The sequence below is a fragment of the Psychrobacillus sp. FSL K6-1415 genome, assembly GCF_038003185.1.
Classification (GTDB): domain Bacteria; phylum Bacillota; class Bacilli; order Bacillales_A; family Planococcaceae; genus Psychrobacillus; species Psychrobacillus psychrodurans.
The window spans coordinates 1,556,920-1,672,262 of the sequence record NZ_JBBOOQ010000001.1 but is presented as its reverse complement, the minus strand read 5'-3'; the positions used below and the strand labels follow the sequence as shown (position 1 = coordinate 1,672,262).

Annotated in this window: 101 protein-coding genes, 4 pseudogenes, 4 riboswitches and 1 other annotated feature (1 of these 110 running past the window's edge); of the genes and pseudogenes, 25 read left to right on the top strand and 80 right to left on the bottom strand. The window is 34.6% G+C overall.

What is annotated here, in order from left to right:
- Positions 1-50, top strand: partial view of an SIR2 family protein gene (locus MKY60_RS07765; protein WP_340929388.1) — the final stretch only. 3,406 nt of this gene lie to the left of the window's left edge; only the last 50 of its 3,456 coding nucleotides appear in the window; its start codon lies off the left edge, out of view; its stop codon occupies positions 48-50.
- 219 nt (positions 51-269) lie between these two features.
- Here the strand turns inward: MKY60_RS07765 and MKY60_RS07760 are convergent, their stop codons facing one another.
- The 3 genes from MKY60_RS07760 to MKY60_RS07750 all read right to left on the bottom strand — a co-directional run bounded on the left by MKY60_RS07760 (position 270) and on the right by MKY60_RS07750 (position 2,565).
- Complete coding sequence (locus MKY60_RS07760; protein ID WP_340929386.1) at positions 270-503, bottom strand: hypothetical protein; 234 nt, start codon at positions 501-503, stop codon at positions 270-272.
- Between the two features lie 206 nt (positions 504-709).
- The gene (locus MKY60_RS07755) at positions 710-997 is read right to left on the bottom strand and encodes a hypothetical protein (protein WP_340929384.1); all 288 of its coding nucleotides are present in this window, start codon (positions 995-997) and stop codon (positions 710-712) included.
- A gap of 17 nt (positions 998-1,014) precedes the next feature.
- Entirely contained in the window at positions 1,015-2,565 is a 1,551-nt protein-coding gene (locus tag MKY60_RS07750; RefSeq protein WP_340929382.1) for a ribonuclease YeeF family protein, read from the bottom strand.
- A 224-nt stretch (positions 2,566-2,789) separates the two neighbouring features.
- Here MKY60_RS07750 and MKY60_RS07745 point away from each other — a divergent pair, with 224 nt between their 5' ends.
- A complete protein-coding gene (locus tag MKY60_RS07745) occupies positions 2,790-3,251 on the top strand; it encodes a hypothetical protein (protein ID WP_340929380.1) in 462 nt (153 codons plus the stop codon).
- 536 nt (positions 3,252-3,787) lie between these two features.
- Here MKY60_RS07745 and MKY60_RS07740 read toward each other — a convergent pair.
- From MKY60_RS07740 to MKY60_RS07710, 7 genes and pseudogenes are all read right to left on the bottom strand, one after another.
- Entirely contained in the window at positions 3,788-5,176 is a 1,389-nt protein-coding gene (locus MKY60_RS07740; RefSeq protein WP_340929378.1) for a protein kinase family protein, read from the bottom strand.
- Positions 5,177-5,486: 310 nt separating this feature from the next.
- Positions 5,487-5,576, bottom strand: a pseudogene (locus MKY60_RS07735) (GMP synthase (glutamine-hydrolyzing)); the annotation flags it as partial.
- Positions 5,577-5,794: 218 nt separating this feature from the next.
- Complete coding sequence (locus MKY60_RS07730; RefSeq protein ID WP_340929376.1) at positions 5,795-7,036, bottom strand: hypothetical protein; 1,242 nt, start codon at positions 7,034-7,036, stop codon at positions 5,795-5,797.
- A 689-nt stretch (positions 7,037-7,725) separates the two neighbouring features.
- Complete coding sequence (locus tag MKY60_RS07725) at positions 7,726-7,896, bottom strand: hypothetical protein (RefSeq protein ID WP_340929374.1); 171 nt, start codon at positions 7,894-7,896, stop codon at positions 7,726-7,728.
- 49 nt (positions 7,897-7,945) lie between these two features.
- Positions 7,946-8,407, bottom strand: coding sequence for a ComEC/Rec2 family competence protein (locus MKY60_RS07720; RefSeq protein WP_340929372.1), 462 nt, complete (start codon positions 8,405-8,407; stop codon positions 7,946-7,948).
- A 7-nt stretch (positions 8,408-8,414) separates the two neighbouring features.
- Positions 8,415-8,615 (bottom strand): MBL fold metallo-hydrolase, encoded by a 201-nt coding sequence (locus MKY60_RS07715; RefSeq protein WP_340929371.1) that lies wholly within the window; start codon positions 8,613-8,615, stop codon positions 8,415-8,417.
- A gap of 366 nt (positions 8,616-8,981) precedes the next feature.
- Positions 8,982-9,503 (bottom strand): hypothetical protein, encoded by a 522-nt coding sequence (locus tag MKY60_RS07710; RefSeq protein WP_340929369.1) that lies wholly within the window; start codon positions 9,501-9,503, stop codon positions 8,982-8,984.
- A gap of 760 nt (positions 9,504-10,263) precedes the next feature.
- Here MKY60_RS07710 and MKY60_RS07705 point away from each other — a divergent pair.
- From MKY60_RS07705 to MKY60_RS21180, 3 genes are read left to right on the top strand one after another with little or no spacing between them, the layout of a single operon-like run.
- Entirely contained in the window at positions 10,264-10,662 is a 399-nt protein-coding gene (locus MKY60_RS07705; RefSeq protein ID WP_340929367.1) for an IS3 family transposase, read from the top strand.
- 9 nt (positions 10,663-10,671) lie between these two features.
- On the top strand, positions 10,672-10,926 hold the full coding sequence (locus MKY60_RS21185) for a transposase (RefSeq protein WP_445678002.1): 255 nt from the start codon (positions 10,672-10,674) through the stop codon (positions 10,924-10,926).
- The gene (locus MKY60_RS21180) at positions 10,901-10,990 is read left to right on the top strand and encodes a hypothetical protein (RefSeq protein ID WP_445678001.1); all 90 of its coding nucleotides are present in this window, start codon (positions 10,901-10,903) and stop codon (positions 10,988-10,990) included. Before MKY60_RS21185 ends, MKY60_RS21180 begins: the two co-directional genes overlap by 26 nt.
- Positions 10,991-11,519: 529 nt before the next feature.
- Here the strand turns inward: MKY60_RS21180 and MKY60_RS07700 are convergent.
- The 7 genes from MKY60_RS07700 to MKY60_RS07670 form a co-directional block, all read right to left on the bottom strand.
- Entirely contained in the window at positions 11,520-11,915 is a 396-nt protein-coding gene (locus tag MKY60_RS07700; RefSeq protein ID WP_340929365.1) for a hypothetical protein, read from the bottom strand.
- 491 nt (positions 11,916-12,406) lie between these two features.
- A complete protein-coding gene (locus tag MKY60_RS07695) occupies positions 12,407-12,778 on the bottom strand; it encodes a hypothetical protein (RefSeq protein WP_340929363.1) in 372 nt (123 codons plus the stop codon).
- A gap of 126 nt (positions 12,779-12,904) precedes the next feature.
- Entirely contained in the window at positions 12,905-13,186 is a 282-nt protein-coding gene (locus MKY60_RS07690) for a hypothetical protein (RefSeq protein WP_340929361.1), read from the bottom strand.
- Positions 13,187-13,273: 87 nt separating this feature from the next.
- Positions 13,274-13,471, bottom strand: a complete 198-nt coding sequence (locus MKY60_RS07685; protein ID WP_340929359.1) for a hypothetical protein — start codon at positions 13,469-13,471, stop codon at positions 13,274-13,276.
- A gap of 622 nt (positions 13,472-14,093) precedes the next feature.
- Positions 14,094-15,365 (bottom strand): McrC family protein, encoded by a 1,272-nt coding sequence (locus tag MKY60_RS07680; protein ID WP_340929357.1) that lies wholly within the window; start codon positions 15,363-15,365, stop codon positions 14,094-14,096.
- Positions 15,355-17,388 (bottom strand): AAA family ATPase, encoded by a 2,034-nt coding sequence (locus tag MKY60_RS07675; protein WP_340929356.1) that lies wholly within the window; start codon positions 17,386-17,388, stop codon positions 15,355-15,357. The genes MKY60_RS07680 and MKY60_RS07675 overlap by 11 nt, the downstream gene beginning before the upstream one ends.
- Before the next feature lie 353 nt (positions 17,389-17,741).
- Positions 17,742-18,557, bottom strand: coding sequence for a hypothetical protein (locus MKY60_RS07670; protein ID WP_340929354.1), 816 nt, complete (start codon positions 18,555-18,557; stop codon positions 17,742-17,744).
- Between the two features lie 459 nt (positions 18,558-19,016).
- Between MKY60_RS07670 and MKY60_RS07665 the strand changes: the two genes are divergently transcribed.
- Positions 19,017-19,487, top strand: coding sequence for an AlbA family DNA-binding domain-containing protein (locus tag MKY60_RS07665; protein WP_340929352.1), 471 nt, complete (start codon positions 19,017-19,019; stop codon positions 19,485-19,487).
- Positions 19,488-19,540: 53 nt separating this feature from the next.
- Here the strand turns inward: MKY60_RS07665 and MKY60_RS07660 are convergent, their stop codons facing one another.
- The 3 genes from MKY60_RS07660 to MKY60_RS07650 all read right to left on the bottom strand — a co-directional run bounded on the left by MKY60_RS07660 (position 19,541) and on the right by MKY60_RS07650 (position 21,225).
- Entirely contained in the window at positions 19,541-19,714 is a 174-nt protein-coding gene (locus MKY60_RS07660; RefSeq protein ID WP_340929350.1) for a hypothetical protein, read from the bottom strand.
- A gap of 80 nt (positions 19,715-19,794) precedes the next feature.
- The gene (locus tag MKY60_RS07655) at positions 19,795-20,073 is read right to left on the bottom strand and encodes a hypothetical protein (RefSeq protein WP_340929348.1); all 279 of its coding nucleotides are present in this window, start codon (positions 20,071-20,073) and stop codon (positions 19,795-19,797) included.
- Between the two features lie 372 nt (positions 20,074-20,445).
- Positions 20,446-21,225: a hypothetical protein gene (locus MKY60_RS07650; RefSeq protein WP_340929346.1), complete on the bottom strand. Its 780-nt coding sequence runs from the start codon at positions 21,223-21,225 to the stop codon at positions 20,446-20,448.
- Positions 21,226-21,536: 311 nt separating this feature from the next.
- Between MKY60_RS07650 and MKY60_RS07645 the strand changes: the two are divergent.
- Positions 21,537-22,034, top strand: a pseudogene (locus tag MKY60_RS07645) (recombinase family protein).
- A 234-nt stretch (positions 22,035-22,268) separates the two neighbouring features.
- Here MKY60_RS07645 and MKY60_RS07640 read toward each other — a convergent pair.
- Together MKY60_RS07640 and MKY60_RS07635 are read right to left on the bottom strand one after the other, a co-directional pair.
- A complete protein-coding gene (locus MKY60_RS07640; RefSeq protein WP_340929344.1) occupies positions 22,269-22,970 on the bottom strand; it encodes a DarT1-associated NADAR antitoxin family protein in 702 nt (233 codons plus the stop codon).
- 20 nt (positions 22,971-22,990) lie between these two features.
- Positions 22,991-24,778, bottom strand: coding sequence for a DarT ssDNA thymidine ADP-ribosyltransferase family protein (locus MKY60_RS07635; RefSeq protein ID WP_340929342.1), 1,788 nt, complete (start codon positions 24,776-24,778; stop codon positions 22,991-22,993).
- A gap of 775 nt (positions 24,779-25,553) precedes the next feature.
- Between MKY60_RS07635 and MKY60_RS07630 the strand changes: the two genes are divergently transcribed.
- Positions 25,554-26,510: a hypothetical protein gene (locus MKY60_RS07630; protein ID WP_340929340.1), complete on the top strand. Its 957-nt coding sequence runs from the start codon at positions 25,554-25,556 to the stop codon at positions 26,508-26,510.
- A 282-nt stretch (positions 26,511-26,792) separates the two neighbouring features.
- On the opposite strand, the gene MKY60_RS07625 is transcribed toward MKY60_RS07630, so the two are convergent.
- Positions 26,793-26,948, bottom strand: a complete 156-nt coding sequence (locus MKY60_RS07625; protein WP_340929339.1) for a hypothetical protein — start codon at positions 26,946-26,948, stop codon at positions 26,793-26,795.
- Between the two features lie 350 nt (positions 26,949-27,298).
- A complete protein-coding gene (locus MKY60_RS07620) occupies positions 27,299-27,580 on the bottom strand; it encodes a hypothetical protein (RefSeq protein WP_340929337.1) in 282 nt (93 codons plus the stop codon).
- A gap of 345 nt (positions 27,581-27,925) precedes the next feature.
- Between MKY60_RS07620 and MKY60_RS07615 the strand changes: the two genes are divergently transcribed.
- Positions 27,926-28,555 carry a hypothetical protein gene (locus tag MKY60_RS07615; protein ID WP_340929335.1) on the top strand — a complete coding sequence of 210 codons (630 nt, stop codon included), beginning with the start codon at positions 27,926-27,928 and terminating at the stop codon, positions 28,553-28,555.
- 714 nt (positions 28,556-29,269) lie between these two features.
- On the opposite strand, the gene MKY60_RS07610 is transcribed toward MKY60_RS07615, so the two are convergent.
- The 6 genes from MKY60_RS07610 to MKY60_RS07585 all read right to left on the bottom strand — a co-directional run bounded on the left by MKY60_RS07610 (position 29,270) and on the right by MKY60_RS07585 (position 34,255).
- Positions 29,270-29,458, bottom strand: a complete 189-nt coding sequence (locus tag MKY60_RS07610; protein ID WP_340929334.1) for a hypothetical protein — start codon at positions 29,456-29,458, stop codon at positions 29,270-29,272.
- A 14-nt stretch (positions 29,459-29,472) separates the two neighbouring features.
- The gene (locus tag MKY60_RS07605) at positions 29,473-29,766 is read right to left on the bottom strand and encodes a YolD-like family protein (protein WP_340929332.1); all 294 of its coding nucleotides are present in this window, start codon (positions 29,764-29,766) and stop codon (positions 29,473-29,475) included.
- A 397-nt stretch (positions 29,767-30,163) separates the two neighbouring features.
- Positions 30,164-30,466 (bottom strand): hypothetical protein, encoded by a 303-nt coding sequence (locus tag MKY60_RS07600; protein WP_090561948.1) that lies wholly within the window; start codon positions 30,464-30,466, stop codon positions 30,164-30,166.
- A gap of 1,108 nt (positions 30,467-31,574) precedes the next feature.
- Positions 31,575-32,903 (bottom strand): group II intron reverse transcriptase/maturase, encoded by a 1,329-nt coding sequence (gene ltrA, locus MKY60_RS07595; RefSeq protein WP_340928248.1) that lies wholly within the window; start codon positions 32,901-32,903, stop codon positions 31,575-31,577.
- A gap of 643 nt (positions 32,904-33,546) precedes the next feature.
- Positions 33,547-33,945: a hypothetical protein gene (locus tag MKY60_RS07590; RefSeq protein ID WP_340929328.1), complete on the bottom strand. Its 399-nt coding sequence runs from the start codon at positions 33,943-33,945 to the stop codon at positions 33,547-33,549.
- A 148-nt stretch (positions 33,946-34,093) separates the two neighbouring features.
- On the bottom strand, positions 34,094-34,255 hold the full coding sequence (locus MKY60_RS07585) for a hypothetical protein (protein ID WP_340929326.1): 162 nt from the start codon (positions 34,253-34,255) through the stop codon (positions 34,094-34,096).
- A gap of 287 nt (positions 34,256-34,542) precedes the next feature.
- On the opposite strand from MKY60_RS07585, the gene MKY60_RS07580 reads away from it, so the two are divergent.
- Positions 34,543-35,876, top strand: a protein-coding gene (locus tag MKY60_RS07580) for an IS3 family transposase (RefSeq protein ID WP_340928296.1) whose coding sequence is annotated in 2 segments (ribosomal slippage) — positions 34,543-34,930 and positions 34,930-35,876 — 1,335 coding nt in all. Because the reading frame shifts where the segments join, the coding sequence is not laid out codon by codon here.
- A 349-nt stretch (positions 35,877-36,225) separates the two neighbouring features.
- On the opposite strand, the gene MKY60_RS07575 is transcribed toward MKY60_RS07580, so the two are convergent.
- Positions 36,226-36,474, bottom strand: coding sequence for a hypothetical protein (locus MKY60_RS07575; RefSeq protein WP_340929324.1), 249 nt, complete (start codon positions 36,472-36,474; stop codon positions 36,226-36,228).
- A 218-nt stretch (positions 36,475-36,692) separates the two neighbouring features.
- Positions 36,693-38,000 (bottom strand): group II intron reverse transcriptase/maturase, encoded by a 1,308-nt coding sequence (ltrA, locus tag MKY60_RS07570; protein ID WP_340929322.1) that lies wholly within the window; start codon positions 37,998-38,000, stop codon positions 36,693-36,695.
- A 748-nt stretch (positions 38,001-38,748) separates the two neighbouring features.
- Between ltrA (MKY60_RS07570) and MKY60_RS07565 the strand changes: the two genes are divergently transcribed.
- Positions 38,749-39,132, top strand: coding sequence for a hypothetical protein (locus MKY60_RS07565; RefSeq protein WP_340929320.1), 384 nt, complete (start codon positions 38,749-38,751; stop codon positions 39,130-39,132).
- 356 nt (positions 39,133-39,488) lie between these two features.
- Here MKY60_RS07565 and ltrA (MKY60_RS07560) read toward each other — a convergent pair whose 3' ends face one another.
- Positions 39,489-40,817, bottom strand: a complete 1,329-nt coding sequence (gene ltrA, locus MKY60_RS07560; RefSeq protein ID WP_340928248.1) for a group II intron reverse transcriptase/maturase — start codon at positions 40,815-40,817, stop codon at positions 39,489-39,491.
- Positions 40,818-41,686: 869 nt separating this feature from the next.
- Between ltrA (MKY60_RS07560) and MKY60_RS07555 the strand changes: the two genes are divergently transcribed.
- Positions 41,687-42,880 carry a winged helix-turn-helix domain-containing protein gene (locus tag MKY60_RS07555; RefSeq protein WP_241595710.1) on the top strand — a complete coding sequence of 398 codons (1,194 nt, stop codon included), beginning with the start codon at positions 41,687-41,689 and terminating at the stop codon, positions 42,878-42,880.
- 627 nt (positions 42,881-43,507) lie between these two features.
- A complete protein-coding gene (locus MKY60_RS07550) occupies positions 43,508-44,473 on the top strand; it encodes an aromatic acid exporter family protein (RefSeq protein WP_241595713.1) in 966 nt (321 codons plus the stop codon).
- 279 nt (positions 44,474-44,752) lie between these two features.
- On the opposite strand, the gene MKY60_RS07545 is transcribed toward MKY60_RS07550, so the two are convergent.
- The 3 genes from MKY60_RS07545 to MKY60_RS07535 all read right to left on the bottom strand — a co-directional run bounded on the left by MKY60_RS07545 (position 44,753) and on the right by MKY60_RS07535 (position 46,866).
- Complete coding sequence (locus MKY60_RS07545; protein ID WP_340929317.1) at positions 44,753-44,998, bottom strand: hypothetical protein; 246 nt, start codon at positions 44,996-44,998, stop codon at positions 44,753-44,755.
- 187 nt (positions 44,999-45,185) lie between these two features.
- Positions 45,186-46,283, bottom strand: a complete 1,098-nt coding sequence (locus MKY60_RS07540) for a DUF418 domain-containing protein (protein WP_241595716.1) — start codon at positions 46,281-46,283, stop codon at positions 45,186-45,188.
- Complete coding sequence (locus MKY60_RS07535) at positions 46,276-46,866, bottom strand: TetR/AcrR family transcriptional regulator (RefSeq protein ID WP_241595718.1); 591 nt, start codon at positions 46,864-46,866, stop codon at positions 46,276-46,278. The genes MKY60_RS07540 and MKY60_RS07535 overlap by 8 nt, the downstream gene beginning before the upstream one ends.
- Positions 46,867-47,134: 268 nt before the next feature.
- On the opposite strand from MKY60_RS07535, the gene MKY60_RS07530 reads away from it, so the two are divergent.
- Complete coding sequence (locus tag MKY60_RS07530; protein ID WP_090562250.1) at positions 47,135-47,287, top strand: aspartyl-phosphate phosphatase Spo0E family protein; 153 nt, start codon at positions 47,135-47,137, stop codon at positions 47,285-47,287.
- Positions 47,288-47,591: 304 nt separating this feature from the next.
- On the opposite strand, the gene MKY60_RS07525 is transcribed toward MKY60_RS07530, so the two are convergent.
- Positions 47,592-48,551 carry a serine hydrolase domain-containing protein gene (locus tag MKY60_RS07525; protein WP_340879429.1) on the bottom strand — a complete coding sequence of 320 codons (960 nt, stop codon included), beginning with the start codon at positions 48,549-48,551 and terminating at the stop codon, positions 47,592-47,594.
- Positions 48,552-48,916: 365 nt separating this feature from the next.
- Positions 48,917-49,017, top strand: a riboswitch (purine riboswitch).
- A gap of 86 nt (positions 49,018-49,103) precedes the next feature.
- Between MKY60_RS07525 and MKY60_RS07520 the strand changes: the two genes are divergently transcribed.
- Complete coding sequence (locus MKY60_RS07520; RefSeq protein ID WP_241595726.1) at positions 49,104-50,273, top strand: MFS transporter; 1,170 nt, start codon at positions 49,104-49,106, stop codon at positions 50,271-50,273.
- A gap of 451 nt (positions 50,274-50,724) precedes the next feature.
- Here MKY60_RS07520 and MKY60_RS07515 read toward each other — a convergent pair whose 3' ends face one another.
- The 9 genes from MKY60_RS07515 to MKY60_RS07475 all read right to left on the bottom strand — a co-directional run bounded on the left by MKY60_RS07515 (position 50,725) and on the right by MKY60_RS07475 (position 59,254).
- A complete protein-coding gene (locus tag MKY60_RS07515; RefSeq protein ID WP_090562253.1) occupies positions 50,725-51,288 on the bottom strand; it encodes a class I SAM-dependent methyltransferase in 564 nt (187 codons plus the stop codon).
- Positions 51,289-51,333: 45 nt separating this feature from the next.
- Positions 51,334-51,543, bottom strand: a complete 210-nt coding sequence (locus MKY60_RS07510; RefSeq protein WP_241595730.1) for a hypothetical protein — start codon at positions 51,541-51,543, stop codon at positions 51,334-51,336.
- A gap of 27 nt (positions 51,544-51,570) precedes the next feature.
- Complete coding sequence (locus MKY60_RS07505; protein WP_093494540.1) at positions 51,571-51,984, bottom strand: RrF2 family transcriptional regulator; 414 nt, start codon at positions 51,982-51,984, stop codon at positions 51,571-51,573.
- Between the two features lie 494 nt (positions 51,985-52,478).
- A complete protein-coding gene (locus MKY60_RS07500) occupies positions 52,479-54,086 on the bottom strand; it encodes an AraC family transcriptional regulator (protein WP_340929315.1) in 1,608 nt (535 codons plus the stop codon).
- Positions 54,087-54,190: 104 nt separating this feature from the next.
- The gene (locus MKY60_RS07495; RefSeq protein ID WP_241595735.1) at positions 54,191-55,168 is read right to left on the bottom strand and encodes an ABC transporter substrate-binding protein; all 978 of its coding nucleotides are present in this window, start codon (positions 55,166-55,168) and stop codon (positions 54,191-54,193) included.
- A gap of 904 nt (positions 55,169-56,072) precedes the next feature.
- Positions 56,073-57,065 (bottom strand): glutaminase, encoded by a 993-nt coding sequence (locus MKY60_RS07490; RefSeq protein ID WP_241595738.1) that lies wholly within the window; start codon positions 57,063-57,065, stop codon positions 56,073-56,075.
- A gap of 361 nt (positions 57,066-57,426) precedes the next feature.
- Positions 57,427-57,801 (bottom strand): YolD-like family protein, encoded by a 375-nt coding sequence (locus tag MKY60_RS07485; protein ID WP_093494536.1) that lies wholly within the window; start codon positions 57,799-57,801, stop codon positions 57,427-57,429.
- A 433-nt stretch (positions 57,802-58,234) separates the two neighbouring features.
- The gene (locus MKY60_RS07480; protein WP_241595741.1) at positions 58,235-58,540 is read right to left on the bottom strand and encodes an NIPSNAP family protein; all 306 of its coding nucleotides are present in this window, start codon (positions 58,538-58,540) and stop codon (positions 58,235-58,237) included.
- Positions 58,541-58,783: 243 nt separating this feature from the next.
- Complete coding sequence (locus MKY60_RS07475) at positions 58,784-59,254, bottom strand: DUF3291 domain-containing protein (protein ID WP_241595743.1); 471 nt, start codon at positions 59,252-59,254, stop codon at positions 58,784-58,786.
- Between the two features lie 255 nt (positions 59,255-59,509).
- Here MKY60_RS07475 and MKY60_RS07470 point away from each other — a divergent pair, with 255 nt between their 5' ends.
- Complete coding sequence (locus MKY60_RS07470; RefSeq protein WP_241595748.1) at positions 59,510-59,650, top strand: hypothetical protein; 141 nt, start codon at positions 59,510-59,512, stop codon at positions 59,648-59,650.
- A 196-nt stretch (positions 59,651-59,846) separates the two neighbouring features.
- On the opposite strand, the gene MKY60_RS07465 is transcribed toward MKY60_RS07470, so the two are convergent.
- The gene (locus MKY60_RS07465; protein WP_093494576.1) at positions 59,847-61,112 is read right to left on the bottom strand and encodes a M48 family metallopeptidase; all 1,266 of its coding nucleotides are present in this window, start codon (positions 61,110-61,112) and stop codon (positions 59,847-59,849) included.
- A gap of 162 nt (positions 61,113-61,274) precedes the next feature.
- On the opposite strand from MKY60_RS07465, the gene MKY60_RS07460 reads away from it, so the two are divergent.
- On the top strand, positions 61,275-63,464 hold the full coding sequence (locus MKY60_RS07460) for a YhgE/Pip domain-containing protein (RefSeq protein ID WP_241595751.1): 2,190 nt from the start codon (positions 61,275-61,277) through the stop codon (positions 63,462-63,464).
- A 1,068-nt stretch (positions 63,465-64,532) separates the two neighbouring features.
- Here MKY60_RS07460 and MKY60_RS07455 read toward each other — a convergent pair.
- The 10 genes and pseudogenes from MKY60_RS07455 to MKY60_RS07410 all read right to left on the bottom strand — a co-directional run bounded on the left by MKY60_RS07455 (position 64,533) and on the right by MKY60_RS07410 (position 78,719).
- The gene (locus MKY60_RS07455; RefSeq protein ID WP_340929310.1) at positions 64,533-66,500 is read right to left on the bottom strand and encodes an LTA synthase family protein; all 1,968 of its coding nucleotides are present in this window, start codon (positions 66,498-66,500) and stop codon (positions 64,533-64,535) included.
- Between the two features lie 559 nt (positions 66,501-67,059).
- Positions 67,060-67,131, bottom strand: a pseudogene (locus tag MKY60_RS07450) (YjcZ family sporulation protein); the annotation flags it as partial.
- 156 nt (positions 67,132-67,287) lie between these two features.
- A complete protein-coding gene (glgA, locus tag MKY60_RS07445) occupies positions 67,288-68,721 on the bottom strand; it encodes a glycogen synthase GlgA (RefSeq protein WP_340929309.1) in 1,434 nt (477 codons plus the stop codon).
- Between the two features lie 17 nt (positions 68,722-68,738).
- Positions 68,739-69,845, bottom strand: a complete 1,107-nt coding sequence (glgD, locus tag MKY60_RS07440) for a glucose-1-phosphate adenylyltransferase subunit GlgD (protein WP_241595759.1) — start codon at positions 69,843-69,845, stop codon at positions 68,739-68,741.
- Between the two features lie 15 nt (positions 69,846-69,860).
- Positions 69,861-71,018 (bottom strand): glucose-1-phosphate adenylyltransferase, encoded by a 1,158-nt coding sequence (locus MKY60_RS07435; protein WP_241595762.1) that lies wholly within the window; start codon positions 71,016-71,018, stop codon positions 69,861-69,863.
- Complete coding sequence (gene glgB / locus MKY60_RS07430) at positions 71,008-72,957, bottom strand: 1,4-alpha-glucan branching protein GlgB (RefSeq protein WP_340929307.1); 1,950 nt, start codon at positions 72,955-72,957, stop codon at positions 71,008-71,010. Before glgB ends, MKY60_RS07435 begins: the two co-directional genes overlap by 11 nt.
- Positions 72,958-73,235: 278 nt before the next feature.
- Positions 73,236-74,258, bottom strand: coding sequence for a glycoside hydrolase family 15 protein (locus tag MKY60_RS07425; RefSeq protein ID WP_093494528.1), 1,023 nt, complete (start codon positions 74,256-74,258; stop codon positions 73,236-73,238).
- A gap of 486 nt (positions 74,259-74,744) precedes the next feature.
- Positions 74,745-76,202 carry a D-alanyl-D-alanine carboxypeptidase/D-alanyl-D-alanine endopeptidase gene (dacB, locus tag MKY60_RS07420; RefSeq protein WP_241595767.1) on the bottom strand — a complete coding sequence of 486 codons (1,458 nt, stop codon included), beginning with the start codon at positions 76,200-76,202 and terminating at the stop codon, positions 74,745-74,747.
- 561 nt (positions 76,203-76,763) lie between these two features.
- Positions 76,764-77,771 (bottom strand): LLM class flavin-dependent oxidoreductase, encoded by a 1,008-nt coding sequence (locus MKY60_RS07415; protein ID WP_090562306.1) that lies wholly within the window; start codon positions 77,769-77,771, stop codon positions 76,764-76,766.
- A gap of 378 nt (positions 77,772-78,149) precedes the next feature.
- Positions 78,150-78,719 carry a hypothetical protein gene (locus MKY60_RS07410; RefSeq protein ID WP_241595770.1) on the bottom strand — a complete coding sequence of 190 codons (570 nt, stop codon included), beginning with the start codon at positions 78,717-78,719 and terminating at the stop codon, positions 78,150-78,152.
- An 880-nt stretch (positions 78,720-79,599) separates the two neighbouring features.
- Between MKY60_RS07410 and MKY60_RS07405 the strand changes: the two genes are divergently transcribed.
- Positions 79,600-80,037: a hypothetical protein gene (locus tag MKY60_RS07405; protein WP_241595773.1), complete on the top strand. Its 438-nt coding sequence runs from the start codon at positions 79,600-79,602 to the stop codon at positions 80,035-80,037.
- A gap of 163 nt (positions 80,038-80,200) precedes the next feature.
- Here the strand turns inward: MKY60_RS07405 and MKY60_RS07400 are convergent, their stop codons facing one another.
- Positions 80,201-80,908, bottom strand: a complete 708-nt coding sequence (locus MKY60_RS07400) for a TrkA C-terminal domain-containing protein (RefSeq protein WP_093494525.1) — start codon at positions 80,906-80,908, stop codon at positions 80,201-80,203.
- Between the two features lie 242 nt (positions 80,909-81,150).
- Here MKY60_RS07400 and MKY60_RS07395 point away from each other — a divergent pair, with 242 nt between their 5' ends.
- The 4 genes from MKY60_RS07395 (at position 81,151) to MKY60_RS07380 (ending at position 84,560) form a co-directional block, all read left to right on the top strand.
- The gene (locus MKY60_RS07395; RefSeq protein ID WP_340929304.1) at positions 81,151-82,152 is read left to right on the top strand and encodes a YeiH family protein; all 1,002 of its coding nucleotides are present in this window, start codon (positions 81,151-81,153) and stop codon (positions 82,150-82,152) included.
- A gap of 182 nt (positions 82,153-82,334) precedes the next feature.
- Positions 82,335-82,886 carry a sigma-70 family RNA polymerase sigma factor gene (locus tag MKY60_RS07390; RefSeq protein WP_093494523.1) on the top strand — a complete coding sequence of 184 codons (552 nt, stop codon included), beginning with the start codon at positions 82,335-82,337 and terminating at the stop codon, positions 82,884-82,886.
- Positions 82,871-83,173: a transcriptional regulator gene (locus MKY60_RS07385; RefSeq protein ID WP_241595780.1), complete on the top strand. Its 303-nt coding sequence runs from the start codon at positions 82,871-82,873 to the stop codon at positions 83,171-83,173. The genes MKY60_RS07390 and MKY60_RS07385 overlap by 16 nt, the downstream gene beginning before the upstream one ends.
- Positions 83,174-83,273: 100 nt before the next feature.
- Complete coding sequence (locus MKY60_RS07380) at positions 83,274-84,560, top strand: FtsW/RodA/SpoVE family cell cycle protein (protein WP_241595783.1); 1,287 nt, start codon at positions 83,274-83,276, stop codon at positions 84,558-84,560.
- 276 nt (positions 84,561-84,836) lie between these two features.
- Here the strand turns inward: MKY60_RS07380 and ileS are convergent, their stop codons facing one another.
- From ileS to MKY60_RS07365, 3 genes are all read right to left on the bottom strand, one after another.
- A complete protein-coding gene (gene ileS, locus MKY60_RS07375; protein ID WP_241595787.1) occupies positions 84,837-87,932 on the bottom strand; it encodes an isoleucine--tRNA ligase in 3,096 nt (1,031 codons plus the stop codon).
- Positions 87,933-87,985: 53 nt separating this feature from the next.
- Positions 87,986-88,226, bottom strand: a binding site (T-box leader).
- A 51-nt stretch (positions 88,227-88,277) separates the two neighbouring features.
- Complete coding sequence (gene hpaB / locus MKY60_RS07370; protein ID WP_241595790.1) at positions 88,278-89,714, bottom strand: 4-hydroxyphenylacetate 3-monooxygenase, oxygenase component; 1,437 nt, start codon at positions 89,712-89,714, stop codon at positions 88,278-88,280.
- Between the two features lie 780 nt (positions 89,715-90,494).
- On the bottom strand, positions 90,495-91,280 hold the full coding sequence (locus MKY60_RS07365; RefSeq protein WP_340879414.1) for an SDR family NAD(P)-dependent oxidoreductase: 786 nt from the start codon (positions 91,278-91,280) through the stop codon (positions 90,495-90,497).
- 247 nt (positions 91,281-91,527) lie between these two features.
- Here MKY60_RS07365 and MKY60_RS07360 point away from each other — a divergent pair, with 247 nt between their 5' ends.
- Positions 91,528-91,851, top strand: a complete 324-nt coding sequence (locus MKY60_RS07360) for a DUF3889 domain-containing protein (protein WP_340929298.1) — start codon at positions 91,528-91,530, stop codon at positions 91,849-91,851.
- A 94-nt stretch (positions 91,852-91,945) separates the two neighbouring features.
- On the opposite strand, the gene ribH is transcribed toward MKY60_RS07360, so the two are convergent.
- The 3 genes and pseudogenes from ribH to ribE form a co-directional block, all read right to left on the bottom strand.
- Positions 91,946-92,410, bottom strand: a complete 465-nt coding sequence (gene ribH, locus MKY60_RS07355; protein ID WP_093494516.1) for a 6,7-dimethyl-8-ribityllumazine synthase — start codon at positions 92,408-92,410, stop codon at positions 91,946-91,948.
- Between the two features lie 36 nt (positions 92,411-92,446).
- Positions 92,447-93,034 (bottom strand): annotated as a pseudogene (ribB, locus tag MKY60_RS07350) (3,4-dihydroxy-2-butanone-4-phosphate synthase); the annotation flags it as partial.
- Between the two features lie 12 nt (positions 93,035-93,046).
- The gene (ribE, locus tag MKY60_RS07345; RefSeq protein ID WP_340879412.1) at positions 93,047-93,682 is read right to left on the bottom strand and encodes a riboflavin synthase; all 636 of its coding nucleotides are present in this window, start codon (positions 93,680-93,682) and stop codon (positions 93,047-93,049) included.
- Between the two features lie 139 nt (positions 93,683-93,821).
- A riboswitch (FMN riboswitch) is annotated at positions 93,822-93,953 on the bottom strand.
- A gap of 233 nt (positions 93,954-94,186) precedes the next feature.
- Positions 94,187-94,318, bottom strand: a riboswitch (FMN riboswitch).
- Positions 94,319-94,551: 233 nt separating this feature from the next.
- Positions 94,552-94,683, bottom strand: a riboswitch (FMN riboswitch).
- 290 nt (positions 94,684-94,973) lie between these two features.
- On the opposite strand from ribE, the gene MKY60_RS07340 reads away from it, so the two are divergent.
- Positions 94,974-95,198, top strand: a complete 225-nt coding sequence (locus tag MKY60_RS07340; protein ID WP_090562342.1) for a hypothetical protein — start codon at positions 94,974-94,976, stop codon at positions 95,196-95,198.
- Between the two features lie 60 nt (positions 95,199-95,258).
- On the opposite strand, the gene MKY60_RS07335 is transcribed toward MKY60_RS07340, so the two are convergent.
- Complete coding sequence (locus tag MKY60_RS07335; RefSeq protein ID WP_093494514.1) at positions 95,259-96,119, bottom strand: YitT family protein; 861 nt, start codon at positions 96,117-96,119, stop codon at positions 95,259-95,261.
- 217 nt (positions 96,120-96,336) lie between these two features.
- On the opposite strand from MKY60_RS07335, the gene MKY60_RS07330 reads away from it, so the two are divergent.
- Positions 96,337-97,230, top strand: coding sequence for a 3-hydroxyacyl-CoA dehydrogenase (locus tag MKY60_RS07330; protein ID WP_340929297.1), 894 nt, complete (start codon positions 96,337-96,339; stop codon positions 97,228-97,230).
- Positions 97,231-97,285: 55 nt separating this feature from the next.
- Here MKY60_RS07330 and MKY60_RS07325 read toward each other — a convergent pair whose 3' ends face one another.
- The 15 genes from MKY60_RS07325 to recA form a co-directional block, all read right to left on the bottom strand.
- A complete protein-coding gene (locus MKY60_RS07325; RefSeq protein WP_340929295.1) occupies positions 97,286-98,755 on the bottom strand; it encodes a protein adenylyltransferase SelO in 1,470 nt (489 codons plus the stop codon).
- A gap of 211 nt (positions 98,756-98,966) precedes the next feature.
- Complete coding sequence (locus tag MKY60_RS07320; protein WP_241595809.1) at positions 98,967-99,674, bottom strand: ABC transporter permease; 708 nt, start codon at positions 99,672-99,674, stop codon at positions 98,967-98,969.
- Positions 99,671-100,519, bottom strand: coding sequence for an ABC transporter ATP-binding protein (locus tag MKY60_RS07315; protein ID WP_090562359.1), 849 nt, complete (start codon positions 100,517-100,519; stop codon positions 99,671-99,673). Before MKY60_RS07315 ends, MKY60_RS07320 begins: the two co-directional genes overlap by 4 nt.
- A gap of 120 nt (positions 100,520-100,639) precedes the next feature.
- Complete coding sequence (locus tag MKY60_RS07310) at positions 100,640-101,650, bottom strand: LytTR family transcriptional regulator DNA-binding domain-containing protein (RefSeq protein WP_340929294.1); 1,011 nt, start codon at positions 101,648-101,650, stop codon at positions 100,640-100,642.
- A 109-nt stretch (positions 101,651-101,759) separates the two neighbouring features.
- Positions 101,760-103,787 carry a TRAP transporter permease gene (locus MKY60_RS07305; protein WP_340929293.1) on the bottom strand — a complete coding sequence of 676 codons (2,028 nt, stop codon included), beginning with the start codon at positions 103,785-103,787 and terminating at the stop codon, positions 101,760-101,762.
- Positions 103,780-104,295, bottom strand: a complete 516-nt coding sequence (locus tag MKY60_RS07300) for a DUF1850 domain-containing protein (RefSeq protein ID WP_340929291.1) — start codon at positions 104,293-104,295, stop codon at positions 103,780-103,782. The genes MKY60_RS07305 and MKY60_RS07300 overlap by 8 nt, the downstream gene beginning before the upstream one ends.
- A 73-nt stretch (positions 104,296-104,368) precedes the next feature.
- Positions 104,369-105,358 carry a TAXI family TRAP transporter solute-binding subunit gene (locus MKY60_RS07295; protein WP_093494506.1) on the bottom strand — a complete coding sequence of 330 codons (990 nt, stop codon included), beginning with the start codon at positions 105,356-105,358 and terminating at the stop codon, positions 104,369-104,371.
- 228 nt (positions 105,359-105,586) lie between these two features.
- Positions 105,587-106,024 carry a RicAFT regulatory complex protein RicA family protein gene (locus tag MKY60_RS07290; RefSeq protein WP_090562374.1) on the bottom strand — a complete coding sequence of 146 codons (438 nt, stop codon included), beginning with the start codon at positions 106,022-106,024 and terminating at the stop codon, positions 105,587-105,589.
- Positions 106,024-107,571: a tRNA (N6-isopentenyl adenosine(37)-C2)-methylthiotransferase MiaB gene (gene miaB / locus MKY60_RS07285; protein WP_340929286.1), complete on the bottom strand. Its 1,548-nt coding sequence runs from the start codon at positions 107,569-107,571 to the stop codon at positions 106,024-106,026. The genes MKY60_RS07290 and miaB overlap by 1 nt, the downstream gene beginning before the upstream one ends.
- A gap of 339 nt (positions 107,572-107,910) precedes the next feature.
- Complete coding sequence (locus tag MKY60_RS07280; protein ID WP_090562380.1) at positions 107,911-108,777, bottom strand: 2-oxoacid:ferredoxin oxidoreductase subunit beta; 867 nt, start codon at positions 108,775-108,777, stop codon at positions 107,911-107,913.
- A complete protein-coding gene (locus tag MKY60_RS07275) occupies positions 108,764-110,518 on the bottom strand; it encodes a 2-oxoacid:acceptor oxidoreductase subunit alpha (protein ID WP_241595828.1) in 1,755 nt (584 codons plus the stop codon). The genes MKY60_RS07280 and MKY60_RS07275 overlap by 14 nt, the downstream gene beginning before the upstream one ends.
- Before the next feature lie 219 nt (positions 110,519-110,737).
- Positions 110,738-111,004 carry a stage V sporulation protein S gene (locus MKY60_RS07270; RefSeq protein ID WP_090562386.1) on the bottom strand — a complete coding sequence of 89 codons (267 nt, stop codon included), beginning with the start codon at positions 111,002-111,004 and terminating at the stop codon, positions 110,738-110,740.
- A gap of 84 nt (positions 111,005-111,088) precedes the next feature.
- Positions 111,089-111,886: a TIGR00282 family metallophosphoesterase gene (locus tag MKY60_RS07265; RefSeq protein ID WP_090563553.1), complete on the bottom strand. Its 798-nt coding sequence runs from the start codon at positions 111,884-111,886 to the stop codon at positions 111,089-111,091.
- Positions 111,887-111,979: 93 nt separating this feature from the next.
- Positions 111,980-113,536: a ribonuclease Y gene (gene rny, locus MKY60_RS07260; protein WP_093494503.1), complete on the bottom strand. Its 1,557-nt coding sequence runs from the start codon at positions 113,534-113,536 to the stop codon at positions 111,980-111,982.
- A gap of 711 nt (positions 113,537-114,247) precedes the next feature.
- Positions 114,248-115,318, bottom strand: a complete 1,071-nt coding sequence (recA, locus tag MKY60_RS07255; protein WP_269915663.1) for a recombinase RecA — start codon at positions 115,316-115,318, stop codon at positions 114,248-114,250.
- Positions 115,319-115,343 lie beyond the last annotated feature (25 nt).

Below are 115,343 nucleotides of genomic sequence, written 5' to 3'. Positions count from 1 at the left end.
CGTTAAGTGAACTTCCTTATGCTAATGTACGGAAGGAACTTTTAATTTGAAATTAAAGGCATTGAGTTATAACGGTTTCTTTATTATCTTAAATAAAAAAAGCTGCCCCAGCAGCTTTTTTTATTGTAATTGTGTTTATGGGTTTCAAATAAAGCAAGTAGCCGGGGAAATTGAATGCACAGAGTATATAATTTCCGAGGTTGCAGTTAAGGTATAAGCAAAAGAAGGATAGCCTACAAAGCTATAAAATTGCTACGACGCAATATGGCCTAAAACTTTTTCATAATTCCTGTAGCTCCGTATTTATCGGCTATAAAATTCCTAGCAACTTGATAAGAGGGAATGGAAAATTTATAATCATCTTCTTCAATTCCATGATTAGTACTGAAAGTCATGTATCTTTTATTATCTGTTTCAGCTATATAGATTTTAACTAACCCTTTATCCAGTACCCAATAATTTACTATTTCATATTGAATACGAAAACTTTCAGGTAAACTCATGATTAAATACCTCCAGAATATAATTTACTTTATTATATAATAGAAAAGTGTATCCCAACTTAGGCGGTGATTCTATGGATTAATACCTCTTCCGTTACTTAGAATGAAAGTTCCCCGTTTTGATAAAATCGAAAGCTAGCTTTGTACTCCTACAACCTGAGTTTCCCTTAGTTTATTTTCTTACAGCAAATAGATTTAAGAGAAAGTTAACCTAGCGTCTTATATATCTCATATATATCTAATAGTTGTTTTCCAAGTTCGCTGCTATAATCCCATGTGTCGACAATAACTCTTGGATAAGAAGGAATATAATTTAGCGATTCAATCATTAGTTCTATCTCCTTATAGATATTTTCCAGCTGGTTAATCGTCCCGTCGCTTCCTCTTCCTAATTTATGGGCATTAATTTCAGATTCTAGTTTAATTTTGACATTTTCAGCTTCTTTTTTAAATTTTAAGGTTTTATTAAGTCGTCTAGATTCGTTATATACCATTGCTCTACTCCTCCAATTTATTGATCACCCATTTGATACTGTGGTCCTGCTTTTCCTTTAATAATAATTGTATCTGGTTTAACTTGCCATTGTTGAATACCTGTCATTCTGTTCCATTCTGGTGGAAGTGCTAGATTACTTCTGTTAACTTGTGGTGAAAATGTTTCAAACAAGTATCTCCCTTTTGCAGTAGCATTAATATCATCATAAAATCTTAACCCGTAAGTATTTGAACCAGCTACTTCAAGCTTAATTGTACCAATATCAAATGATTCTAATGTAGTTTTTCTAAATTGACGTGGCACACCTTGTGATTGTAAATACTCAGATGCTTGTTTTACACCATTGTATGGGTCATTAAGCTTCTCCGTACCCTTAGCTCCATCTATAACATTATCTGCCACTTCGCTCGCATTCTGAGCATCCTCTATCGCCTTACTTCCTTTTACAGCAAGTTTCCCACCGGTACTAGCAATGCCAAAAACCGGAATCATTGCAGAAAAAGAAAGTCCCGCATTTAATGCATCTCCTCTGGCCGCATAGATAACACCATTTACGCCATCTGCTATTTCACCAACAACAGGTATAAGCCCTGCTATATCTAAACCAAACTGAAAAGAATCTAGTAATTTGTTTTCTTTCGGTTTGTCGACTAAAACGGCCTCTTCTTTATATTCAACTTTGGAAACAACTTCATAGAAAACAGTTTCGTTTACCACATACTCTTTAATGAGTAAACCATTATCATACGCATGATATTTTATATTTTCCGCTACGTTTTCTTCAATAGTCTTCAGTTTCTTTCCTTCCAACGTTTGAAAAGTCGCTGCAGTAATCATCGTACCTATTAGCTGTTCCTGTTCCTTTACCCATAAGTCATTTGGATTTAAGAATACTTTTGGGAACAGTTCTGTTCTAATATCACTTCTAAAGGTAAGGACATCCCACTGGCTAGGCAAAAAGTTTATATCCTTGACCCCTGCTTGGAATAGTCCTTCCATATCCGTCAGCCACTTGTCCATCGTCTGCAAACCATGTTCAATGGGATTCAGTGCGTACGTCTGGGTAGCATCAAATTCATGAAGTTGCGTTACAGTATCATCCCGTTTTCTTTTAGAACTAATGACTCCCTCCTGCACTCCGCTATCATCTAAGTGGGGCAGTCCGACAATATCACTTACTTGGTCCATGATACTGTTTGCCTCATCTGTCAAGCTAGAGGTAAGTTCGCCAATAAGCGTAAGTCCCTGTTCAAGCTCCCCTTCAAGGAAAGTTTCGAGTATGTAACCGGAGGGATCAGGTTCGAGTGAATGAAGTGCAGCCTCCATCTGGTTAAGCACTTGTTTAAACTGTTCAGAAAACAACTGAAAAAAATGAAGAAACGGTAAATGACATTCCTGGTAAAAGGAACGAATGGCATTACCTCCCGCTCCCTTTAACTCGTCCTCCATCTGAACTAGACCCTCCACCGCTTGGTGGATTGCTTCCATTTCACTGCCTAGCCTGTCTAGCATAGTAATGTTGCGCTGCAGCCCTTCTTGAAATAAATCTACATCCAATATTTTCATAGGCTTTGCCTCATCTATTTCTATGTTATAATCTCATTTCTAATAAAAGGGGTTTATATAATGGATAGAAAAATTACGGGAGACCAACAGTATTTTTTTGAATTTATTGATGTACTTGATGAATTGAAATCGAGAATTTTAGAATGTCTTGAAAAAAAGTCCCTTTTTCAATAGAAGATTTAATTGAGCTAGATTGTTCGAAGAAAAGCTATTGGGAAGCTGTTTTGAAAAAATATGAAGAATCGGGAATGAAGTTGGATTTTCGTTATCCTCGTGGTGAAGAAAAAGAGTTAAAAGAAAAAGAAATGATACGGAAAATAGATAAAAGATTTAAGGAAATGGCGTATCTGAATTATGCTGAAAATAAATTCAGTAAAAAAAACCATGAATCATATGGGTTTTTCAGATTATTAGAAGATATTGATGTAATGTATTCTAGTTTCTTTACTGATCTTCATATGTCTTATGTAGATGGACTTACGGATAGAATTGTAGATTACCAAAGGGTCTCTGACTATGTTTTCAACGAACTAAATGACTATCAAGTTGATAATATGATATTAAGAAATATTGAAAGTATTAGACTATATAATAAAGAAAATACCATTAATGAATTACCCAATGATTACTTTGAGAGAAGAAGAGAAGATGCAGAACTTTGGAAAAATGTTTATGATCAAGATTAATGAACTAAATAGGTTACTCCGATAATTAAAAAATACCACCTTCTCCTAATCGAGTTGGTGGTTTTCAACTATTATTATTTCCTCTATATTAATGGCATTATAGCAAATATCACCAATCTCCATGACTCCTTCTCTATTCACCAAAGGTGTGCTATGTGATAATTGATTCCTTTAAGAAAAAATGAATCAATAATTACTATAAATAGTTGCCCATTGACCGTAATTTTATTGATGTCTTTCAATAATTCTATAATTTCTAATCACTAGCGACATCCTTCTCCCTTCACCATTTTTAATTAAGTTTCTTTTACTAAAATAAATAAATTCTAGTTTTTTTCATCATACCCCATTAAGATTTAAAATACGTTCTCTTAAGTGTGCAATCGATTAATACCGGCCATTTTCCTTAGCTTCACATCTGTTCAGAGATAATAAAGTAGCTTAATTTTTGTCAATACCATCTACCGAATAATTGTTTTAAATAAATCATTTTAATATAGCTTTCGTATGTGTAAGTAAACAATAAAGTTATTTAATTAGCGATAATTCCAATTCAATATCTCACCAATAGAATAATTCCTTTTCAATTTTAATTCATTAAATTTAAATAACAAATCAAAATCTTGCTTTAGATTATTACTCGGTTCATATTCTTCTTTAAATTTACCTCCTAATACTAAAAATAACTTATCTAAAAAAAACAAATATTCACTTTCTGTTAATCCTCTTTTAGCTGAGATTATGAATTGTAAAGCGTCTTCTAATGAAGCTAAGTCAAGAATCTGTTCAAATTGAAAATTATCTATATTAAAATTATTAAATTGATTATTAAATTGAAATCTAGATAACTTTTTATTTTTTTTCAAAAGTTCATAATAGCATAAAGCTAATTCAAATGTCCTTGAATAAAAATCTTGTATATCTGGTTCAAATAAATAGTAATTTAATCTATTTTTTAAAATCAACATTAATAACTTCGAATCTGAACCATTACCTCTGATATCTATATATTTCATAAAAGATTGAATATCTATATGAGTAGAAGCTAATAAAAAATCTAACATATCATTAAATACTTCATCGTTTAAATAATTCTTCTCTACTAAATAATACATTTCACAAAGATTTTTTAACGTATTACTAACTATAATAGGTTCAATATTTCTTACGTCATCAATATTTTTTATTGCCGCTCTCTTAGGATTTAGCGAACTATAAAACTTAAAATTTAATAAACCATATGTATTTTCTACATGAAGTAATTTTAAAACCGTTTCTAATAATAAAGCTGATTCTCGTTGCTTGTTATATTCTGCAGATGATCTATTTAACAGACTTGTTCCAAAATCTAAAATTTTCACTTTAAAATTTTCTTCTATTAATATATTTTCCGAATGTAAATCACCATGGAAAACAATGTTTCTATGACACTCATTAATAGTTAATAAAATATCATTTAAAATTTTATACCTTACCTCGTCTGATATGTATTTTTCTCTTTCTAAAAACTTTTTTAAAGTTATACCCTCTACCCATTCCATAAATGAATAACAATAACCTTTTTCAGTTATACCAGCTTTATAAATTGTTACAATAGATGGGTTATTTAGATGAGATATTTTTTTTATTTCTTCTTGATATTTATCAAAATATACACTGTAATGAATAGACTTTATATTTGGTAACCATATTTTCACGGCACATATTCTATCAGTTATATTTTCTTTAGCTTTCAAAACTATACCATTTGCACCAAATCCAACAAAATCTATGAAAGAAACATCCGGAATAGTTACCTCTTCCCATACACTCTTATCTTGATTTGCATTTAGCCATTCTTCTCTCGAGAATTTTTGTTGTAAATCTAAGGGTATTAATTTTAACACTCTATTATCAAAGTAATAATCGTTTCTGTCTTTCCCCATATTAATTCTCCTTTTTCTAATAATAGATTTCATTCTAAATACAATTGTTAAAAGAATTATATTTCATTTTTTATTCTAGTTTCCGAAGAAGACCTAAGCTTTAATACACCTATATTCTTATATGCTGAATAGATTATTTATCTTGTTGTATCTGGGTTCTCAAATATGTTGAAAAATCTTGAACTGCCTCTAAAACTTCCTGTTGCTGGTGGATAAATTCAATCATCCATTAAGTCTCCAGAAACGTTGATGTATCAATATCTAAGAGCTTTTCATCATATCCATTTCGACTGTCCATTTCGACTGTCCATTCCCACTCAATAGTTGCTGGAGGCTTATTCGTAATGTCATACAGCACTCGGTTGATGTGAGGCATTTCATTGACGATAAAGCTTGATACTCCGACATTCCTATAACTAAAAATAGTAGCAGGTAAAAGGGCTACTTTTTAACGAAGTGATTCATTAATCAAAATTATTACTTCAATTGCTCTACTTCATGAGTACTATATTGAAATTTAAGTGTGATCAAGCAGACTAAAGTAAATGTAAATTCCACTAATATCATTTTCAAGAAAAGGGTTTCCTAATAATTAAAAACAGATAGAATTTATAAAAATTAATTTTGAATAACATATTCTATGTTAACTTTAAAGCTTATTACATTTGATATTTTTAGTTGCTTGTTTTTTTCGTATTTAAAAACAGCATAATTATTATAGTTACCTTCTTTAATACCCTTATATTTAATCCCATTAAATCCAATTTCCTTACAACATTCCGAAATATAATTGGTTAAAAGATATTCCATCTTTAATATTTGGGTGTTGTTTGATGATTGCGAAAGGAATTTTCCAAAATCACCTATAAACTTACTTAAATCAAGGATTTTTAAAGGTTCATTTACTTCTATAGTTGCAATATCTAATTCTTGAGCATTAGTATAATTAAGTTCATGAGGAATGTATTTTTTTTCATCAGTTAAATATAAAACTGATGTACCAATTAAGTTATATCTCCCATGAGTGGAAAAACCAAAAGGGGGACTCCACATTTCTTGTGGTTGATAAATTTCACTACCAATACCCCTAATACGACCCCTATAGAGTTTTTTGTTACTCAAAGAAATAAAATCCCCTGCAGTGTACATTTCTGAAAATAACTCATATATTTTTTGACCGACACTATGTTTAAAAGCTAACATAGGACTTTTCTTTAAACTTGAGAGGAAATTTGTTAACTCCATCTCTTTGATATAAATAAAATATTTTTCCGAAAATGTTTCCCATTCAGCCATATCAATTTCTAAGAAATCACTAATTTCATCTTGATTAAAAACAAAAAAAGAATCATCAAAACATCCTTTTTCATATTTCTTTTCCATCCTATTGTATCCATAACCACAGCATTGACATTCAAGAAAAGGTATTACAAAAGGAATATACTTCTCTGGAACAGAGTATTTGAGTAAAAAGGTCTCTATTTCTATGCCTTGGGAGTACAATTTTTGACCTTTTTCTATAATACTAATTCTATTAACTTCTTCTAGCTCTCGGGAAATTTCGCAATTTTTACAATAGTTTATATACTTAGAAATTTCGACACCAAGTAATTCACTTACCGCCTTAGCCAGATGTTCTTCTTTATCACTTGATATATAATAATCTTCAATATTAATATGTTCTTTGCACAAAGAACATAGTAGTTTTCCGTTATGTTTATAGTATGTTTCTTCATCATTAATATTAACATATTGATTAAGCACATCATCATATTCAATAATACTCTCCAGAGGATTCATATATAAAAAATTAAAGGTATCTGTTAGCTCAAAGCAATTTAAACATTTTATTGTACTCATAATTTAATCCACCTCCAATGATACGTTCATTAGTAATTCCTTTAATTCATCAAATGTCAAGACATTATCTTTTCTTCTATGTATCGTTCTATGGCAATTAGAACAAACAGGAACAAGCTTTCGCTTAGGATCTATGAGTATTTCTTCCTAAAAGGTAATTTAACATGATGGACTAAAGGGAATCTTTCCTATGTTCTCTATAATTAAATCCACAGGCAACACACCTGAAACCATGATTTTCAATTTCTTTTCTTTTTTCTGGATTTCTTTCATATCTCCTTCCAAAAGATTGTTCAAAGACTCCATTCTTTCAATAAATATAAGTCGGAATTTCCTGAACTTTCATTCACCTTTAATTATTACATAGTTTCTTTACCAAGATTAATTTAGATCAACCTATTGTATAGTTGATGAAAAGTCCCATATATATTATTTAGTCAAAATACCTAATATACAGAATAAGTAAATGATACCATATATATTTTTTTGAAGTATATAAAAATTATAACTACTAGATTAAAAAAATTAGACACTCACTCATGTTCCTTCCAAGTTGTGGGGATTATAGTGCTATATGCATCGTCTTAACATCGCCACGTCTCTGGGTAACATCATGCAGTTGCGGTTACCTCAGATTGTCTATATAAATTAATAAAGCGACCAACTCAATTAAGAGAAGGTAGCTTTAATTATTGTTTATTTCTCAACTTATCAAGTAAATCATTGACCCTTACCTTCGCTTCATTTGTAGTTTTTTCGAGTAGAGTAATATCGTATTTCTCAGCATTTTTCTGAATTTCGACGATATCCCCTTCCTTTAAAGAAACGTCAATCATAACTATAAGAATCAACATTCTCACCGATTCTTTTCCACGAAGTTAAAACACCCCAAAAAAGTCATCAAAATGTTCAAGTGTATATACTTTTTTCATCATCTATCACATGCCCAGTTTTAACGCCATCAGGATAATATTCACGCATAGCTGTGCAATTTTTAAATGATTTTGGAGCACCAGGAATAACTTCTAGCCCAGATTCTACTACAGGTTTTTTTACAGAGTCTGGAATTGGTTTAAGTGTTACCACTCCTGTGCCGTTACCTGTAAATGGTTTAGCTGAAACAGAATACGTTGTTCCGTTTGTTGTAACAATGATATTGCCAGATGTAGCAGTTGCATAAATTTTAGATGACACAAGTTTTAGATTAGCTACTACTTCCGCATGGGGATGTCCATAAGAATTATCTTTACCATAGGATAAAATCGTTGCAGTTGGTTTAACTGCATTAATAAACCTAGCGGAGCTACTTTTGTTAGATCCATGATGACCTGCTTTTAACACTGTAGCTTTGACATCATATTTAGCCATCATTTTAGATTCAATGTTTAGCTAGTACAATTGATAGTAATTCTTCATAAGTTTGTGTTGTATGCACTTTACCACTTTTGATAAATTGTCCTATAGTAAAGCTATTGACTATATCAATTAATCCTCTAATATGATCTGCATCTGGATGAGTAGCTACCACATAATCAAGTTTACTTACAAAGCTCCTACTTATTCCATCCGTTCTCTCCAAACTCTTTTTTAGGTTCCACTCCTCAAAAAACAACTTTTCTATATTTATTGCTTGTTCTTTGCTCGGTTTTCAGTCGTTTTTGCGTTAATCCTTCTTTTTATAACTTCACTGACAAATATAAAACACCCGAAACCCTTATATTTCAAGGGTTTCAGGTGTTATAAAATGTCTTCATCCTCCATAAAAAAAAGCAAAGTTAGCTGCATAAGTATTTTTGATAATACTAAAAAATATACAAAGGAGTAGTTAAAATCAACGACTCCTTTAAATAATTTTATTGTAAAGATTCGGTGTGGATATTAATCCCAGACTAGATAGACAAGTGGTTACAGTAGGAAATATTTCTTGTTAATGAATAACTTTTTATTAAAGATTATTTACGATATCCAACAAAGCATCGAACGCGTTTCTATATGCTTGTTCCATTTCAGGAATAAGCTCTTCAAGTATTTTAATCTTTGATTCGTATTCCTTTCTGAGTTCATAGTCATCATTTTCTTCCGCAATTAACTTGTTCATATGTAGTAAATTTATTTGACTTTTAATATTGGTTTCTTCAATTAACATTTCATGGGATTCTACAAATAGCTTATATACATCTGAAGGTAATTCAGTTGGGGTAGATAACCTTTTCATTTTTTCATTAATATCATCCCAATTTTCTGCAACTAATTTGTAAGCATCAACCTCTTCTTCCAAATCGTTAAAAGTACTATAAATCATTTTGAATTCGAAATCATTGCCCTGATCCATCAAATCAAAGTACTTATCTGAGTAAGAGATTGCTTGATATTTAAACTCTTCTATCATTTTTTCTTTTTGATAAGATTTTTTTCTTTGCTTATCCATATTCCTTGCAAATCCAAATAAAGCTTGTTTTAAACTCATAAATTTACTCCTCTTAATCACTAGATTTTACTCTGTATTTTCTTACACCTTGGCTAAGAATCGGTAGTTCAGAAGTTGCTTTGAACTAATATCTCTTTTCTTTTGTATATCATTTTAAAACACTTCCTGATTGTAATTACTTGTTGATATAAATAATATCGGTTTAACTTAATCCTTTGTTTAGGTCCAAAAAGGAAGCCCCATTGTTCTAATCAGTTATTTTAAGTTTTGCTATTCCAAACCCAAATTAAGAATGCTTATAACAAAGTCATGGTGATGGTCTTTCTTATCCCTAACAGTGAAATCAACCTACACTTTTCCTGTGATGTAGCAGAAAATCCTCTATTCAAAATAAAAATTACTTATTAAACTAATTTGTTCCTTTAGTGGGATTAGACTAAAAAGTGGACACGACCAGAAAGTTTTGGACATACTGAAACTACTTAAGAAAAGGACGTGTCGAACATGGTCAAACGTAAATCACCCGAATACAAGGAGTATGTCGCCAAACTCCACATCGAGGAAGGTCGGAAAGCAACGGACCTTTCTTAGGTCGGCGTTAGTTCCACAACGGTGCGCCGATGGGCGAAAGATTACCGGGAAAAACAGGAAGGATGGCCAACCCTGACGGGGAACAATTGATGACATTCTCCGAAATGGAGAATAAATTGCGCGAAGCTGAACATCAGCTGAAGGAACGGGATGAGGAGCTGGAGATTCTAAAAAAGGCCATGCATGTCTTCATAAAAGGCCGAACGTAGTGTATTCGTTCATTCAGGACCATCTGGACGAATACAGCGTAGTGAAGATGTGCAGCGTACTCGGTGTTTCCAAAAGCAGCTTCTACAAATGGCGTGATTTCCAGGTGAAAGGGAAACGGACTGAACGGCAGGCACGCCAGGATGAGCTGAAGCAAAAGATCTTCCAGTCGTATCATGAAAGTCACGGAACCTATGGAAGTCCACTCCTCCAGAAAGATCTGGAGGAGTGGGGTTATTCTGCATGCGAACGGACTGTTGGCCGACTCATGCAAGAGATGGGGCTTTGTGCGTTGCAAGACAAGAAGGTCGTGGTGACAACGGATTCGAATCATGAGCAGTTCGTCTATCCGAACCTCCTTGAGCGCCGGTTCGCTGTAGATACGCCGAATACGGTTTGAGTTGCGGACATCACTTACATTTGGACGCTAGAGGGCTGGCTGTATCTAGCGAGCGTGATGGATCTCTTTTCCCGAAAGATTGTGGGGTGGAGCCTAGAGTGCACCATGAAGACAGAACTGCCGCTTGGCGCACTGCAGAAAGCGCTACTTTTGCGAAATCCCTTTGGAGAGTTGATCCATCATTCCGACCGTGGCTCTCAGTACTGTTTGTCTGGAAAAGAACCACTTCCAAATCAGCATGAGCCGCAAGGGAGATCCTTATGACAATGCCTGCATCGAATCTTTCCATGCCACTATAAAAAAAGAACTGATCTATCAGCTGGTGTAATTAATCAATCTCTATTTCTATCCTGATTTGTTTCGTGTTTAGCTTATAAAATAATTGTACAATATAAATTAAACATAAATAAAACTACTAATGTGAGAGGTTAATATTTACCTCTCACATTAGTAGTTTTCTAGTTAACACCTTTCTTCCATTTCTAAATCCTTCTATTCATCTAAAGTAATAATTAATAACTATTTTATTACCCTCCAGCATATGAACTATTCTTATAATATAAGGGGCTCTATTATTATGTTTAACTTTCAGAGTTTTTGCTGTCAAAACAGCCAATACATTCATATTGATTTTAAGATTTATTAATTTTATTTTGAAGGAGATATAATTATAACTATCTCTATCTCTATCTCTATCTCTATCTCTATCTCTATCTCTATCTCTATCTCTATCTCTATCTCTATCTCTATCTCTATCTCTATCTCTTTCTCTTTCTCTATCTCTATCTCTATCTCTTCTCTATCAATTTAATGTTACGCAATAGATGCAGTACTATAATTACTTGAATAATTTATGTTTAACCATCATTATTTTCTTCCCAGATAGCAATTAGGTCGGAATTCTTCTCTAACATATCCACTTGGACATAATCGTATCGCGATACTTTTCCAGAATGTTGCCAACCGTCAGCAATTAGTAAGACAATAGTTTTCTCAAGAGAATCAGTTTTGTACAATGATGAATACAGAGACTCAGTACTGGATACATAATACGTTTCATCGGTCATTGTAAAATGAACATTTGCAATAAAAACATATGAGGATCTCATTTGTAATTTCCTTTTTCTCTCAGCTAATCTAGCTCTTGCTCTATCTGCCGCCAAGCTTATCCATACTGGATTATCCCTGGCCACGCCCCCGTTCCATTTGGGTTTAAGTATATCTTTTTTTGGTTCATTTTCATTCATTTTCAAAATTTATCCCTTCTAAACAGATTTGTTCGTGTTCAAACCATAATTATTTGTACTTATATATTGGAGAATTCTATATACAAGGCAATAACAGACACTATAAATTTCGTTTTGAACACTGTAGAAACATATTTTGGGCTATCTGAATCAATATTTATTTTTTATTCCCTTTTAACTTGTATATGATAGTCAGAAAGGATTTATGACATCATGGTTATAAATAATACTCTTCTAGTTTATGAGTAGACACTCCACTTACTAACATTTAATATTTATAAACTTTATTTCCTTCCAATATTACATTCTCCATCAATTTTAACTCTACTTTCTTCGGCTTAAAAAATGTAACAATATGTCGTTTTGGTTTAAATGTTCGGACGACCTCATTGACGTAGGTTCAAGACCAACTTTGTAAGTTGCTGAATAATATCACGATAAATTGACCACCACCTTTTATGTATAATAAAAAGCACCTCAAATGAGATGCTTTTGATTTACAACCATTCATCTTTATTTACGCTCGATTCTCCGTCTCGACCATATAGGTCTCTAACGATTTCAGTAGACCAGCTAATTAATAAACATAGTCCATTATTTTCGATTCCCCATTTTCTACGTTCATCACCTGCGTATCCACCCCAATAAGAATTTAACTCTTCATGAATCCATTCTCTATGGTTTTTTTTAAATAAACTAAAGTCTAAACCATTTTCAGAACCTAAAGGCAATTCTCTTTCAAGCCAATCAATAACGTCTTTATTCTCAATATGATTATTAACTTCGTCTACTGTGAATTTAACTTTTTTATCTAATAAGTCGGATAATTCTAGAATAAATTGTGTTATTGCAGTAATTTTTCGTACCAATTTCAACACCTCCATTCACACTAATCATAATGTTATTGGAAATGATTGTCACTAACATTTTTCGACATTATAAAAGCACCCATTCTATGCAAAATAAAAAGCACTTTGTGTGAGATGGGTTTAATTTTACTCTTCTTTCATACCCATTTGAATTAAGTGTTTACTCGGACATTTACAGGAAAGCTTATATGTCTTCTTCATTGGATTTACTTCCTCCGCTAAAGTATGAACAATTCCAGGAAATGATAAAGCAATAGCAACAATTGAAATAAAACTTAATGAATCAAACTTACCTTTCATACCCTGATATAAAATTGTTACGATTGTAAAAATGAAAAATATTACTAAAAAAATGGCAAGTGTGTATTTAACAATTTGATTATAGAATTTGGTTACTTTTTTCAACATACATAATCCCCCTTACGTTGGATACGAATATATATGGAAAAAGTTTCATAATAAAAAGCCACACCCGATTTGATGTGACTTAATAAGTTATTTTAGTATTTCTAAAATATCTTCAATAGATTTATCAGCATTTGTACCATTACTATAATCAATGTAAACACTTTCGTCTTTCGTTAAATGAGTATACCAATCTTGAAGTAACGATTCGTATAAATCCTCTAAACTTCTACCTTCCCAAGCTTCTCCAACATAACCATTTCCAGCAATAAAGGTCTCGTATCTCACTGCATAAGTCTCATTTATTTCTCCGTGCGGAATCAAATGAACAAATCCATCAAAATCAACAACTAATTAAAATTAATAGCACATTAAAATAGATATAGGTTATCTCATATACAAATTACATTTCTGAATTAGTATTTCATATTGTAATATTAATTTTCACTATTTAACATCCATACTTTTTTCAAAGGGATTTCTGCTTTAATGTTATCACTAAGCTCATCATAGGTTTCATAAAGTTGTTCTATAATTTTTGTAGAATCACATAATCGAAGTCTAAAGAATTACTTTGGAATTTTTTTCAAGTTTAACCAAATAAAAACACTCCTTAGATTTAAATAATCTATTGTAAAACACTTACTTCAATGTTGTATAATTTAATCCTAATAAATTTTCGCAAAAAAGAATACAAATACCTGTAAGTACAAAAAGTGTAAAAGGATAATCTTCATGATGTATTCTAAACTCTCGATTCATAATCCCAACTATAATTTCTTCGAATTCAAGCATTCCACAAAAATACATAATAACTAACGAACGACCTAAAAATATTATTAGAAAATGAGAGCATCTGTAATATATTCTCTCCCTCTTCTATAACAATATTTGGAATTAAATATTTTCATTAATAGCCGATTAGTCGTAAAGCTAAAGAGTGTAAAGATTTCTTGTCCATTTCTCTAATCCACTCAAGCGTTTGCATGATGTGAATACTTTGTAAATAGATTAACCCACTATTTTTCGCCCTCTTATTAGTTTCAATAATACGCCTTGATTCACTGACTGTACCTTTAAAGACGGGATAGACAATCGTTGCAGCGTAATTTTCTCCATTTTGGTAGTACTGCGCATAAAAGGATAGCTGAAATACATCTTCTGTTGACACTCGCTTTAAGTCATATCCCTTATATTTTGTATCTAGGACAGTAACCACATTTCGAGTATAGTCTTGTACGACAAGATCAGGGATAATGTCACGATACCGTTCCCCATCTAGCAACATCGCATCAGTAATTCGCTTACCTGCCATTACTTTAAAAGTCCCCTTTTGTAAATATTGCTTCAAGAGCTCTCCTACAAATTGTTCAAATATTTCATTCATATTCACGAGTAATGCAAAATAATTCTTTTGACGTTTCATATAATTCTGTAAAAACAGATTTTCAAAGAGCATTTTGCCGAATACATGGCTCATTTTATAGCTATCATTTAAACGATTATAAATAATATGCGGCCATTTATTTCCTTGATAAGTGTTCGTCAGTATTTCAAATTGTGTTCGAAGCTTGTGTACTTGACGCTTTAACTTCTCCGTTAATACGGTTACCGTTAACAGCTCAAGCACTCTTAGTATTACTTGATTTTCTTTGATATTATTTACTAGTTCATCGTAGGAACAGTAGATTTTTGTCGGTAAGTTATAATTTTTCAAGGCGTTTTCTTTAATTGAAATACGCCCACGTACATGTCGTAAATTATCATCTTCCTCGATATAATCCTTTTTCAGTCCCTTACGTAACAGTAATTCCGTTTCTTCAATAAATCGTGTAACTAATAAGATAAAAAGATTATTATGTCCTGCACTCCCCACTGTTTGCTGCTCCCACCATTTTGCATTACCTTGGGCATACAGCATCATATCAATCACTTGAGCAAACGTCGGGTCAAACTTCGGTTGAATTATAATGCGCAGTCGTTCTAACTCAATGATACCGACATAGCTTGTCGTCCGAACTCGTAGGCCTTCGCGCAATTCATCGACGAAAAATCGCTGTTCCCACGGCTTATTGGTATGAATGTAGGCATATTCTTTTAAATAATTTCGCTCCTGTGTTGTTAAGTGATATCCAGAAATAAAGTGCTCATTGTATTCCTGTAAAATAATTTCATCCTTCATTTTCAATCACCTGAAAGTGGCTTTCAAGCGCTGCGATAAATGCTTCATCATTGTCATTAAATAACGTATGATCCACTTCTTGCGCCTCTATGTCTACAAAGCTATCCCCTAATATTTCAGCAAGGTCGCTGTAGTTATCAAAGCAATATTCTTGCAGAAGAGGAATAATATCATATTGGAAAATATCCTTTAGCTCTGCAACAGAAGTGACTACTTCACCTTGCTCCATCAAATAGGCATGACCAATTCGTAAGTCACGACCTTGAAGATGAAGAAGCTTATTATTTAATGCCTTTAAAATAACTGCAGGAGACATACTTAATTTATCAATTGGACGTTCTAAAACCTCATAGTTTGGCATGCATTCTATAAAGGCAAATCGTCGTTTAATGGCTGCATCCATCATTTTAATACTGCGATCGGATGTATTCATTGTCGCTATGATTGCAACATTTGTTGGAACTATAAATGGCAACTTACTTTGCGGTAATGTTATCTGTACGCCACGCTTATCCTTTTCTAATAGAGTTATTAACTCACCAAAAATTTTAGGCACATTACCTCGGTTTAGTTCATCAATTATAAAATAGAACATTTTTTGCGGTTCATTTTTTGCTTGATTAATGAATTGTTTAAAAACACCATCCTGCAAAGTAAATGAAACAGTACCATTTTCTCCTGCCACAGGTTTAAATCCTTCAATAAAATCTTCATATTGAAAGGATGGATGGAATGTACACATTTCATAATGATGTGTTTCACCTGCTTGTTGCTTCCATTTTAAAAACTGCATAACGGAGTAAGTTTTACCTGTACCAGGTGGTCCATATAAAATAATTTGTCCTTTACGTGAAAGTACACTATCAATCTTCTCATAAAACGTTGAATCTCCTTTAAATGGCTCAGTCACAACAACATCTGTACCCTTGCCTTGTAGCCATTCATCCATTTGCTTTTTCGGCACTTTTGCGACAGTTACCGTTTTCCAAGCATTTTGAGGTGGAATAGGTAGTCCTTGTTTATATACCGTTTCCCATGTTACACCCACTGTATGGGGATATTTTTCAAAATCTGGATGATATTTATAGCCCTCTTCATTTACAGTCCCAATGCCGACAATTTGGGATGTCCCATTGTTGGCAATCACTTGGTCACCTTGCTGTAAATTGTAGAAGTTCCATACCTCGTTTGCTTTTCTTGTGATGGCTGATTTATTTTGATTGTAATAGCCTTTACTTGTGAAAGCATTCTTTAATTCATTAAAATCATTGTATTGTGTTAGGTCTCCTAAGTTTCCCCACCCCAGTGAAATGAAGCTATTGGTCACACAGTTTTGGAAGTTACTGGCGTTATCACCAGGTGCAATTTTATAAACAACTTCTTGCTGCATAAAATGGGTATAAAGAAAATTTGAGAGTAGTACTTCATCATATTGTTGCAATGACTCATATTTATATATTTCATTACGTAACAGCCGATTTAATAACAACGTATCTCTCGATTTTAACAGTTCCTCATCCACACCCAATTCTTTTAAAAACCTCTTAAGATGAAACTCCTGATAAATCGGCATTAATTTATCTGCATGATACAAATAAGAGATTTTCCCTCTTAGCATAGAACCACGATTTAGTAAATTTCCCTCATCTATTGGCGTATAGTTTTCTTTTCCCATCTCTTCTATCGTTTTCAGAATGTCTGCTCTTAACTGTAGCCAAGCAACTTGCTCATTTTCAAAATTCTCGGGATAAAACCACTCGCCATCTTTCTTCTTATAATAAATGATATGCTTATTTGCCGAACCACCCTTAATACTGCCTAGTGGAATAGTATTATACTCTAACCACCAGCTAAAAGAACCTTGTGGATGCACCCCAAGGGCATATTGTTCAAGCTCCATCTCCTGCAAACGCTCCAGCGGAAACTTAGCCAAAAACTCTTTATGTAGCGTTTTTGCCTTATGTACATATTCCTGCTTTTCTTTAGTCGCAAACTTATGAATTTGTGAAATCAGCTGCTCCATTTGTGTATCTCCTTTCCAATTAATTGTATATAGTGTCATATTCAATTATAAAACAGTTTATAGGTATTATGTGAAAAATACGTAGCATATTCTTACAATTACTGCATTGTTTACTCTTTTCATTTTTCTATCCAATCTATAGTCCATGCTTAATACTTTCTCATACCATTATTATCCCCTTTCCTAACTATAGAACTAACCTGTCCCTGATCAAATGGTTCTATAAAAAGAGCGTCAATCCCTTTATGGATCAACGCTCTATTAATTGGTTTCTTCGAAATCCCCATAAACCTGCTTCTCTAATTCCATGTCGCCGGAGAGTACCCGGCATAAGCCATCACAGCTATAAAAAATTAATAAAGAATAGCCTGCTGATTAACTTCTGTCCATATTTGATTAACATGCCAGGTATATCTTTTTCTTGAGTATTTATCCAACTGTCCCGTTGAATGCAAGTTTGCTGAGAGAAAGATAGGGCAATTAACATTATTGTATTTTAAAAGATGCGTACCATATTCCTCTGAAAATGTGATAACTCCCTTGGTATGTTTCATAGCCTCTAATAAATGATCTCCACCGCCGCTGTTTGGTAAGATGATCATTTTAGGTTCACACAACTCAATCACCCGGAGCGCTATTAAGAGCTGTGTCCACTTTTGTACTTGATTCTCCGTAACACTTAAATAGTCTTTTAGATCTCTTTGTTTATTACAACGAAAAGAGAAAAGGTCCCAAAACATTACACTGTCTTTTTCTAGGCCAAGTGGAGTTAGTACGTACTCTTCTAATTTATTAATGTATTTATGTCCGTTCTTTTCAATACATTTATCGATACTAATAACTTTTTCTATAACTTGTATGATTTCTTCTTCGGTAAGCGGCTGAAGAACATCTGATTGTTTCATGAACCTTTGAAATTTCTCAACATCTGCTAACTCCCTTATTTCAATATTATCACAGTTTAATAATTGGTTTTTATAACCTCCTGGATTAAATGAGGGGTTGAAACCAAGAACTAGAAGTGTGTCTTTTTTTAGAGGTGATATAAAACCGGGTAACGGACTTTTTAACGGTTCAAAGTACTCAAACCATATATCGTAAATCATTCTGTTGATTTGATCTACATCATTTAATTCGTTTAACATTTCTTTCGCTACTTCTAATACCATGTGCTTTCACATCCTTACTCTTTTTATAAACTACAAGTATACTTAAGTTTTTAAACCATCCTGCAGCTTTAGTACATAAAGTTCAACAAAAAGAGCGTCAATCCCTTCCTGAATCAACGACACCCTCATCCTCTACCTAATGTTTTGTATTACAGTCGAACAATATTGTAATGGGAACCCGACGTTCTTTATTTAAAAAATGAGGATTTTTAGTCTCACGTTTTCACACTTACTACGAAATACAGGCAAAAGATTTACATAAGGAACTTGGTCATTATCTTGGACCTAATCATAGAATGAGGACTTGTTGTGGTTCAATGTATGATTCAATGGATCCATCAAATTGTGGTGAAGTGGTATCCGCTCCTGAGAGCAGTTGCGGAGCAAGCCTTATTATTAGATATAATCTATTGGGGAAAATAAGTAGCAGGAAAATTTTAAAATGCGAGGAATCTGGGAATGAAAATGATGTTAAAAGAATTAATTGATAATGGGTTCGAATCAGAAAGATTAGATTTTATGGAAAGAATGTATCCCAAACACGGAACTCCTGAGTTGTTAAAAGACATTCTGGCAATGGCCAACTCAAATTATACAGGTACAAAATATAATATTATGGGCGTAAAAGATAAAATCGGAGAAAATCGTATTATTTCTGGAATATATCCTGAAGAAATAGTGGATTCCGCCAGTTATCAACAGTTTATAATAAATAATATAGAACCCGATGTAGAAATCAATATACATTATGTTAATTATCAAAAGAATAAAATTGCTGTAATTGAAATTTTAGACTCCAATCTAGTACGATGGTACACGCACGGCTGGTGTTCTATCTATAAAATTAAGAAACCTTATTATATCAAGGTTTATAAGGTTTTTCAGACCAACAAAAATTACTCTTATAAAGGAATTAATAAGGTTTTATAAAATTGCTTACGGAGACGAGTTTTATTAACTTTTACACTTCTCATCAATAATATTTATACCCTCTTCAAACGAATGCCATTTTCTAAGGCTATTGGATACTGCTCCTGAATTTGAGAGTGTTGAGCTAAATCAATTTCCCTACAAAAATATCCCTTCAATTCTTTTCTTAGTTTTAAATTTGCCTGCATTTTTTCCAGAGTACTAACATCAAATTTCCCATTCATCATCCCTCCCTCTTTCAACCACAATTCGAAAAAAGAGAGAGGGAATCCTTCTTAAATAGTTAATAAGACGTTCCAAAAGTGTGTTAATCTCTATCAGGATCATAAGAGTCCATAAAATCTGGATCATCTGATTGTGGTTCGCCAAACCAACCATCCGCACACTCTTTGCACATATCGCATTCTTTAATCGATTCAACATCCTCTGAATCAAACGTGTATCCATCGTGTTGTGCGCAATATCCAACTTCACGAGCACAAGTTAAGCAGTATCCAGTTTCTTCGATAGACGTTACTTCTTCGCTTAGTTCACCATTTTCGAAAGTTGTCTCAAAAGTGCATCTACTACACATATATTTTTCCATGATTTCCTCCCAAATATCTTTATAAGAGGATTATATTATAGATTACTAATCTTTTGAAATATAACTCACTTTAATTTTATTAAAGTTTCATGAAAAAATAACAATAGCTTATGCTGCGTTTAATAAGATCTTTATACATTAGTTGGATTCCCCTGACCATCTAAACCAAGTGCGGCTAAATCTGCTAAAACAGGTTCTTTCAAATGAGCTGGTACATCCTCTATACGTTCCATATATTTCATCAAATTTACACGTTCACTTGTTCCCTCCTTTTTCTCTTTAGTATACGAACTTTTGTTCGATAAAATTTGCTATTAATTTTTGGGTAAATAAAAAAGCACCTCGAATGAGATGCTCAAAAACTTAAAACTGTTATAAACCTAACTCTTCCAATAAAGCGAGTAATAAATCCGGATGAATTGCTCCTTTTTTATCAAAATCAACAGTTAAATATCCAATTGCGTCTTCTCCATCAAATATGATGGGCGGTGAAGGAGAACGTTTATTATAAGCACTATATGTTCCATAATTACTACCATATTCGCTATAATTATTCCATATACTAGTATCTGAATACTTACTTCCGTAATCGCCGTACTTATTAAATATAGATTCATCATCGTACTTATCTGTTATTAATTTACCGAGGTACTTCCCATCTTGTCCAATCAAGAATAACTCATTTTTAACTTTATAGTTAGAGTAGCTAGGAGTACTAGGCACATAATTTATTACTTCCTCTTTTTTGGTTGATTCCCTGTTCTTTTTCCATTCTTCAAAAGACATAATAGATGAAGAATCATGTAATGACGTTAACTTACTTTTTGACGGTGTTTCGTATTTTATTTGTGTGGACTTTTGAATATAGCTTCCGCCACCCACACCATATAAACCTCCATGATTACTCTTATAGCTATATACACGGTATTCTTCTCCTTTTTTCAAAGGGCGGACCGTAGTCAAAGAACCATTACTCTCTATTTTGACTAAGTTTGTATCAGATAGAATAGTAACTTTCCCTATTTGGCCTAATTTTAGTTCTGTTTTTCCCCACATCACTTTTGTTGCTGCTTCTGATGTAATCGGATTGAACGTATTTAAGCTAAAAGCTAATACTACTAACAGAACCATTTTGAATAACTTTGAAACCATTTTCATTTTCCCCTCTAGTACCTTTTGCCCACTCTTATATATTCGACTAATATACCTACAACCCTTCTTTATTTTTCGAATTATTTATCTTACTTTAATCTCTTTTGATTATGCTTATATGGAGACAAAATGAAAAGCACCTCATTTGAGATGCTTAACTAAAATTAAATTATCTTAATCCGAAAGGTGTACGCGTTATGAACTCTTTAAGCCGATGCTATTAGAGTATCAAGAAAAGGTTAGTTCGGAGGAAATTTGGATTTATGAACCTACCCACGATGACTTAAGATCTAAGTGAACGAGACATCTTCATGGATAAACAAAGTGGGAAAGATTTCGAAAGCGTACAATATCAATTACTAAAAAGAATCATCTGAAAAAATGATGTACTTTATATTCACTCACTTGATCGGTTTGGGCGAAACAAAGAAGAAATTTTAAACGAATGGAATGATATTACTAAAACCATTCAGGCAGATATTGTTGTTATGGATATGCCATTACTCGATACGACCCAATATAAGGATAGCTTAGGGATATTCATTGCGGATCTTGTCTTACAAATTCTTTCTTGGATGGCTGAAGAAGAACGCGATCGAATTCGAAAACGGCAGCGTGAAGGAATTGATGTGGCTTTACAAAACGGCACAATTTTTGGTCGACCAAAGGTTACGGTGACTGAAGAGTTTAAAGAAGCGTATGCTAGTTGGAAATCCGGAGAGTGTACGGCAGTGAAAGCAATGCAAGAAATTGGAGTGAAAAAATTTACTTTCTATAAATTAGTCAAGGAGTATGAAGAATCATTATAGGTGTAACAATATAAGATTTCGAATAGTTATATATTAAACAAGTTTTCATATAGAGCTTTCATGTTTGGAGGACCATCACTATGTATTTCAATTCGAGAGTTAGTGATAGCCCTCTTATTTTCGACTAATTCCAACATTTACTTCAGTGATTAGTTCATTGAATCTTTAACAAACGCGCCCGTTAGCAAATCATTAGTGTTTCTTGCACATTATTATCGGTACCTTGAAATTAATCTAGAATAACTTCAACTGTTCCTGATCAGGGCCTTCACTTGCCGTTCTTTTAGGTTTAGTCTGTGTCTCTTCACTATAGAAGTTCTTCAATAGCTTAGGTTCCGATAGGACATCTTGTAGGAATCCACCTTTATATAAAGTTACAATTAGAGCTGCAGCTTTGGCTTGACAATTCAATGATTTTTTTGGATTGAATTCGATATCGGTGAAGGCATCGTACTCTAAGAGCTTTTCGAGCAATTCTGGCTTGTCTGCTACAGCTTTAATATACATCCAATCATAGAAAAATGTTTTCGGTTCACTTGGCCAGTCCTCACCCAAAAGTCGGAAGCCGACAATATCACCTGATGTTCTAAGTCGGACATCTCTTTTAGCATTAATAGCAGATGTCCACAATATATCTTCAAAGGGACCACCATTCTCAAACACCTTACTACCTTGGAATAACGATTCAAAAGATATATCTTTTCCATCAATATTGACAATTAAATTGAATGCGCTGAGCGCTTGACCAAGGGGTTCAGTGCTTTTACTGGATATTTCCAATACACGGTGGGATGGATTCAACTTTATATAACTCTTGTGCAAATCTATAATGGATTTGATTTTTTGAGAAGGTGCAAAACCCGGATACCATGTAAACTCAATTTCTTTAATATCAATTATTCGTTCACCTATTACAAATACAGGACGTTTCGCCATTATTAATTACCTCTCTCAATTTAGTTTCTATACTTAAACAGTTTATCATTTAACTTGAACATCCCAGGATATCTCTTATTGTAATAATCAAACACTAATTGATTATTGGTGTAGATAGACTTTATTTTTGTTGGCAAGACAGGCTGAACAATCAATACTTCCGCTTGTACATCTGTCGGATAATGTACAGGAAGAATCTCCGAATCATTCCTCTCAAACATCTTATCCAAAGCATTCACACCCATCCGCTGAGAAAAATGGACCTTTTTCATTTTGTTGGATGCAGCGTTTGTTTCGAAAAAATAACATGGTAATTCCCATAAGGGGGATGCATCACATTCAATGACACACCATTTCATGTCAGTCTCTCTTGACCTAGCATTATGAAAGTATTTTGTATTTGTGAAACTGATTGACCAACAAGACGCGTGCAACATATTGTCCAATCGGTTTTCATCATTATACTCGTATTTCATAGATTGTTTCTTGAGCTGTTCGACGGATAGAATACCGCTTGTCATTATATTCGAGACATTTCGTGCATTCGTAAAATGATAGATTGATTTAATATTCCTTTCTTTGCATACTTGTTGAATTTCAAGTGCATTACCCATAAGTTGTTGAGGACTAACAGAATCAGCCTTGGAAATTAGTTCACCCGTCACTGGAGTCCGTTCATTCCCGAGTACCAAAGATTCATGAACTTCAAGTTGAGTAGTTGCCGCAATATTTAATGGATTTCTATTGTTTTCAGCAATGGTCGGTTGAATGTACGAATTGAGTTTTAAAGATTCCCTTTCCTTACGTTGGGAATGAGGTTTGTTACGCTCTTTATTTTCCTTTACATGAATATTATTTTGAACAATGGGTGTTTCTGCAACCGCATTCATTTCTTTAACTCTTTCAACATCTATTATCAGTCTGTCCAAGTTTTCCTTAGGAAGTGAACTTTTAACTGTAACCTTCTTCTTTCCCTCCATATTTATTGGTTTCTGTTCCAATTTTGTTTCTATTGTTTGATCTTCTTTTGTTACAATTTGTTCAGTTCTGAATGATCCAACTGTTTTAATGAAGGGCTGACGTTCCTTTTCAACTCTTTTTTTAATCACATTAAAGCTATCGTTTTCAAAATGCTTCAATATCAAATCTTTAGATAAGTCATCCAATGGAAAGGAAAGAAGTGCGAGAAAGGCATACTGACGAATAATGTTATCGGGATAACCCGATAAATCAAGTAAAGGTTTTATCCACTCTATTTGACGCTCCTCATTTTCCATCACTGCTTTCTTTACTTTTTGAATAACGACTTTCCGTTCATAATTCGTCCCATTTGCCAAATAGTAAAAGTAATGATTTTTATAATTAGCATAATCACCGTTTTCATTGTATTTCGGAAGTGGTGTAAGAGGTTGTTCGATTTTCAATTTGCTCTCAATGTTTAATAAATCGATCGAATCAGCATTTTTCTTCGCTTTATTTATGACTAATTTATACATTAGTTCCTTATTGTTCTGCTCTAGGACCGCGGTAGGTATAAGCACATTTTCAAAATTTAAGGTTTGGATTTCTTTCTTTTCCACTATTACGCGATTTTCAAGTGTAGGTTCTTCAACAAACTTTTCCTGTCTATTTATTTCAAGTGGCACAGGCAGATCTATCGCTTGATCTTTCATTACACTCTTCGTTGGAAGAGACGGTAATAAGTTTAAGACTTCGTCGCTTTCCCTTCCAATTGTATGCTCAGGGTCAACCTTTTTTTTCATAACTATTTGAGCTAACTTGGACTTAAGTTTATTAATCCATTTCATCCAATTGTTCACCCCTTGTATCCTACTATTTAGTTACATTATAACTTTAAAATTCTAAAATTAGGAATAATTATTTGTATATAGACTTAAATTTATAAAACTGTGAATACTTATAGGTCTTATATTTACTATTTCAAGCACGATATATTAATGCATAAAAATTCTTCAGTTGCAACTTGGGCATTCAATTAGACTCCTTTTTCTACAACCATAAGTTTTATATAATATTGATCAAAGACGAGTAAATAGACAGAATAAGGAGTATAAGCCCCTAAACGATAATTTAAGGTAGCTTACTATTTTGTGTCTAAAACGGTGGTTAAATTGAAATAGACTGAATACGGAGGAATATCTACATTATATAATTTTGTAGCTTCTATATATTCTTCAAATAATAACGGAGTTGCAAGAAAAAGCTTTTTAATTGATAACCCCAATTCCCTAAAACTTTATTTACATGAATCTATTACTGTACAGCAGGTACGATTATCGACATTTAATCGAAGATTGGCTGTTGTAAAGTATTGGTTGACGACGAAACATGGGCATTAAACAAATCTACTCTACTCATTTTAATGTTTGTGTGTAATCTTCCCCTTTACAGAATTTAGAGAGAAAGACTCTTTCTTTCCTTATATTTTGATATCTCTTGGCTCAGTAGCATTTAGAAGAATATTATTAAAAAATCTAGTATATTTATCTTAAGCAATATTAACTAAATAAACATTATTTCTAAAATTTTTAAGAATTATTTTGTCCTAGAGGAGGAAAACACATGAAATCTTGTTTAAAGTGTAATACAGAGCTATTGCTTTACTCCAAGTATTGCCATATGTGTGGTACGACTAGTAAATTAACGATAGATTGCGATGTGAACTACGAAAGTAAAACATGGTTTAATCGCGCGTTTGACAAACTACTTCTTTCCAGCCCAGAATTATTATTAGCTTATTTAAGTATGGAAATAAGAAAAACACCAATTCTAACAGAACAGCTAGAGATAGAAGAACTAATGAATCTTATAAATAAGTCCGAAGGTTTCTACATAAACAAAATGGAAACAATACTAATAAAAAGGTATGGATGGACTAAAGATTATCTAATCAACAATAGAATGTCACCAACCAAAATAAAGATTATAAACGATAAATGGGAGGAAGATAAAAGAACACAAAGAGAGGAGAGAATGCATAAAAAGAGGAGAGAGTCCAATGAAAATAAGAAAGCACTTAATAAGGAGAAAATTCCAGAGAGAAAGTTTGAACCACATGGCCTATTACATACAAATAAATCTGAACCAACAAGAACTGTTAAATCGAACCATAATATTCAAGGTAGTAATATAAGTAATAATACTTTATCCGTAGGAAGAAAGGTTTATATTGTAGACTTGCCGGCACGTGCTGCTAATATATATGAACATTCACATGAGGAAAATTACTACCTTGGAGTTACTCGGTCTACAACTGGAGGCAAAAAAGAGACAGTTCGTGGTGAATATCTTTTTAAACTTGGAAAAGATATGTTTTTAAGTCGCTTAGAAGCAGAGCACATATATGAGGAAAGAAAGGCTTTGTCAGAATTAAAACAAAAAAAACTTCAGTTTGAAAAGGAAAAACGTATTGAATATGAGAGAAACTTTCCACCTCGGGAATTTATTAGACAACCTAAAGAAATCTGCAGTGCCTGTAATTTGCCCATTGGGATATTTAGTCACTGTGGTTGCAGTTGAGGAAGAAAATCAATCCTTTTAGTATTACAACTATCTTTTTTTAGTACCGATAAGGATGTTTTTCATAACCTGAAGAATAAAAAACATCACTCACAATCGAATGAGTGATGTTATATAAGAAATGTATTTCATCTAAACAAGTATACTAGATACTTGGGAAAATTATTTTCAAGCTCTATTTTTGCAGTTATAATATAATATTTCTTTTTAGTCCCCATCACATACTCTTGATTTTGTAGTCCTTTATTAAACAATTCAAAGTTTAATTCATAAATATTACTATTATTTTCTGATTTTGCATGCATCATTCTCTATTTGCACTATTGGAATCTCATACCCATAATTCTGCAATCTTTCTATTTCAGTCAGTCTTTCCTCTTCTTTAAACAAAGATACGTATTCTTCTTTAAGAACTAAAGCCTCTACTGTTAGAGCCAACCCGACTCTTCCGCTTTCAAGTAAATATTTGTAAATCCATCAGATGGTTTGCTGCTATTAATTAATTTCTTTGCAACATCTATTCCTTTTTCAGTATTAATCATTTGTAAGAAGCATTATAACCAATCTTTCTTCCATTTTTATATATGTTTATCATGTCCTTGTGAAATTGCTTCTCTAATTCTATTTTACTCAATGATTGCATAACTCTAGCACCCTTATATGGATAAAACAAAGCAACCTATTAAAATCGCTATTGATGGAACATAATTGATAGCTCATCATTTAACTAAAACTATTTTTGCATCAAACTTTCTATATTGCTCAAAGTATCATTTAATTCCGTAAAATTAATAATAACAGGCTTGTTTTTCTAAAAAGTGTTTTATTTCATCCCCACGGTATGTTTCTTTATAGTATGTTGTTCTATAACTTTCGTACGATTCCCAAGCTTTAATTATTGCAGCAACTTCAGCTACACTAAAATACTTTGCTAAATCAGTTTTACTAATACTTAAAACTACTGGTGCTACATTTAATTTTCTAAATATATTCATTGGATCTATATCCACAACTGCATCATGTACTGCTTTTGATTCTTCTGCAACTATTGGTAACAACTGTCTTTTCATTATTCTTCTGTGTTCATTAACCCTGTTTTCTTCTTTAGAAGCTAATTCTTCACTTAATTTAAGAGTTGCCTCGGTGGCAGCTGCTGTGGCTATGGTTGCTTTTTAAACTAAGTAAGTGAAATACCCAGTAACTAAAACTCCTAAAAATGCTATGATGTTTCCTATTATCTCTGACATAATTTCCCCTCTCTCTTTCATCGACAATAGAGGAAGAGAATCCTCCTAGACTATTATAATTAGATACGACACATAACGTTCCTATAGTAATTTAATCAACTAATTACAAATTGACGTATTGACAATTCCATCTAAATCCTCTTTTATTAGCTTTAAGGGGGAATTCAAATGGAACTTACCGAATTTGACTTTAAAGAACATTTAAAAGAACAAATAGAGTTTTTACAATTATCTTCAATATCTTATGACAACGGCTTTGATTCTGAAGCCAAACGATTAGCTGTTGTATGTCGAGTCTTATTGCATGATACACCTCAATCTAAATCCTTATTAAATCTACTTAACCGAAAAAGTATAGACTTTTACGATTCTTCCTATCCTTATAATGCTAAGAATCTAATACCTCATATGGGTTTGTTAAAGCTTGAAAACAAATCAGGAGAAGGTGCATATTCTCGTTATATGCCACTTTTAGATAACCTAACAAATATCCAAAGAAATAGGAAAAGATCCTTCAAAAGTTGGTGGGAAAAAGCAATTATACTAGAAGACTCAAATAAGTCTCCTTTTTCGAGAAAAGATATTGTAATAGGCCTAACAAATAAAGACGGAGGAGCTCATGTCGACCCAAAGTTGTCTCAAAAATACTCCAACCTTACTAGACAAAATTCGGTTGGATGGAGATTTAGAGATGGAGATTCCGAATCTCCGGTTTTGGGTAGCGAATTAGCTTCAATGAGACAAATCGCACATGAAGTTTTAAAAACTTTGCACGATGAATTCCCTGAGTGTTTCTAAGTTAGGGCTGTCCCAAAAGTCATCAAAAATGACTATTGAGGGCAGCACTCTTTTTGTTATTAAAAATAGGTAGTCTATTCCTACCGAGGAAATGTTTTTTGATGTATCTATTCATTAATATAATCATCTTTAATGAGGGAACCTGCTAAAATGAAAGTAAAAGTTTCTTTTTAAAACGTTGAAATCTAAGGAATATAGTTATACACTAAGTGGGGGATTCTATTAAGAAAAAACTATTAGACCTATGTAACATAGGAAATACTGTAATTAAACCTTCTTATCAATTAGCTATTACTGGAACTGTAATAACCTGTTTTCCTCAAAAAGTAATACAGACCACCTGTTTACTCTTTTGTCCGCAATTTGTCCGCATAATTAATTTTTTGTACCGATCTTATTTTACTGAAATGATTTTCACTGTCTCGAAAACCTTATTAAACCAGACTTATTTAACTTAACCGAATTCAATTTAAAAAGGTTATATAAGGGTTACAAATTCGACAAGGTGGGGGTCGCAAGTTCGAGACTTGTCGGGACCATCTAAACAAAAGCCTTTAACCTCAGTGGTTTCGGGCTTTTTTCAATTCAATTTAATACCTATAAAACAAGTGAAAATCCTTCTTACGTGACCGATATGTGACGAATTTATTAAAAACGTGTTTCTTGGACTTTGTACAATACAAATTTCCATAAAATAAATCCAACCACCTTCCATTAATCTGGTTGGTGTTCTTTAGCTTTCTCGATTTCTGCAGCTTCCGCTCTATTTATGACTTCGCATAATTTATCTAATGCTACAAGTTCTTCTCTGTTCATTCGTGACATCTCATCAAGGGCACCTAGTACTAACTCCGGAGGATGTTCATCCAGTAACTTATTAAATAGTTCTTCCGTTCTGTCCAATACTTTCACAACCTTTAATCCATTATAGTTACGTCAACTATTTCATCGAGCTTTAATGATAACAAATAAAAAGGATCTTTCAATTCGATTTCTCGCTTCTGCAAATTTACACTTTCTACCGTTCCTCTGTTGTATATAAATTCTCCATTTTTCCATCTTTTAATTTTTGTATCAGCTTTACTTTTAATGGCTGCATCCAAAGTATGTTGAATGGCATCATAATCCCATTCGTCTAATTCTGGTTTAGGTTCTCTTTTAATTTCTTCACTATATTGTCTTAATAAAGCTACGTGTTCTGGAAGCATCATTGCTACTTATTTCTTACTTCCTCTGTCTTGTAAACGTGACAAATCAAATATTGGCTCATCCTCATAAAAATCGTGATTCATACAACTTCACGCTCCTTATGGATGATGGGAACGTATGCGAGCACACTATCAATGATAAATGTACGCTTAGCATTTCGCTTAAAACATAGCGCCTGAAAAGTAGTTCCTTGAAACTTGAGGACTTTCACTCGTCTTTTGCTTATATTACCCTTTGAATCCATATACATTAATTCAATCAGTTGATTACGTTCCATACATTTCATTAAATTTATACGCACATCCGTTCCCTCCTTCTATCGTTTAGCATACGAACAATAGTTCTTTTTTACAACTAGTAATTTTTGGACACATAAAAAAATCACCTCCTGAGAGGTGATTAAATAGTATTTTTTTTGAATGCTTTTCTTAATACATCTGAGAAACCCAATAATAAAACAACTAGTGAAAGTGCAATTTGTTGTTCCAAATCTAAATTGTTTAAATAAAAATAAAAGACGCAGCATGCAATTAATAGTATGGCTAACGTTTTTAATCTTTTATGATTATTATTATCATCTAGCATAGAAAATAATATTGGAAAAATAAATAAATAAGGAATAGTTGGAAACCAAATTAAAACTAAATAAGATATATATAGTATCATACGAAAAAATAAATTAGATTTAGAATCTAATTTCATAGCAGATTTCTCCTTACATTCTTATGTCTACTCTAAAAGTAGTATCATTAGTAAAATGAGTGTCATTTGTTTTATAGCTGTTATTAAGAATATTATATGTCAACTAACCTATTCTTTTACTTTATTACGTATAAAAGCAATAGAAGTTCCAATTATTTCAAAATATAAAGTTCCCCTTATTGAACTAAACTGCTGCGTTAGTACAATAAGAAAAGGCTTTACCCCTTCTTGAAGTAAAGCACCCGTTAGCCATCCATGAAGCGCAAAATCAGCGCTTCACCACAGAGAATGAAAATGTGAAAATCGTGTATAGGATACTACGGCTGGCGAAGAAGGTCGATGAACTATGGTGCCATAGAGCCCATCCGTTAGTCTGACTCCAACGACCACGGTGCATCACAGACTCTCGCACTCTATACGAGTAGCACTCATGGGAGATTAATCCTACTCTGGTTATTGCACCAGCCTTGCCTTTATTCTAAGAAGAAGGAGTTGGTTCCTGATTTACTCTTTAACTCCAAATAAACAATCTGAAGGCTCAGCCTTTTTTAAAAAAGCTATTTCTGAGTCTCTTTTGTTATGCAATTTTGTTGATTTTGAGCATTTTTTAATTTTCATGGGAGTTGAATAAGGTTACTTCATCCAACAGAAAAATCCTTTATGACGAAGAATTCTCCTCTTTGTTTCTAAATAAATATTTTAATAAAGATACTGCAAGCCTAATTAGTAAAATGTAAATAAAACTTTGGCAAATACTCAGAACTAAGACAAATACATATCTTCCAAAATCTTCGGCTTCGTTTACGCCATAATATTGCAATTGCCAATCAAAAAAAATATTATAATAACTTATTCCTAAGAATATAGGAATTAATAACACCCAATAAGATTTAGGTAAACTGACTTTATAACCCTTAACTAACATTTAATCCACCCAATCTGTTTTTTTCTACATTGAATAAATAATTCGACACTCACCCAAAATACACCTACTTATTGAACTAGTCGAGTAGAGGGGAACCTCTCTACCTTACGGTAGATTGTGTTCCTCCCCCCTCACAGAACCGTGCTTGCGCTATTCACGCACACGGCTCCTCCTAGTCATCATTCACAAAATGTAGCTAATCTTCTTTCTTAAATCGTATATATTCACTTTAATTCTTGGTGAAGGTAACGGATATTTATGTAGAAAGAGATTGAATTTATCCCAAGTAAAGGATTTTCTTTGACTTCTTCTGTTGAGCCATTTAAAGAGTAAATATTGAATTTTGTCTCTAAATTGGTGAACACTTGGAGTATTATCTGTGATGCAATAGTAGTTGTAGTAACCTACAAGCGAGCGTTTAAATCTATCCATAATCATATGAATATCTTTATTTCGGTTACTCTTTATCCATTCTTTCGATTCCTTCAGTTTAGCCTGTAGCTTCTTCCTACTTGTTTTCCGTTTCACACGAAAATTTCCTTGTTTACTCTTCCCACAATAGTGTGTGAAACCGAGAAAATCAAAGGTTGCAGGTTTTCTATTCCCCGTTTGTTTTGCATCTTTCTCAGCAAATCTCCCGAAGGGAATAATTTTGGTTTTATCCTCCGCTACTTCTAAGTTAAACTTCTGTAATCTCAGCTTCAATGATTGAAAGAATTCCTGAGCTTCGCTCTTATATTGAAAGCAACAAACATAATCATCGGCATATCTAACTATGTATGCTTGTCCTTTACACTGTTTCCTAACTTCCTTCTCGAACCACAGGTCCAGGACATAATGGAGGTATAGATTGGCAAGTATCGGAGATATGACTCCACCTTGCGGTGTGCCTTTATCTGTCTTGTACTTCTTTCCTTCCTCCATGTATCCACCTTTAAGAAACCTACCAATTATTCTTAGTAAGTTAGGGTCAGCAATTCGCAGTTTTAAGAACTCCATCATCCATATGTGATCAACATTGTCAAAGAACCCTTTGATATCTACATCTACTATATAATTTACTGATTTCTTCTCAATATAATGATTTAATATTTTCAAAGCATCGTGGCAGTTACGATTGGGGCGGAACCCAAAAGAGCAGTCTAGAAAATCATTTTCATAGATCGCATTTAGTATTTTTGTAATGCCTTTCTGTACAATCTTATCTTCATGTTCCGGTATCCCCAACGGTCTTTTCTTGTTGGAGTTAAGCTTGGGAATATACATTCTCCTTACAGGAACAGGATGATAACCTTTACTTTTAAGCCTTCTTACTAAGTCCTCTATATTTCCCTCTAATGTTTCACTATATTGCTCTTTAGTTGTGCCATTAATCCCAGTTGCCTTCTTATTAGGTAATTCATGATGGCATTGAACTAGAGATTGCTTATTTAGTAAATGTGCAAGCGATGTAAATCTCATTCTCGGTTCAGATTTAGCTAATTCTGCTATCCTTAATAGTTTTGTTTCCATTTATTATTCCTACCTCCGTGTGTAGTAAATGTGTCCCTAGTAAGGGTGATAACTTGGTAGCAGCCTTTCCTCCGTCGGCATTACCCAACTTCATTGGTACTACGCTGCTATCCGACTCCCTACAACGGCATTTGGTTTCCTTGCTTATTATCGCTTGTACACCATACTCTTCTATAAGAAGAAAAGACCGGTAGGGTCTCCCGAGTTGCCGTATCATATCCATGTGTGACGTGCCAAGGTCTCTGACCCCAGAGAGGTTTTATCCTTCTTGCCTTTAGCGAAGGATAAAATGTAGCTTTCTACCGCAGTTAAGGCATCAGCCCTCTCGATTTACTAACATTATGGAGCTCAATCCCTTCAACCATTTGGCTTTCGGCCCGCCACCTAACTGTCTACGCTTAAAGGCTAATGTTACCATTAGCCCTCCAAGACTCGCTACGAGTGAATGGCTAGTTCTTTCTCGGCGGGAATCCCACCCGCTATATGATACGACCTAGGCTCGGCCGCACAACTGCTGCTTTAGTTCAATAAGAAAAAAGGCTTTACTCCTTCTTGAAGTAAAGCATCCGTTAGTTTAACTCTTCTCCATAAAATCATAATATTCAAAAATCACTTTTTGAACTCTTGCCCCTTTAGCCTAATATTAAAGTAATTCAACAGCTGGGTAACCTCGTTTAATAATTTTTTTATAGACTTTTCTACTTTTTATAGATGGATTGGTTAATTCTCCGATAGAATATCTATTTATTATCAAGTTTTCTTCCGTTTGTGGTTTACCGTAACCATATCTTAAAAAATCAACACAATTAGAATCTTTAATTATTAGCTTATTATCGTTAAATATAATATTACTTGGATTCAGTATCTTTATCATTTCACCAGCATCAAATGTAATATCTAATATTCCATCTTTAAAACTACATTCCAAAATTTTATGGTAATTATCATAAGGTCTACCGATCCAATCTCCATAAAATCGTAATGTTCCTCCAGGTTTTTCTTTAAGATTATTAATTATCTTAGTAAATTCATCTGCCTCCATAAACAACACCTTTATACTTTATTTCTATGATATCCCTTCTTCAACTGCTTTAGTTCAATAAAAAAAGCTACCTTTAGAGGCAGGCACATGTGAGCTAAAGCACACCGCTAAGTTATATAAAAGAGTTTACTTTGATAGGACAAGACCATTATTCCTTAATCCTTTGACGTTGTAATAATACCCAATGGCCTAGACAAACAATAATACCCATTAAATACAAATTTCTAAAAAACGTATCTTCTTCAATAATTGATAATATAAGACCAATACTAAAAAATATCGAAAATGCAATTAACGGTACTTTTTTCATACCTCTTAGTTTCTTTTTAATTGCAAGCACCTCCTGACATAAATAGAAAATCCTCTAGATTTTATTTACTTCTATACTCTCTCGAAAAAATCCTCTTATTGAACTAAACTGCACCGTTAGTTCAATAAGAAAAAAGTCTTTACTCCTACTTGAAGTAAAGCACACGTTCGTATTATAAGGTCAACCAGTTTTTAAACTGTACCCTATAAGATAGACACTTTAAAAAAGGTCATCTTATAGGGTCTTTTTGTTTATAATGAATAAAACAGTATTCGGAGCGATAAATTATGACTAAAAATTATTTAACACCTAACCAACAAAAAGAACTAAAAAAGAATCCATATGTAAAAGCTGTAAGCAATAAAGCGATTACGTACACAGATGAATTTAAACGATTATTTATTACTGAAAATGAATTTGGGAAGTTTCCGCGTGAAATTTTTGAAGATGCAGGATTTGATATCGAAATGATGGGGATGACACGCATTCATAAAGCGGCAGCTCGATGGAAAACAGCATACCAAAACCAAGGAATTACTGGGTTAGAAGATTCTCGGAAATATAGTTCTGGTCGCCCACTTGAACGAGAACTAAGTCTCGAGGAAAAGTATGCACGATTAGAAGCGAAGACTCGATTACTTGAGGCAGAGAACGAACTCCTAAAAAAGCTCGATTTACTCGAAAGGCAGATGGTGAAGAAGAAATAAAAATTGCGCCAGAATTAAAATTCGAACTCATTAACCAGATTATTAAAAAGTATGAGTTAAAGCGTATGGTAAGTTATCTTTGCGAGGTAATGGATGTATCTCGATCAGGTTTCTACAATTACTTTGATGAAAAATCCATTCAAAAACGTGCAATTAAAGGCGGTTCGGACGAGGTGGTGAAAAACATCATTTTAAAGGCGTATCATTTCCGAGGACGCAAAAAAGGAGCACGCCAAATTAAAATGACACTCCAAAACCAGTACCAGATTACATATAACTTAAAACGTATTCGCCGCATTATGAAGAAATTTGAGATTGTTTGTCCAATTCGAAAAGCGAATCCCTATCGCCGCATGGCGAAAGCAACAAAAGAACATCGCACATGCCCGAACGAATTGCAGCGCAACTTTAAACAAGGGTTGGCTGGAAAAGTGTTATTAACGGATATCACATATTTAAACTACAGAAGCGGAAAGCGTGCTTATTTATCCACGATTAAAGACGCAGAGACGAATGAAATTTTAGCGTATGAAGTCTCAGATAAAATTACATTAGACATCGCATTAGATACACTTCACCAATTAAGACGTCGTCATTCACATATTCGAAATGATGCCTTTATTCATTCGGATCAGGGATTTCATTACACAAATCCGACCTATCAAAAATTAGTGAAAAAGATGAATCTTGGACAGTCAATGTCACGCCGTGGAAACTGTTGGGACAATGCTCCACAAGAATCATTCTTTGGGCATTTTAAAGATGAAACAAATATAAAAGAATGCGAAACATTAGAAGAAGTAAAACAAGAAGTGAAGTGTTATATGATATATTACAATTATTATAGAGGCCAATGGAATTTAAAAAAGCTGCCGCCTGCAAAATACAGACAGCAGCTTCAACAAGTTGCCTAACCTTTTTCAAAATGTCCTTTACAAAGGGTACAGTTTATTTTACTGGTTGACCTTATAATACGAAGCACCCGTTAGTGAAATAAACTTCTACTGTAAATTTTCTATTCCTGTCTCATTTTGGCTTAATACTCAAGTATACTTACGATATCATTTGTATTATAAGTTTTATCTTTCAATTCTTTATTTTTGTGTAGTACTTCTCTCAGTTCAACTAAAATTTGTTTATCAAATTCTCGGAAAACATTTTCAAAATTATTTCTATCACTCAATCCGATTAAATATATGAGTATTATCTCGTTAAAGAGTGGAAACTCTCGTTTTATAGCTTCTTGGTTGTCCAAAAACGACCTTACATAATCTTCGAAATTGTATACCTTTGCTGGATAATAGTCTTTCTTCTGATTTTAATTGGTACAAAAACATTGGCTGCCTTTGAATGCCAATGGGCGAGTGCAGACATGAAAATGAGAAGCGAGTACTTTCGATACTCTACATTTGGATGTGTAAAATATAAATAATAGTCATCATAATTCACATCTGCCCACTCTCCACCATGTTCTATAGTTTTATAATCATCGGCACCTCCTGGTAACCCCAATAATATCCTTTTCGCTTTTACAATAATATTTTCTGTAATAGATATCCGTCCCTTCCAGCTACATTATAAAGTCTCAATAAAAAATACTATCTGTTAACTATTACTCTTAAACTAGTCGAGTAGAAGAGAACCTCTCTACCTCACGGTAGATTGTGTTCCTCCCCCCTCACAGAACCGTGCTTGCGCTATTTACGCACACGGCTCTTCCTAGTCACCATTCACAAAATGTAGCTAATCTCTTTTCTTAAGTTGTATATATTCACCTTAATTCTTGGTGAAGGTAACGGATATTTATGAAGAAAGAGATTGAATTTATCCCAGGTAAAGGATTTTCTTTGACTTCGTAAATATTGGATTTTGTCTTTAAAGCGGTGAACACTTGGAGTGTTATCCGTGATGCAATAGTAGTTGTAATAACCTATAAGAGAGCGTTTAAATCTATCCATAATCATATGAATATCAGTATTTCGGTTATTCTTTATCCATTCCTTCGATTCCTTTAGTTTACCTTGTAGCTTTTTCCTGCTTGATTTCCGTTTCACACGAAAGTATCCAGATTTACTCTTTCCACAATAGTGTGTAAAACCTAGGAAATCAAAGGTGTCAGGTTTTCCATTTCCCTTTAGTTTTGCATCTTTCTCCGCAAATCTCCCGAAGGGAATTATTTTGCTTTTATCCTCCGCTATTTCTAAATTAAACTTCTGTAATCTCAGCTTCAATGATTGAAAGAACTCCTGAGCTTCGCTCTTATATTGGAAGCAACAAACAAAATCATCTGCATAACGAACTATGTATGCTTCTCCTTTACACTGTTTTCTAACTTCCTTATCAAACCACAGGTCCAGGACATAATGGAGGTACAGATTGGCAAGGACCGGAGATATGACTCCACCTTGCGGTGTGCCTTTATCTGACTTGTATTTCTTTCCTTCCTCCATGTATCCACCTTTAAGAAACCTACCAATTATTCTTAGTAAGTTAGGGTCAGCAATTCGCAGTTTTAAGAACTTCATCATCCATATGTGGTCAACGTTGTCAAAGAACCCTTTAATATCTACATCTACTATATAATTTACTGATTTCTTTTCAATATAATGATTTAATATTTTCAAAGCATCGTGGCAGTTACGATTTGGGCGGAACCCAAAAGAGCAGTCTAGAAAATCATTTTCATAGATGGCATTTAGTATTTTGGTAATGCCTTTCTGTATAATCTTATCTTCGTGTTCCGGTATCCCCAATGGTCTTTTCTTGTTGGAGTTTAGCTTAGGAATATACATTCTCCTTACGGGAACAGGATGATAACTTTTACTTTTAAGCCTACTTACTAAATCCTCTATATTTTCCTCTAGTGTTTCACTGTATTGCTCTTTAGTTGTGCCATTAATCCCCGTTGCCTTCTTATTAGGTAATTCAAGATGACATTGAACTAGAGATTCCTTATTTAGTAAATGTACAATAGATGTAAATTTCAATTTCGGATCAGATTTTGCTAATTCTGCTATCCTTAATAGTTTTGTTTCCATTTAGTATTCCTACCTCCGCGTGTAGTAAATGTGTCCCTAGTAAGGGTGATAACTTGGTAGCAGCCTTTCCTCCATCAGCATTACCCAACTTCATTGGTACTACGCTGCTATCCGACTCCCTAAACGGCATTTGGTTTCCTTGCTTATTATCACTTGTACACCATACTCTTCAATTAAGAAGAGACCGCTAGGGTCTCCCGAGTTGCCGTATCATATCCATGTGTGACGTGCCAAGGTCTCTGACCCCAGAGAGGTTTTAGCCTTCTTGCCTTTACCGAAGAATAAAATGTAGTTTTCTGCCGCAGGTAAGGCATCAACCCTCTCGATTTACTAACATTATGGGGCTCAATCCCTTCAACCATTTGGCTTTCGGCCCGCCACCTAACTGTCTACGCTTAAAGGCTACTGTTACCATTAGCCCTCCAAGACTCGCTACGAGTGAATGGCTAGTTCTTTCTCGACGGGAATCCCACCCGCTATATGATACGACCTAGGCTCGGCCGCACACCTGCTGCGTTAGTTCAATAAGAAAAAAGATTTGCCTAAGCAACCCATGAACTTTAACTAAGCACCCGGTAGTTTAAGTGAAAACCTTCACAATGATGATTATAAATGCAATTACCTATACCAAATAGGTTTTCCTCTTTGTTCAACACTTCCTACCTATGTTAATTTCTAAATATTTCCTAAAAAACAAATCCTATATTGTGGTAAAATTATTATAGATTTTAGAAGGGATTGGTATTTAATGAAAAAATTATTGTCTTTTATATTTATTGCTTTATTCTTCTTTTCCTTTAGCGTCTCTTCTCCTGAAGCTTCTGCACAAAAAATAATGTGGGGGAAAACCGAATTGAAACCTGGACAGATTGGAAAAGTAACAATCTTGCAATCAACTTCTTTATTCAAAGTAGAAGGTGGTACTTCAGGACCTGTAAAGATTTTTGACCCCGTGCGCCGATTAAATCCAGGTGAAGAATACCGTGTGTATGGCACTAAAAATATACAGGGATATGCTCCGCTTTATGATGTTGGTGGTGGCTATTATGTGATACAAAGTGCCTATCTAAATATAGGTCACTTGATGTATGAAACTCCCTCTAAAGCAAAATTAAATTTATTAAACAGATGATAGCCACAATTTGTGGCTATCTTTTTATTTAACAGAACCTACCTTTTGTTTCATTAAACCTTTACAATTTGCCTATTACAAAATACGTTATTATGACAATTAATAATTATCATAGTTATGCACTTTGTTAGTCTCAGGAACATTACTTTTTCCCACACTTTCCCATACCTTTTAAGTATCCATTTAAAACCTCCTAGCGTCACATTTTCTTCTCAAATGCGACATAAAAAGTTTCCTCCTCTTATTGAACTAGTCGAGTAGAGGGGAACCTCTCTACCTTACGGTAGATTGTGTTCCTCCCCCCTCACAGAACCGTGCTTGCGCTATTCACGCACACGGCTCCTCCTAGTCATCATTCACAAAATGTAGCTAATCTTCTTTCTTAAATCGTATATATTCACTTTAATTCTTGGTGAAGGTAACGGATATTTATGTAGAAAGAGATTGAATTTATCCCAAGTAAAGGATTTTCTTTGACTTCTTCTGTTGAGCCATTTAAAGAGTAAATATTGAATTTTGTCTCTAAATTGGTGAACACTTGGAGTATTATCTGTGATGCAATAGTAGTTGTAGTAACCTACAAGCGAGCGTTTAAATCTATCCATAATCATATGAATATCTTTATTTCGGTTACTCTTTATCCATTCTTTCGATTCCTTCAGTTTAGCCTGTAGCTTCTTCCTACTTGTTTTCCGTTTCACACGAAAATTTCCTTGTTTACTCTTCCCACAATAGTGTGTGAAACCGAGAAAATCAAAGGTTGCAGGTTTTCTATTCCCCGTTTGTTTTGCATCTTTCTCAGCAAATCTCCCGAAGGGAATAATTTTGGTTTTATCCTCCGCTACTTCTAAGTTAAACTTCTGTAATCTCAGCTTCAATGATTGAAAGAATTCCTGAGCTTCGCTCTTATATTGAAAGCAACAAACATAATCATCGGCATATCTAACTATGTATGCTTGTCCTTTACACTGTTTCCTAACTTCCTTCTCGAACCACAGGTCCAGGACATAATGGAGGTATAGATTGGCAAGTATCGGAGATATGACTCCACCTTGCGGTGTGCCTTTATCTGTCTTGTACTTCTTTCCTTCCTCCATGTATCCACCTTTAAGAAACCTACCAATTATTCTTAGTAAGTTAGGGTCAGCAATTCGCAGTTTTAAGAACTCCATCATCCATATGTGATCAACATTGTCAAAGAACCCTTTGATATCTACATCTACTATATAATTTACTGATTTCTTCTCAATATAATGATTTAATATTTTCAAAGCATCGTGGCAGTTACGATTGGGGCGGAACCCAAAAGAGCAGTCTAGAAAATCATTTTCATAGATCGCATTTAGTATTTTTGTAATGCCTTTCTGTACAATCTTATCTTCATGTTCCGGTATCCCCAACGGTCTTTTCTTGTTGGAGTTAAGCTTGGGAATATACATTCTCCTTACAGGAACAGGATGATAACCTTTACTTTTAAGCCTTCTTACTAAGTCCTCTATATTTCCCTCTAATGTTTCACTATATTGCTCTTTAGTTGTGCCATTAATCCCAGTTGCCTTCTTATTAGGTAATTCATGATGGCATTGAACTAGAGATTGCTTATTTAGTAAATGTGCAAGCGATGTAAATCTCATTCTCGGTTCAGATTTAGCTAATTCTGCTATCCTTAATAGTTTTGTTTCCATTTATTATTCCTACCTCCGTGTGTAGTAAATGTGTCCCTAGTAAGGGTGATAACTTGGTAGCAGCCTTTCCTCCGTCGGCATTACCCAACTTCATTGGTACTACGCTGCTATCCGACTCCCTACAACGGCATTTGGTTTCCTTGCTTATTATCGCTTGTACACCATACTCTTCTATAAGAAGAAAAGACCGGTAGGGTCTCCCGAGTTGCCGTATCATATCCATGTGTGACGTGCCAAGGTCTCTGACCCCAGAGAGGTTTTATCCTTCTTGCCTTTAGCGAAGGATAAAATGTAGCTTTCTACCGCAGTTAAGGCATCAGCCCTCTCGATTTACTAACATTATGGAGCTCAATCCCTTCAACCATTTGGCTTTCGGCCCGCCACCTAACTGTCTACGCTTAAAGGCTAATGTTACCATTAGCCCTCCAAGACTCGCTACGAGTGAATGGCTAGTTCTTTCTCGGCGGGAATCCCACCCGCTATATGATACGACCTAGGCTCGGCCGCACAACTGCTTCGTTAGTTCGATAAGAAAAAAGCTATACCCTCCTTGAAGAAAAGCACCTGGTTATTTGATAAGCATTTCTCTTTTAAATACCTAATGTATGTTTACCATAACCATTATTTAAGCTTTGAACAAGTAGCTCCACACAATTAACCGCATCTACTATATCTTCAGTTTGTACTACTGTTTCCTCTAAACCTTTTCCACGGAATCATATAACAAATATACCCAACACATACAATAAAAAGTATAAGAAACACTCTTAGCAATAATCATGAAAAAATTCATCTCACCCGTCTCCTTTGTTTTTCCCCTCCACTGTAATATAATAAAAAAACTAAACTAGAGGTAGGTGCGAACAAACATGATTCAATTAACAAACCGACAGGCACGGCAATTTCTGTTGTTGAAGCATGGACTTTTGGGCAAATATAAATTTAGTGGGAAACAGGGCTTATTGGATTTTGCTCGCCAGGTCAACTGTATTCAGTACGACCCCATCGATGTTTGCGGAAAAAACGCTGAATTGGTGCTACAATCGCGAATTAAAGGATTTACCAAGGGAATGCTCTACGAGTTGCTTTATGAAGATAGAAGCCTTGTAGATTATCCCGACAAAAACCTGGCCATTATACCTGTCGAGGACTGGCCGTATTTTGAACGATACAGGCAAGCCGCCCGACAACATGCTGAACGATATCCTGAAATGGAAGCATTAACAGAGCAAGCACGTGCTCACATCCAAAAACACGGTGCACTAAGTTCGAATGATTTAAAATTGGATGGAGATTTCTCGTGGCAATCGGCCATTCACTGGAGTGGAGGAAACAATTCATCTCGATCGGTGTTGGAACAGATGTATTCGACAGGGGAGTTGATTATCCATCATAAAAAAGGAACGCGTAAATATTACGATATCGCCAAGAAGTACATACAGCCAAATCTACTGAATGCATCAGAACCGCTAGAGGATGAGCTTGAACATCATAAGTGGCGGGTACTGCGTCGAATTAGCTCTGTAGGTCTATTATGGAATCGTGCATCAGATGCATGGCTGAACATATGGGGGTTGAAAGCAGCACAGCGCAACGAAGTTTTCCACCAACTATTACAAGAATCTTCCATTGTTGCAGTTGCTGTGGAACAAATGAAGGATACACTGTATTGCCTAGCAGAGGATTTACCGCTTATTGAAGCCGTTCTGCAAAATCAGGAGCAGAAATTGCGTTGCGAGCTTATTGCCCCGCTTGATAATTTCATATGGGACAGAAAACTTATCAAAGAATTGTTTGACTTCGATTATACATGGGAGATTTACACGCCTGCAATCAAACGAAAATTCGGCTATTATGTATTACCTCTATTATATGGAGAGGGTTTCATTGGACGCGCAGAGATAATCGCGGATCGAAAAACTGGAACGCTAATTGTTAAAAACATCTGGTATGAGAACGATGTGAAACAAACAACACGATTACAAACTGCTTTGAACAGTTGTCTCCAAAGGTTTGCGTTATTCAACGGGTGTGAGACGATTACGACAGAGTCTAAGAATTGATATTTGTATAGAAATAATAAAGTTGTTTACTTTTGGAGAAAAATAATAAGAGCATTACTATCTTTCATTTTTGTAGTAAGCACTAATCGAGTAGATGGAATTCTCTCTACCTTGTGGTAGATTGTGTTTCTCCCCCTCCCCAAACCGTGCTTGCGATCTTTAAGCATATGCCTTCTCTTAGTCATCATTCACAGAATGTAACTAATCTCTTTTCATAAGTCGTATATATTCACCTTATTTCTTGATGAAGGTAGCGGATAGGTCTTAAGTAAAAACTGGTTTTATCCCAAGTAAAAGATTTTCTTTGACTTCTTCTATTGAATTGTTGATATAGTAAATAGTAGTTTTCAAAAAGAAACGATTGCTCGACAGAAATACCTGCATACATACACCTGAGGTAAGCAAAAATAATTTTACTACAATAAGATTTTCCATTCTAATTAATCAAATATAACCAGTCTTAATTATGGTTTTAATTTGATTACTCGAGTGCAGGGTTTGTTGCGCAAATTACGTACATGCGTATTATTTGTGCAATTATCACCAGCCTAGTGAATTAACGCGTTTTTTGTAAAACAGGTAGTATGCAAGGATTTACATAGTAAAAAATAATAGGATGGTGCTTCTATGATTGGTTTTGGTTATCGGACGATAAAGACTGCTGTAGGAGCAGGTCTGGCAATTTGGATTGCGAGTTTATTGGATTTGGAATTTGCAACATTTGCAGCAATCATTGTTATTATGTGTATTGAGAAAACGAAGAAAAAAACATTAATTACAATTAAGGATAAATTCTTTACCTCTCTTTTATCTTTGATTCTTGGTGCTTTGTTGTTTGAATTATTGGGTTATAATCCTATTGTCTTTTCCTTATTTATTATTTTATTTGTTCCACTCCTCGTAAGAGCTCATATCCAGGGTGGTTTTGTCACAAGTATGGTTGTCGTTTTACATGTTTATACGGTAAAGGATGCTAACTGGGCTATTCTTCTGAACGAGCTCTATATCATTTTTATAGGTATGGGTATTGCTCTTCTTGTTAATAGTTTTATGCCAAATCTCAAGCGAGATATTGAAATCTTTAAGAGGGAGATTGAACAAAAGTTTGAAGTTATTCTCTTTGAATTCTCTGCCCATTTAAGGGATAGTATGCGAAACTGGGATGGGAAAGAAATACTTGAAGTAGAGGAATTGATTAATCAATCCAAAAGCATAGCCATTCAAGATGTAGAAAATCATCTGTTGCGAAAACAAAATAAAGACTATTATTATTTGGAAATGCGAGAGGATCAACTGGAACTCCTAAAACATATGATGAAAATCGTTGCTATCTTCTCTTCCTCTAGTCTAGACGTCAAACAGAAAGAAATGATTGCAGAGTTTTTGGAGAATTTAAGTCGAAACGTTCATTCGGGAGATACAACCGACATTTCATTAAATGAGTTAGAGGATTTAAATGCCTTGATCCGCAAGATGGATTTGCCAAAGACAAGAGAAGAATTTGAAGTACGGGCAAATCTATTTTATCTGATTTTTGAAATGAAGAACTATTTAAACATAAAGAAAAAACTTTTTGTAAAAAGAAGTCGATAATGGAAGAGCTAGCGAGAATGGATATTTAGTTCATTAACAATAAAAAGGTCTCTTGTAGCTTATTAAATCCAGTCCATCCTATACTTTTTACGGCACTTGTGCGAATCAACTATACTAGTCAACAAACATTTACAGATTAAATTATCACCAATTTATCCCCAGTTTTATAATTTCCAAAACAATATAAAAAAGCGAGGTATTCGATTATTAAATCGACAAATACCTCGCTAATTTAAACTCTATTCCAATGGTCTCGGTGAGTGTTTCTCTGCTGAGCACTTATTTGTTGTTTTTAATATAGTCCATACCTTCTGGTGTTATAGCTAAAACTAGGTTATCTGAACCTTGCCCACTATCTAAGGCATATTCCTTTTCGATAAGGTACTCAATAGCTAGTTTGCTATTGAGGTCAGCACTTACCATTGCTTTAGGTAATACATAACTTCCTCCATTATTAGCAAAATGATAGTCATACAGACTTTGCAATAATATATTTGATAGTTTGTTTATTTCTTCATTAGTCATAAATAATCCCTCCTCACTATCAATATACAACACAAGAGGAAAAAATTCTTTATTTTAGCATTCGATGCACAATATTCATTATGGACCACTTTACACTCCGAGAAAAGTGTTGCATGTAATTCATCCCCTCTAGCAGTATAGATAGCACCAACCATTTATACTATCTGCTATTTCTAATGGAATCATTCTAGTTAACAAGCTTTCTCATAACCAATTCAAGTGGACCTCTTTTAAATTTCATTCTCCATATTATTGAAAACAAAATACTCCCTACAAAAAACAAAACAGAAAATATCAATGAAAATCCAAGTGTCTGATATTCCAATTTACTTAATAAAATCAATATCCCAATACCAACAAATACGTGACTTACATAATGAGTTAAGGCTAATTGGCCTGTTTTAACTAAGGCATTTATTAACCAATTCCTAGAGAATTTACTAGTAATATAAATGGAAATTACTACTACAAGTAAAGCTGAAGAAGTATTTGATATTAGGTAGAATAGATTTGGAGGTATTGGTCCTGTTTGAAATAAATAACTTGCACTTTCTACATCTAATATCCTAAGAGAAAACTGAAGTAAAACTCTAGATATGAACTCAGAGAATATTAAAAGTATTGAGGAAATTATTCCTATTTTTTTAAGGATAATCTTATTTGTTAAATCGTGCCGTCCTATAATCATGCCTATTAAAAAGAAGCAAACCCAAGGAAATATAGGATGGTAACCATTAAACAATAAATTTCTTAAATATCCTTCGGCAGTCCAAAAGTCTGTGTATTCTATAAACGGTCTATCGAGATTCCATCCCTTTAAATAGTTACCTGTTACTTGCATAATTTGAGCAATTAGGCCAAAAAGGATACATATTATTATAATAATTTTGTTAGAAGCAGCAATTAAAAATGAAGCGATAAACATAAACATACCGTAATAATGTAGAATATCTCCAGTCCAACCTGCAACGTATAAAACCATACCTAGTAGAAATAGAAAAACAGATCTTTTCCAGATGATTTTCTTGCTATTTCTTATTAGTAAATCAGAGTTTCCATTTCTAGCTTGCCTAGTCATTAAGGATATACCAATTCCAGCCAACAAAACAAAGATTGCAGAAGCTCTGCCTTGAAAAAGCTCTGTAAACCATATTAACCACTCTGCACCATTACCCTCAGCCCCAACTATTACTTTATAGTTAACAACAAACATTCCAAATAAAGCTAATGCTCTAGCAAAGTCGAGCCCCTCTATCCGTTGATTTGTGATTTGGTGTTTAATCATTTCTAACTCCCTTTAGCACACTTTTTACTGCTTCTTCCCATGTCCCCTTGTAATCTAATTCAAGCCCTGTCAATATAAAATTGCCTATATTATCTATAACCATTACAAGTATATTAGATTTGTTTTCAACATTATCCCTATTAACAACACCAATTTTAACGCCATAATTCATTAACATACTAAAGTTTTCAAAGTAGCTTTTCTGTATTTTATTTAACTGAGTCATATATTTATCATTCCTTGTTGCTAATAAAATATATTCATTAAATATTTTATTAAAATAAACATCTCTTTCCTGTTCCTGGATCATTTTAAATCCAAAGTTAAGCAGAAATTGTTCAAAGTTATTAACTGTCAAATCATCAAGCATAATGGTAGATTGAATCATTATTTCCTTGCAAATTTCCTCAAATAAAAAATCAATTAATTTTTCTTTCGAGTCGAAGTAATAATAAATAGCTGGCTTTGAAATGCCTACTCCTTTAGCAATCATGGCTAAACTAGTTTTATCAAATCCATTTTCTGCAAACATTTTATAAGCAGTTTCTACTATAAGATCATACGTTTCTTTTTTATCTTTCATATTATTACTCCTCAAAAATTTTACTTACCGGTCGGTAAATTAATGATAGCATCGAATAAAGAAATATAGTAGAGACTAGTTTATTTTTAATAATTTTAAATTTTAGTATATTTATAATTTTCAAATTAAATTATAATATAAGTAATTATATTAAATACATAATTTAAAGTAATAATTTTATTCCTTAAAAATTGAATATCATAATCACTTTATTTAATTTAACCATAGAGACAAAGCTATGATTACCCAATAATCTGGAGGTATTTTTATGAAAAGCTTAGTTAGTAAGAAAAAATTGGAATTTATAATAGAGATCAAAAGAAAAGTTATGTGCAAAAAAGCAATAATTTTAGGATTTACTCATCCAGAAGTGGTTAAATGTAGTCAAGAATTAGATGTATTACTTAATATTAGAAAGTAGTCAAAAACGTCATCGAACTTTAAAGAATATGTTACTTTCTTCGGAATAATTCCAAACTCTAATGTCACGATTCAACAGTACATTACCAAAAACCTTTATTTAATTCATTAAAATATAGATTCTCATAAAAGCGTAATTTTTGCATTACAATTACAAAGAATCATTTTTAGATAAATTGATGCTATACTGGTATTTTCCATCCTTTTAGTCTTATTTTCATATTATTATATCTAGCGAACTGAGCTTGGAGAAAGATTTCCAAGCTCAGTTTATTCTGGCACATTCACTAAACACCCGATTTATCTTATTCGAACAATGGCATAATATGCTTTCTAATCAATTCAATTCTATCCTTGGCACGTGGCATAAATCGAGAAGCAATAGTGATTATCATTTCCTTTTTGAGGTTTATGAAAATTACGTTTCCACCATCACCCAGAGCTGCATAGCAATCATCAACAATCCACCATAAGTAACCGTATGACAACTCTCCCCATCGAGTTTTTTCATTAGTGCTGTCCTTTATCCATTTGGAAGATAGTATTTGATTACCGTTCCATACACCACCACTTAAATATAACTGACCTATTTTTGCCATATCCCGTGCCGTTAAAGTAAGCCCCCAACCGGCGGTGTTTATACCTTTAGGGTCTACTATCCAACCAGTAACATATTTATCCTTAAGAAAAGCTAAATACTCTTCTTTGTTTTGTATAATTACATTTTTAGGAGCTCTGATTTTAAGAGGGTTAAACAAGCTTTCCGTTGCGAAATCAATCACAGATTGACCTGTTGCACTTACAAGTATACCTGATAAAATATGTGTACCAACGGTTGAGTATTTAAACTCTCCAATATCGCCTTTCCCCCCTAGCAAATCCAATGTAGCTTTTATCCAATCATCACTTGTATAAATTTTAGTATATGGCTCTGACTTGTATTTGTACGGTGCGGTCATTGTCATCAAATTTTTTATGGTGATATTTTGTATTGTTTTTTCGCCACGCTTAACTGTGTAATCCGGAAAAAATTCTAAAACTTTCTGTTCTACATTTTTAATATATCCTTTATCTATTGCAATACCAATAAGAACAGATATTATACTTTTGGTTACAGATGCTATATGCAAAACATCGTCTTTGGTGTACCCATCAAAATATTTTTCATAAATCAAACTTTCATCCTTTATAATAACAACGCCTGATATATTGGAATATTCTTTTTTTATTAAATCTTCAAAGTTAGAAATAGGATTATTATTCATTTTCACCTTTTTGTATTGGCATATTGACGTCAAATATATCAATCCATTCCTTTCGTTAAGTTGTTTTATCAATATTGATGTAATAAAGAATAATTTATTATAAAATTATATTCAATTCTTTTTTTTCAAATAAATAAAAATATGCGAGGCAGCACTTTGTCAATTCAAATCCTTTATCCATCTTTTCTTTGTCTTTATAAATAACTAAACAAAACGTAGGCACAAACATGACAAAAATCAGTACAATTGATCAAATAAAAAATAACATAATTCTCATCTGTACTTTCTGAATTATGAGGAACACATATATCGCAAATAACACTTGAATGGTTGGAGAATTGGTAGTAATATCAATAAAGTGATCACACTTAAAACTATATAGAAACTGTATAATCTCTAGAATATGGCTAGAGGGTATCTGCCAGGAACCATAACAATCCTGACTACAGAAAATGAATTTTTTCATTTTTTATAGTCAGGATTATTTGTGTTTTCTGTAGATAATCTTCAGAGCAATTTCTTTATTTTAACTTAGAAGGGAAATGAAAGAATATGAATTTGAAAGTATTTATATTAGCATTATCAACCGTTGCGGTAGGATTGGTTGAATTAATCGTTGGTGGAATATTGCCGACGATCGCCGATGATTTTAATATTTCATTAAGTACTGCGGGGCAACTTATTACGGTGTTTGCCCTTATCTATGCCATTGCCGGACCAGTTCTGTTGGTATTGACCAACAAGATAGAGCGTAAAAAATTGTATCTTGCTTCTATGTTTGTATTTTTCATCGGAAATGTAATGACATATTTTAGTCCAAACTTTACCTTTATGATGGTAGCAAGGGTGTTTACGGCAACTAGTACAGCACTTGTAGTTGTCCTTTCATTAACTATCGCTGTTAAGGTTGTTGCTCCTGCTCACCAAGCAAAAGCTTTGGGGCTAATTTATATGGGGATTAGTTCGTCACTAGTGTTAGGTGTACCATTGGGAATACTAATTTCCAATATGTTTGGATGGCGTGTAATATTCCTTGGAATTGCTGTATTATCAATTGGATCGATGGTACTAATTTCTCTATTTTTGGCCCGCATTCCCGGAGAAACAACAATTCCACTTTCACAACAATTAAAGGCTTTAGGAAGTCAGAAAATAATCAGTGCCCACCTTGCTACGATGTTAATGCTAGCAGGACATTATACGATTTATGCCTATTTTACACCATTCTTAGAGACGAATCTTCATTTAAATTCGAACTGGATTAGTATCTGCTATTTTGTATTTGGTATTGCAGCTGTAAGTGGTGGAGCATTCGGAGGAACTCTTTCTGATTGGATTGGTGCTCGCAAAAGTATCATCATCGTTATCAGTGCATTTGCTGTTGTATTGTGTATATTGCCATTTACAACCTCTTCACTCTTTTTATTTATCCCAACGATGATGGTTTGGGGAGCATTGAGCTGGAGCCTAGCACCGCCCCAACAAAGCTATTTGATTCAAATAGATCCAGCTACCTCTGCTATACAGCAAAGCTTTAATAATTCCGCATTACAAATTGGTATTTCACTTGGGTCAGCAATTGGTGGCCTAGTATTAAATCAAACGGGCTCAGTTTCTAGTACAGCTTGGTTTGGGAGCGGCATTGTCATTATTGCGTTATTATGTGCTATTATTTCTATTACGAGACCTATTATATCAAGAGAAAAAAAGGAAGCGGTCTAATTTTCCCAAATGGTTAAGCGCTGGCGATTGTAATATTAAAGTTTATTTTGTGCCATTTCAAAGAGTGTATTTATAAGAAGGGTAACTCCTCAAAATATAAATGCACTCTCAAATGCTGTATTAATACTATTTTATTTATTTTAGAACTTGTTTTAAAAAACATATTTTTCCTTCGTATCTTCGCTGTTTACCCTTTAGTCTTCAGAAAGTAAATTCGACTCTCCGTCAATTTCTTCAATGACCCCTGTTCTTTTATTAAATTTTCGAGATATATAGTACTGTTGCTTAGAGTAATTATAATATTGGAAGTCAATTGAACAATATTATTCTTAAAATATGCTTATTGTACGAAAAAATAGACCATCAAAATGATGGCCATGTTACTAAAGCACTTTTATATTAAATACTTTAAAGATACTTAATATCTTTAATTAAGATAAAAGTCAACCGGTTAATTCGTATTCTGCGCAATGAGCATGTATAGAGATTCCGTCGGGAAAAATTTCTCTGTTATCTGGAACCCTGCTTCTTTCAGTTCCTGCTCCATTCCTTCCATGGTAATTCTCGGTGCTTTCTTGGAACTTCCTTTTGGTTCAAGTTCCAAACAGATTAGATAGCCTTCTTTTTTCAGTACTTTTTTCATTTGCCGTAACAGCGGAGCTAGCGGCTGAATTTCATGTAGTACCAGGGAAGCAATGATTATATCGATAGAACCTTCAGGTAAACAAAGAGCCTCCATACTGCCCTGTACCGAGACAATATTACTGAGCTGTTCCTCCAAGGCTTTCTCATTTATTATTTCCAGCATGGTAGCGTCGATATCCAGCGCATATACTTTCCCTTTAATTCTTTTTGCCGCAGGGATGGAAAAATAACCGGTACCAGCACCAAAGTCCAACATGCTGTCCGTTTCTTTTACAGGAATCATGTTCAACAGCTGTTCCGGTGAGAACTCTTTTCTTCGTTCAGGACTTTCCAAGTAAGATAATTTTCCTTTATTGTGCGAGTGATGCATATAAATCCTCCTTTTTTAAGCAGCTATTTAAGCGTGCTGTTACTACTAGTTAAATTTTTCTTCTATCAGTTCTGCATTTACAGCTATAGCAGCCATACTGCCTTCCCCCGCAACAATAATTAGTTGAGAGGGACCAGCAATTCTTGTATCCCCGCAAGCAAACCCCCTTTCAGTTTTACGTCTTGATCTTCCAAGTACTAAAGCAGCATTCAGTCCAGCCTGCCCTCCACCAATAATAGCGCAATCTATTATCATCTTTTCCTCTCCATTTAAAATAAAAATTTAACTTTTTACTTCTTTCAGTTTGGATTCTGCCTCTTTAGCAATATCGATCAATAACTTTGATTGAAGTTCACCTTTCATATTCTCCTCTGCCTGCCTCATGACATTCTCAATCAAGCAGCCTTCATGATGAATGGAGCAGTCAAATAAGCTAGTATCTCCTTCAATCGCATTTATAACATCCAAAAAGGATATTTCATGTTTTGTCCTAGAGATTTTATAGCCTCCCTTCGCTCCAGGCGTCGACTCAATCAAACCTGCTTTTGTAAGTTTGGTAAGTATCTTAGAAAGATACGTCGGGGAAAGATGCTGCATTTCGGCTAATTCCTGCACTCCCACCAAGTTTCCTGCAGGCTGCAGTATTAAATGAACCATCGTATGTAAGGCGTAGTTTGTCGCATTTGAATACTTCATACATTACCTCCTTATATTTAAAAGCGATATTAAAGACTTTTAATGTCTCTAATATAAATAAATTTATCACTAGACGTGCAAAATGTCAACTTGGGGGCAATCTTAGAACTAATTCCTAACCTATCAAATTTCCACTCCAAACTTTACATTCCATTTGAAATGGAAGCTAATTTATACTCTTCTCTTAATTCCTCTAGCAAAGCAATTCTTCTACAAATAACTCACAATGACCGACAAAGAGTACAGTAAAACAATTCATTTATTAAATTAATTTCTCCAAGTTCTTCTGCAAAAGTTCCATAATAACGCCTATTTGTATAGTTTAATCTGTATTGCCTTTTAACCTAACTGCTGCTTTGTTTAAAAAAAAAGAATAGTTCGCACTTTGAACTACTCTTTATTAAATATTAATTTCATAGATAGGGCATATTGGATTATTTTGCTTATACAAATATAATGACTTTCCAATATGTGTTCTAGTTATTGTTTCAATATTAAACTAACACTCTAAGTACATCGTCTATTTTTTTACTGCTGGCTATTTGGCCATGGTTCATCCATGTCATAAAATCGACTTCGAACGCACGACAATTTCTAACAGCAGGGATTTCCTTCCAATGAGGGTGATTAATCTGACGCCTTTCTGCCCCTATTTCTCCTTCATGCCATTTATCAAACACGAAGAAAATATAATCTGCATCTAGTGATTTTAACCATTCCCATGATACACCTGCTCTACTCTCCTCTAGAGTTAACTTCTGAATCTTAGGATGAAGTATAATTCCTAAATCCTCAGTAAGAAAGGACTTTGTATATTGTTGATCCATAATAATGCAGTCGCTCTTAAATCTTATGAAGGCATACGTTTGACTTTTCTTGGAATGGTTCAACAAATTCCTTGCGCTTGTTAATTTTTCTTCATATTGCTGAATGGCAATCTCTGCTTGTTCAACGCGTCCCAATCGTTTGGCTAGTGTTCGTAATGTTAAACGCCAGTCTGCATCATCTTTTGAAATAATTTCTGTATTTGCAAAATTCTTACATCTCTCATATTGATTGGAATGGTACTCGTATTCACTTTTACGTGCAATAATTAAATCCGGCTCATATTCCGAAAGTGATTCGTAGCTTTCTTGCAAAACATTAAAAGTTGGAACATGTATTAATCCAAGATAATCTAGCTGCCCCCATGCTGGGTGAGCCCACTGAACAACAGGGGTAATCCCTAAAGTTACTAGTAAATCCTCCATAAATAATGAAACAACACGAATAGTACTTTGGTTTTGTTTACGATACTGGCCCGGAGCTAAACCCACAGACTTACTAAAGCATCTATTAAAGTAAAACTCATTGTTGAAACCAACATGATTAGCAATCTCATGTATGCGATCCTCTGTTTTTAATAGTAAATGCTTCGCTTGATCGATCCTCAGATTATTAACAAAACCAAGGGGAGTTTGTCCAGTAAGCTTTTTAAAGATTTGTGAGTATTGCCATGGAAGCATGTTCACATCTTCTGCAAGTGTAGCCACTGTCACCTGCTCGGCAAAATTGTCTTTTAAATATTTAATCGAACCTTTAACTGCACTATGTAAATCCGGTAAAGGTGCTAAACTTTCTTTTTGTTTAAGCACATACCTAATTAATTCCTCGAATCGTACATGATTGTAATATCGCATCAATTCGTCTTTCTCATGACTTTGCCGTTCAATTTCCTCCAACAAATCAATACACTTTGAAAATGGTACACAATTCCATAGACCAGTGCCTGTGAAAATGGAAGATTTGTACTGATCATTAGAACTATCCGAATTTGGAATTTGAATCACATTGAATGTAATAACATAAAAAGAAATGCTATTTTTATATGGATAGATATGAACGGCTTGATTTGGTTTCACGATAGCTATATTACCTCTGACAATTCCTTTCGCACCATATCCAATATCCATATCTGCCTCGCCATCCGTTATTGCAATTAACATGTGTTCACCAGAACTACTAAATTCTTCACCGTTCAGTTCATTCAAATTGATATGTCTGATTCCGACCATAATGTAAAAGACTGACGGATAACAAGGAGGAATCACTTCACTACACAATATACATCATCCTTTCCATTACGATAATTATAATCTTAAAGAGAAAGCCCTTCAATGATACTGAAGAGCTTTCCCATTTCTTTTGCTATATAAATATGAAAGCTCTACTTCACTATTAATCTTAGTAAATCTTCCATTTTCATTGTGTTCGCTTTAATAGCCCCTGATTGCCAATGAGATCGATCCAGTTGATAAACATGGTTGTTTTTTACAGCAGGAATTCCTTTCCATAGAGGATCTTGAAGCAGTGCAACAGCCTTCGCATTAGACTCCGAGTCCCAGGTACCATTGGAAGGGAATATGATAATATGATCAGCGTTAAACTCTGGGATTTTTTCCTGTGAAATAACATCATGTGCCTGGATATTTTTCACCCACTCAAACGGTTCCAAACCAAGGTCTTTGTAAATCATTCCCGTATATGGATTATTCAGACCGAATAAACGCAATTCTGGTTTGTCTCCTACATCCAGACGTACTACAGCAACTGTCTCGCGTCCAATAGCCTCTTCCAATTTCACTTTGGTGTCGGCAATCTTTTGCTTGTAATCTGCTAGTACAGTAGTAGCCTTTTCTGGAATACCCAATAATTCAGCGATCGTTTTGAGAGTCTCTTCTGCATCCCAAAGTACTTCATCAGGAACGCGATAAGTAGGTGCGATTTTAGAATACAATTGATAAGATTCATCCATTCCCCCAGTTAGGATTATTAAGTCTGGATTTTTTTCCAACATTGCTTCCAAACTTCCTGTGATATCAAATAACGGAACATCTGACAATCCTAAATAATCTTGTTTACCCCAGCTTGGATGGTACCATTGCACAATTGGTTCAACACCTAGTGCCACCATATAATCCTCTAAGTAAATCCCTGCTATTCTCTTCGGCTTGACAGGAATTTCAACCTCGCCAAAAGCATCTTTAACCTTCCTTGTGTCAGTATTCTCTTCCTTCTTACTAGTTTGTTTATTGTCTTCAACATTCGTGGATGTTTCCTTTCCATTATTACATGCAGCCAAACTTACCATAATAGTGAGTAGGACCACCAACCAACTAATCTTTCTTAATTTTCGCTTTGCCATAATATACTCCCGCTACTTTATTTCCTATTAATACAATTAAATGATTATGATTATCATTATCATTAATCTCACTTATCATTATATTCTTTATACATAACTGTCTCAATGCACATATCTAAATCTATTTTGCACAAATACTATAACTACAACTTTTTAAATACATCAAAATGTCTTTTTAAAAAAACAATGTCACCAAACCAAAATATATAATCTATCATTCCATATTTAACTAACTTGTCGTATTAGTATAATTTAAGTGTAATGTCTCACAATGGATTGACGAAATCTACTTAATGTTTTGGACGTAAAAAAGACCATCAAAGTAAACTGCCCCGTAAATGTTAGCCACCGACTAACATTTACGGGGTGTTTTTATGTGAGTTAAGCTACAAACGTTAGAACGCTATTTAACTGGAACGAAAGCTATCAAACCATTGCATAAAAGTATTGGCGCAGCAAATTCACTGGTTATTACTCGGGTAAAATAATTTTTGAATAAAAAAAATAGACCATCAAAATGATGGTCGTGATTAACTAAAGTGCCCGCTAGCCACACGTGTAGCGCGAAATCAACGCTACACCACAGAGAATATAAATGTGAAAAACGAGTATAAGATACTACGGCTGAGATAGGAAGGATAGTGAACTATGATGCCATCGAGTCCGTTCTTTAGTCTGACTCCAAAGAACACGGTTCAACACAGACTGTCGCACTCAATATGGGTAGCACTCATGGGAGATTAATCCTGCTCAGCTTTTAAAAACTATTTCTGATCCTCTTTTGTTATGCAATTTAATAGTTTTTCAGCATTTTTTAATTTTCATGGGAGTTAAATAAGGGGTTAACGATTAGCGTAATATTCTTTTGGATTTGTTATTCCATTTTTGTGATAGCACACCACATTTAAAAAATATTAAAGTCCCATTCTCTGGATATTTGCTTTAACAGCATAACTCCTGCAACACTATTACCAAATTCATCAATGGCAGGACCATAAATCCCTATTCCACAGCCATCCATAAATGGGGAATCACCGGATCTACCTCGCGGGGGAATTGCTGCCAATATACCACCCGATACACCACTTTTTGCAGGAATACCTACAAATGCAGCAAATTTACCAGAAGCATTGTACATACCACATGTGACCATTAACGCTTTTGTTAACCTAGCTACTTCCTTAGAGAAGATTTGCTCCTTACGGATAGGATGAAATCCGTCATTTGCAAGGACTAGGCCAATCATGGCAACATCTTCGGTAGTTACTTCAATTGAACATTGCTTTAAGTATACTTCTAATGCTTCTTCTACAGTACAATCTAAGAATCCCATCTCTTTTAGATAATAAGCTAAAGCTCGATTTCGATGAGCCGTTTGCCACTCAGAATGAAACACTTCCTCATTGATAGTTGGATATCTCCCAACGATTCTTTCTATTAATAGAAGTATAGATTCCACTTTTTCGACAGGATTTCGTCCACCTAGTAATGATGCAACTGTGATTGCTCCAGCATTTATCATCGGATTAAAAGGTCTTCCAGGTTTATGAACTTCCAGGCGAATAATCGAGTTAAAAGCATCCCCGGTTGGTTCGACGTCCACCCTTTCTAACACATAAGAAATTCCATAGTCTATACATGCAGCTATAAAGCCAATTACCTTCGATATACTTTGTAAAGTAAAAGCGGTATCAAAATCACCCGTCTTTACCATTGAACCATTTGAATCAATGATACAAATACCTAACTGTGAAGGATTTGCTCTTTCTAACGCTGGTATATAGTTAGCACATTTCCCTAAATTCGTATAAGTTCTGCTATCTTGTACCCATGCTTTTATTTTGCCATGTTCATGATTATTAAATATATTTTGTGTATCTTGCTGTACAACTTTCATATCTTTTCTTCCTTTCGGTATCTAGTGCACAACTGTGGCTTAAATAGCCTAGTAACTACATACATATATACCACAAAAAAAACAAGAAATCTAACTACATTTTCTTTATAAAGGAAAGGTATAAATTCGGTTTATCGAAATAGTAGATGAAGTCAATAGAAAGCTTCTTTTTCATATTCTAAGGGTTCTAATTTTTTCTCCATTTTCTTTATTATTTAAAGTATTGTTCAAAAAGTGCTTAATGAGCTTTCGGGCCGCCACCTAACTTTCCGATCACCTATTCTTGAGAACGCTGGATGGATTGTCACATGAACCGTAAACTCCTTGAAATACTCGAAATGAGCAAGTAAAGTCTTGCTTATTAATCCATAATAGTTACATCTACTATTTCATCTAATTTTAATTGCAACAAAGAAAAAGGATCTTCTAGTTCCATTACTCTACTTCGTAAATCTATACTTTCTACAATACCTCTGTTGTAAATGAATGCTCCATCTCTCCACATCTTCACTTTAGTATCAGCCTTACTTTTAATGGCTATATCCAGTGTGTGATGTATTGCATCGTAATCCCATTCGTCTAAATCTGGTTTAGGTTCTCTCTTAATTTCTTTGCTATACTCTCTAAGTAAAGCTACATGTTCTGGAAGCATCATCGCTACCCACTTCTTACTTCCTCTATCTTGTGCCTTAGATAAGTCAAGGATTTGTTCAGATTCGTAAAATTTATCGTTCATACAACTTCACGCTCCTTATGGATGATGGGAACACATGCGAGCACATTATCAATAATAAAATTACGTTTAGCATTTCGCTTAAAACAAAACACTTGAATAGTATCCCCTTTAATCTTCAAGACTTTTACCTGCCTCTGGCTTATATTACACTTAGAATCCATATACATTAACTCAGCGAGCTGATTACGTTCCATACATTTCATTAAATTTATACGCACACTCGTTCCCTCCATTCTTATGCTTAGTATACGAACGTTTGTTTGATTTTAAAACTAGTAATTTATGGACAAATAAAAAAACGATTTACCCATATAGAGTAAGTCGCAAATTTTAATCATTTAATTAACTGGTTACACTTTCAATGAAATCAATAATTTTTTGTGTAACTTCATTATTAAAGCATCCGTTTGGTAATATATGTATAATTATTAATTCACTCGAAAACAGGTCTCATAAAGCTTCTCTCATAACTTAAAATACATCTTGTTTCCTCTGCAAATTTATAAGCTTCCTGACATTCTGCATCCAATGCCATCTTTCTTCGGTACTCTTCATAAGCAGTCAAACTAGGGAAACTGAATAAGGCATATGCAATATTATTAGCACCTTCATGTGGGAGATAATAACCTTGATGTGTACCACCTAACTTATTAACTAATCGAATCCACATTTTACTATATACTTCGAATTCCGTTAATTTATATGGGTCAATAATGTATTTTAAATAGCATGTAATCATCTAATTACCCCCTTTTTCTCATCATAACATAATATTTATCTAACGATTCCTTTCAATAGAAAATTCTAATAATTATTATTTGTACATGAATAGATAAATAAAAAAATCCCGGTCAAATTAATGAACAGGACAGTAGATTTATTTACTATTTAGTTTTGCAATCATACTTATAACAACGCTTTTGTTCCAGACATGAAACAGATATTATAAGTGTAATTTGTTTAACTAAGTACGCTTTTTACTTCAAGAAGATTTAATCAAGATGGTCTCCCCATTTTCATCAAATGCTTGCTTAAAATCAAATGCAAAAGGTGTGGAGCCGTTCTGGATATAATAGTTATATCTTTTGAATGCCTCCTCCCATGAGACATCCTTGACCTTTTCTGTCCACCATACTACATATGAAAGATGTTTTTCTGGATATATCTCAATCCATTTGTTTCTATCCCGTAATGCTTGCAAATGCTTTCCTGAATAAGTAAAACGATATAAGGATTGAATGTCTTTCCATACTGTTAATGTAAGAATAGGAGAACCATTACCCTGTATGGTTTCTTCAGAGATAGTGACTCCATCAGGTGAAAATGCCTCTACAAGACCAGATCTAGTTGCATGACGATATACTCCATCTCCCACTTGAAAAAATTCACGAGAGGCAGAGTGATTATAAGGGTGGTTTAGCCTACCAACAGTATAGATTGATACTAATGTCATAAGGACTCCTCCATCATTTAGCCTTCACCTATATATATTCTAATATAAAGTGAAAAATCCTTCTTTTACTAACCTTATTAGTTAGATGAAAAAGTTTACTACAAATCCTTTTTGGCGAGGGAATTTCAATTCTTTTCAGAGATTCAATTTGGGGCTATTAAGAATTTGAAGTTATTACTTTTTTTCAAGAGCATTAGTATATCCGTATTTTTATTATGACTCTGTGCACATTAAACTTTAGGAGGTGACGATATCATGTCAAATAAAAGCAAACCAAACTTTAAAAAGAAAGAACCTAATTCAAGAAATGACAATCGTGAGGAATTTGCAGAAGACTTATATTCTAAGCAGACTAAGGGCAAAAATACACAACAAAATAACCAACAGAATCGATAATTCAACCATTAGCAGGATTTAATTATGGAACAACTCTTATCACCATGTAAAAAAGTCAATAAAACCTATTATTTATTCCTACTTCATTGAAACAAAAGATTGACTTCGTAAAGTCAGTCTTTTGTTTGCCCCTTTTTAAAAAACAAAATATAGAGGAAGATTAAAAAAATTTAATCCTTTGATGTTGTCGGCCTTTTTACTCTTTGGATTCTATTTCATTGGTCACATTAATAATTCTTTCAAGCGTAGTTGGATGAGAATATCGAAACCATTTAACGAGGAGTGGAGGATTCACCTCGTTCAAACCAGCTTTCGTAAGCTCTTGAAAAGTACTCACAGCAGCACTTGGGTCCTCTACTAACTCTATTGCATACTCGTCAGCTCTTACTTCTAGATATCTAGAAATGTAATTTGAAAGTGGACTTGAAGCAAATAATAGGAAGGAAGTAATAAGGAAAAACAATGGTAATGAATGGATAGCATTTATCTGTTTTATTTTTAAAATATGTTTAAAACGAGCGATAAACCAAAGCATTAATTTCGCTGTTAACCAAAGCCCTAAAAGCGTAGTTATAATGGAACGTGTTATTCCAAAATATATATGTTTCTCCACGTAATGACCCATTTCATGTGCCATAACGAATAGGATTTCACTTTCTGATAAGCGATTTAATGTTGTATCCCATAATACAATCCTCGAATTACTCCCGATCCCCGTAACATATGCATTTAGCGCATTAGTCTTTTCTGCCATATTTACTTCATATACATGTTCTGCTGGTATATTTGCTTGCTTGGACAATGTAAGAATTTTCGTCTCCAATTCTTTGTTAGTGAGTGGGTAGAAATCATTGTATAGTGGGTCGATTAATACAGGTTGAATGAACATGATGAAAATGGAGAATGGAATCATTAGCAAACTAGCAGTTAACCACCATTTCTTTGGATTCCTATTAATTAGCCAATAAAGAACAGTAACAATTACTACAGTCGTTCCGAAGTCCACCCAAAATTCAATTACATTATCACGCATCCAGGAATTGAAAGTCTGGGTACTGATTCCATAGTTTTTGCTTAAGGAATACCTATAATAGTCTAAGGGGAATAAAACGAGAAATATAAAAAGAGAAAGTAAAAATAAGTATAAAGCGTTTTGCAAAAACGCCCATTGGCTCTTCACAGTAGTCCATTTTTCGAACACTTGAGAAAGCCCAGTAATTAGTATAAATAAATAAACAATCCATTCGAAGGGTGTTGCTACAAAATAGAGGAAATTTTTTATTTTTGAATATTCTTCGCTAAGGTACAATTCCTGCTCTGACATAAATACATGCGGATCTACAACAGTTCCTTTCAGAGGTACCGGTATACCCCCACTATTACTATGAAAAATATATACATACATTACTATCGCGTATACCCCAAATAACAATAGGGCTGCAATCCCACATTTTCTTGCCAAATCCACTTCAACTCCATTCACTCTTTCATACATTAAGTGTAATCAGAAAAAAGAAAGATAGAACCACTTTCTATCTCCCTGTCCATACTTACATTAGTCGCTATCTATTGGGGTATACTACAACCATCAAAGACCTATCAAATTCAGTAGGGTGGACTAGTTATGAAAAATAGTTGGATTATTTTCAAGACAGACATTCAAAATATAAGCAGGAATTGGGTTGCTGCAATTCTTATAGGGGGTTTAGTTTTTCTACCTTCTTTATATGCATGGCTTAATATATACGCTTCTTGGGATCCTTATGCTAAAACTGACCAAATTCCTGTGGCCATTGTGAATGAAGATGCAGGAGCAATGGTTCGCGGAGAACAACTAAATGTTGGAAATCACCTGGTCGACACATTAAAAGATAATCGAGACATGGACTGGTCTTTTGCTTCACGCAAGTTCGCTATGGAACAAGTTGAATATGGTGATTTTTTTGCCGTAATTATTATCCCTAATAATTTTTCCGAAAAGTTAGCTTCCGTTGTTTCAGATAATCCCCAGAAAGCGGATATCGAGTACTATGTAAATGAAAAAATTAACTCCATTGCACCCAAAATAACGGAAAAAGGTGCAACGGTTATTGTTCAAAAAGTTAGTAGTCAATTCATCTCAAGTGTGAATGGAGTCATTTTTGAACTCTTTAATGATTTAGGAATTGCAATAGAAAGTGATCTACCAGATATTCAAAACTTCGAAAACTATGTATTTAAAATGGAAAAAGAATTGCCTACGATCCATAAATTGCTTACTGGTGTTCATAATGATGCTTCTTCCGCACAGAAAATTATCTCACAAGCTAATTCAATGGTGCCACGAGCCGAACAAATAACGACTGAAGGTTTGAGTTCGATTGAAAAAACAATAGATTTCTTGACGAAAGCACAAAATCGTTTAAATGAACTGGCACCTGTAGTTGAAAATGATTTGGAAAAAATATCGGAGATTGCACAAAGTACAAATGAATTTATTCAAAACGTTCAAAACGTTCAATTGGATTTTACAGAGTTGAACAGAGTAAAAGAGGATTTAGACAACAAGATAACCTCTAATATACAAATAGTTGACTCTATTGGGAAGGACCTTAATTGGTTAAAGGAAGTAGCCAATAGCTCTAATGATTCTAATTTGGAAGAAAACAGCGTAGAACAACAAACAAAACTAGCTCATGCAATTGATAGAACGAACGAACTGAAAGCTTTTTTACAAGAAGCGCAGACAAATGCACGAACAATTGATACCCTTATAAAAGATAAAGAACAACAAATGCAAAAAACGTTGAATGATTTACAAAAAATAGCTCAGAATACATCCGTCCAACTGGATGCCTTTATAAACGAATACAAGAATACGATTGAACCAACTATTCTTTCCGAAGTAGCTAAAGCAAAAAAGACTTTAGGAAATGCTAAAGAAATGCTAGCCAGTATACAGTCCACTCTACCAGAAGTCACCCGTACCCTAAATAGTACAGACGCCCACATAAAAGAGGGAAAAACAACATTGGATCAAGCATTGGCACAATATCCTTATATAAGTGAAAAAGTAAACCAGTTAGCAGATAGGATACGAAAAGTTCAAGGTGAAACGAATATTAGTGAAATAATCCAGTTACTCCGCAATGATCCACAAGCGGAACGTAGCTTCTTTGAAGAACCAATCGTCTTGAAAGAAAACAAACTTTTCCCTATCGCAAACTATGGAACAGGTATGACTCCTTTTTATACAGTCCTTGCTATCTGGGTCGGTTGTTTGCTTCTTATCTCCCTGCTTGCTACAGATACCAATCATGAAAGTAGTATAAGCGAACGCGCAGTGTATTTCGGTAGATTGTTTACATTTTCAGCTATTGGTCTTCTACAATCATTAATTGTAACAATAGGTGACATTGTTCTTTTAGGTGTTGATGTTAAAGATTCTTTCTGGTTTATATTATTTGGGTTTCTTATTAGTTTCGTTTTCATGTCAATTGTTTATACGCTAGTTTCTGTATTTGGTGATATAGGTAAAGCGTTTGCAATTATTATGCTTGTCTTGCAAATTGCTGGGGCAGGTGGTACCTATCCAGTCGTTCTATTACCAGAGTTTTTTCAGGCGATTAACCCTGCACTCCCTTTTACTTATGCAGTAGATATTATGCGAGAAGCTGTAGGTGGTATAGTGTGGCAGAGAGCAATACGAGATGCTTCCTTCCTTTTGCTATTCAGTCTAGCATTTTTAATATTCGGCACCTTCCTTAAAGAAAAGATTAACCGAAAAACAAAACTAATGTTGAAAAAGTCACGAGAATCCGGATTATTTCACTGAACTATAGTTATATAGAAATGTGGGGAATGTAAATTAGATATACAAGAGCAATTAGAAATAGGCACCAGGTTCTAATACAATTTAGAGTCGTTCAGAATCTGGAACCAATACTAAAAAACCTCAACTGATTGCCTCTTTAACCATTCTACTAAAGCTAAAGGTGTTACAATTAGCAAAATCAGTATTGAGGAGAACATTACTTCTCCCCCAAAAAAAGATAAAAAAGACCCTTTAAACATACCAATGGGGGAATCGCATTTCGACCGTTATCTAGGAAATTCGACGAGTGCATTGATTTGGAGAAGCATGTTGTCTTTCGGCACGACTTTGTAAATCGCCATAAAAAGGAGAATTTTTAGATAGGAGAAAAATTTCTTCTTGATAAGCAGAAACTAGTTGATTTGCGTGGAAGGCGGCGACTTCAGCCGGAATAGCATGAGGTGAAGACCCCAGCAACGAGGAGGCTGAGGCCATGCCGACGAAACGCGTCCGCCTGGAACATTTATCAACGGCTCCCCAATTTTAAATAGCGAGTAAGCGAACGATAAATCGTTCACTTACTCGCTATGAAATACCTTTGAGGACTCTTTCAGTGCCCTTTTCAAGGTCAAATAGTTTTTATATCACTGTTCACATATTCTTTAAGGATAAGTAATTCCAAAACGTCTTGCGCCGAATATCTATAAACCGCATGCTTAGGAATTGATTCGTTAAATTGGTTAACTAATTCATTAAGCGTTTCAAAATAAAAATCATTCAATGTTACTTCTAATTTCGTAATAGTGTTCACCTACTTCTTTTTTAGAAGTATGAACTTATCAAGTGAAAACTATTCAGTTTATGGGATGCCAGTGGAAACTGGGACAATTGAAGACTATTAACTACTAATTAATAGTCTTCAATTGTCATATGAGGAGTTTCTTAAACGCTAAAATAAAGTGAGCAATTCAACCTCCGAATGGCTCGATATATACTTCAGTCGATCTTCCAAGATATTTAGGAATTGTGAAATGCATGCCAAACCTATCTATGTGTTACCCACCAACTATATACTAGGTGTATTACTCCCTATTTTTCTTCATTATCAATTTCTTCCGTTACACCCTGATTATAATTGAATTCGGAAGGATTAACTTTAGAAAATCCCGCAGGTGTATAGAATCTCAATAAGTCACCATTTACAACTTTATCGGATAATTGTAATTTTTTATCCACTTCTTTTTTATACTCAATCGCTTTCTCTAATTGCTTATCATCATCTAGTGGTAAACCTGTTGTTGCATCATAGAAATTCTCATCAATCGAATAGATGGTAGGAGTTACATAATCACCATTTCTAAATGTTACTACATTATTATGCTCTTTTGATAATAAGTCAGTACCAAAATGAACGTAATTTTGTGAATCAATACCAAGTAAGTGTAATAAGGTAGGGAGAAGGTCTATTTGCCCTCCGTAAGTATGATTAATTCCACCTTGCATTCCAGGAACGTGAATAATTAATGGTACACGTTGTAAATTGGTACTTTCGTATGGAGTAATTTCTTTTCCTATGATTTGTTCCATTGCTTTATTATGATTTTCTGAAATACCGTAATGGTCACCATAAAAAACAAGCATACTATTATCATATAAGCCAGACTTTTGTAATTCACCAATGAACTGTTCAATTGCTTCATCTGCATAACGAGCAGTTTGGAAATAATCATCTACACTTGCATCACCAGTATCAGCTTTATCAATTGTTGTTAAGTTTTGATCCATTTTATACGGATAATGATTCCCAACTGTTATAAATTTAGAATAGAAAGGCTGAGGTAGAGCTTTTATATAATCACATGATTGTTCAAAGAATGGCTTATCTAGCAAGCCATATTCAGCCATATCTTCTCCAACAGTAGTGTCATAATAATTGGCATCAAAGAAATGGTCATAGCCGAATGATTTATAAATTTCGTTACGATTCCAAAAGGTTCCGTTATTACCATGGAATACGGCAGATGAATAACCACTCTCTTTTAAGATTGCGGGAGCTGCTTGATAGGTATTCTGACCTTTTGTAATAAATGCAGATCCTTGCGGTAAACCAAATAAAGAATTTTCAAGCATAAATTCAGCATCCGAAGTTTTACCTTGTGCTGTTTGATGGAAGAAGTTATCAAAGTATAGTGTATTCGGATCTTTAATTAAAGAATTTAAGAATGGTGTAACTTCTTCACCGTTTATTTTATAATTCATTAGAAAGTTTTGGAATGACTCTAAATGGATATAGATGACGTTCATTTCTTTTGCTGCCCCAAAATATTCTGGGTTAGATTCACCATAGTTAGATTTTGTATAGTTAATAATTTCTGTCATATCATCGCTATCAGCTAAAACCCTTTGTGAAGACGCCTTTATAGTTTCAGTAGCGTCATAAATAGTATAGTTATACATTCCTAAATACTTCACAATATAGCTCCTATCAAAGCCACGAGTTAATAGCTGTGGTCGATCAATGTTAGCTAGTCCTAAATTTAGTGTAGATATTGCTAACACAAAAGCAATTCCTGTAATAGCTTTTTTATATCCAATTCTACTATTATCTTTTTGTGTTTTTTTAGATAAACATAGGTAAATTAACAAGAGTACATCAACAAAGAACAATATATCGTAGGGTTTTAATAAAGAAATTACACTGCCACCTAAGTCTCCAAAGTTCTGCGTTTGAGTAAACGTAGGTAATGTAATAAAGTCACTAAAGAATCTATAATAAACTGTATTTGCATATAAAAGAAAAGACATTAAAATGTAGAATATTACAAGTAAAGTATATTTTCCTCCTCCTTTGAAAAAGAAAGAAAACCCAAGAAATAACATGGCGGAGCCGAGTGGATTTAATAATAGAAGGAAATGTTCAAGGAATCCTTCTACTCCTAAGTTAAACTGAGTTACTTGTGTGATATATGTTTTAATCCATAGCATGAAAACGGCTAAAAAATATAGACTAGAAAACTTGTTTAAAAAAGTTGCCTTTTTATTACTTAAAATTTCCATTTTATCACCTTCCGATTAGAATAGCTTTCAAGCTTTAAATTATTGGAGTAATTTGGTAACAATATTTTAATATAATTTTATAAAGCTAATATAACCTACATCTTTTTCTGACTTATGTCAAGTAAAAGATTACCTTCTCTCTTTACTACTCCTAATCTTTGTAACTATAGACTCTATTGGTGACAGTTCATTCTTATCGTTGCTTTCCAATTTAATAATTAGCTGATTTAATATAAATCATAGTATAAAACCTTGAAAGCATTTAGCTAATTAAGGTAATAGAATTTTTTAACTACAAAATTATTTCAATTGTGCTCTAAACTCAGCAATAAAGTTTCAAACAGTTATGATATCACTTTCTTCTATGTATTTAAAAAAACGAACCTCGCAGTTCTACTACAGTATCAATAGACTCAATAGTAATTAAGGGTTAAAAGAAAAAGCTTTTAAAGTCGAACTTCCATCAATTATTCCTAGCATGTTGGAAATAGTATCTATCCTATGACTAATTATTATATTTTTTTGGCCAACTTCCTCTCTAATTTCGAACGTATTTGTATTAATTAATAAAACTTGCTCCTACAAATATTAATAAAATAAACAGTACTACAATCAACACGAAGCTCGACCCATTATTTTCATTTTCACTAAATAACTATTAACGCATTTGCATTTAAATCCCTAGTTACTTTCAATTTGCAGAACTACACAAAGACGCATCCCTCAATGGAATGCGTCTTTGTGTAGATTATCAGGTTTTACAACCATTGTTAACAATTCTTGATTATTATTGGGACTTAAGGAGATTCTCATACAATTTTATATATTGCTGCGATGATGAAAACCAGCTAAAGTCCAGATCCATAGCGCGACCTACCAGATGGTCCCACTTAGTAGGTTGGGAACGATATAGTGCTACTGCACGCTCAATTCTATGAAGCAATTCGTGTGCATTATAATTAGCAAAGCTGAATCCATGTCCTTCTTCTGTTATTTCATTGTAGGGCATAACTGTATCCTTCAGCCCCCCCGTTTCACGGACGATTGGCAAGGTTCCATAGCGAAGTGCGAGCAATTGCCCAATACCACACGGCTCAAACTGAGATGGCATTAAAAAGAGATCCGAACCGGCATAAATCTGTCGCGCCAATGCTTCGTCAAAATAAAGGTTAGCTGACACTTTATCCGGATAAATGCCTTCTAAATAAATGAACGTTTCTTCATACCGCTGATCTCCTGTTCCTAGTAAAACAAACTGAACATCTAGACCAATAATTTCATGGAAGACATGTAAAATCAAATCTATACCTTTTTGATCAACTAGTCTAGTAACCATTGAAATTATGGGAATATCAGCGTGGATAGGTAGCCCAAGTTTTTCCTGAAGGCGCATTTTATTTATAGACTTCCCCTTATAATCGGCGTATGGGAGGAATAGATTTTCATCTACTTTAGGATCGTAGGAATTATTATCTATTCCATTCACGATTCCTTGCAGATTAACACCTCTTTTTCGTAAAAATCCATCCAGTTTTTCCCCATAATAAGGAGACTGTATTTCAGATGCATAGGTTGAACTAACAGTTGTTAGACAATCTGCGAAGGCGAGTCCTCCTTTGAGGTAGCTTACATTACCATAAAACTCTAAGGCGTCCAAATGATAATATTGCTCGTCTAGATCCAACAAATCAGTTAGAACTGATTTAGGATATACACCTTGGTAGCGTAAATTATGAATGGTAAACACAGTTTTAATTCCCTCATAATATATATTGGTTTCATAATTGGCTCTCAATTGAACAGGAATCAGCCCTGTTTGCCAATCATGACAATGTATAATATTCGGTCGCTCCTCTAGAAATGGTAAGGCCTCTAGCACTGCTCGCGAAAAGAAAGCGAAACGTTCACCATCGTCCTCAAAGCCATAACTACCATGCCTTTTAAAATAATATTCGTTATCTAGAAAATATACCGTTACTCCTTGATAATGAATTTTCTCTATACCACAAAATTGACGTCTCCATCCCACTGGTACTTCAATGCTTTTAATCCACTCCATCTGTTCTTTAAAATTCAATTGGAGATCGTCATATTTAGGTAATACTATGCTGACGTTTACTCCCTGTTCTTTTAAAGATTGAGGCAAGGCGCCAATAACATCACCTAGTCCCCCGGTCTTTATAAATGGGGCGCACTCCGAGGCTGCAAATAAAACATTCATGCTAGTGTACCTCCAGTTTAAAATACTACTTCTTTTCTGATTACGATTGGCTTATTCATTGCTGTGATTATTTGATTTTTAGTGATGACAACTTGTTTATCCGTAATCACATTTTCTATATGAGCTCCCTCTTCAATATCACCTTTTTGCATAATGATACTGTTTTTAACTACTGCTCCCTTTTTAACTTTAACCCCTCGGAAAATAATACTATTCTCAACAGTGCCTTCAATAATACATCCATTTGCGATTAATGAGTTAGAAACCTTGGAAGAATTTGCAAATTCGGCAGGTGCTTCATGTTTGATTTTCGTGAAAACTTCCCACGAATCATAAAAAAAGTTTCGAAGAATTTCTGGATTTAGAAATTCCATATTACTAGCATGGTATGTTTCTAGGGAATGAATAAATGGCATATAACCTGTAAATCGATATCCTTGCACTTTAAGGTTGTTTAAATTAGCTTTAACAATATCTTTTAAAAAATCATATTCATCATATTCTATACAATTCTTTATTAAATCTATTAATAGTTGTTTCTTAATCACATATGTTTCCAAACATATATGATCACCTTTCTTAGGTGACGTAAAAAAATTTATATCACGAACTACACCGTTTTTATCAAGTGAACATTGATGATAAATTGGTCTTTTCACTGCCTCCCCATCGTAATCCTTATACAGAACTGTAATATCAGCATCATTACTTTCATGTTGTTTGATCACATCATTAAAGTCAATTTTACAAATATGATGGCCAGGAGCAATAATTACTGTATCTGCAATTGCCCGCTGGAAAAATTCTAAATGATCATAGAACTGCTGCAAATCTCCTTTAATTTTTTCGTCAGGATGGATTGAAGGTAGAATGAACAGACCTTGTGAACGGTGATCGAGATCCCATTCCTTTCCGGAACCTAGATGATCCATCAATGATCGATATTTATCTTTTGCGAAAATAGCAACTTTACTTACAGAGACGTTCATAAAGTTTGACATAGTGAAATCAATCATCCGGTAACGTCCGCCAAATGGTAAGGAGGCTAAGCAACGATGATGAGTCAATTCTTTTAACATAGGTCTTTCATTTACAAGATTAATAACACCTAATACATTCCTCATTGAACCTACCTCCTATTATAAAGCCTTCAGTAAAGCACTTTCCGAGGAAACCTGTTGATTTTCACCAATTAATATGAGTCCTTTTTTAGAGTCAGAGATTACAGCACCATCTTCAATAACTGTACCGCTACCGATAATAACTTTTTCAACAATAACATTATTACCGATTTTCACATTTGGCATGATTACAGAATTTTGTACAATAGAGCCACTGCCAACTTGGACATTATAGGAAAGAACTGAATGATCTACCTTTCCAAACACTAAACAACCTTCATTGACTAAAGATTGTGTTACATCAGCATCTTCAGATATATATTGTGGGGGGTGGTTGGCATTTCCTGCGTATATTTGCCAGTTTGGATCTCCTAACTTGAAATTTGAAGGTTCCTCCAATAAATCCATATGTGCTTCCCACAGGCTTTCAATCGTTCCGACATCTTTCCAGTAGCCTTTAAAGCGATACGCTTGTAGTTTTGCTTCATCCTTCAGCATTTTAGGAATTATGTCTTTTCCAAAGTCATTAGAAGAACTAGTATCCTGTTCGTCTTCTGTTAAATATTTTTTAAGATGTTTCCAATTAAATATATACACACCCATCGAAGCTAAATTACTTTTTGGATATTTTGGTTTTTCATCAAATTCAATAATTTGATCCGTTTCGTTTGTATTCATAATACCAAAGCGATTTGCTTCTCCCCAAGGTACCTCTAAGACAGCTATCGTCGCATGTGCACCCTTTTCAATATGATCTTCGAGCATATTATTGTAATCCATCTTATAAATATGATCTCCTGAGATTACAAGTACATATTCTGGATTATTATGATCGATAAAGTGGAAGTTTTGGTAGACGGCATTTGCTGTACCTTTATACCATTCACCACCATCTTTTCCCTGATAAGGTGGTAGCATCGAAACCCCACCGTTATTCCGATCAAAATCCCATGGACGGCCGTTACCAATATATGAATTTAAAATGTGCGGCCGATATTGAGTTAGTATGCCGACAGTATCAATACCTGAATGTGTACAGTTGCTTAAGGTAAAATCGATAATCCGGTATTTCCCTCCAAATGGCACTGCTGGTTTAGCTAAGTCACTCGTCAATTCCCCGAGTCTCGAACCTTGACCACCTGCTAAAAGCATTGCAATCCATTTTTTAGATGCCATTTGTACTGACTCCCCTTTTTCTTTTTTTCGTTTCTTTCATGAATATAACTATCCCTAATGGTGGTACAGTTATTTCTAAGCTATAAGGTTGGTTATTGTGAGAAATTTGACTGGCATTCATTGGGGTTGAATTCAACTGTCCCGACCCTCCATATGAAGTAGCATCACTATTAAATGCTTCAAAATATTTACCCTTGGTCGGAACTCCTATTTGATATTTATGGTACACAGCGGCTGAAAAATTACAAACAATAATGCAATAATCCCCCTTACGTTTTCCTTTTCTCATAAAGGTAATCACACTTTGATCTGCATTATCCGCGTCGATCCAATGAAAGCCGACTGGCTCATGATCTAATCGCCATAGTGAAGATGTTTCTTGATATAATTTATTTAAATCTTTATAGTACCGAAAAAAAGTGGAATGAGCGTCAAAATCTAATAGCATCCAATCCATTTCTTGTTGGTATTTCCATTCGTCAAATTGTGCAAATTCACTACCCATAAATAAAAGTTTCTTCCCTGGATGCGCAAATAAATAGCCAAATAAGAGGCGAAGGTTTGCAAATTTTTGCCAGTAGTCACCGGGCATTTTATTTAGTAATGACCTTTTGCCGTGAACTATTTCATCATGTGAAAATGGAAGGACAAAGTTTTCTGAAAATGCATATAAAAACGAAAATGTTAATAAATGATGATGCTCTGGTCGTTGATTAATATCAAGCATCATATATTTGAGCACGTCATTTGACCAGCCCATATTCCATTTATAATTAAATCCTAGTCCACCTGCACTAGTTGGACTTGTTACCAACGGCCATTCGGTTGCTTCTTCCGCCATCATCAGTGCACCTGGGAATCTTTGAAAAATAGTCTCATTTAACTTTTTTAGAAATTCGATTGCTTCAAGATTCTCTCCACTTCCATATTGATTTTTCAATTTTACAGGGAGAGGATTATCATGATTTAGGTAAATCATGGATGAAACTGCATCTATACGAAAACCGTCTACATGATAGACATCCATCCAAAATATTGCGTTTGAAATGAGGAAGCTGACGACTTCAGGCTTACTATAGTCAAAGCTATATGTTCCCCAAATTGGTCTCTCTGCTCTCAATGGATCTGCCGATTCGAAAAGTGCCGTTCCATCGAACTTTCCAAGTCCATGTATATCCTTACAAAAATGTGCAGGTACCCAGTCAAGTATTACACCAATGTCCTTTTGATGGCATCGATCTATAAAATACATTAGTTGCTCAGGAGTACCATATCTGCTAGTCGCTGAATAGTAGCCAGTTATTTGATAACCCCATGAACCATCGTATGGATGCTCCATAACAGGCATCAACTCAATATGTGTAAAGCCATTATCAATTGCATAATTGATCAATTCATCTGCAAGTTCTTGATAATTATAAAACTCCCCACCTTCTTTTTGTTTCCATGAAGCCAAGTGAACTTCGTAAATCATCATCGGTTTGTGATAAATATCCTTTTTTACTCGCTTTGCCATCCATTTTTGATCTTGCCATTTAAAAGTATTCAAATTGTAGACAATAGAAGCTGTTTCTGGTCGGAGCTCCGAATAAAAAGCATACGGATCTGCTTTTAACTCCTTCCGTCCGTCTGGTCCTGTAACCTCATACTTATAGATGTCACCATGAGCAAGTTCAGGAATAAATAAAACCCAGATTCCAGATTGATCCAAGCATTCTAGTTTATGCTGGGTACCATTCCAATTATTAAAATTACCTACAACGGAAACCTGTCTTGCATTTGGTGCCCATACTGCAAAACGAACACCTTGTATACCTTTCTCATCAAGTATATGAGCTCCGAGCATCTTATAACTTTCATACAGTGTTCCTTCATGAAAAAGGTATACATCATAATCACTTGGGTATAGCTGGTTATTCAACTTCATGACTTCTACCATTTAAACACCCCTTTCAATCTATGATTTTCTCAATATAAATACCAATTCTACTCTAAATTATTCGCCATATATCTTTAAATACCTTTCAATATTTAACTATTCTTAATATTCGATAAATATAGACATAATAAAAAAACCTCCATACAATGGAGGTTTTTTGGAAAATACATTTTGTTCATGCAAAGTTAATAACAATAAAATACTAAGGTCCGTTAATCGTAGAAAAGTTATCAGCTGTCCTCCTTATTAAAAGGTAATCTTATACCTGTATTTTGAGCTCAGTCATTTCCTGTCAATTGTGTAGAATGTGTATTAACCATACGGTTTAAAAATAAATATGAAAGCGCTACGGACCATGCTAGTGGAGTGTTGCCATTCGGGACATTTTTACCGCCAATATATAATTCAGGGACTTCCCAATTTTCTGGTACGATTCTTTCCGTTTTATCCACATATTCATAAGCCTTGTCATGCAACCCCAGTTCAAAATAACACAGTCCAAGCCAAGGTAGTCCAAAGCACCATTCTGCTTCGCTGCCTTCGTTATAATACTGATCGTTACGATAACGAATACAGCCATTTGTCCGCTCAAGTTGTTCGGAAACCATCTCGACTATCTTAAGTGCAGTTTTCCTTTCAATTACACGATACGGATAGATAAGTGAAAGAAGTGATAAATCTGTTTCTTTTGTTTCACTTTCACGAGGTAATAGAAAACGCAGCGTCTCTTCACCTTTTTGAATTAGTTCATCCTTAACATTCACAAGCATTTTAACCGCACTCAAGCCTGCCACACATGCACCTACACTTGAAGCATGTAGTTCCATATTTTCTTCCCACATTCCATTATCCTTTGCTTGCCAGTACCCTAGACATTCTAGATAGTCGACTAGTTTCTGAACAATAGAAAGATCATTCTCATCACGGATAACTTTATGTCCGTGGCTTAATCCCACTCCTACTCCCCATAGGAACGCTCCAATCGCATCATTCTGCGCATGCCCCCATTCTTGGCTCAATTCCTCTAAATCTGTGGAATATCGCGAGTGGATATACTCAAAAAGATAAACCGGTTTTTTTTCTCGGTGAATATCTATTTTCCATTCGTATGTTTTAAATAGTTCAAATAAAGCATGATATGCTTTTTCATACCGATCAGAATTGCTTTGTAAAAAAGGCAATACCGTGTATACAACATCACGTATCCAGACAAAATGGTAGTCTTTTGAAACGCTGGCGGTATAAGCTCCATTCGATAGACGCATCCGATCTAAAACTTCAATTGCATTGTTGATTTTCATATACGAGACCTCCCTTAAATAATACCCATACAATGATGGTTAACCATTTGCAATTATTCTAGACAAACAATCGTTTGAAAACGCTTCCATTATGAAATAGAGAAATTTAAGTACTTATATTCTATGTAGGAAATTGTTATTTGGAAAAGCAATCAGACCCAATACCCAAAAATTCATTGACAAACACTTATGAATGACCACAATTCTAATTCTATTAAGGCTGTTAATAAGTAATTTTACTAATATCTAATACCCGAAAGACAAAACTTCAAATCAACTTTGGACATATGTATTGATTTTTACCTTTTAATTAGTATTTTTATAGAAGAAACACAAAATTACTCTTCACTTACAAACAAGTAAAAAACACCTTCACGTTGAAAGGGGAAACCCGTTTTTACGTATAGGTGTTTATTTAATATCTAAAAGTTTAGCGGTATCATTCTAAATACTGAATAGGAGAAGTGCTAAGGTTAAACCTAAACCTTATAATTCTTCTGCTATTTCTTTAACAATTTCATCAATCGCAATGGAAGCCCCAGATTTATTTTGTACTAACACGCTAAAGATGTACGATTGGCCGCTACCTGTTTCTAGATAACCACTCAATGTACTAACACCGGTTAATGACCCGGTTTTTGCATAGACTTTTCCTGCTGTTAATGGATCTTTCAGTCGATTTCTTAAAGTACCTCCTACCATTCGATCTGTATTTGCAGCTACTGGTAAGCTTGTAAAATAGGTAGTAAACCAATCTTCTCGTTGCACTTGATATAACAACTCACTTACCAATAAACTGGAAACCTTATTTTCGTGAGACATTCCTGACCCATCTTCAAATTGCCAATCCGTCATATTTAAGTTAATTGAGTTTCCATAATCTCTAATAGCTTGTAAGCCAGCCTTTGTGCTACCGTGATTATTTTTCACTTTACCCATCGTTTTCACTAAAATATCCGCAATACCATTGTTACTTAGTTTCATATACGGGATTAACAGTTGTTCCAGTGTCATCGATTGCTTCATTGCTACGAGTTGAGCACTATTTGGTGTTGCAGCTTGAAATACTTTTTCTTTTGAATACTCAATTCCTGAATCTACTAAAACTGCCTGGAACATTGTCAATGTATGTGTCGTTGGATGTTTAACAGTCACCCATTCTCTTTTTGTTTTATCGACAGGAAGGTTACCACTAATGACAATCTTGTTTGTTTGATGTAATCTTTCGATCGTTATTGTATTGGCTTTTCCCACTTCCACTGTCTGTGCTTCATTTAATATTTGTAAATCACCATTGTGTGGCGTTACCTTAATGGACGGTAAGTCTCCAACTACAGTCCCAACTGCTTCTACGATAATCGTACCGGAATCGTAGTCTGTGTTTGGAGAAGTGGTTAAAGCTGAAATAGGTGCAGCGTAATAATAAGACTCGTCCCCAATCCATATTCCCGGTGTTAATAGATCATTATCAAACCATTTGTCATCACCAACAATTCGACCATCAATTTTATGGATACCCTGTGCTTTTAACTCTTCTGCGAACTGTTGTAAGTCTTCTATGGATAAAGTTGGATCACCTTGTCCTTTTAAATAGACATCCCCTTTTAAAACTCCATTCGACACCTTCCCAGAAGTATAAAGGCTAGTATTGAAACGGTAATCCTTTCCCAATATGTCTAAAGCTGCTGCAGTAGTCAAAAGTTTCATATTAGACGCTGGTTTTACAGTTGTAAGACCATTGTAGTCATAAATCGCTTCTCCGGACAAGCGGTCTCTTACAGTAATACTCACATCTGCTCCAGCTAATTTTTCTTCTATAACCCTAGTAATAGAATCGTTTAAAGTTTCCTTTACTATTTCTTCTGCTTGAGCAACATTTTGAAAACTGAACATACCCATAACTAATACCCAAGTCATCACCATGGTAATCCATTTTTTCTTCATGATTTTCCTCCTTATTTGAATTTTTTGATTATTACTTAAGTGTATATTCATCAAAAAAAAAATTTATCCTTTACGATTACAAAAAACAGGCTTATCGATCGAGATTAAAAGAATTAACCTAAATAGATAAACCTAAATTTTTTCAGAAATTATGTCTATTGACCCTGAAAATTTGAACTTTATATTATTATTTATAGTTTCATTAAATTTATGTGTGGTAATTCTTTTTAATTTGCTCAGCTCCTGAACACCTAAATAATAATCCATGCCTTACACTAGTAACAAAGGATTTAGTGGTTAACTCGATAGAGTTAAATATTAATTTTAGCGAGCAATGTAACAAATAGATTTTCTATCAATATATAGAAACTGTTTCATTTTTTTGGGGTTGTTGATTCTTATAAGAATAATTACATAATCATTGGATTTTTCTACAAAAAAAGACACTCCGAAAAGGAATGTCTTTATTTAAACTGACCTTTCACCACCATCTATTGGAAACACAGTTCCAGAGTTCTTTAATTAAAGCATAAGAATTCAATTTGGTAGGAGATGTTTTCCTTAAAGTTGATCAACAGCTTCCTTCAATATTTCATATGAACGTCTTCTTGCTTCTTGATCGTAAATATAAGAAACAGCCATCAATTCATCAACGTGGAATGCTCCTAGGAATGATTTTAATTGGGTACTGATTGCATTTAAATCTCCCTTAAATGTATAAACAGACATTCCACGGACAGCATTTTCTTCTAAATGGTTCCAATGACCATCCATTGTATCTATTGGGGGCTGTAACAAATCCTTTTTACCGCTTACTACATTTAAATAAAAACGATCACTAGATGTTGCAAGCTTTTTAGCTTCCTCATTTGTATCTGCTGCTATCACATTTACACAAACCATCACATATGGTTCTGACAAATACACAGAAGGAACAAACTTATTACGATAAATTTGTATCGCTAGTTCAAATTGTTGGGGGGCAAAATGCGCAGCAAATACATAAGGTAGTCCCAAACGAGCGGCTAACTCTGCGCTTGAAGTACTCGAACCAAGAATGTAAATTGGTACTTTGACACCTACACCAGGAAAGGCACGAACTCCACCTTGCTGATCTAAAGATTTAAAGTAATTTTGCAATTCCACAACATCCTGTGGGAAAGAAAAAGAAGTTTCCTGAGTCGTTCTGCGTAGAGCATGAGCAGTTTGCATATCAGTTCCCGGAGCACGACCCAGTCCTAAATCAAGTCTATTCGGATAGATTGTTTCAAGAGTACCAAACTGCTCTGCAACAACAAGTGGTGCATGATTTGGTAACATAATACCACCTGAACCTACTTTAATAGTTTCTGTTTTTTCCAATACATGACCGATTAAAATAGAAGTAGCAGAACTAATAACAGTCTGCGAATTGTGGTGCTCTGTTAGCCAATATCGATTGTATCCGATCTTTTCCGCATGTTGTGCCAGGCTAACCATATCTTTAAAAGCTTCTTTGTTTGACTGGCCTTCTTTGACAGCCACTAAATCCAAAACTGAAACAGGAATGGGCGTAAGTTTTCTAATCATATTTTTTCTTCCCTTCGTTATTTAAACGTCTCTAATAGATAATAATTCTAGGTAAATATTTGTTCAAGGTATCTGCTTTATAAATGACCGAAACTAAAAATAGACACCTTAGATTGTATAAGTAGAATAATATATCAAGAAAAACGAAAGTAACTTTTTTTAAAATAAAAGAAGCCCCACTACTTTTACAACAGTGGGACAACTTTATTAAAATTAAGATTCTCTGTGAATTAGGGGGATCTTCAACTTTTCAAAATATATTCTTTCTATTCAACGTTTCATTAGACTCTAGCAATATACATAGCTATAAGTATTGATATTTACCTCACATTACAATAATTATTTTAATACAAGAAAACCTGGAAATATAATTATTTTTTAACCTGTTACTATCTCATAATCTATAACTTTGTCTTCTTCATCAAACCAGATAATTAGGTAAGAGCTATCCATTTGTATGAATCCTAACTCAAGACCAAGCAGGTATTCTATAGCATTCTGTTCGCTGTAAAACGAGTTTTTTTCTGGAACTCCTAATTGCTTTTGGATATCTTTTTTTGTTTGTCCGACTATTTTATTTTCTTGTAAAAAGTCATAGACAATATACCTTCTGTCATCAGGATTATTCAACCACTTTTCCGTTGTAAAATTTAGTTTTTCCTCATTCTTCCCTAACATATCTATCAAAAATAAAGGCGGAATGAAACTAAGAATAGCAAAAACCAGTAACAAAGTTCTACCTTTTTGTGCATGCTTAAGATAACTATATTTCCACAAAATTAGTATAAACACTAAAAACAAAAAGAGTGGCACAAGAACTGCAGACAGACTTAATATGCTAAATGTCGCATAAAAAAAAGCTATGAAAGCCGCAAGCCCTAAAAAAAGTAATGAATACAAAATAACGCCTAAGATTAATATAATATCTAATGATTCTTCTTTAGCCAAGTCCTAATCTCTCCTATATTATATTTCCTTAAAATTGCTAGCTTTTATTTTTAAAAATACATTTGGTAGATAGAGAGTATTTGAAAATCCCTCTCCCTGCAACCTATGGATACCCTTAATTCCCACTGAGCCCAGCTAATTAGAAATTATGGAGTTTGCTTATCTCTATAAATTCCTTTCTTTTCAAAATGCTATGATAAAAACCCTGCACAATATCTCTGAGATCGTATGATTTTCCTATCTTCCATATTAACCCACCTCTTGAAGTAACAGTTAGACGAATTGCGCAAAAGAATAGTTTCATTTTACTTTGTATAAAATTTTGAAATAAAAAAAATCAATAGTTTATGTTAAAATACTAATGGAATAGACCAAGATTAAATAAATGTCGACAAAATTGCAGTGCTTGGCACTGAAAAGGAATGTTTGTATTCGTTTTTTAATTGAGTTCTATAAACATAAAAAAGTTGGCCAAAAGTACAGTGATAATTTTACTTATAAATGAGTCAATTACATAATTACTTGTCTTATTCAAAAATCCGAATATTTACTTAATATTGCAATATATTAAAACCGATTCCGTTGATTGGAGTGGCAGGCGGTGACTCCAACGGGAACAGCGCGAGCTGAAAGCCCCGGAGTAACGTAGTGACGAGGAGATTGAAGCCGTGCCCGCGGAAAGCGTCCGCCAAGAGCGGAAATCAGCATTGTTCGGATTTGACTATATAATATTCTATATGAAATTTATTCAAATATATAAAATGATCAATTATTCACATTTGATGCAACTAAAACTACGTTGTAGTATCTTTCAAAGTTATTGAAGCCTAGAGCAATAGAACTGGGTATATGTGATTAATATAGAAATAGGGGAGATTTTTTGAAGAATTACTTGCCTGGTTTTATCATATCGTTGATTCTATTTATAATCCTAGCTATAGTAAATCAACAAGTTTATAGTAATGTCATGTCTTTAGATTTGCTGATTCCTTTGTTGGTACTTCAAGTTACCTTTTATAAATTTTTTATTGTAGACAAAAAGCGTTTACCGTATTTTATTTTAATTTGTATTTTTTTAATCACTGTTTTATTTTCTTTACCAGAGTTAACTCATAATCAAGCAAAAGAGAAGGTAATTAACAAGTATGAAATGAACATTTTAAAAACAGACACGATTCCGATTGAAAACGACAATATCTGGAATCCTTTCAACCCAAATAGGGCTTACTTTTTTAAAGGATATAGTTCAAATTCAAATAAAGAAGTTTCAGTAATGGTTATACCTAATAACGGTATGATTGTTGTAATAAATCAGTAAAAAAGCGCAAAAATTTCGCATGGGAATAATTATTCTAAACCTCTATTTTTATAATTAAAGCCTAAGAAGATAATGAGGATCTACCCTGGCGATGCAGGTCAATATTTCTAATCTAACTTTATTTAATGTATCTATTCTAATTTAGATAATTTTGGTATTAATTTTAATTCCGACGATCAATTTCGTTCTTTATCTCCTCTTCATGTTCCTTCAGTTCTGCTTTAAAAATTCTTCTAATCACTTCTTTATCACCGAACATCAAAATGAAATCTCCGGCTTGAAGCTCGGTATTTAGTCTTTCCTTTCGGATAACAATTTCTCCCCGCTTTATTGACAAAACATTTATGTCTTCCTCTGAATTTAATTTCTCTATTAGTTTTCCACCAATCATAGTGGAAGAACTGTGGAGAGGAACTTCCACTAAGTAATCATTCTCTTCTGTTAAAAAGACATCTTTTATAGTCATATCTTGAAGATCAAAGTTTCTTTCAAGTTCATGCTCAAATAAGACGGTTAGTTTATTTTTGACTTTACCAACTTTTAAAACAAATAAGAACAAAACCAATGTTCCAGCGACATAACCTATTTTCATAGTGAAAAATTCATCTGACAATATGCTGCTAATTGCAGAAATAATAACCGCTAAAGAAAATGCACCAAAGAGGATTAAAAAAGCACCAAGCCTTCTACGTATGGGGTGATCAATAATTAGTTCTGATTCCCCTGTCGTAAATCCAGTTCCTGTAAGCATGGAGATAACCTGAAATCTGGCAATATTTTTTTTAAGTCCTGTAAAAGTAAACAGGATGGTATTAATTTCTATTACAATTAAAATAATCGTTAAATACACAATAACAAATACATAGCCCATATAGTTCCACCCCTGATTAAAAGTCCTTTAAGTTAATCTTTATTATCCAACAATTTACTAATATATATACTTGGACTTTAAGCTTCACTTTCCCACAAACTGCTTGATTAAAACATTTCACTTAAATAGTTCCCATACCTATATGTCTATTTGTTTCTATTGGTACCCAAAAACAAAGCATGTGTAAATTATGTTAAAATGATTTTTAGCGAGAACAGTAAACTATTTAATGAGGTAGAAAAATGACAAGGAAAATTATAAATCTTTTACCGGGACTATTAGCTTGTATTGCAATTGCAATGTTTGGTATAGCTCTCGGTAGAATATTCCCTAATTTAGGAAGTGGCTTATTTGCGATTTTGATTGGTATATTATTTGGCAATCTAAAAATAGGTTCATATTCTATTTTAAAGTCGGGAGTAAAGTTTTCAGGAAGTAATTTATTATATATTTCTATTGTGCTGTTAGGAGCTACTTTGACTTTCAATTCATTATTGGAAATCGGAATATCAGGACTAACTTTTATTCTCATTCAAATGACAGCGACGATTATGTTTGTTGTTTGGTTAGGAAAAAAACTACGATTCGGCGAGGACTTTGGTTTACTAATGGCTAGTGGAAATGCAGTCTGTGGCTCATCTGCAATTGTGGCAACTGCACCAACCATTCAGGCGAGGGAATCTGACGTTGCCGTTTCTATTACAATTGTTAATCTGCTGGGGACGGTTTTGATGGTCATGTTACCATTGATTATAAGTGTAATTTTTCATGACAATGTATTGCGTTCATCTGCTTTAATAGGTGGAACATTGCAATCTGTTGGACAAGTAGTGGCTAGCGGAAGTATAGTCGGTGAAACAGTTAAGGATCAGGCAGCCGTCTTTAAAATCAGTCGAATTATATTTCTAGTAGGTGTTGTTTTCGTTTTGAAACAAATCAAACTAAAAAAGGTAGAGCAGCCAAAAACAAAGGTCCCATTTCAATGTAATACAATCGTTCCATGGTATGTCGGAGGGTTTTTCATATTATGTTGTATAAATAGTATTCTACATATCCCTGAAATAGCTACTCATTCCATTAAAGGATTCGGAAACTATTTGGAAATAATTGCTTTAGCTGGAATTGGATTGAGTGTTAAAATTAAAGACCTTACCCTAAACGGTTGGAAGTTATCGTCTTATGCAGGGGGAATCGGTCTGTTCCAGATTGTATTTGCTCTATTATTGATTTTGCTGTTATTGTAATCTGAATTTGCATTACAATCGGTAACACAGGTTTTTGAAAGAATTTTCTCATTAGATTCAGATAATCTTTAATCTTAAGTAGCACAAACCTCATTGGTGTTTGTGCTACTATTTTTATAAAAACTAGAAACTTAAAACTTTCTGTTTAATAGTCTCGTCTAATGGAAAAAGGAGAGAAGCTTATGGGAGAAATAACAATTGCCTCTATAGCAGCAGAAAAGCACGATGAAATTATTAATGATTTAATGCGAGCATATGGTCAAGACATAATACAGCTAGTTTATGCATATGTGAATAACCACGCAATCGCAGAGGATCTAACGCAAGAGATATTTGTAAAATGTTATAAGTCTTTAGATACATACAAAGGTAAATCAAAAATAAAAACATGGTTATGGCGCATTGCGATAAATCATGCAAAGGATTATTTGAAGTGTTGGTATAACCAACGTGTGAAGACCACTGAAGATACAATTTTAAGTTTAAGCGTCAGCATAGATAATGTAGAACGAACGATTATCCAACAAGATGAAGATGCTCAACTGGCACAAGCTGTTATGCAATTACCTGTTAAATATCGAGAAGTAATTTATTTGTTTTATTATGAAGAACTTGCTATTAAGGAAATAGAAAATGTCCTAGAAGTGAAGGAGAATACGATTAAAACCAGATTGCGTAAAGGAAAAGCTTTATTAAAAAACATACTGGAGGGCTCAACATGGATGAACGTTTAAAGCGGTTAAAGAAAGCAATGAAAAATAATACGTTCCAACATGTACGGTTTAAGGAAGTACAACGAGAAAAAATAAATGAAAGTATAGAACACATCCATACGGATTTAACGCCATTAATATTAACTTTATTGACACAGAGAAAAACAGGTTCAGATTTAACACTACTACTTCATGCAAGAGGTATTAAAAGTATTGTAAATAATGAAGGAATAATTTACACACATCTACATACCCAAGAACATCTAGGTTATGTCAAATCCTATTGGGAAGAGGATGGCGAGAAGTAATATGAGCTAACTAATAAAGGTTTAAACTTAATACAAAAAGAACAATTAGAGTTAAAGAATCGATATTCCTTAAAAGATTTATTCCAGGAGTTGAATATCAATGAAAATTAAACAATTTCTAGAAATAGTGACGAGCAAGATTCGCTCTAAGGAAGCAAAAGCTTATGTAAGTGAGGAATTAACGCAACACATATTGAGATCAAAGAAACTCTGGTTACAAAAAGGAATTAATGAAATGGAGGCGGAAGAAAAAGCAATTCAAAAAATGGGGAGCCCATTAACACTTGGTCTGTCATTAGACCATATACATAAACCCAAAATTGATTGGCTACTAATTTCCATACTTTGCTGTACACTTTTATTAAGCTTTTTACCTTTGCTCACATATAAACAAGAACAGTATAGTGGCTATATTGATTTACAAACAATGATTCAAAATAAAGTTATCTTTGTAATCCTTGGTCTGTTCCTTGCTTTAGCCATAATGTATGCTGACTACCGAAAGCTACAAAGATTTAGTTATTTATTTTACGTCGCTGGTATAGGTTTCTTATCATTGCTTCATTTCTTTTCAAATACGTTAATTAATGGGGAGGTTATGCTGTCAATAGGTATGCTAGACCTACAAATTTGGATGGCCATTCCTTTATTTTTAATAGCATGGGCTGCGATCTTCGCTAGACCTTCCGTAAAAATTTTGCAAGCTATGATTCTCTTTGTCATATCAATTATTTCATTTGCATCTGTTGCTAATTTATCCGTATTATTTATGTATGTTGTACTGGTAGGTGTCCTTTTTTCTCAAAGTCAAGTCATTCCTAGAGTAAAGTTGCTTGTGATTAGCGCTACGGGTATTTTAGCGATAGGAGTGGTTATTTTAACCACTAGTATACTTCATCAATATCAATTACATCGTCTATATGGTTATTTAAACCCTCAAGAGAATGCAGAAGGCGCAGGTTATATGTATCTATTACTAGAAGAAGTTATAAAAAATGCAGCTTGGTTTGGGTCCAAAACACAAGTTAAAATCCCTGGGGCTCATACTGATTTGGTATTTGGACATCTAATACAATCATATGGGTATGGATTGGCACTATTAATTGTTATACTTTTGTCAGTATTTGTAATAAGACTTTGTATTATTTCATTCTCTATAAAGGATTCATTTGGCAAGTTACTTGTCATTGGAGGCGTAACACTTTTTTCCATACAATTTATATATACTATAGGAATGTCAGTAGGTAAATTACCAATTGTCTCGATGCCTTTACCATTTATGAGTTACGGTTTTATGCCGACTATACTAAATGCTTTTATTGTAGGTATAGCATTGAGTGTCTATCGTAGAAAATCTCTTATTCAAATAATAAGAAAGTCTGTCTAAATTATAATGTTCATCAAAAAATTGAGGCTGGACAGAAGTTGAAATTTTATTGGATAAGGAGAAATCTTTACTAAATAATGGATATTTAATAAAATTGATTGGAATGGAGGGGCGACTCCTACGGGAATAGCGTGACGCCTGAGACTACAGGCTCAGGCCACGCCCGTGGAAAGCGTCCCTGGAATGGAAATCAATTTTGTGCACAGTAAAAAATACAGCATTTTTCTCACTGAGAAAAATGCTGTTTTGGGGTTCTGTCCCAGCCTCTTAGTGCAATTATTTTAACTGTATGCTAAAGCTTACTTTTTGATTATCTAACATAATAGTTATTGATGAGTCAGATTCAAGCTCTGAAACAAATTGTATATGATGAACCAATACATTTGTTTTTATTAAGGAGTCAAAACGCTCAATTAATGATTTAGAATCCTCGTTGCAACTTATTGAAATATTTATATATTTTTCAATTGGATAATTATGCTTTTTACGTGTGTCCTGAATGATACGTATAAAATCACGAATTTGCCCTTCTTCTATTAACTCAGTAGTTAGCTTCGTATTTATAAGTACCTTATAGATTCCATCCTCTAAAAATGCATAACCTTCTTTCATATGGGATTCTGTAATTACATGCTCTTTTAACAATACATAGGATTCATTTGACAAAACTATTGTTATATTTCCTTCTGATTTTAGTAATTCTTTTTCGGAAACCGTCAAATTCTCCACATACTGTTTCACATCATTCACGTTTTTACCAAATACAGCACCAGCTGTTTTAAAGTTTAACTTAAACGAAACTTCTTCTAGCCCTTCCAAATCCGTTACAAAATTTATTTTTTTTATGTTTAGTTCGTCTTGAATAATGGATTCATATTTCTTTAAGTTCTCGTTGGATACTACTGTATAAATGACCATTTCAGCTAGTGGTTGTTTTACTTTCAAGTTATATGAATTTCGGATGCTGCGGCCTAACTCCACAATCTTCAATACAGCATTCATATCATCCTCTAATTTTCTATCGATGAAATTGCTTTGATGCTTTGGGTAGTCTTGAAGATGAACGCTGGCATTTTGTATTTTTAAATGTATGTCCTCTGCGATGTATGGACTAAACGGTGCAACTAATTTACTAACAGTACTTAATACGTGGTATAGAGTATTAAATGCTGCACGTTTATCGTCAGAAAAACCTGTCGCCCAAAAACGCTGTCTCGATCTACGAACATACCAATTACTTACTTCCTCAACTAATTCAGCAATTTCACGAGTAGCTTGAGTAATTTGATAATCTTCCATAAACTCTGTTACCTTTTGAACTGTACTATTCAGCCTTGAAAGAACCCATCGATCCATTTTTGTTTGTTTACCAGGTTTCGTTTTATCGAAGGTAAACTGATCAATATTTGCATATAGTGAATAAAATTTAAAAATATTATCAAGTGTATCAAGTAGCTTAGAACTAGCTTCTTGTACAATCTTTGACGAAAAACGTTTTGGATTCCATGGAGAACTATCGACTAATAATGACCAGCGTAATGCATCGGCACCGTACTGATGCATTAGATCAAGTGGATCTAGTGCATTCCCTTTACTTTTAGACATTTTTTGACCTTGCTCATCTAATACATGTCCGAGTGATAACACATTTTTGTAAGGTGCTTTTCCTGTAAAGAGGGTTGATACAGCAAGCAAACTATAGAAGAATCCTCGAGTTTGATCAATTCCTTCTATTACTACATCTGCAGGGAACTGATCGTTAAATTGTTTATTATCACCAAATGGATAATGGTGCTGTGCAAAAGGCATCGATCCGCTATCAAACCATACATCGATTACTTCAGGCGTACGCAACATTTCCCCACTACATTTTGGACAAGTACAGAGAATGGCATCTATATATGGCTTATGCAACTCTAAGTTTTCAGGCAATGGCTTAGATGCGAGTTTTGCTAAAGATGTAATACTAGTCGGAGCTACTTCATATTCACAGGTTGAACAAATCCAAATGTTTAAAGGGGTTCCCCAGTAACGATTTCGGCTGATATTCCAATCCACCACATTTTCTAAGAAATTCCCAAAACGCCCTTTTTTAATATGGTCAGGATACCAATTTACCGACTCATTATTTTCAACTAGCTGTTCCTTTAATGCTGACATCTTAATGAACCAACTGTCCGTTGCATAATAAAGTAGAGGTGAATCACAACGCCAACAATGAGGATAGCTATGTTCGTATTTCTCCTTATGAAATAATAAGCCGTTATTCGCTAATAACTTAATGATCTCAACGTCACTGTCCTTCACAAATTGGCCAGCTAAATCTGTGACCACTTCTGTATAACACCCTCGTTGATCCACGACATTTACGAAAGTAAGTCCGTTTTGTTGTACTGTTAGATAATCATCCTCACCATATGCAGGGGCAATATGCACTATTCCTGTACCACTCGTTTCTGTTACGTAATCCGCTAACACAACAATATGCCCTTTTGTTATATCTATATAATGGAATGGCGGAAGATAAGGAACACCTTCAAATTCGACTCCTGAATGTTCACTTAGGACAATAGCTTTTTCTCCTAACACAGCAGGAACTAATGATTTTGCAAGTATATATATTTCACTTTCTACCTTAGCCCGCACATAGACTAGATTAGGATTCATAGCAAGCGCTACGTTTGCTGGTAGGGTCCAAGGTGTTGTAGTCCAACCAAGAAAGTACTCATCAGCATTTACGAGTTTAAACTTAACCGTAGCAGAGAGATCCTTTACATCTTTATACCCCTGTGCCACTTCATGTGAACTCAAAGATGTTTGGCAGCTAGGACAATAAGGTGATACTCGATGTCCTTTATAAAGCAGTTTATCGTGATGAACCTTACTTAAAATATTCCAAACACTTTCCATATACTCGTTACTTAATGTTAAATATGGGTTATCCATGTCTACCCAATAACCAAGTTCTTCGGTAAAAGAACGCCAAATTTTTTCGTATGTGAATACACTTTCCTTGCACTTCTTAACAAAATCCTCAACACCGTAATTTTCAATATCTTGCTTCCCTGATATTCCTAGCTGCTTCTCTACTCCAAGTTCAACTGGTAAACCATGTGTGTCCCATCCTGCTTTTCGCTCTACTCTAAACCCTTGCATTGTTTTATAGCGAGCTACAACATCTTTAATCGTTCTTCCTAATGCGTGGCCGACATGCGGTAGGCCATTTGCTGTTGGTGGTCCCTCATAAAATACAAATGGAGTGTTCTCTTTCCGGTTTTGTACAGACTTTTCAAAAGTTCTATTGTTTTGCCAATACTCTCGAATTCTTTGTTCCCTTTGTACTTTACTTTCTTTTTCATCTTGCGTATTCATCACTATTCCTCCTATACATTGTATAAAAGGCATACAAAAAACCCCGTCCCGAGTAAAGGGACGGGGTTAACCGCGATACCACCCTAATTCTATTGATCCGATCCAATAGCACTTAGCAACGTACAAATCATACGTGTTCTTTTTAACGGTAGACACCCGGATAAGCTTACTAAAATCTTCAGCTCTTCTTCTCAGAGAGGATATTCATGTATAACCTGCACACTGACTTTCACCAAGTTGTCAGCTCTCTGGGGAACAAATCGATACATTACTCTTTCTCTTCAACGAATTTATATGCTTTTATTGAATAGTAATATAGCAAAATTAGAAGATAGTGTCAATTATTTATTCTTCCAAAATATCTTTCACTCGTTGTACATATTCTTCCGTATCATAGGAAAAGTATAACTGACTTGCCAATCGAACAGGATCACCAAAGAAAAAACGTTCATATAGTGTTTGCCGTGTGCCAAATGCACTCATAGTTAAATCCCATGCTAATCGGAAAAGTTTGACACGATCCTTTCCAATGTCTTCCCAAGATTGTAAGTAGTGATTTAACTCATTTCTAATAGGTGATTGAAATGCGCTTTCGGTTGGGATGGACATTAATCCACTGGCACCTAAGAGCTGAATTATTTCGCTAAAACGCGGATATATGCGTGGAAATACATTCATAGCAATTTGTAATGTGGTGCTGTCTGGTTGCATCCATCCGCCTTTGTCTACTTTGGCCTCTGCTTCTGATTTTAACACCAACGCTTTCATCGTTTCCAAGGCAATAATTATTTCAGTTGCTTTCTCTTGCACATGTTGATATTCTTCAATATTAATTGTTTCAATAATAGATTGGACAATTCCCAATATGAATTCAGTTTTCACAATCTGCCTAGATGCTACTTGATGAAGCGTAAAGGGCAAGAACGAGCTCGACTTCATAAAATTAGTTGATATAAATAAATTGTCATAATAAAATACACGCTCCCAGGGAACTAAAACATCGTCAAATACTACAATACTATCTATTTCTTCGTACTTCGAACTTAATGGATAGTTAAAATTGGAATCTCCTCCAACAAATGATTCCCTACCGATGAATCTTAACCCTTTTGTATTACAAGGTATTGAAAATGCAAAGCTATTACCTTCTTCTGCTTTCCCTCCTGCTGCAATAACTAATAGTTCATCCGTTATTCCACCTTGTGTCGCAAGTAGTCGTGCACCTTTTATAACGATTCCATCTTTGTTCTTGCCTACTATTTTTGCGGCTATAGGTTCATCTGAACGTTCCACATAAAATTGTGTGCGATTTACTTGTGGTTCTATAAACGTATGAGTCATAGAGATGTCATTTTCTCTTGCATATTCGTAAAATGATTGTAGATTATTTGGAAAACAATTCTTTTGGTCCTGCAATAAATGAACTGATGAGGCTAATGCCATTAATACTGTGTTCATATAATCCGGACTTCTTCCCATGAGTCCATTGTTCGATTTAGCCCATTTCTGCACCATTTCTCGTCTTGCCACTAAATCCTCTTTTGTCTTGGGCTGCAAATATGACATTCCTACCCATTTTTTTGTAGTTGGAGATAAATAAGTTAGAACATCTTTTAAGTCTTTGTCATGCTGAAGATCGTACAATCTAGCCTGACTTTTTATAATTCCTTTAAATGCAGGATGCTCAGAAATGTTCCCTAATACAGGTTTTCCGTCTATCCAAACTTCCGCTTTAAGCTGATCTATCCGATTAATGTACTGCTTGCCTGTTATAGCTGGCATACTTTCACTCCTAATGTATAGGCTGCACTTAGCTCTATAATATTACTTTTAGAGTAGAGTTGTGACTGTATAGGCGGGGATCATTCCGCTGCGCTTTCAGGAGATGGTTTGTGAATTACAAATAACCATGTGGTAAAAAAGTAATATTACAGGATAGCGAGGAAGAAGGTTTAATTCATGGCTATTAGAAAGTCGAAATAGAAATAAGTAATTGTGGGGATATGTTATGACTTCTAAGAAATCAAAAGGAAGTGATTTTCTTATCAAAGCAGATACAATGGAAGAACTTGTACGCAAATGTGAAGTTGACTTGGAGGACTTCAAGCAACTATTAAACTAAAAATTACTGAAAAAGCTACAAATGAGGATTGTGGTCGAGGAAACTCTGCTTATGATCTAATATAAATATTGACTGATTTAAATAACTAGAAACCCTTTTACAATTAGGATTTCTAGTTTTGTTTTCAATTCCATAATATTATTAAATTTACATTTTAATTGAGTCAATTTCATAATTACTTGTATTATTTAAAAGTACGAATGTTTACATAATATTGCAATAAATTATTCGTTTTTAGGGAAAGTTGATCCCGTCGATTGGAGTGGCAGCCGGCGACTCCAGCGGGAACAGCACGAGCTGAAAGCCCCGCAGGAACGTAGTGACGAGGAGATTGAAGCCGTGCCCGCGGAAAGCGTCCGCCTAGAACGGAAATCAGCATTGTTCGGGTTTAACTAAATAATATTTTTTATGAAATTGACTCAATTGATATTCTATTTCCCTTAAAGTGTTCCACCAGATCCACCATCGATATTTACGGCTGTTCCAGTTACATAGGACGCAGCATCGGATACTAGAAAAGTAATGACATTTGCTGCTTCAGTTGTTTCACCAATTCGTTGAAGTGGAATCGTAGGACCTACTACATTTCTAGAATATTCTTCCCAAGTAAGTTCTGGAGCATCCTTTTTCCATTTTAATTCGATTTGATTACTTCTGATAAGTCCAATGCAAACTGTATTTACCCGAATATTGTCTTTGCCTAAGTCTTTACTCATAGCTTTAGTCAAAGCCATACCAGCTGCTCGACTAACTGTCGTTGGTAAAGAACTTGCAGGTGGTGTTTTCCCTAAAACTGCTGTTACGTTTACAATAGCTCCTCCGCCTACTTCTCTCATATAGGGAATTGCAGCTTTTGAGGTATGTATTGCTCCAAATAATTTTAAGTCTAAATCTGTTTGCCATAAATCTGTATCCACTGAATCGAAAGGATTGGCAGATGAAGTACCCGCATTATTAACTAAAATATCAATTCGACCATAATGACTAATTGTTTTTTGAATGACTTCTTTACAAGCTTCCTCTTTTGTAATGTCAGCAGGAACAATTAATACGTCTGCTCCTGTTTCAGTTTTAATAAATGCCGCTGCCTCTTTTAATTTTTCTTTTCCTCTTGCACATAATACTACACTTGCTCCCTCTTGCACTAATTGCAAAGCTGTTTGTAAACCTATACCTTTACTTGAACCAGTAACTATTGCTACTTTTCCTGTTAATCCTAATTCCATTATGTTGCCCCCTTGATTTCAGTATCCTGTTCATCTTTCATTATATTACAAGTTTATCATTTTTCAGAATTATTACTCTCATTATATATAAACAGACTACATGAAGGAATTTATGTACTGATGAAGAAATACAACTTCCTTAAAACCTAAATTATGTTGTATTCGATAATGTTTTAATAAACATGCCTCTTCATAGAATTATTTTCAACGAAAGACTCATCCTAAACAAAAGGAAAGGAGTTTAATCATGCAGAAAATAGTTATTGCACTTGGAATTATTACTTCTACCCAATTAGTTCCAGCACATATACAGTCGATTGCACCTACACAACAGGAAATACCAGCTTATGCTAAGTGGGGACAGCTAGCTATGAAAGAAGCACAATCCAAATATCCGAATGCAAGTATTATTGACTACCTACATGAAGGAAAGGAAACTAAAGAAAGTTCTACAATTGAAAAATTTAAGTTATGGTTAAAAGATAGTGGTAAGGAATTTGGAGTATCTGTCAAGATTGAATATATTACTGACACTGATGAGCTTGTTAATATTCAAATACAAGAAAATTAGGATTTATTTTGAACATTTTTTTCTCCTTATTATAAGGATTAGTAAACCAACCAATGACCTGTTGCGTTGGTCATTGGCTTTCTTATTGCTCTTTTTACATTATCTTCAAAAGATTTGCCATCTCAATTGCTGATATAGCAGCATCGTATCCTTTATTCCCTACTTTTGTACCCGCTCGTTCAATAGCCTGTTCAATGGATTCAGTTGTAACAATACCGAAAATAACTGGTACTCCAGTTTGTAAACCTACTTGAGCGATTCCTTTTGCAGCCTCATTACATACATAGTCATAGTGTGTAGTAGCTCCACGAATTACTGTTCCAAGACCAATAACAGCATTATAATTATGTGATTCAGCCATTTTTTTTGCAATAAACGGTACTTCGAATACACCTGGAACCCATGCGACTTCTATATTTTCTTCCTTTACCCCGTGACGTTTCAATCCATCTATTGCGCCATCAACTAGCTTTGCATTTATAAAATCATTAAAACGCCCTACGACAATACCTATTTTCAAATCTGTTCCGATTAAATTTGCTTCTATTGTTTTTACCATCTTATTCTCTCCTTAGCTAACTTTATTATTTGTTAAGTAATTTGATAATTCTTCAATTGTTACAATCTTCACTTGAAATTGTTGGGCAAATTCCAGTAAATCTGGTAAGCGTGCCATTGTCCCATCTTCGTTCATAATTTCACAAATTACACCAGCTTTTGACGATGCACAGAGTATTCCAAAATCCACGGCAGCTTCTGTATGTCCTCGTCTTTCTAATACACCACCTGGTTTTGCAATAAGTGGAAAGACATGTCCAGGTCGCTTAAATTGTAGTGCTCTAGCTTGTGGATTAATCACTTGCAGCATTGTTTTAGATCGATCGAAAGCACTAATCCCTGTTGATGTCGTCTCATGATCAATCGACACAGTGAATGCAGTTTGATGAAAATCTGTATTGTCAGAAACCATCGGATGCAATTGCAATTCCTGGGCAATTTCTTCATGAATAGGCATACAAATCAACCCCCGACCATATTTGGCCATGAAATTAATATTTTCTGGTGTAGCAAATTCTGCTAAGCAAAGAAAATCCCCTTCGTTCTCACGGTTTTCATCATCTATTAAAATAATGATCTTACCTTGTTTTAAATCCGTTATTGCTTCTTCTATCGTATTTAGCATGTTATTATCTCCTTAAAAACCGTTCTGCTTTAGAAAATCTTGTGTAATAGTTGATTCCTTTTTATTTTTAACATATTGATACATATACTTTCCTAGCATGTCACATTCAATATTGACTAGTTCACGCTCTTTCTTCATCCCTAACACTGTCTCTTTGTTTGTATGGGGAATTAGTGAAATAGTTATTGTCGACTTAGTTATTTCAAAAATAGTTAAACTTGTACCATCTACGGTAATAGATCCTTTGGGAATACAAAAGTGACTTACATCTTCTGGTACAGTAATATCAATATAAACTGCATTTGCAGTAGGTCGTTTCTTCAATATCGTACCTACTCCGTCGACATGTCCGGAAACGAAATGTCCACCAAAACGGCCATTTGCGCCCATTGCTCGTTCTAGGTTAACAGCTGAACCATTTTTTAATAAATTGGTTGTAGTCGCATGAAATGTTTCTGGCATTACATCTACTGTAAATTCAGTTTGAGAAAATGTGATTACAGTTAAACAAACACCATTTACTGAAATGCTATCGCCCAATTTTATATCTTCTAAAATTCTGTCAGCTTGGATAGAAAGTTGCATACTGCTAGCACTTTTTTGAATGTTTTTTACAATACCTTGCTCTTCTACAATTCCTGTAAACATTGTATCCTCCTTTACTAATATGTTTTGAGGAGAAATCAGAAGCTTCTTAAAAACAAAAAACTCCGCCCACAAAGGTGACAGAGGAAAATTAGGTAGATTCAAACAAGCCTTTTGTAAATATTTCTCAAAAAGCATCGAACTACTCCTTCTCCCATCCAGACTATAACTGTCGGCTTTGGATTCACACCAAATCATGCTTTTTACGGCTCACAGGCTTCAAGATTGCTCTTTTACTGTCGATTGGGACTTTCACCCGACCCCGAAGGATAATTATTCAATTTAAAAAAGCGCAAGCTCCTATGCCAGCCTAGACAACCGGATAATAATTGCAATAAAGGCTACCTTTGCCTTTACTGCCCAGACTGAAACGACATGAGGAGCTATTCGTTGTAACTAGACATAAAAAAACACATCCAGAATTCATTGGATGCGAGAGAAGTCGTACTTTAATAAGCCCTTTTATATCGTTTTTTAGTATAACTAAAAAACCTATACAATAGGCACATATTCCTTCTCCCATCCAGACTATAACTGTCGGCTTTGGATTCACACCAAATCATGCGTTTTACGGCTCACAGGCTTCAAGATTGCTCTTTTACTGTCGATTGGGACTTTCACCCGACCCCGAAGGATAATTATTCAATTTAAAAAAGCGCAAGCTCCTATGCCAGCCTAGACAACCGGATAATAATTGCAATAAAGGCTACCTTTGCCTTTACTGCCCAGACTGAAACGACATGAGGAGCTATTCGTTGTAACTAGACATAAAAAAACACATCCAGAATTCATTGGATGCGAGAGAAGTCGTACTTTAATAAGCCCTTTTATATCGTTTTTTAGTATAACTAAAAAACCTATACAATAGGCACATATTCCTTCTCCCATCCAGACTATAACTGTCGGCTTTGGATTCACACCAAATCATGCGTTTTACGGCTCACAGGCTTCAAGATTGCTCTCTTACTGTCGATTGGGACTTTCACCCGACCCCGAAGGATAAATTATTTAATTGGTCTAAGAATAACAAGTCCTTAAATTTTTTGCAAGTTATTCCGATTACAAACTCCTAACAAAAATTAAATCAGAAATCTAAAAGTGCGTCCACGTTAACCTTTACAATTGCAATGATTGCCTATTTCAGCCTGAACTAGTCTGTCTTGAGTTTATTGTTTTGAACACCTCTTCTTTTTAAATAGATATACAAATATGTTTACAACTTATAGAAGTTCTATATCTTTCAAATAATCATAAAATACATAGATTCTAAAATATAAAATAAGGGGAAATGGAAATGTATGCTGTTCATTTTATGGAGAAAAATATAATTGTTTTAACTCAAGTATTGAGAGATATCCCTGCGGTCGAAGACAATCTAAAAATTAAAGGCCGAAAAGGCAAAGTGATTAGTGTCCAAGAAACCGAAGAAAATGGCATCCATGTACAAGTTGAATTTGAACAGATTGTAGATAAAAATAAAGCTGCTACAAAAGAACTTGGGAAGAAAAAACGAAAATAATTTTTTTATAATAAATACCCGTTAAATGACGATAGTTACTCATTTAACGGGTTTATTGTATTAGTGAATATCACGTTTTTTGAAGCTACCGCCTCTTACTTCTGCCACATCTGTGATCACAACAAAAGCACTTGTGTCCAATTCTTTAATAATCGTCATTAATTTGTTTTCTTCCATACGAGTAATTACACATGTAACAATATCCATTGTTTCATTTGAAAAACCGCCACGTCCACTTGAATATGTAACACCACGACCTAAACGATCTTGAATTGCAGATCCAATCTTCTCAGATTGTTTACTAACAATACGCACAGATTTAGACTTTTCAAGACCAACTTGAATTACATCAATTACGATTTTAGCTATGTAATAAGTAGTAGCTGAATAAAGTGCACTTTCTAAACCATATATAAAACCTGCACCTACAAAAATAAACGCATTGATAAGTAAAATGATATCTCCTACTGAAAACGGTACTTTTCGAGATACAAGGACTGCTAAAACTTCTGCTCCATCAAGAGCTCCACCGTTTCGAAGGACAACCCCAATACCAACACCTAGCATTACTCCCCCAGATATTACTACTAATAAAGGATCCTTTGCACTTAAAATTGGCTCGATATGATGCAGTAAAACTGTAGAAATAGATAGTGATGCTATTCCAACAATACTCATTATTGCAAAGGTTTTACCGACTTGTTTATATCCTAAATATACAAATGGAATGTTTAATACAAATAGTAATACGCCAAGAGGAATATTAAATAAATATGTTCCCATGATACTAACGCCTGTTACCCCACCGTCAATAACTGAGTTTGGTATTAATACAGCTTCAAGTGCATAACCCGCAATAGCTGCTCCTATTACGATCAAAATTATTCGTCGGGTTGTATCCGCTACTTTGTTCGTCTGCATACGCTTTTAAAACTCCTTTTTCTAAAAATTGAACCTAACTAGATTACTCTTTAATTTTAAAGATAAAAAAGCTATGTTACAAGTTAGAGTTCCTATAATTATCCCTTTCTGAATTATATAGTGTTTGTTATATTCATTTTGCTATACTCTGCTTGAACATTCGCTTAAAGGGTATAGTAAAACGATTATACTTTTTATATTGGAGAGGAGATTGTAAATGAATTACGAACAAATTACAGTTGCCGGTAGTGGAGTTTTGGGAAGTCAAATAGCTTTTCAAACGGCATTTAAAGGTTTTCAAGTTGCAGTATATGATATTAATGATGAGGCTCTTGACAATGCAAAAAATAGAATGATGAATTTAAAATTACGTTATAAAGAAGATTTAGGAGCTACTGACGGAGAAGTTAACGAAGCATATAATCGTATTTCTTTCTACACTGATTTAGAAAAAGCTGTAATTGAAGCGGATCTCGTAATCGAAGCAATCCCTGAAGTTATACCAATAAAAAATAATTTCTATAAGGACTTAAGCAAAGTTACACCACAAAAGACAATTTTTGCAACTAACTCTTCTACATTACTACCTAGCCAATTTGCCGAAGTAACAGGTCGACCAGGAAAATTTCTAGCATTACACTTTGCCAATGAAATTTGGATGAACAATACAGCCGAAATTATGAAACATCCTGGGACAGAGACCCAAGTTTTTAATGATGTGATTAAATTTGCCAAAGCTATCGGGATGGTAGCTTTACCATTACAAAAAGAACAGCCAGGATATATATTGAATTCCCTTCTAGTTCCTTTTTTAGAAGCTGCACAACAATTATTAATAAATGACATTGCTGATCCTGAAACTATCGATAAAACTTGGATGATTGCAACGGGCTCTCCAAAAGGTCCATTTGCTATTCTGGATATCGTTGGAATTAATACCGCATACAATATTGCCAATGCAAAAGGACAATCTGGCAACGATCATTTCATTAAATTGGCCAATATCTTAAAAACAGATTATATCGATAAAGGCAAAACTGGCAGAGAAGCTGGAGAAGGATTCTACAAATATCCAAACCCCAATTATTTGAAACCTGATTTTTTATCCTAATTATTAGTAAAAGCCTGTAAACTTAGAATGTTTACAGGCTTGTTTTAACTTTTTTTTAAGTACCGCAAAACGTTTTATACGGTCTTGAGGTATCAGGGGGTAGTGAAGTATAATCCATATGATCAGAACTATAATCGTATGGTTTAGAAATTACTTTAAGAAGGCTCTTTAGCACACTATAATCTTGATTATTCACTGCTGCTTCAATTGCTTCTTCTACCCGATGATTTCTTGGAATGACTGCAGGATTACTTTTCTGCATCAGCTGCTGGATAAATTCTTTAGACACATCTTGTTTTTCAACTCTAGCTAGCCACTTCTCATACCATTGGTCAAAATCTTTTTTACCAAACAAAACAGTTTCCTCTAAATTATCAAGAGTCATCAATCGGAATGTATTAGTATAGTCTGCTCTGTATTTCTCCATAAGTTGAAGCAAGTTATCAATTAACGAAAGGTCCTCTTCTCCTATATTAAAAATACCTAGCTTATTCCCCATTCCCGTCAACCAGTAAGTCTCATATTTTTCCGGAAATGCCCCTATTTTTTCTGTTGCAAGTTTGACTGCTTCTTCCTCATCTTCATGAATAAGTGGTAATAAACTTTCTGCCAACCTTGCTAAATTCCAAGCGGCAATATTCGGTTGATTTTCATAAGCATACCGACCATGAGTATCGATTGAGCTAAATACTGTTTTCGAATCAAAAGTATCCATGAAAGCACAAGGACCATAATCGATTGTTTCACCACTTATTGTCATATTATCCGTGTTCATCACTCCATGAATAAAGCCAACAAGTTGCCATTTCGCAATTAAAGCTGCCTGATGCTCAATCACTTCCTGGAGTAATAATAGATAACGATTTTCTTTATCCAATAGTATCGGATAATGTCTCTCTATTGCATAATCTGCCAAGTCTTTTAAATCGTTTATACTTCCCCATTTTGCAGCAAATTGAAAAGTACCTACACGTAAATGACTAGAAGCTATACGCGTCATTACAGCTCCTGGTCCAACAGTTTCCCGCATAATATCCTCACCTGTAGTGACTACAGAAAGGCTACGAGTCGTTGGAATACCAAGTGCATGCATAGATTCACTAATAATATATTCACGAAGCATTGGTCCAAGTCCTGCTCTTCCATCTCCTCCACGAGAATATGGTGTTCTACCTGAACCCTTCAACTGGATATCAACTAGTTCTCCCGAAGGCTTAATATGTTCACCGAGCAGCAGAGCTCTACCGTCCCCTAACATAGTAAAATGTCCAAATTGATGCCCAGCATAGGCCTGTGCTAAAGGTATCCCACCTTCTAATGTGCGATTGCCAGCCAGTTCCTCAATACCTTGTCCACTTTCTAAAGCTTTAGGATCCAGTCCTAACGTAGTTGCTAATTCTCCATTTAAGACAACAATTTTGGGGTTGCTAACAGGATTTACGTTAATAACTGTATACATTAATTCCGGCAGATTGGTATAAGTATTCTCCAAGTTCCATCCTACATTTATATTAGCTTCTGTCATCGAATCTTCCTTTCCTTAATTGATAAAGCAATACTAGATACTTATTTTTATTATACCCTTACTTAGTCAAGATACGCTTCCTTAGCATTTATACTTATCTTTCAAAAAGAGAATGCCCTATAAAAGGCATTCTCTGTATATTTAAACAAATATTTATTATTCAGGAGCAATAAAGCCCCTACATTTTGCTGATGCTTTATCAGACTTAAAACTAATCCACCATTCGTTTTTTATATACAACCGCAGTTAATATATATACGACCACAGTCCAAATTAGAATTATAGCCAGATTTGAAATTACATCACCGAATCCTGCTCCACTTTCCACTTTTGTTGCAAGGTCAATTAGTTGAATGTTTGGCAAATATTCAACTATCTGCAATACTGGATACTTCTCTATCCAAACAGTTACAAATGATCCCATTGTAAAAACAGCAATAACAGGAAGAACTATTACAGAAGATTCCATAACTGATTTTGCAATAAGGCCCAATAAAGTTCCTAAACCTATGAAGAAAACAGATGAAATAACAATAGCTGTTGCAATGATTGCAATATTAGCTGGACGATATTCCGATAAATATGCACAGAAGAATGCAATAACAATAGTTAATACAAATGATAACAGGCTTTTTCCACCAAGAATTTCTAATGTACTGGCTGGAGATAGCATAAGTCCACGTAGTGTGTTCTTTTCTTTTTCTTCAGCTATCAAGCAACATTGGACGTATGTACCAACCATGGCAAACGTCATATTGATATTCATAAAATGAGCTTGTATTGTATCTAATCCCATACGGCCATATACAGCAGCTAAAATTAGTGGTAAGAATACCACGATTGAAACTGCTAAGTTTCTTGAGAAATCCTTAAAGTCTTTTTGAAAAATTGCATTTACTCTCTTCCATGAAAACGTCATACCAATTCTCCTCCAGTCACTTTTACAAATATATCTCCTAAAGTTGGTTCATTTGAATGTACTGTTTGAACTCGATTCTCTTTCATAAGCTGGAACATTTCTTCTGCTCCCTCTGAATCCTTTCGTAGTACAACTTTCTCATTGTTCGATAATTCTACAGTTACTGTCCCATCTGCAAATTGTTTTTTAAGCTCTCCTGGCTTATCAAGAAGTTGAATTTTTCCCTTGTGAAGGAAAGCTACTCGGTTACATAAAACATCAGCTTCTTGCATGTCATGAGTAGTTAGGAATATCGTTGTTCCTCTATTATTTAATGCACGTAAGCCATTATAGATATGTAGTGTATTTACTGGATCCAATGCAGAAGTTGGTTCATCTAAAAATAGCAGTTCAGGTTCATGTAATATTGCTCTAGCTAAATTGACTCGCTGCGTCATTCCTTTAGATAAAGTGGAAATCTTCTTTTTCCCAGCTTCCTTTAAATTGACAAAATCCAATGCCTCATCAACTTTAGAATTGGGTAAGTCGTAAAGTTTGCAGTAAAGCTGAAGATTTTCAATTATTGACAGCCTTCCATATAATCCACTATTATCTGTTAGAACACCAAATCGTTTTCGAGCTGTTGGATTTTTCAGGACAGAAACGCTCTCTCCAAAAACGAAAGCTTCTCCTTCTGTTGCATTCAATTGTCCCGTTAAGATTTTAATAGTTGTCGTCTTGCCAGATCCACTAGGTCCAAGAAATCCAAATATCTCTCCCTTTTTAACTTCAAATTGAACATCTTCAATTGCTTTAAAGTTTGAATAATATTTTGCTAGACCTTTCACTTCGATTGCGTTTTCCATTTAAAAACCTCCTAATTTTTTGGTTGAGCATTTTTGTATGAACAACCTAAGATTAAGAGATATTCTCATTAAAAACCTTATATTTCAGGTGAATGGAGTTAAATTTGGGGTGAACGGAGCTTATTTTAGGCCCAACATTCCTTTTAAATCAGTCATTTTCGTCTTTGAAAGTGGTATAGATGATTTTTCCGTATCATCCAGAACTAAACTGTAACTATTTCTAGTCCATGTAATTACTTCGCGCACTTTTTGTAAATTCACAATATAAGATCTGTGACAGCGAAAAAATCCAAAGGGTAATAATCTTTCTTCTAAATCATTTAACGTAAATGCACACTGAAAACTTTCTCCCTTATTATGCAAAAAAGTTTGTCCCTCAATGCTCTCTATATAATCGATTTCTGGTGGATCAAATAATACAATTTTTTCATTTACCTTAGTTGGTATTTTTTCAAAACGAATAGGTTGAACAATCTTGTCTTTATGTTCATTTCCTGTTTTCTTATTTGAATCATTTTGCGTCTCCACTTCTAATTGAATTGGATGAAGTCCTTTTTCATCCAAGCGGTATATTTGATCAGAATAAGCTAAAGCACTTTCTACTTGCCCCGTCAAAATAAGAATTGTTTTCTGTGACGAACTCAACATTTTAAGTATATTGATAAAGATTTTTTTCGATTCAATATCTAGATTTTGATCGGGTTCTTCCATTATGTATATGGCAGGATTTTGGATAAGTATATGTGCAAGTTGAACACGTTTCTTTTCAGAATATGAAAGTTCTTTTATTCTCTTATTTTTTTTGCTTTCCAACTGCACAGTCTGTAAAACTTCTTCAATTGATTGATCGGATTGATGAATACGATGAAAAAATTGTAGAGATTCCTTCACTGTAAGTCTTTCATATTCCCCTTCACGTAAGAAATAAAATCCTAGTTTTTGCTCGGAATCAAATTCTATCTTGCCTTTCGATAAGTTCGTTTTCCCTAGCAATATGAATAACAGTTGCTCGCGAACATTGACGTTTGAACAAAGTGAAACGATTTCACTTTCATTAATAGTTAAGTTAAACTCCGGAAAAAGTATTGCATCATTCATCTGCTTTTCAGCTAGTACAAATTTCATTAACATGTAAAAAACCCCAATTCTTTCTATCTTTACTCTATTATATAAAAACACGAGCCAAAATGGGCTCGTGTTTTACTTTAAATTTATATTTTACTTAAGAAGAAATGAAATTTTAATGTGCTATTGCTTCTGGATTATTCTTACCCTTAGTAAACAATTGAATTGCTAATAGGATTGCAAAGATAATTAATCCGGCAATATCTGAAAAACTTTCTGGGTAAATCAAAAGCAACCCAGTTCCAACTGCAAATATTCTTTCAATCCATGTTACCTTGCGATACCAATATCCAATCATTCCTGCACCAATTGCAATCATTCCGGTAATTGCGGTAAATACAACCCAAATAACTTCAAGGAATGTCGTATCTATCATGAGTAATGCAGGCGAGAATATCACCATATATGGAATGATAAATGCTGCTATTGCTAATTTAGCAGCCACAACTCCAGTTTTAATTGGATCTCCACCAGAAACCCCTGCTGCTGCAAATGCTGCAAGTGCAACAGGTGGTGTAATATCTGCAATAATACCAAAGTAAAATACGAACAAATGCGCAGATAAAGCGACAACTAATGGTACTGTAGCACCTGCAGGCATATCAAGCATCAAAAGTGTGATGATAGCCGGTGCAGCAATTGTTGACGTAATTACATAATTGGCTGTTGTTGGAGAACCCATACCTAAAACAATAGATGCTAACATCGTAAAGAATAGAGTTAAGAGAATATTTCCACCTGATGCAGAAATAAGACCATTTGCCAGGCTTAGTCCTAATCCAGTTTTTACAACTACTCCAACAATAATACCAGCAGCAGCGGTTGCCGCTGCAACTGCTAATGCAGTTCTTGCACCATCAACTAGAGCATCAATTATATCTTTAAAATTCATTCTAGTTTCCTTATCAATTGCACTGAATACTACGGCAGCAACAATCCCCCATAACGCTGCTTGCATCGTTGGTACCCCTATAAACATTAGAACAATAATCGTTATAATTGGTATTAATAAATATAACTTTTTCAAAACTTCTTTGCGATCTGGCATTTCTTCTTTTGACATACCTTTTAGTCCAACACGTTTTGCCTCAAAATGTGTCATAATCCATATACCAGCAAAGTATAAAACTGCTGGTATCGCTGCTGCTTTTGCAATTTCCCAATAAGTAATACCACCGATAAACTCTACCATTAGGAATGCCGCTGCACCCATAATTGGGGGCATTAATTGCCCGCCTGTAGACGCTGCTGCTTCTACTCCACCTGCAAATTCCTTTCGATAACCTAGCTTTTTCATCATTGGTATCGTATAAGAACCAGAAGTTACTACGTTAGCAACTGAGCTTCCTGAAATAGTACCCTGTAACGCACTGGAGAAAATGGCAACCTTTGCAGGTCCCCCAGTTAAACGACCTGCAAGTGTTACCGCTAAGTCATTGAAGTACTGCCCAACTCCGGTTTTCACTAGGAATGATCCAAATAGCAGGAAGACAAATATAAATGTAGCAGATACACTAATCGGAGTACCTAAAATCCCATCTGTTGTAAAGAACATTAGATGCACTAAACTGCTTAAATCTTGCCCTCTGTGCGCTAAGAAACCTGGAAAATACGGTCCGAAGAATGCATACACTAAGAAAACAGTAGCGATTATTGTAATAGGTAACCCGACAGTACGGCGAGCTGCTTCTAAAGTTAATAATATTGCTAATGCACCTACTATAAAATCTAAATCTGTCATTGTTCCTACTCGAAAAACTAATTCTTGATATTGTATCGGCCAGTAGAGACCTACTCCAATAGATAATATGGATAAAAGATAATCATATATTGGAATTTTTCTTTTTCGAATTGATTTTTTCATTGCGGGGAACATTAAGAAAATAAGGGATAATGCAAACCCTAAATGTATTGACCGTTGAATATAAGCTGTAAATTGACCTTCAATAGCTGTATAAAGTTGAAATAAAGAAAATGCTAATAATCCAAAGAAAATTACCTTCTTCATAATACCATCTACAGATCTTGTATTAGATTCAGGATCGTATTTCTGTAAAATGGCTTGCTGTTCTTCTTCCGATAACTGTTGAAAAGATTCTGTTTCAGACGATTCGCTGTTCGGTTTTGATTGTTTTTCAGTCATTCATCTTAGCTCCTTTCCATTGTTCATATAGAGATATTTTTTTTACTTCAAATTCATATGATTTACTACGTTCTAATAATTTTTTTAAGTCATATTCTTTTTGTTTATATTTAAATATTAAATCCATATCAATATCAGCAACAAAAAGAGTAAAAGAATTGATAACTTTATCATCATAGGAAAGTTTATATATCCCATCTTTCTCTTCAAAAGTTTGCCCTTCTTCTGCGTGTCCAGGCATTCCAATTGCTAAATCCTCATACATCATTGATACTAATTGAATTTTAGCATCCTCTGTTATTTTATATAGTTCTATTACATCACTTTTATGTATAGAATGTGTGAATATAATTTGGAAGTCTCGTGCATCCTCAATCCGTAAATAATATAATTTAGGATCGTCACTTCTAGTTTCAGTAAAAACAAATACTTGTTGATATGGAAAGAAAAATGAAATGCCAACAACGCATAAAAGGACTATTATTCCAAACACCTTAAGAAACCGCATTTCTTTGCTCCACCATTCTTTCAATAAAAAAGGGACATGTAAGCAACAGCAACATGCCCCCGAGCATTTAATTTTATTTATTTACTTCATCAAAATACTTTTGAGCACCAGGATGAATTTTAATCCCAATACCTTCTAGCCCAGTTTCAGGTTTAATAAATTGACCTTTTGGATGAGTAATACTACCAGCATTATCATAAATTGCTTTTGTCATCTCATAAACTAAGTCCTCTGGTAGCTCGTTAGTTACAGCTAGCATTGCTAATACAGATACTGTAGGTACTTCTTCAGTTAATCCGTAAGTACCTGATGGCACTACATCTTTAGCGTAATATGGATATTTTTCGATTAGCTCATCAGCTTTTGCATCTTCTACAGGAACGATTACTACATTAGCAACTGCGTTCAACGCTTCTACAGCTCCAGTTGGAGTTCCCGCAGTAATAAATGCCGCATCAATTTGACCAGCTTGTAAACTATCTTGTGATTCACCAAAATCTAAGTTTTGTGGTTCAATATCGTCCATCGTTAATCCATGAATTTCAAGTAATTGTTCTGCATTTGCATATGTTCCTGATCCAGGAGCACCTACAGAAATTTTCTTGCCTTTTAAATCATCGAATGACTTAATCCCTGTTTTGTCCGTAGTTACTAGTTGAACTGTTTCTGGATAAAGTGCACCAAGTGCAGAGATTGTATCTACTTTATTGTCCTTAAACATTAACTCTCCTTCTGTTGCATAGAAAGCGATGTCTGTTTGTGTGAATGCAATTTCTGCAGTCCCCTCTTTTAGTGCTGTCATATTTGCTGCTGATGCTTGTGAAACCTCAGCTGTAGTTTTAATCCCAGTTTCACTGCTGATTAATTCCGCAAATGTTCCCCCAAGTGGATAATACGTTCCTTGTACTCCACCTGTTAATAAGCTTAAAAACTTGTAGTCTTCTTTTGTTTTACCAGAATCTCCATCTGACGATGAATCCCCTTCATTTGAGCCACATGCTGCAAGTATTAATAAAACAAAAATACTTAGTATGCTTAATAGCTTAAACTGCTTTTTCTTCATACAATTTCCCCCTCATATATATATTCCCAAAGTACATAACAATTTTAACACAAAAGTTTAACAAATTGCCAACCAATTATGCATTTTCAGTGTTTTTATAAAAGTATATTACTAGTTTTCTTTACAGTACAGAACTATTATTAACCCAGTTTTGAAAGACTCGGAACAAGCAATTAAAGGCATCCATTTAATCCTTTCAGATTAAATGAATGCCTTTTAAAATAAGTATTATGAACAACTATCGTACGTTGTATTTTTTACTTTTGATCCTGTTTCGCCTCTTAATAGGTCACCATCAGTTGCTTCAATAATTTGATTTGTTACATTATTAGAAATTGAATTTGCAACTAGTTGTAGCAGACTATTTACGTCACCTTGTGACTGTTTGAATTGTTGTACAATCGGTAGACTATCAATTTCTTCCTCGATTGCTGAAATTTTCCCCTCAATAAGTGTAAGAGCTTTTTCTTTCCCTAAATGCTGAAAGTTGACAGCTTGTTTTTGTAAGCTTTTAAGACTCGCTATTTTTTCGCGTACCTTTGTATTTTCATTGATTTGCTCTTCGGCACGTTTGAAGAATTCAACTTCTTCTGTATTTGCAATCATAGTTGCAATTTCTTTTGCTTTTTCAATAATTTCGTCTCTAGTATATTTTGTTGTAGACATTATACTCCCACCTTTTGCTCGATTGTTTCATTTACTAGTTCCCCAGTAAGTGACCATGTTTTTGCTTCTGTTATTTTCACTTTAACTATTTTGCCAATAATATCTTTAGGACCAACGAAATTAACTAGTTTACTTTTACTTGTGTAGCCTGCAAGTACATCGGGGTTGTTTTTACTCTCACCTTCGACTAAAACTTCCACAATTTGTCCAGCATGTCTTTTCATAGCTTCAGCTGACATATCATTTACTAACTTATTTAAACGCTGCAGTCTTTCCTTTTTCACTTCCATCGGTACGTTATCTATCATTTTTGCAGCTGGAGTACCTTCCCGTGGAGAGTAAATATACGTATAAGCAATTTCGAAACCGACTTCTTTATATAGTGATATTGTTTCTTCAAATTGTTCATCGGTTTCATTTGGGAACCCAACAATTATATCGGTTGTTAATGAAACATTTGGGATAGCAGCTTTTATTTTACGAACAAGTTCTAAATAATGCTCTCTTGTATATTTACGAGCCATTATTTTAAGGATATCCGATGATCCAGATTGAACTGGAAGATGAATATGATCAACTAAGTTTCCGCCTTTTGCAAGCACTTCGATTAAGTGATCATCAAAGTCCCTAGGATGACTAGTCATGAAACGTATGCGAGCTACGTCAATCTTCCGAAGGTCATCCATTAGATCACCAAAGCGATAATCTAGATCTTCAAAGTCTTTTCCATATGCATTTACATTTTGACCAAGCAATGTTACTTCCTTGTAGCCTTGCGCCGCAAGATGTCTAATTTCTTGGATAATATCTTCCGGACGACGACTGCGTTCTTTTCCACGTGTATATGGAACGATACAATATGTACAGAATTTATCACAGCCATACATAATATTAACCCATGCCTTAATCGAACCCTTACGTACTCTCGGCAAGTTTTCTATAACGTCTCCTTCTTTAGACCAAACTTCCACTACCATTTCTTTAGAAAGGTAAGCCTCGTTTAATATATTAGGAAGACGGTGAATATTATGTGTACCAAAAATCATATCTACTTGATTGTAAGTTTTTAATATTTTGTTGACAACTGATTCTTCCTGCGACATACAACCACAGACGCCGATTAATACATCTGGATTTTTTTGTTTTAAATGTTTAAAATGACCAAGCTCACCAAATACTTTGTTTTCAGCATTTTCACGAATGGCACAAGTATTTAGTAAAACAACATTTGCATCGTCTACAGTATCCGTAGGTTCATATCCTAGTTGCATGAAAATGCCTGCCATTACCTCTGTATCATGCTCGTTCATTTGACAGCCATAAGTACGTATATAAAATTTTCTATTTTGACCCATGCCTTTAAATTGCTCAGCAATAGCAAAGTCGTTGTGGTATTCAACCTCTTCTTTGCCACGTTTCTTCGCATCTTTTAATGATGGTGGAGTATAGACTGCTTGAAAATATTTACTATAATCCTTCTCGGACTTTTTATCCAAAGAACTAGCTTCCTTCACTTGAGTACTTTGTAAACGTGATTCCTCGTTCATAAGAACTCTCCTTTCCTTCATTCGTGAAAAGTACGAATATCCCTCCTATTATACTGAATAGTTCTCTAATGCCACAAGGCTTTCAACTTAAAATTTCTTATTTAGACAAATTAAGCTCAGATAATTGAATTATTGAGGTTGGGTGGGAGATGTTATGGGCTATTTCCTCATTATAAAGGTCTATCCGAGCATATTTAAGAGCTATAATCTGTCTATGAAGGGCTAGCATGGTTTTTATGGGCTATCTTCTGCTTGTTATGGGCTATTTTTTAATATTTATGGGCTTTCGTTCGTATAAAAATAGCCCATGAACATTAACGGTTCATGAGCTCAGTTATATCACATAAAATCTTGAATTAAAGCGTTGAATTCCTGTTCACTCATCTTCAAATTTTGATCGACAAGTGGGGTTGGAGCATAACCAGGAACTTGTTCTTGGTAGGATGGGGCGTTTTCATCTTGATAAATAATACCTGTAACAAGACCTTCTGTTTCCATTACTACTTTCATAGCTTCTTCTCTGTTAGTAGAGTCATATCCTTCGACAGCAGAAAGCTTTGTTAAATGTTCTTTAAACCAGTCATAAGTATTTACCTTATTGTAAGTTACGCATGGGCTAAAAACATTGATGAACGAAAATCCTTTATGATTAATGCCAGCTTCGATAATTGCAGTTAGCTCTTTAATATCAGAAGAAAATCCTTGCGCTACAAAAGTTGCTCCAGAAGTTAGGGCCAGTTCTAACGGTTGAACAGATGGTTCAATTGCTCCACCAGGAGTTGACTTCGTTTTAAAGCCCTCTGCTGAACGTGGGGATGTTTGCCCTTTTGTTAAACCGTAGATTTGGTTGTCCATGACAACATAAGTTATATCGACATTACGACGGATGGAATGAATGGTATGACCCATCCCTATTGCAAATCCATCACCATCACCACCAGAAGCAATAACATGTAAATCTTTGTTTGCCATTTTTAATCCCTGTGCAATTGGAAGTGCACGACCGTGAATACCATGGAAACCATATGAATGAATATATCCAGAAATACGCCCAGAACAGCCGATACCAGAAATTACAGCTAAATCATGTGGTTGAATGCCAACATTTGCTGCAGCACGTTGAATTGCTGCCTGCACCGAGAAGTCACCACAACCTGGACACCAGTTAGGTTTTACATTATTACGAAAATCTTTAAATGTTACCATCTGTTAGCAACTCCTTTACTTGTTTTGCAAGCTGTAATGGTAAAAATGGTGTGCCATCATATTTTGTTACACTTACCAATTTATCATGACCGCCAACATTCATTTTAATGATATTTGCTAATTGACCAGTTGCATTATTCTCTACTACTACTACTTTTTTCGCTTTTGCAACTAGTGAGTGCATTTCTTCCACTGGGAATGGATGAATTAAACGAATATGTGCATGATTTACTTTAATATCACTTTCAATAAATGTTTGTTGTAATTCTTCTAGCACTCCTCTAGTAGAGTTAAAGCCAACAAATAGTATATCCGCTTCTTCGTAAGGTGCGTTTACGTATACCGGCTCTTTGAAGTTAATATGCTGAAGCTTCCCTAAACGTTTATCCATTTGAGCTTTACGATTTGTTGCTGCCTCAGATGGTTTACCTGTTTCATCATGCTCAACCCCAGTTACATGGTGAATTGCATGCTCTGTACCCGGTAGAACACGTGGTGATATTCCATCTTCCGTTACTTCAAAACGCTTGAAGTATGATTTATCTTCAGCTACAGGAATTTCATCATTTTCTACTAATTTACCACGACGGATTTCAACCTTAGAATAATCAAATGGCTCTACTGTTTGTTTACCGAGTGATAGTTGTAAATCTGATAAAATAATTACTGGAAGCTGCAATTCCTCCGCAATATTGAAAGCTTGAATAGTATCATAGAATGCTTCTTCTCCAGTACTTGGTGCAATAACCACCTTTGGAATTTCTCCATGAGTTCCATAAATCATTTGCATTAAATCGGATTGTTCTTGTTTAGTCGGTAAACCAGTTGAAGGTCCCCCACGCTGTGTATCCACAATTACAAGTGGTTGCTCCGTCATACCGGAAAGACCAATTGCCTCCATCATCAGTGAAAGCCCTGGACCTGCAGATGCAGTAAAAGCACGAACACCACCATAGTTTGAACCAATTGCCATTGTAGCAGCAGCAATTTCATCCTCTGTTTGTATAACAGCTCCACCAAATAATGGTAGTTTTTTAATCATATATTCCATAATTTCCGATGCAGGAGTAATCGGATATGCAGCCATAAAGCGAACACCCGCTGCTAATGCACCAAAAGCAATCGCATCATTTCCTATCATAAACATCCGATGTTTTCCGTCAGCAGGCGCAATTTCCCACTCACCAAGACGATCTCCCAGTTGCTCAGCCATTGTTTCAAAGCCCTGTTGAATAGCTTGCATGTTTTTTTCTACTACTTCTTGTCCCTTTTTACCAAAAATTTCATCTACTACCCCTTGGAATACTGCTTTATCCAAGTTAAGTAGTGCAGCACTTGCGCCAATTGCTACCATGTTTTTCATAAGAGATGTTCCAAGTTCTGCAGCTACCTCTGTGAAAGGAACAATATACATTGGTGCCTTACAATCTTCAGGTGCTACTGGTGAGAATTTCGCATCTGCCAAAACTACACTTTTTTCCGTTAACTCTTTGTAGTTGACATCAATTGTTTCTTGATCGAATGCTACTAAAATATCTAAATCATCTGGAATTGTACGAACTTGCGTTGGACGTACACAGATTTTATTGTTTGTATGGCCACCTTTAATTCGAGAAGAGAAATGACGGTATCCGTACAGATAGTATCCTAGGCGGTTCATCGCCATTGAGAATATTTCTCCTGTACTTTCAATACCCTCTCCTTGCTGCCCTCCTACTTTCCAAGAAAGCTGTTGCAACATATAAACATCTCCTTACTATTCGATTAAATACTAATTTCCTTCATAAGTTTATCACGAACTAGCAGTTATCACTATGTATTCCCCGTATTTTTATAGAAATTCAGACCTTTGACGGAAACGTAGTGTCACAAATTATTCGAAAAAAATCTATAAATTCATTTAGTTAGTACTAATTATTAAAAAGAGAGGTCGCCTACTATAAAAGTAGCGACCCCCCGTCTATTTTGCTTTTTTTTCAACAAGTAACTTTAAAGCTGTTCGATCTTCACCTGATATGACAATATCGGTGAAGGCAGGAGAACAAGTTAGGTCTGTTCCACTTGGGGCTACAAATCCTCGGGCAATTGCTATCGCTTTGATAGCCTGATTTAATGCTCCTGCTCCTACTGCTTGCATCTCTGCATACCCTTGTTCTCTAATTACTGCAACTAATGCCCCAGCAACTGAATTTGGGTTTGATCTGGAAGATACTTTTAAAGAATCCACTATCATTTCTCCTTTTGTCGCTATATTATGAACTTGCTTCTGGTTCATAATCTAACTTATGCGCAGGAGTAATCTTTTAGACTTTTAGCCTTTAAATGGGTAATCCTCGTTTATATAAATTCGTTCCTGGTGTATTGCTTTCCCAGTGGTATTGTCCACTTCTACAAAGAAACCGCTAAGCACAGAACGTCCGGTCTTTGGTACTTCAAAACGAGCTGGCATATTCGTTTGAAAACGGTAAAGAACATCTTCTTTTTTCATACCTAGTACCCCATCGTATGGGCCTGTCATACCAACATCTGTGATATAAGCAGTACCTCCAGGTAATATACGGGAGTCTGCAGTTTGAACATGCGTATGTGTTCCAACTACAACAGAAGCTTTTCCATCTAAATGCCAACCAAATGCGATTTTTTCACTTGTAGCTTCTGCATGAAAATCTACAAAGACAATTGGTGATAGTTTTTTCGCATCTTCAACCATTTCAGTAGCCATCTTAAATGGATCATCATGGGGTGGTAAAAATGTGCGGCCATGCATATTGATCACTGAAATGGTATGACCCCCTTTAGAGATGGAAGTCATCCCTTTACCAGGTGCATCCTCTGAAAAGTTCGCAGGACGAATTAAATAATCCGTGTCATCGATAAAATCCATAATTTCTTTTTGATCCCAAGTGTGGTTACCCATCGTTACTACATCTACGCCCATATGGAGCAATGATTGAAAAATACTTTTAGTAATCCCACGACCTGCAGCTGCATTCTCCCCATTAGCAATAACTACATCTACATTATATTTTCTTTTTAATCTTGGTAAATAATCTTCTAATGTATCTCGTCCCATCGAACCAACGATATCACCTATAAATAATATTCTCATTACTATTTCATTCCTTTCACGAAAAAAAGGCTTCATTTCGAAGCCTTTTTGTTAATACTAACTTAGCAAACAGTAGAACACCATTATTGAATGTTATTTTGCATATTCTACAGCTCTAGTTTCTCTAATAACAGTCACTTTAATATGACCAGGATAATCTAATTCTTCTTCAATTCGTTTACGGATATCTCTCGCCAAACGATGAGCAGTTAAGTCATCAATCTGATCCGGACGAACCATTATACGAATCTCTCGACCAGCTTGAATAGCAAATGATTTTTCTACACCCTCATAGGATTCAGAAATTTCTTCTAATTTCTCCAAACGACGAATGTAGTTTTCTAATGTTTCGCTTCTTGCACCAGGTCGTGCTGCTGATAATGCATCGGCAGCCGCCACTAATACGGCAATAACAGAAGTAGCTTCTGTATCTCCATGATGGGAAGCAATACTATTAATGACTACTGGATGCTCTTTATATTTTGTTGCAAGCTCAACACCAATTTCTACATGGCTGCCTTCCACTTCATGGTCAATTGCTTTCCCAATATCATGAAGTAACCCTGCACGTCTTGCAAGTGTTACGTCTTCACCAAGTTCTGCAGCTAATAACCCAGCTAAATAGGCAACTTCTGTTGAGTGTTTTAATACATTTTGACCATAGCTTGTACGATAACGAAGTCTACCTAGAATTTTCATAAGGTCGGGATGTAAATTATGAATTCCAATATCGAATGTAGTTTGTTCACCAATTTCGCGAATTTGCTCATCTACTTCTCTTCTAGACTTTTCTACCATTTCTTCGATTCGTGCAGGATGAATTCGTCCATCCTGTACCAGTTTTTCAAGTGCTAAACGGGCAGTTTCTCTTCGAATTGGATCAAAGCCTGAAAGAATCACAGCTTCTGGAGTATCATCGATAATTAAATCAATACCAGTTAACGTCTCAAGTGTACGAATGTTTCGACCTTCACGGCCAATAATACGACCTTTCATCTCATCATTTGGCAAGTTAACTACAGAAACAGTTGTTTCTGCAACATGGTCTGCTGCAAAACGTTGTAACGCAAGGGAAAGAATCTCACGAGATTTTTTATCGGATTCTTCTTTAGCTCTAGTTTCCGATTCCTTTGTCATCACAGCAATATCCGTAGCAAGTTCATTTTCTACTTCTTGAAGAATTATGGATTTCGCCTCTTCACGAGTTAAAGTAGAAATTCTTTCTAGTTCAGTTTGTTGCTTTTTAACTAGTTCATCCACTTTGCTTTCTTTCTGTTCGATATGCTGTTGTCTTTCAGTTAGAGCATCATCTTTACGCTCAAGACCTACTTCTCTCTTGTTTAGAGCATCATCTTTACGATCAAGGTTCTCTTCTCTTTGTAATAACCGATTTTCCTGTTTTTGCAGTTCGCCTCGGCGTTCACGGATGTCAGATTCTGCTTCATTTCGTAATTTGTGAGTTTCATCTTTGGCTTCTAAAAGTGCTTCTTTCTTCAACGCTTCCGCTTCTCGCTTTGCTTCATCTATGATACTTGCTGAAGATTGTTTTGCACCAGTCACTTTTGAATCGTTCACGTTTTTCAGATAAATATAACCAACAACGGCACCGACAATCAGACCAAGCAAAGCGGAGATGATAATTTCTGTCATTCGAACACCCCCTAATGCTATACTTTTTAGTTTCAGTCGGCACGTATATACAAAAACATATACGTAATGCCTATAATCATTTAATAATAAAGAAATTATACAATTTTAATTGTATAGATGTAGAAATACTCTGTCAAGGAAGGGAAGTATAATATATGAAAAGTAGGACAAAATAAACATCTGGATATATGTAGTTTCATTCAAGCGAATAAAAATACAGTTTTTATTGAAAATTATGGCTAGGTTTGAAAAAGTCTACTTTAAAAAGCATAGGCTTTCTTTACGGTCAAAAACCGTTTCTATCTTTTTTGAGGGCTTTGGTCAAACATCCATCTATATTATACAGATGGACTTTTTGGAGAGTCTGGTCGTGACTAACGTCACGACTAGTCTCTCTATTTTTCGGTAACCTTATTGCATTTTATATAACTTTTGAAAATAGGTTAGTGCGTTTTTGTTTAACTAGAGAAAAGATGATTCGTATTCAAAGTGAAAGGTGGCGACTCTCCCACGATCAGTGAGAGTGATGAACCAAGATGTTGAGCGCAAGCGACGGTGATGGTGCATCGCTCACCCATGCAGAACGAGTCCAACTGAAGAGCAAAACAGCTGCATTATACATTCTTAAAGACCTGTGAACCCAGTATTCACATTACATGTTTATAAACTTTCAAAAAAAATCTCTCAAATGAATGAGAGACTTTCTGGACTTTATTCTTCATCTAATAGTAATTCGAACTCTCCGTCTTCTTCCTCTTCGACTTCATGTCCACCAATCGTTAGTGAACTTGCCGCCATTCCAAGTGATTCACGGATTTTACCAGTTATTTCAGATTTAATAGAAGGATTTTCTTTTAGGTACTGTTTTGCATTTTCTCTACCTTGACCTATGCGCTCTTCATTGTACGCATACCAAGAACCACTTTTTTGAATAATATCAAACTCTGATCCTATGTCAACTACTTCTCCTTCTTGTGAAATCCCTTCACCATACATAATGTCTACTTCTGCAGTTTTAAATGGTGGAGCTACTTTGTTCTTAACTACTTTAATCTTGGTTTTGTTCCCCATAATATCGGTACCTTGTTTGATCGCTTCTGCACGTCTTACTTCTAAACGAACAGAGCTATAGAATTTAAGCGCACGACCACCTGGTGTAACTTCTGGATTTCCGAACATTACTCCAACTTTTTCACGAATTTGGTTAATGAAAATTGCAATCGTATTCGATTTATTAATTACACCTGATAGCTTACGCAATGCTTGTGACATTAAACGTGCTTGAAGTCCGATATGAGAATCTCCCATCTCTCCTTCAATTTCCGCTTTTGGTACTAATGCTGCTACCGAGTCAATTACTAAAATCTCAATTGCTCCACTTCGTACAAGAGCTTCTGCTATTTCAAGTGCTTGCTCCCCTGTGTCTGGTTGCGATAACAGTAATTCATCAATGTTTACACCAAGTTTTTGTGCATAGACTGGATCTAAGGCATGCTCAGCATCGATAAACGCAGCTTGACCACCAGTTTTTTGTATTTCTGCGATGGCATGAAGAGCAACAGTTGTTTTACCTGAACTCTCAGGACCATATATTTCAATAATACGTCCTCTTGGATACCCGCCTATTCCTAGTGCAGCATCCAGTGCTAATGAACCACTAGAAGATGTAGAAATTTCTAGATTTGTTTTTTCTCCTAGTTTCATAACAGAACCTTTACCAAATTGTTTCTCTATTTGTTTTAACGCCATATCTAAAGCTGCTTTACGATCATTGTTAGCCAATTATATTTCCTCCTCAAAAGAAATG

Excerpts from the sequence above, each read along its gene's own strand:
- dacB (WP_241595767.1), bottom strand. The coding sequence starts at position 76,202 with ATGAAGAAAAAATGGATTACCATGGTGATGACTTGGGTATTAGTTATG.
- MKY60_RS07460 (WP_241595751.1), top strand. The coding sequence starts at position 61,275 with ATGAAAAATAGTTGGATTATTTTCAAGACAGACATTCAAAATATAAGC.
- MKY60_RS07425 (WP_093494528.1), bottom strand. The coding sequence starts at position 74,258 with ATGAAAATCAACAATGCAATTGAAGTTTTAGATCGGATGCGTCTATCG.
- MKY60_RS07330 (WP_340929297.1), top strand. The coding sequence starts at position 96,337 with ATGAATTACGAACAAATTACAGTTGCCGGTAGTGGAGTTTTGGGAAGT.
- MKY60_RS07555 (WP_241595710.1), top strand. The coding sequence starts at position 41,687 with ATGATTCAATTAACAAACCGACAGGCACGGCAATTTCTGTTGTTGAAG.
- ltrA (WP_340929322.1), bottom strand. The coding sequence starts at position 38,000 with ATGGAAACAAAACTATTAAGGATAGCAGAATTAGCAAAATCTGATCCG.
- MKY60_RS07480 (WP_241595741.1), bottom strand. The coding sequence starts at position 58,540 with ATGATTACATGCTATTTAAAATACATTATTGACCCATATAAATTAACG.
- MKY60_RS07655 (WP_340929348.1), bottom strand. The coding sequence starts at position 20,073 with ATGGAAAAATATATGTGTAGTAGATGCACTTTTGAGACAACTTTCGAA.
- MKY60_RS07615 (WP_340929335.1), top strand. The coding sequence starts at position 27,926 with ATGGAACTTACCGAATTTGACTTTAAAGAACATTTAAAAGAACAAATA.
- MKY60_RS07730 (WP_340929376.1), bottom strand. The coding sequence starts at position 7,036 with ATGAGTACAATAAAATGTTTAAATTGCTTTGAGCTAACAGATACCTTT.
- MKY60_RS07660 (WP_340929350.1), bottom strand. The coding sequence starts at position 19,714 with ATGATGAATGGGAAATTTGATGTTAGTACTCTGGAAAAAATGCAGGCA.
- MKY60_RS07290 (WP_090562374.1), bottom strand. The coding sequence starts at position 106,024 with ATGTCTACAACAAAATATACTAGAGACGAAATTATTGAAAAAGCAAAA.
- MKY60_RS07295 (WP_093494506.1), bottom strand. The coding sequence starts at position 105,358 with ATGAAGAAAAAGCAGTTTAAGCTATTAAGCATACTAAGTATTTTTGTT.
- MKY60_RS07605 (WP_340929332.1), bottom strand. The coding sequence starts at position 29,766 with ATGATGCTTCCAGAACACGTAGCTTTATTAAGACAATATAGTGAAGAA.
- MKY60_RS07670 (WP_340929354.1), bottom strand. The coding sequence starts at position 18,557 with ATGGTATTAGAAGTAGCGAAAGAAATGTTAAACGAATTAAATGATGTA.
- MKY60_RS07400 (WP_093494525.1), bottom strand. The coding sequence starts at position 80,908 with ATGGGCTATGTATTTGTTATTGTGTATTTAACGATTATTTTAATTGTA.
- MKY60_RS07390 (WP_093494523.1), top strand. The coding sequence starts at position 82,335 with ATGGGAGAAATAACAATTGCCTCTATAGCAGCAGAAAAGCACGATGAA.
- MKY60_RS07585 (WP_340929326.1), bottom strand. The coding sequence starts at position 34,255 with ATGAAAAAAGTACCGTTAATTGCATTTTCGATATTTTTTAGTATTGGT.
- MKY60_RS07590 (WP_340929328.1), bottom strand. The coding sequence starts at position 33,945 with ATGGAGGCAGATGAATTTACTAAGATAATTAATAATCTTAAAGAAAAA.
- MKY60_RS07755 (WP_340929384.1), bottom strand. The coding sequence starts at position 997 with ATGGTATATAACGAATCTAGACGACTTAATAAAACCTTAAAATTTAAA.
- MKY60_RS07490 (WP_241595738.1), bottom strand. The coding sequence starts at position 57,065 with ATGAAAGTTGTACAGCAAGATACACAAAATATATTTAATAATCATGAA.
- MKY60_RS07265 (WP_090563553.1), bottom strand. The coding sequence starts at position 111,886 with ATGAGAATATTATTTATAGGTGATATCGTTGGTTCGATGGGACGAGAT.
- ribH (WP_093494516.1), bottom strand. The coding sequence starts at position 92,410 with ATGGTAAAAACAATAGAAGCAAATTTAATCGGAACAGATTTGAAAATA.
- MKY60_RS07515 (WP_090562253.1), bottom strand. The coding sequence starts at position 51,288 with ATGCATCACTCGCACAATAAAGGAAAATTATCTTACTTGGAAAGTCCT.
- MKY60_RS07565 (WP_340929320.1), top strand. The coding sequence starts at position 38,749 with ATGAAAAAATTATTGTCTTTTATATTTATTGCTTTATTCTTCTTTTCC.
- MKY60_RS07720 (WP_340929372.1), bottom strand. The coding sequence starts at position 8,407 with ATGATGGCTAAATATGATGTCAAAGCTACAGTGTTAAAAGCAGGTCAT.
- MKY60_RS07630 (WP_340929340.1), top strand. The coding sequence starts at position 25,554 with ATGAAATCTTGTTTAAAGTGTAATACAGAGCTATTGCTTTACTCCAAG.
- MKY60_RS07665 (WP_340929352.1), top strand. The coding sequence starts at position 19,017 with ATGAAAATGATGTTAAAAGAATTAATTGATAATGGGTTCGAATCAGAA.
- MKY60_RS07360 (WP_340929298.1), top strand. The coding sequence starts at position 91,528 with ATGCAGAAAATAGTTATTGCACTTGGAATTATTACTTCTACCCAATTA.
- MKY60_RS07750 (WP_340929382.1), bottom strand. The coding sequence starts at position 2,565 with ATGAAAATATTGGATGTAGATTTATTTCAAGAAGGGCTGCAGCGCAAC.
- MKY60_RS21180 (WP_445678001.1), top strand. The coding sequence starts at position 10,901 with ATGAGCCGCAAGGGAGATCCTTATGACAATGCCTGCATCGAATCTTTC.
- MKY60_RS07535 (WP_241595718.1), bottom strand. The coding sequence starts at position 46,866 with ATGAAAGATAAAAAAGAAACGTATGATCTTATAGTAGAAACTGCTTAT.
- MKY60_RS07485 (WP_093494536.1), bottom strand. The coding sequence starts at position 57,801 with ATGAACGATAAATTTTACGAATCTGAACAAATCCTTGACTTATCTAAG.
- ileS (WP_241595787.1), bottom strand. The coding sequence starts at position 87,932 with ATGAATACGCAAGATGAAAAAGAAAGTAAAGTACAAAGGGAACAAAGA.
- MKY60_RS07620 (WP_340929337.1), bottom strand. The coding sequence starts at position 27,580 with ATGAAAAGACAGTTGTTACCAATAGTTGCAGAAGAATCAAAAGCAGTA.
- MKY60_RS07385 (WP_241595780.1), top strand. The coding sequence starts at position 82,871 with ATGGATGAACGTTTAAAGCGGTTAAAGAAAGCAATGAAAAATAATACG.
- MKY60_RS07710 (WP_340929369.1), bottom strand. The coding sequence starts at position 9,503 with ATGAGTTTAAAACAAGCTTTATTTGGATTTGCAAGGAATATGGATAAG.
- MKY60_RS07530 (WP_090562250.1), top strand. The coding sequence starts at position 47,135 with ATGAAAAGCTTAGTTAGTAAGAAAAAATTGGAATTTATAATAGAGATC.
- MKY60_RS07475 (WP_241595743.1), bottom strand. The coding sequence starts at position 59,254 with ATGACATTAGTATCAATCTATACTGTTGGTAGGCTAAACCACCCTTAT.
- glgA (WP_340929309.1), bottom strand. The coding sequence starts at position 68,721 with ATGAATGTTTTATTTGCAGCCTCGGAGTGCGCCCCATTTATAAAGACC.
- MKY60_RS07505 (WP_093494540.1), bottom strand. The coding sequence starts at position 51,984 with ATGAAGTATTCAAATGCGACAAACTACGCCTTACATACGATGGTTCAT.
- MKY60_RS07310 (WP_340929294.1), bottom strand. The coding sequence starts at position 101,650 with ATGTTAATGAAATTTGTACTAGCTGAAAAGCAGATGAATGATGCAATA.
- MKY60_RS07680 (WP_340929357.1), bottom strand. The coding sequence starts at position 15,365 with ATGAAGGATGAAATTATTTTACAGGAATACAATGAGCACTTTATTTCT.
- MKY60_RS07510 (WP_241595730.1), bottom strand. The coding sequence starts at position 51,543 with ATGATAATAGATTGCGCTATTATTGGTGGAGGGCAGGCTGGACTGAAT.
- rny (WP_093494503.1), bottom strand. The coding sequence starts at position 113,536 with ATGACAGAAATTATCATCTCCGCTTTGCTTGGTCTGATTGTCGGTGCC.
- MKY60_RS07455 (WP_340929310.1), bottom strand. The coding sequence starts at position 66,500 with ATGGAAATTTTAAGTAATAAAAAGGCAACTTTTTTAAACAAGTTTTCT.
- MKY60_RS07320 (WP_241595809.1), bottom strand. The coding sequence starts at position 99,674 with ATGACGTTTTCATGGAAGAGAGTAAATGCAATTTTTCAAAAAGACTTT.
- MKY60_RS07740 (WP_340929378.1), bottom strand. The coding sequence starts at position 5,176 with ATGGGGAAAGACAGAAACGATTATTACTTTGATAATAGAGTGTTAAAA.
- MKY60_RS07540 (WP_241595716.1), bottom strand. The coding sequence starts at position 46,283 with ATGATTAAACACCAAATCACAAATCAACGGATAGAGGGGCTCGACTTT.
- MKY60_RS07340 (WP_090562342.1), top strand. The coding sequence starts at position 94,974 with ATGTATGCTGTTCATTTTATGGAGAAAAATATAATTGTTTTAACTCAA.
- MKY60_RS07600 (WP_090561948.1), bottom strand. The coding sequence starts at position 30,466 with ATGAAATTAGATTCTAAATCTAATTTATTTTTTCGTATGATACTATAT.
- MKY60_RS07395 (WP_340929304.1), top strand. The coding sequence starts at position 81,151 with ATGACAAGGAAAATTATAAATCTTTTACCGGGACTATTAGCTTGTATT.
- MKY60_RS07380 (WP_241595783.1), top strand. The coding sequence starts at position 83,274 with ATGAAAATTAAACAATTTCTAGAAATAGTGACGAGCAAGATTCGCTCT.
- MKY60_RS07690 (WP_340929361.1), bottom strand. The coding sequence starts at position 13,186 with ATGTTGAAAAAAGTAACCAAATTCTATAATCAAATTGTTAAATACACA.
- MKY60_RS07470 (WP_241595748.1), top strand. The coding sequence starts at position 59,510 with ATGTCAAATAAAAGCAAACCAAACTTTAAAAAGAAAGAACCTAATTCA.
- MKY60_RS07495 (WP_241595735.1), bottom strand. The coding sequence starts at position 55,168 with ATGGCAAAGCGAAAATTAAGAAAGATTAGTTGGTTGGTGGTCCTACTC.
- MKY60_RS07305 (WP_340929293.1), bottom strand. The coding sequence starts at position 103,787 with ATGACTGAAAAACAATCAAAACCGAACAGCGAATCGTCTGAAACAGAA.
- MKY60_RS07550 (WP_241595713.1), top strand. The coding sequence starts at position 43,508 with ATGATTGGTTTTGGTTATCGGACGATAAAGACTGCTGTAGGAGCAGGT.
- MKY60_RS07650 (WP_340929346.1), bottom strand. The coding sequence starts at position 21,225 with ATGGTTTCAAAGTTATTCAAAATGGTTCTGTTAGTAGTATTAGCTTTT.
- MKY60_RS07635 (WP_340929342.1), bottom strand. The coding sequence starts at position 24,778 with ATGAAATGGATTAATAAACTTAAGTCCAAGTTAGCTCAAATAGTTATG.
- miaB (WP_340929286.1), bottom strand. The coding sequence starts at position 107,571 with ATGAACGAGGAATCACGTTTACAAAGTACTCAAGTGAAGGAAGCTAGT.
- MKY60_RS07275 (WP_241595828.1), bottom strand. The coding sequence starts at position 110,518 with ATGTTGCAACAGCTTTCTTGGAAAGTAGGAGGGCAGCAAGGAGAGGGT.
- MKY60_RS07675 (WP_340929356.1), bottom strand. The coding sequence starts at position 17,388 with ATGGAGCAGCTGATTTCACAAATTCATAAGTTTGCGACTAAAGAAAAG.
- MKY60_RS07435 (WP_241595762.1), bottom strand. The coding sequence starts at position 71,018 with ATGGCATCTAAAAAATGGATTGCAATGCTTTTAGCAGGTGGTCAAGGT.
- MKY60_RS07335 (WP_093494514.1), bottom strand. The coding sequence starts at position 96,119 with ATGCAGACGAACAAAGTAGCGGATACAACCCGACGAATAATTTTGATC.
- MKY60_RS07640 (WP_340929344.1), bottom strand. The coding sequence starts at position 22,970 with ATGGCGAAACGTCCTGTATTTGTAATAGGTGAACGAATAATTGATATT.
- MKY60_RS07520 (WP_241595726.1), top strand. The coding sequence starts at position 49,104 with ATGAATTTGAAAGTATTTATATTAGCATTATCAACCGTTGCGGTAGGA.
- glgD (WP_241595759.1), bottom strand. The coding sequence starts at position 69,845 with ATGAGGAATGTATTAGGTGTTATTAATCTTGTAAATGAAAGACCTATG.
- MKY60_RS07300 (WP_340929291.1), bottom strand. The coding sequence starts at position 104,295 with ATGCGGTTTCTTAAGGTGTTTGGAATAATAGTCCTTTTATGCGTTGTT.
- hpaB (WP_241595790.1), bottom strand. The coding sequence starts at position 89,714 with ATGCCAGCTATAACAGGCAAGCAGTACATTAATCGGATAGATCAGCTT.
- MKY60_RS07415 (WP_090562306.1), bottom strand. The coding sequence starts at position 77,771 with ATGATTAGAAAACTTACGCCCATTCCTGTTTCAGTTTTGGATTTAGTG.
- MKY60_RS07545 (WP_340929317.1), bottom strand. The coding sequence starts at position 44,998 with ATGACTAATGAAGAAATAAACAAACTATCAAATATATTATTGCAAAGT.
- ribE (WP_340879412.1), bottom strand. The coding sequence starts at position 93,682 with ATGTTTACAGGAATTGTAGAAGAGCAAGGTATTGTAAAAAACATTCAA.
- MKY60_RS07315 (WP_090562359.1), bottom strand. The coding sequence starts at position 100,519 with ATGGAAAACGCAATCGAAGTGAAAGGTCTAGCAAAATATTATTCAAAC.
- ltrA (WP_340928248.1), bottom strand. The coding sequence starts at position 40,817 with ATGGAAACAAAACTATTAAGGATAGCAGAATTAGCTAAATCTGAACCG.
- ltrA (WP_340928248.1), bottom strand. The coding sequence starts at position 32,903 with ATGGAAACAAAACTATTAAGGATAGCAGAATTAGCTAAATCTGAACCG.
- MKY60_RS07280 (WP_090562380.1), bottom strand. The coding sequence starts at position 108,777 with ATGGTAACATTTAAAGATTTTCGTAATAATGTAAAACCTAACTGGTGT.
- glgB (WP_340929307.1), bottom strand. The coding sequence starts at position 72,957 with ATGGTAGAAGTCATGAAGTTGAATAACCAGCTATACCCAAGTGATTAT.
- MKY60_RS07365 (WP_340879414.1), bottom strand. The coding sequence starts at position 91,280 with ATGGAATTAGGATTAACAGGAAAAGTAGCAATAGTTACTGGTTCAAGT.
- MKY60_RS07760 (WP_340929386.1), bottom strand. The coding sequence starts at position 503 with ATGAGTTTACCTGAAAGTTTTCGTATTCAATATGAAATAGTAAATTAT.
- MKY60_RS07525 (WP_340879429.1), bottom strand. The coding sequence starts at position 48,551 with ATGAATAATAATCCTATTTCTAACTTTGAAGATTTAATAAAAAAAGAA.
- MKY60_RS07325 (WP_340929295.1), bottom strand. The coding sequence starts at position 98,755 with ATGACAGAAGCTAATATAAATGTAGGATGGAACTTGGAGAATACTTAT.